Annotated in this window: 102 protein-coding genes and 2 tRNA genes (1 of these 104 running past the window's edge); 48 read left to right on the top strand and 56 right to left on the bottom strand. The window is 62.8% G+C overall.

Annotated elements, in window-relative coordinates; translation table 11 throughout:
- The 6 genes from HAD_RS18180 to HAD_RS14810 all read left to right on the top strand — a co-directional run.
- On the top strand, positions 1-371 hold the 3' end of the coding sequence (locus tag HAD_RS18180) for an OmpA family protein (RefSeq protein ID WP_156942301.1). Its footprint begins 832 nt before the window's first position; only the last 371 of its 1,203 coding nucleotides appear in the window; the start codon falls outside the window, past its left edge; its stop codon occupies positions 369-371.
- Positions 372-417: 46 nt separating this feature from the next.
- Positions 418-2,220 (top strand): hypothetical protein, encoded by a 1,803-nt coding sequence (locus HAD_RS18175; protein WP_051596350.1) that lies wholly within the window; start codon positions 418-420, stop codon positions 2,218-2,220.
- A gap of 116 nt (positions 2,221-2,336) precedes the next feature.
- Positions 2,337-4,070 carry an SUMF1/EgtB/PvdO family nonheme iron enzyme gene (locus HAD_RS18170; protein WP_051596349.1) on the top strand — a complete coding sequence of 578 codons (1,734 nt, stop codon included), beginning with the start codon at positions 2,337-2,339 and terminating at the stop codon, positions 4,068-4,070.
- Entirely contained in the window at positions 4,067-4,474 is a 408-nt protein-coding gene (locus HAD_RS14820; protein WP_035573125.1) for a hypothetical protein, read from the top strand. Before HAD_RS18170 ends, HAD_RS14820 begins: the two co-directional genes overlap by 4 nt.
- Entirely contained in the window at positions 4,471-5,853 is a 1,383-nt protein-coding gene (locus HAD_RS14815; protein ID WP_156942300.1) for a hypothetical protein, read from the top strand. Before HAD_RS14820 ends, HAD_RS14815 begins: the two co-directional genes overlap by 4 nt.
- Before the next feature lie 68 nt (positions 5,854-5,921).
- Entirely contained in the window at positions 5,922-6,131 is a 210-nt protein-coding gene (locus tag HAD_RS14810; protein ID WP_035573122.1) for a DUF3126 family protein, read from the top strand.
- A 51-nt stretch (positions 6,132-6,182) separates the two neighbouring features.
- Here the strand turns inward: HAD_RS14810 and HAD_RS14805 are convergent, their stop codons facing one another.
- The 4 genes from HAD_RS14805 to HAD_RS14790 form a co-directional block, all read right to left on the bottom strand.
- Entirely contained in the window at positions 6,183-6,617 is a 435-nt protein-coding gene (locus HAD_RS14805; RefSeq protein WP_035573120.1) for a hypothetical protein, read from the bottom strand.
- Between the two features lie 237 nt (positions 6,618-6,854).
- A complete protein-coding gene (gene xseA, locus HAD_RS14800; RefSeq protein ID WP_035573118.1) occupies positions 6,855-8,255 on the bottom strand; it encodes an exodeoxyribonuclease VII large subunit in 1,401 nt (466 codons plus the stop codon).
- Positions 8,256-8,370: 115 nt separating this feature from the next.
- Positions 8,371-9,012 (bottom strand): hypothetical protein, encoded by a 642-nt coding sequence (locus HAD_RS14795; RefSeq protein ID WP_156942299.1) that lies wholly within the window; start codon positions 9,010-9,012, stop codon positions 8,371-8,373.
- A 147-nt stretch (positions 9,013-9,159) separates the two neighbouring features.
- Positions 9,160-9,555, bottom strand: a complete 396-nt coding sequence (locus tag HAD_RS14790; RefSeq protein ID WP_035573114.1) for a hypothetical protein — start codon at positions 9,553-9,555, stop codon at positions 9,160-9,162.
- A gap of 59 nt (positions 9,556-9,614) precedes the next feature.
- On the opposite strand from HAD_RS14790, the gene purD reads away from it, so the two are divergent.
- Both purD and HAD_RS14780 read left to right on the top strand, forming a co-directional pair.
- Complete coding sequence (gene purD / locus HAD_RS14785; RefSeq protein WP_035573667.1) at positions 9,615-10,910, top strand: phosphoribosylamine--glycine ligase; 1,296 nt, start codon at positions 9,615-9,617, stop codon at positions 10,908-10,910.
- Between the two features lie 34 nt (positions 10,911-10,944).
- Positions 10,945-12,384: an amidohydrolase family protein gene (locus HAD_RS14780; RefSeq protein WP_035573112.1), complete on the top strand. Its 1,440-nt coding sequence runs from the start codon at positions 10,945-10,947 to the stop codon at positions 12,382-12,384.
- 183 nt (positions 12,385-12,567) lie between these two features.
- On the opposite strand, the gene HAD_RS14775 is transcribed toward HAD_RS14780, so the two are convergent.
- Genes HAD_RS14775 through HAD_RS14765 form a run of 3 tightly spaced genes read right to left on the bottom strand, consistent with a single transcriptional unit; the run spans position 12,568 to position 14,967 of the window.
- Entirely contained in the window at positions 12,568-13,629 is a 1,062-nt protein-coding gene (locus HAD_RS14775; protein WP_035573110.1) for a zinc-binding dehydrogenase, read from the bottom strand.
- Complete coding sequence (budC, locus tag HAD_RS14770) at positions 13,630-14,418, bottom strand: meso-2,3-butanediol dehydrogenase (protein WP_035573109.1); 789 nt, start codon at positions 14,416-14,418, stop codon at positions 13,630-13,632.
- Positions 14,419-14,433: 15 nt separating this feature from the next.
- Positions 14,434-14,967: a cupin domain-containing protein gene (locus HAD_RS14765; protein ID WP_035573107.1), complete on the bottom strand. Its 534-nt coding sequence runs from the start codon at positions 14,965-14,967 to the stop codon at positions 14,434-14,436.
- A gap of 200 nt (positions 14,968-15,167) precedes the next feature.
- Here HAD_RS14765 and HAD_RS14760 point away from each other — a divergent pair, with 200 nt between their 5' ends.
- Positions 15,168-15,803, top strand: a complete 636-nt coding sequence (locus tag HAD_RS14760; protein WP_035573105.1) for a TetR/AcrR family transcriptional regulator — start codon at positions 15,168-15,170, stop codon at positions 15,801-15,803.
- Here the strand turns inward: HAD_RS14760 and sigJ are convergent.
- The 10 genes from sigJ to HAD_RS18625 all read right to left on the bottom strand — a co-directional run bounded on the left by sigJ (position 15,800) and on the right by HAD_RS18625 (position 24,149).
- Complete coding sequence (sigJ, locus tag HAD_RS14755; protein ID WP_035573103.1) at positions 15,800-16,669, bottom strand: RNA polymerase sigma factor SigJ; 870 nt, start codon at positions 16,667-16,669, stop codon at positions 15,800-15,802. The two genes, HAD_RS14760 and sigJ, sit on opposite strands and share 4 nt — an antisense overlap.
- On the bottom strand, positions 16,666-17,202 hold the full coding sequence (locus HAD_RS14750; protein WP_035573101.1) for a hypothetical protein: 537 nt from the start codon (positions 17,200-17,202) through the stop codon (positions 16,666-16,668). Before HAD_RS14750 ends, sigJ begins: the two co-directional genes overlap by 4 nt.
- Positions 17,199-17,585: a hypothetical protein gene (locus HAD_RS18165; RefSeq protein WP_156942298.1), complete on the bottom strand. Its 387-nt coding sequence runs from the start codon at positions 17,583-17,585 to the stop codon at positions 17,199-17,201. Before HAD_RS18165 ends, HAD_RS14750 begins: the two co-directional genes overlap by 4 nt.
- Positions 17,586-17,730: 145 nt before the next feature.
- Positions 17,731-18,195 (bottom strand): hypothetical protein, encoded by a 465-nt coding sequence (locus HAD_RS14740; RefSeq protein WP_035573099.1) that lies wholly within the window; start codon positions 18,193-18,195, stop codon positions 17,731-17,733.
- Positions 18,196-18,414: 219 nt separating this feature from the next.
- Positions 18,415-20,289, bottom strand: a complete 1,875-nt coding sequence (locus tag HAD_RS14735) for an ABC-F family ATP-binding cassette domain-containing protein (RefSeq protein WP_035573097.1) — start codon at positions 20,287-20,289, stop codon at positions 18,415-18,417.
- An 814-nt stretch (positions 20,290-21,103) separates the two neighbouring features.
- Positions 21,104-21,592 carry a hypothetical protein gene (locus HAD_RS14725; RefSeq protein WP_035573093.1) on the bottom strand — a complete coding sequence of 163 codons (489 nt, stop codon included), beginning with the start codon at positions 21,590-21,592 and terminating at the stop codon, positions 21,104-21,106.
- Between the two features lie 79 nt (positions 21,593-21,671).
- Complete coding sequence (locus HAD_RS14720; protein WP_035573085.1) at positions 21,672-22,463, bottom strand: hypothetical protein; 792 nt, start codon at positions 22,461-22,463, stop codon at positions 21,672-21,674.
- A complete protein-coding gene (locus HAD_RS14715; protein ID WP_035573083.1) occupies positions 22,460-23,248 on the bottom strand; it encodes a hypothetical protein in 789 nt (262 codons plus the stop codon). Before HAD_RS14715 ends, HAD_RS14720 begins: the two co-directional genes overlap by 4 nt.
- A gap of 116 nt (positions 23,249-23,364) precedes the next feature.
- The gene (locus tag HAD_RS14710; protein WP_051596348.1) at positions 23,365-23,964 is read right to left on the bottom strand and encodes a murein L,D-transpeptidase catalytic domain-containing protein; all 600 of its coding nucleotides are present in this window, start codon (positions 23,962-23,964) and stop codon (positions 23,365-23,367) included.
- Positions 23,961-24,149: a hypothetical protein gene (locus HAD_RS18625; RefSeq protein WP_156942297.1), complete on the bottom strand. Its 189-nt coding sequence runs from the start codon at positions 24,147-24,149 to the stop codon at positions 23,961-23,963. The genes HAD_RS14710 and HAD_RS18625 overlap by 4 nt, the downstream gene beginning before the upstream one ends.
- 112 nt (positions 24,150-24,261) lie before the next feature.
- Between HAD_RS18625 and HAD_RS14705 the strand changes: the two genes are divergently transcribed.
- From HAD_RS14705 to HAD_RS14665, 9 genes are all read left to right on the top strand, one after another.
- A complete protein-coding gene (locus HAD_RS14705; RefSeq protein WP_035573081.1) occupies positions 24,262-25,350 on the top strand; it encodes a phosphotransferase family protein in 1,089 nt (362 codons plus the stop codon).
- Positions 25,347-26,597 (top strand): MFS transporter, encoded by a 1,251-nt coding sequence (locus tag HAD_RS14700; RefSeq protein ID WP_084331993.1) that lies wholly within the window; start codon positions 25,347-25,349, stop codon positions 26,595-26,597. Before HAD_RS14705 ends, HAD_RS14700 begins: the two co-directional genes overlap by 4 nt.
- Before the next feature lies 1 nt (position 26,598).
- Positions 26,599-27,810 carry a serine hydrolase domain-containing protein gene (locus tag HAD_RS14695; RefSeq protein WP_035573079.1) on the top strand — a complete coding sequence of 404 codons (1,212 nt, stop codon included), beginning with the start codon at positions 26,599-26,601 and terminating at the stop codon, positions 27,808-27,810.
- A gap of 30 nt (positions 27,811-27,840) precedes the next feature.
- Positions 27,841-28,752 (top strand): hotdog family protein, encoded by a 912-nt coding sequence (locus HAD_RS14690; protein ID WP_035573077.1) that lies wholly within the window; start codon positions 27,841-27,843, stop codon positions 28,750-28,752.
- A 10-nt stretch (positions 28,753-28,762) separates the two neighbouring features.
- Positions 28,763-29,257 carry a DUF4262 domain-containing protein gene (locus HAD_RS14685; RefSeq protein ID WP_035573075.1) on the top strand — a complete coding sequence of 165 codons (495 nt, stop codon included), beginning with the start codon at positions 28,763-28,765 and terminating at the stop codon, positions 29,255-29,257.
- A complete protein-coding gene (locus HAD_RS14680) occupies positions 29,254-30,177 on the top strand; it encodes a crotonase/enoyl-CoA hydratase family protein (RefSeq protein WP_035573072.1) in 924 nt (307 codons plus the stop codon). Before HAD_RS14685 ends, HAD_RS14680 begins: the two co-directional genes overlap by 4 nt.
- A gap of 115 nt (positions 30,178-30,292) precedes the next feature.
- On the top strand, positions 30,293-31,570 hold the full coding sequence (locus tag HAD_RS14675) for a metal-dependent hydrolase family protein (RefSeq protein ID WP_156942316.1): 1,278 nt from the start codon (positions 30,293-30,295) through the stop codon (positions 31,568-31,570).
- Positions 31,571-31,723: 153 nt separating this feature from the next.
- Positions 31,724-32,596: an OmpA family protein gene (locus tag HAD_RS18160; RefSeq protein WP_051596347.1), complete on the top strand. Its 873-nt coding sequence runs from the start codon at positions 31,724-31,726 to the stop codon at positions 32,594-32,596.
- A gap of 267 nt (positions 32,597-32,863) precedes the next feature.
- Complete coding sequence (locus HAD_RS14665) at positions 32,864-34,216, top strand: DEAD/DEAH box helicase (RefSeq protein WP_035573068.1); 1,353 nt, start codon at positions 32,864-32,866, stop codon at positions 34,214-34,216.
- Here HAD_RS14665 and HAD_RS14660 read toward each other — a convergent pair.
- The 14 genes from HAD_RS14660 to HAD_RS14595 form a co-directional block, all read right to left on the bottom strand.
- Positions 34,213-35,472 carry an acetyl-CoA hydrolase/transferase C-terminal domain-containing protein gene (locus HAD_RS14660; protein WP_051596346.1) on the bottom strand — a complete coding sequence of 420 codons (1,260 nt, stop codon included), beginning with the start codon at positions 35,470-35,472 and terminating at the stop codon, positions 34,213-34,215. The genes HAD_RS14665 and HAD_RS14660 overlap by 4 nt on opposite strands.
- Positions 35,473-35,479: 7 nt before the next feature.
- On the bottom strand, positions 35,480-36,550 hold the full coding sequence (locus tag HAD_RS14655; protein WP_035573060.1) for a DUF2855 family protein: 1,071 nt from the start codon (positions 36,548-36,550) through the stop codon (positions 35,480-35,482).
- Complete coding sequence (locus HAD_RS14650) at positions 36,547-37,305, bottom strand: enoyl-CoA hydratase/isomerase family protein (protein WP_035573059.1); 759 nt, start codon at positions 37,303-37,305, stop codon at positions 36,547-36,549. Before HAD_RS14650 ends, HAD_RS14655 begins: the two co-directional genes overlap by 4 nt.
- Entirely contained in the window at positions 37,302-38,633 is a 1,332-nt protein-coding gene (locus HAD_RS14645; protein ID WP_035573057.1) for a cytochrome P450, read from the bottom strand. Before HAD_RS14645 ends, HAD_RS14650 begins: the two co-directional genes overlap by 4 nt.
- Positions 38,634-38,641: 8 nt before the next feature.
- Positions 38,642-39,370: an SDR family oxidoreductase gene (locus HAD_RS14640; RefSeq protein ID WP_035573054.1), complete on the bottom strand. Its 729-nt coding sequence runs from the start codon at positions 39,368-39,370 to the stop codon at positions 38,642-38,644.
- Positions 39,371-39,420: 50 nt separating this feature from the next.
- A complete protein-coding gene (locus HAD_RS14635) occupies positions 39,421-40,554 on the bottom strand; it encodes a pseudouridine synthase (protein ID WP_084331991.1) in 1,134 nt (377 codons plus the stop codon).
- 73 nt (positions 40,555-40,627) lie between these two features.
- Positions 40,628-42,010, bottom strand: a complete 1,383-nt coding sequence (locus tag HAD_RS14630; RefSeq protein WP_035573053.1) for a M20/M25/M40 family metallo-hydrolase — start codon at positions 42,008-42,010, stop codon at positions 40,628-40,630.
- Positions 42,007-42,435 (bottom strand): DUF4345 family protein, encoded by a 429-nt coding sequence (locus HAD_RS14625; protein WP_035573052.1) that lies wholly within the window; start codon positions 42,433-42,435, stop codon positions 42,007-42,009. Before HAD_RS14625 ends, HAD_RS14630 begins: the two co-directional genes overlap by 4 nt.
- A gap of 145 nt (positions 42,436-42,580) precedes the next feature.
- Complete coding sequence (locus HAD_RS14620) at positions 42,581-43,810, bottom strand: sensor domain-containing phosphodiesterase (protein WP_084331990.1); 1,230 nt, start codon at positions 43,808-43,810, stop codon at positions 42,581-42,583.
- 181 nt (positions 43,811-43,991) lie between these two features.
- On the bottom strand, positions 43,992-44,957 hold the full coding sequence (locus tag HAD_RS14615) for a lysophospholipid acyltransferase family protein (RefSeq protein WP_051596345.1): 966 nt from the start codon (positions 44,955-44,957) through the stop codon (positions 43,992-43,994).
- Positions 44,954-45,949 (bottom strand): tetraacyldisaccharide 4'-kinase, encoded by a 996-nt coding sequence (lpxK, locus tag HAD_RS14610; RefSeq protein ID WP_035573051.1) that lies wholly within the window; start codon positions 45,947-45,949, stop codon positions 44,954-44,956. Before lpxK ends, HAD_RS14615 begins: the two co-directional genes overlap by 4 nt.
- The gene (locus tag HAD_RS14605; RefSeq protein ID WP_035573050.1) at positions 45,946-47,208 is read right to left on the bottom strand and encodes a 3-deoxy-D-manno-octulosonic acid transferase; all 1,263 of its coding nucleotides are present in this window, start codon (positions 47,206-47,208) and stop codon (positions 45,946-45,948) included. Before HAD_RS14605 ends, lpxK begins: the two co-directional genes overlap by 4 nt.
- Positions 47,205-47,939 carry a lysophospholipid acyltransferase family protein gene (locus HAD_RS14600; RefSeq protein WP_051596344.1) on the bottom strand — a complete coding sequence of 245 codons (735 nt, stop codon included), beginning with the start codon at positions 47,937-47,939 and terminating at the stop codon, positions 47,205-47,207. The genes HAD_RS14605 and HAD_RS14600 overlap by 4 nt, the downstream gene beginning before the upstream one ends.
- Positions 47,940-48,037: 98 nt before the next feature.
- Positions 48,038-48,112 (bottom strand) — tRNA-Val (locus HAD_RS14595).
- A 503-nt stretch (positions 48,113-48,615) separates the two neighbouring features.
- Here HAD_RS14595 and HAD_RS14590 point away from each other — a divergent pair.
- A complete protein-coding gene (locus HAD_RS14590; RefSeq protein WP_035573048.1) occupies positions 48,616-48,858 on the top strand; it encodes a hypothetical protein in 243 nt (80 codons plus the stop codon).
- Here HAD_RS14590 and HAD_RS14585 read toward each other — a convergent pair.
- Positions 48,828-49,535, bottom strand: a complete 708-nt coding sequence (locus HAD_RS14585) for an HAD-IA family hydrolase (protein ID WP_035573047.1) — start codon at positions 49,533-49,535, stop codon at positions 48,828-48,830. The two genes, HAD_RS14590 and HAD_RS14585, sit on opposite strands and share 31 nt — an antisense overlap.
- An 85-nt stretch (positions 49,536-49,620) precedes the next feature.
- Here HAD_RS14585 and glmU point away from each other — a divergent pair, with 85 nt between their 5' ends.
- Genes glmU through gor form a run of 3 tightly spaced genes read left to right on the top strand, consistent with a single transcriptional unit; the run spans position 49,621 to position 53,155 of the window.
- A complete protein-coding gene (glmU, locus tag HAD_RS14580) occupies positions 49,621-50,991 on the top strand; it encodes a bifunctional UDP-N-acetylglucosamine diphosphorylase/glucosamine-1-phosphate N-acetyltransferase GlmU (RefSeq protein WP_035573045.1) in 1,371 nt (456 codons plus the stop codon).
- Between the two features lie 2 nt (positions 50,992-50,993).
- Positions 50,994-51,692, top strand: a complete 699-nt coding sequence (gene rpiA, locus HAD_RS14575) for a ribose-5-phosphate isomerase RpiA (RefSeq protein WP_035573044.1) — start codon at positions 50,994-50,996, stop codon at positions 51,690-51,692.
- 56 nt (positions 51,693-51,748) lie between these two features.
- Positions 51,749-53,155 carry a glutathione-disulfide reductase gene (gor, locus tag HAD_RS14570; RefSeq protein WP_035573042.1) on the top strand — a complete coding sequence of 469 codons (1,407 nt, stop codon included), beginning with the start codon at positions 51,749-51,751 and terminating at the stop codon, positions 53,153-53,155.
- Here gor and HAD_RS14565 read toward each other — a convergent pair.
- On the bottom strand, positions 53,152-54,459 hold the full coding sequence (locus HAD_RS14565) for a ParA family protein (RefSeq protein ID WP_035573041.1): 1,308 nt from the start codon (positions 54,457-54,459) through the stop codon (positions 53,152-53,154). The two genes, gor and HAD_RS14565, sit on opposite strands and share 4 nt — an antisense overlap.
- 149 nt (positions 54,460-54,608) lie before the next feature.
- Between HAD_RS14565 and HAD_RS14560 the strand changes: the two genes are divergently transcribed.
- Positions 54,609-55,988: a class II 3-deoxy-7-phosphoheptulonate synthase gene (locus tag HAD_RS14560; protein ID WP_035573631.1), complete on the top strand. Its 1,380-nt coding sequence runs from the start codon at positions 54,609-54,611 to the stop codon at positions 55,986-55,988.
- 175 nt (positions 55,989-56,163) lie between these two features.
- Positions 56,164-57,576 (top strand): MATE family efflux transporter, encoded by a 1,413-nt coding sequence (locus HAD_RS14555; protein ID WP_035573629.1) that lies wholly within the window; start codon positions 56,164-56,166, stop codon positions 57,574-57,576.
- 25 nt (positions 57,577-57,601) lie between these two features.
- Here the strand turns inward: HAD_RS14555 and HAD_RS14550 are convergent, their stop codons facing one another.
- The 3 genes from HAD_RS14550 to HAD_RS14540 all read right to left on the bottom strand — a co-directional run bounded on the left by HAD_RS14550 (position 57,602) and on the right by HAD_RS14540 (position 59,910).
- Positions 57,602-57,868 carry an HU family DNA-binding protein gene (locus HAD_RS14550; protein ID WP_034768228.1) on the bottom strand — a complete coding sequence of 89 codons (267 nt, stop codon included), beginning with the start codon at positions 57,866-57,868 and terminating at the stop codon, positions 57,602-57,604.
- Positions 57,869-57,967: 99 nt separating this feature from the next.
- Complete coding sequence (locus HAD_RS14545; RefSeq protein ID WP_035573040.1) at positions 57,968-58,882, bottom strand: hypothetical protein; 915 nt, start codon at positions 58,880-58,882, stop codon at positions 57,968-57,970.
- A gap of 2 nt (positions 58,883-58,884) precedes the next feature.
- A complete protein-coding gene (locus tag HAD_RS14540) occupies positions 58,885-59,910 on the bottom strand; it encodes an NADP-dependent oxidoreductase (RefSeq protein WP_035573039.1) in 1,026 nt (341 codons plus the stop codon).
- A gap of 170 nt (positions 59,911-60,080) precedes the next feature.
- On the opposite strand from HAD_RS14540, the gene HAD_RS14535 reads away from it, so the two are divergent.
- Entirely contained in the window at positions 60,081-61,004 is a 924-nt protein-coding gene (locus tag HAD_RS14535) for a Gfo/Idh/MocA family protein (protein WP_035573038.1), read from the top strand.
- Here HAD_RS14535 and pth read toward each other — a convergent pair whose 3' ends face one another.
- Positions 61,005-61,616: an aminoacyl-tRNA hydrolase gene (gene pth / locus HAD_RS14530; protein ID WP_035573037.1), complete on the bottom strand. Its 612-nt coding sequence runs from the start codon at positions 61,614-61,616 to the stop codon at positions 61,005-61,007.
- A 101-nt stretch (positions 61,617-61,717) separates the two neighbouring features.
- Complete coding sequence (locus HAD_RS14525; RefSeq protein WP_035573035.1) at positions 61,718-62,374, bottom strand: 50S ribosomal protein L25/general stress protein Ctc; 657 nt, start codon at positions 62,372-62,374, stop codon at positions 61,718-61,720.
- 132 nt (positions 62,375-62,506) lie between these two features.
- Between HAD_RS14525 and HAD_RS14520 the strand changes: the two genes are divergently transcribed.
- From HAD_RS14520 to HAD_RS14505, 4 genes are all read left to right on the top strand, one after another.
- Entirely contained in the window at positions 62,507-62,827 is a 321-nt protein-coding gene (locus tag HAD_RS14520) for a hypothetical protein (protein WP_035573033.1), read from the top strand.
- A 159-nt stretch (positions 62,828-62,986) separates the two neighbouring features.
- Positions 62,987-63,253 (top strand): DUF4212 domain-containing protein, encoded by a 267-nt coding sequence (locus tag HAD_RS14515; RefSeq protein ID WP_035573031.1) that lies wholly within the window; start codon positions 62,987-62,989, stop codon positions 63,251-63,253.
- A gap of 4 nt (positions 63,254-63,257) precedes the next feature.
- Positions 63,258-65,024 (top strand): sodium:solute symporter family protein, encoded by a 1,767-nt coding sequence (locus HAD_RS14510; protein ID WP_035573029.1) that lies wholly within the window; start codon positions 63,258-63,260, stop codon positions 65,022-65,024.
- 142 nt (positions 65,025-65,166) lie between these two features.
- Entirely contained in the window at positions 65,167-68,622 is a 3,456-nt protein-coding gene (locus HAD_RS14505) for a hybrid sensor histidine kinase/response regulator (protein WP_035573027.1), read from the top strand.
- A 9-nt stretch (positions 68,623-68,631) separates the two neighbouring features.
- Here HAD_RS14505 and HAD_RS14500 read toward each other — a convergent pair whose 3' ends face one another.
- Complete coding sequence (locus HAD_RS14500) at positions 68,632-69,264, bottom strand: response regulator (RefSeq protein ID WP_035573026.1); 633 nt, start codon at positions 69,262-69,264, stop codon at positions 68,632-68,634.
- Positions 69,265-69,449: 185 nt separating this feature from the next.
- On the opposite strand from HAD_RS14500, the gene HAD_RS14495 reads away from it, so the two are divergent.
- Together HAD_RS14495 and acs are read left to right on the top strand one after the other, a co-directional pair.
- The gene (locus tag HAD_RS14495; RefSeq protein WP_035573025.1) at positions 69,450-70,745 is read left to right on the top strand and encodes a DcaP family trimeric outer membrane transporter; all 1,296 of its coding nucleotides are present in this window, start codon (positions 69,450-69,452) and stop codon (positions 70,743-70,745) included.
- A 39-nt stretch (positions 70,746-70,784) separates the two neighbouring features.
- Positions 70,785-72,734 carry an acetate--CoA ligase gene (acs, locus tag HAD_RS14490; protein ID WP_035573627.1) on the top strand — a complete coding sequence of 650 codons (1,950 nt, stop codon included), beginning with the start codon at positions 70,785-70,787 and terminating at the stop codon, positions 72,732-72,734.
- 57 nt (positions 72,735-72,791) lie between these two features.
- On the opposite strand, the gene HAD_RS14485 is transcribed toward acs, so the two are convergent.
- Positions 72,792-74,402, bottom strand: coding sequence for a stimulus-sensing domain-containing protein (locus tag HAD_RS14485; RefSeq protein WP_051596342.1), 1,611 nt, complete (start codon positions 74,400-74,402; stop codon positions 72,792-72,794).
- A 24-nt stretch (positions 74,403-74,426) separates the two neighbouring features.
- Complete coding sequence (locus HAD_RS14480) at positions 74,427-74,891, bottom strand: peptidylprolyl isomerase (protein ID WP_035573024.1); 465 nt, start codon at positions 74,889-74,891, stop codon at positions 74,427-74,429.
- Positions 74,892-75,011: 120 nt separating this feature from the next.
- Here HAD_RS14480 and HAD_RS14475 point away from each other — a divergent pair, with 120 nt between their 5' ends.
- Positions 75,012-75,482, top strand: coding sequence for a DUF3995 domain-containing protein (locus HAD_RS14475; protein WP_035573622.1), 471 nt, complete (start codon positions 75,012-75,014; stop codon positions 75,480-75,482).
- Between the two features lie 3 nt (positions 75,483-75,485).
- Here HAD_RS14475 and HAD_RS14470 read toward each other — a convergent pair whose 3' ends face one another.
- The 5 genes from HAD_RS14470 to polA all read right to left on the bottom strand — a co-directional run bounded on the left by HAD_RS14470 (position 75,486) and on the right by polA (position 82,967).
- Positions 75,486-76,178: a response regulator transcription factor gene (locus HAD_RS14470; RefSeq protein ID WP_035573022.1), complete on the bottom strand. Its 693-nt coding sequence runs from the start codon at positions 76,176-76,178 to the stop codon at positions 75,486-75,488.
- A gap of 182 nt (positions 76,179-76,360) precedes the next feature.
- Positions 76,361-76,999, bottom strand: coding sequence for a hypothetical protein (locus HAD_RS14465; protein WP_051596340.1), 639 nt, complete (start codon positions 76,997-76,999; stop codon positions 76,361-76,363).
- A gap of 45 nt (positions 77,000-77,044) precedes the next feature.
- Positions 77,045-78,844, bottom strand: a complete 1,800-nt coding sequence (ilvD, locus tag HAD_RS14460; protein WP_051596399.1) for a dihydroxy-acid dehydratase — start codon at positions 78,842-78,844, stop codon at positions 77,045-77,047.
- Between the two features lie 147 nt (positions 78,845-78,991).
- Positions 78,992-80,038, bottom strand: a complete 1,047-nt coding sequence (locus HAD_RS14455) for a PLP-dependent cysteine synthase family protein (protein ID WP_035573020.1) — start codon at positions 80,036-80,038, stop codon at positions 78,992-78,994.
- 139 nt (positions 80,039-80,177) lie between these two features.
- Complete coding sequence (gene polA, locus HAD_RS14450) at positions 80,178-82,967, bottom strand: DNA polymerase I (protein WP_035573019.1); 2,790 nt, start codon at positions 82,965-82,967, stop codon at positions 80,178-80,180.
- A gap of 141 nt (positions 82,968-83,108) precedes the next feature.
- Between polA and HAD_RS14445 the strand changes: the two genes are divergently transcribed.
- The 3 genes from HAD_RS14445 (at position 83,109) to HAD_RS14435 (ending at position 85,075) form a co-directional block, all read left to right on the top strand.
- Positions 83,109-83,537 (top strand): hypothetical protein, encoded by a 429-nt coding sequence (locus HAD_RS14445; protein ID WP_035573017.1) that lies wholly within the window; start codon positions 83,109-83,111, stop codon positions 83,535-83,537.
- Between the two features lie 48 nt (positions 83,538-83,585).
- On the top strand, positions 83,586-84,599 hold the full coding sequence (locus HAD_RS14440) for an NADP-dependent oxidoreductase (protein WP_035573608.1): 1,014 nt from the start codon (positions 83,586-83,588) through the stop codon (positions 84,597-84,599).
- 71 nt (positions 84,600-84,670) lie between these two features.
- Positions 84,671-85,075: a hypothetical protein gene (locus HAD_RS14435; protein WP_035573016.1), complete on the top strand. Its 405-nt coding sequence runs from the start codon at positions 84,671-84,673 to the stop codon at positions 85,073-85,075.
- Here HAD_RS14435 and HAD_RS14430 read toward each other — a convergent pair.
- From HAD_RS14430 to HAD_RS14415, 4 genes are read right to left on the bottom strand one after another with little or no spacing between them, the layout of a single operon-like run.
- Positions 85,072-86,556 (bottom strand): SLC13 family permease, encoded by a 1,485-nt coding sequence (locus HAD_RS14430; protein WP_035573014.1) that lies wholly within the window; start codon positions 86,554-86,556, stop codon positions 85,072-85,074. The genes HAD_RS14435 and HAD_RS14430 overlap by 4 nt on opposite strands.
- The gene (gene metC, locus HAD_RS14425; RefSeq protein WP_035573013.1) at positions 86,553-87,710 is read right to left on the bottom strand and encodes a cystathionine beta-lyase; all 1,158 of its coding nucleotides are present in this window, start codon (positions 87,708-87,710) and stop codon (positions 86,553-86,555) included. The genes HAD_RS14430 and metC overlap by 4 nt, the downstream gene beginning before the upstream one ends.
- Positions 87,707-88,552 carry a sulfurtransferase gene (locus tag HAD_RS14420; RefSeq protein ID WP_035573011.1) on the bottom strand — a complete coding sequence of 282 codons (846 nt, stop codon included), beginning with the start codon at positions 88,550-88,552 and terminating at the stop codon, positions 87,707-87,709. Before HAD_RS14420 ends, metC begins: the two co-directional genes overlap by 4 nt.
- A gap of 3 nt (positions 88,553-88,555) precedes the next feature.
- Positions 88,556-89,560, bottom strand: coding sequence for a cysteine synthase A (locus tag HAD_RS14415; protein ID WP_035573606.1), 1,005 nt, complete (start codon positions 89,558-89,560; stop codon positions 88,556-88,558).
- A 128-nt stretch (positions 89,561-89,688) separates the two neighbouring features.
- Between HAD_RS14415 and HAD_RS14410 the strand changes: the two genes are divergently transcribed.
- Positions 89,689-90,396: a DUF6134 family protein gene (locus HAD_RS14410; protein WP_035573010.1), complete on the top strand. Its 708-nt coding sequence runs from the start codon at positions 89,689-89,691 to the stop codon at positions 90,394-90,396.
- A gap of 161 nt (positions 90,397-90,557) precedes the next feature.
- Complete coding sequence (locus HAD_RS14405) at positions 90,558-92,927, top strand: putative bifunctional diguanylate cyclase/phosphodiesterase (protein ID WP_051596338.1); 2,370 nt, start codon at positions 90,558-90,560, stop codon at positions 92,925-92,927.
- A 22-nt stretch (positions 92,928-92,949) separates the two neighbouring features.
- On the opposite strand, the gene HAD_RS14400 is transcribed toward HAD_RS14405, so the two are convergent.
- Positions 92,950-95,496: an AsmA family protein gene (locus HAD_RS14400; RefSeq protein ID WP_035573008.1), complete on the bottom strand. Its 2,547-nt coding sequence runs from the start codon at positions 95,494-95,496 to the stop codon at positions 92,950-92,952.
- A gap of 163 nt (positions 95,497-95,659) precedes the next feature.
- On the opposite strand from HAD_RS14400, the gene HAD_RS14395 reads away from it, so the two are divergent.
- Positions 95,660-95,736, top strand: a tRNA-Asp gene (locus HAD_RS14395).
- 88 nt (positions 95,737-95,824) lie between these two features.
- Here the strand turns inward: HAD_RS14395 and HAD_RS14390 are convergent.
- Genes HAD_RS14390 through HAD_RS14375 form a run of 4 tightly spaced genes read right to left on the bottom strand, consistent with a single transcriptional unit; the run spans position 95,825 to position 100,772 of the window.
- A complete protein-coding gene (locus tag HAD_RS14390) occupies positions 95,825-96,145 on the bottom strand; it encodes an ArsR/SmtB family transcription factor (RefSeq protein WP_035573006.1) in 321 nt (106 codons plus the stop codon).
- On the bottom strand, positions 96,145-99,438 hold the full coding sequence (locus HAD_RS14385) for an efflux RND transporter permease subunit (protein ID WP_051596337.1): 3,294 nt from the start codon (positions 99,436-99,438) through the stop codon (positions 96,145-96,147). The genes HAD_RS14390 and HAD_RS14385 overlap by 1 nt, the downstream gene beginning before the upstream one ends.
- 4 nt (positions 99,439-99,442) lie before the next feature.
- Positions 99,443-100,426 carry an efflux RND transporter periplasmic adaptor subunit gene (locus tag HAD_RS14380; RefSeq protein WP_035573004.1) on the bottom strand — a complete coding sequence of 328 codons (984 nt, stop codon included), beginning with the start codon at positions 100,424-100,426 and terminating at the stop codon, positions 99,443-99,445.
- Positions 100,413-100,772 (bottom strand): rhodanese-like domain-containing protein, encoded by a 360-nt coding sequence (locus tag HAD_RS14375; RefSeq protein WP_035573003.1) that lies wholly within the window; start codon positions 100,770-100,772, stop codon positions 100,413-100,415. Before HAD_RS14375 ends, HAD_RS14380 begins: the two co-directional genes overlap by 14 nt.
- Positions 100,773-100,932: 160 nt before the next feature.
- Here HAD_RS14375 and HAD_RS14370 point away from each other — a divergent pair, with 160 nt between their 5' ends.
- The 9 genes from HAD_RS14370 (at position 100,933) to HAD_RS14330 (ending at position 111,788) form a co-directional block, all read left to right on the top strand.
- The gene (locus HAD_RS14370; RefSeq protein ID WP_035573002.1) at positions 100,933-102,204 is read left to right on the top strand and encodes an NAD(P)/FAD-dependent oxidoreductase; all 1,272 of its coding nucleotides are present in this window, start codon (positions 100,933-100,935) and stop codon (positions 102,202-102,204) included.
- Positions 102,205-102,223: 19 nt separating this feature from the next.
- The gene (locus HAD_RS14365) at positions 102,224-102,682 is read left to right on the top strand and encodes a thioredoxin family protein (RefSeq protein WP_035573000.1); all 459 of its coding nucleotides are present in this window, start codon (positions 102,224-102,226) and stop codon (positions 102,680-102,682) included.
- 23 nt (positions 102,683-102,705) lie between these two features.
- Entirely contained in the window at positions 102,706-102,909 is a 204-nt protein-coding gene (locus HAD_RS14360) for a YgaP family membrane protein (protein ID WP_035572998.1), read from the top strand.
- On the top strand, positions 102,906-104,192 hold the full coding sequence (locus HAD_RS14355) for a TolC family protein (protein ID WP_035572997.1): 1,287 nt from the start codon (positions 102,906-102,908) through the stop codon (positions 104,190-104,192). Before HAD_RS14360 ends, HAD_RS14355 begins: the two co-directional genes overlap by 4 nt.
- A gap of 266 nt (positions 104,193-104,458) precedes the next feature.
- On the top strand, positions 104,459-105,643 hold the full coding sequence (locus HAD_RS14350) for an aminotransferase class V-fold PLP-dependent enzyme (protein WP_241765381.1): 1,185 nt from the start codon (positions 104,459-104,461) through the stop codon (positions 105,641-105,643).
- Between the two features lie 359 nt (positions 105,644-106,002).
- Complete coding sequence (locus HAD_RS14345; protein WP_035572993.1) at positions 106,003-108,576, top strand: TonB-dependent receptor; 2,574 nt, start codon at positions 106,003-106,005, stop codon at positions 108,574-108,576.
- Positions 108,577-108,584: 8 nt separating this feature from the next.
- On the top strand, positions 108,585-110,054 hold the full coding sequence (locus HAD_RS14340; protein ID WP_035572990.1) for an MFS transporter: 1,470 nt from the start codon (positions 108,585-108,587) through the stop codon (positions 110,052-110,054).
- A gap of 135 nt (positions 110,055-110,189) precedes the next feature.
- The gene (locus HAD_RS18155; RefSeq protein ID WP_084331988.1) at positions 110,190-110,861 is read left to right on the top strand and encodes a TetR/AcrR family transcriptional regulator; all 672 of its coding nucleotides are present in this window, start codon (positions 110,190-110,192) and stop codon (positions 110,859-110,861) included.
- Positions 110,862-111,011: 150 nt separating this feature from the next.
- Positions 111,012-111,788, top strand: coding sequence for an IclR family transcriptional regulator (locus HAD_RS14330; RefSeq protein WP_035572983.1), 777 nt, complete (start codon positions 111,012-111,014; stop codon positions 111,786-111,788).
- Between the two features lie 69 nt (positions 111,789-111,857).
- On the opposite strand, the gene HAD_RS14325 is transcribed toward HAD_RS14330, so the two are convergent.
- Positions 111,858-112,187 (bottom strand): L-rhamnose mutarotase, encoded by a 330-nt coding sequence (locus HAD_RS14325; RefSeq protein WP_035572982.1) that lies wholly within the window; start codon positions 112,185-112,187, stop codon positions 111,858-111,860.
- Between the two features lie 281 nt (positions 112,188-112,468).
- Between HAD_RS14325 and HAD_RS14320 the strand changes: the two genes are divergently transcribed.
- On the top strand, positions 112,469-113,879 hold a 1,411-nt coding region (locus tag HAD_RS14320; protein WP_051596335.1), incomplete at its 3' end, for an alpha-L-fucosidase.

Genomic DNA, 113,879 nt, shown 5'->3' with positions numbered 1-113,879 from the left:
TCGTCACCTGTGAGGCGGAACTGACCGATTTACTGATGGATGCGCGCATCGAGTTTGACTCTTCAAGCTCCGTCATCGACGCCTCCAGCAATGCGCTGCTTGATGCCGTCGCGGCCGCGGTGAGGAAATGCCCCGGCACGCTGCGCATTGAAGGCCACACCGATTCCACCGGCCCGGAAGACGAGAACGAAACGCTGAGCCGTAACCGGGCGCTGGCCGTGCGTAACGCGCTGGTGGCCCGCAATGTCGACCCGCAACGCCTGATCGCCGAAGGCTATGGCGCGACCCGTCCGCTCGCCGGAAATACCACGCCGGAGGGGCGCGCGCGCAACCGCCGGATCGAGATCCGCGTCGTGCGGGCGTCCGAATGAAGTTTAACCCAACAGGGGGCTGGCGCCCCCGCCACGAGTAAAATCCATGCTGTTCCTGCTGCTCCAGATTTTCCTGCTGATGGTCCTCGCCGCCGCGTGCGGGGCGGGCCTTGCCTGGTGGTGGTTCCGCCGGAACTATGAAGATGTCACCACCTATCATGAAAGCCTCGCGGCCACCGCCGACGCCGCGAAGGACCAGCCTGCGCCGGTGACGAAGGAAGAGCTGAAGGCGAGCCTGGCCAGCCTCGCCCCGCCGGACCTGTCGCCTGTGCAGGAGCGCCTCGCGAAAATCGAAAGCGCCCTGTCGCTGACCGGCAGCGCAGGCCTTGGCGCGATCAATGACCGGTTCTCCGAAATGCGCGGCCTGATCACGGATGTGCGCGAAACCGGCATGAACGGGCTGGAAGGCCGGCTCGAAGACCGGCTGGGACGGCTGGAAACGCTGATGCAACAGCCGGACGACTCTCTGGAAGGCGTGCTCAGCCGCCTGTCGGATATCGAAAGCTCGCTGCTGTCCGTCTCGAACGAAGTCAACGGCCTGCAGAACACGGATCTGGACCCCGTCGATATCCGTCTGTCGCAACTGGAAGAACTGGTCCGTGGGCAGACCTTGCCGGAGGTTGACCTCGGCCCGGTACATTCCGGCCTCGCCCGGCTGGAGCTTGCCATCGAGAACATCGAGTTCCCGACGGAGGCCCTCGAACCTGTGCGCACGCATATGGCGGCGATGGAAGCGCGGCTCGCCGAGTTCGCTGACCGGATCGACACCGCCCGCAAGGCCGACATAGAGGAATTGATGATCCGCATGTCGACCCTGTCGTCCTCGTTGGCGGGCCTGCGTGTGCCGGATCTCGACTCGGTCAAGGAGCGTCTGTCGAAGATCGAGGAGGCGGTCGCCAATATCGAACTGCCGGAGACGGACTTCACCCCGCTGGTCAACGAGTTCCGCAATATCGAAGGCATGCTGCGGGCGCCGTCTGAAGACATGCGCGTGATGCATACGAAACTGTCCGACATCGAGGGCGGCAGCGCGTCCCTGCATTCCAAACTGTCCGGAGTGGAGCACACGGTGTCGATGCTGGCCCGGTCCGGCGTGGACCTGACGCCGGTGCAGACGCGCCTGTCGAATGTCGAATCCGCGCTCGCGTCCTTGCGGGTCGAGCTGCAGTCGCTGCCCGATTTCGGCCCGATGGAGCGCCGCCTCGCCGCCTTGCAGGACTCCATGATGGCCATGCGCGAGCCGGACCTGTCGCCGGTGCTCTCGTCCATGCGCAAGCTGGATGCCCGGCTCGACATGGGGGTGATGGACAGCCGTCTCGCCTCCATCGAGTACACGCTGGCGGCTTTGAACCACATCCTGCGCGCGCGGGATTTCAGCCATCTGCGCGGGGAAGGCGAATATGTCTACCGCCAGCCGGCCGCCCCGGCGCCGCGGGTGGAACAACCGGCATTCGCCCCGATCGATCAGGTGTTCCCGAAAGCCCCGCCGCCGCAGCGCCCGGCTGAGCCGGAGGCCGCGCCAGAGCCTGAGGCAAAGTCCGAAGCGCCGGCCCATCCGCTGGAAATCGCCCTGCGCCCCGGCGACAAGGCCAATCTGCTGGTCGAACCGGCCTTCGGCAATGAGGACGACCTGGAAGTCGTCAACGGCATCGGACCGATGCTGGGCGAGCTGCTGAACGAGATCGGCGTGTACTATTACTGGCAGATCGCCGAATGGGGCCCGGCAGAGATCGAATGGGTCGACAACAAGCTGGAACATTTCAAGGGCCGGATCGAGCGGGACGAATGGGTCTCGCAGGCAAAGGAACTGGCCAAACTGCCCACATCTGCAAAGCATCCGGCCAGCTGATCAACTCTGCGCGCACGGTCCTTATCTCCCCCTTTTCCCCTCCGCCGAATTGCGGTTAGGTTAGCGTTCAGTGCTGGGGATGAAGGTGTCGATCTCAAGGGAAGGGGACACGTGCCATGCTTCGCCTATTCCTGCTTGGAATTGCAGGGTTTTTTGCCGTTCTCACAGTGCAGGCCGATACGGCCCAGCCGCCGCGCTATGCGTTGGTGATCGGAAATTCCGACTACCAGCAAAGGGGATGGCAGCTCTCCAATCCCGCAAATGATGCCCGCCTGATGGCCGATTCCCTCGCCGATGTGGGCTTTCAGGTCGATCTTGTCCTGAACGCCAGCGAGGACCGGATGGAGGAGGCGTTCGCTGCGCATGGCGCGCGGCTCAAGGCGGGCGGGCAGAAAGCGGTCGGCCTGATCTATTATGCCGGGCACGGCGTGCAGTCGCAGGGGCTGAACTATCTGGTGCCGGTGGATGCCAATGCCCGCTCCGAACAGGACATCTGGCGCCAGGCGCCGCGCCTCGGCGATGCGCTGCGCTATGTCGAGGATGCGGGCAATGCGGTGAATTTCGTGATCCTCGATGCCTGCCGGGACAATCCGCTGCCGAGCGCAACGCGTAGTGCAGCCGGCGGGCTGGCGGAGGTGAAGCCTGCGCGTGGCCTGCTGATCTCGTACTCCACGGCGCCCGGCTATGTGGCCTATGACGGGGAGGGCGGGAATTCCGCGTTCGCCGTCGCGCTGGCGCAAACGCTGACCCGGGAGAACCTGATCGCGGAACAGGTGTTCAAGCGCGTGGCGGACAGCGTGAATGCGGCGACCGGCGGGCTGCAGACCCCGTTCTACAATTCCGGCCTGACCGGGGCTGATTTCTGCTTTGCCGGCTGCAGCGGCGCGCCAGCACCTGCGCCCACCGTGATCTTGGATTCGGTGCTTTCGACCCGCCTGCCAGCCGGGACGCGCTCTACCGCATCGACCGGTGAGGCGCCTGTTGCTGGCCCTGCGGCGTCGCCCGCAGCCGGCACCGTGTCCGGCCTCTTGCGTCAGGGCGCCTTCGCGGCGGCGGCGAATGGCGGCCCGGTCGATGCGCGCAGGTTCAGCGATTGCGCCGACTGTCCGCAAATGGTCGCCATTCCGGCGGGCAGTTTCCTGATGGGCTCACCGGAGAGCGAGCCGGAACGCAAGGACACCGAGGGCCCGCAATGGGAACCGCAGGTCTCCATGCTTGCGGCGTCTGAAAAGGAAATCAGCTGGGCCGACCTCGATGCCTGTATCGCGGCCGGTGGCTGCGCCGGAAACAAGGCGAAGGCGGAAACCCGCTCCGACCGCTGGAAGCGGGGCGCGATGCCTGCCATCAACATCACCTGGTGGGAGGCGATGGACTATGTCCGCTGGCTGAACAATCAGGTGGAAGGCGAGCCTTATCGCCTGCTGAACGAGGCCGAGTGGGAATATGCCGCCCGCGCGGGCACGACGACGGCGTTCAATACCGGCGACTATCTCACCGACAAGGACGCGAACTTCAATGCCGGCGGGCGCCAGTATAATGGCGGGCCGAAAGGCAAGTTCCCGCGCCAGCCGCTGCCGGTCGGGTCCTATCCGCCGAACGCGTTCGGCCTGTACGACATGCACGGCAATGTGGCCGAGTGGGTCGCGGACTGCTGGGGCCATGACTATATGGGCCGTGTCGGCAAGGCGGACGCCGAACCGGGCGCCGAGAAATGCTCACGCGCCGTGCGCGGTGGCAGCTGGGAAAAGATCCCGTCCTATGTGCGCTCTGCGGTGCGCGACGCCTACCCGCCCGGCGGGCGCGACGATGCCATCGGGTTCCGCGTGGCGAGAGATCCTGACCCGTCATGATCAAGTCCATCAGCCCCCTGATCAGCCATCACCGGGACCAGCTGAAAGCCGAGTCCCGGCTAAACCGGACCCTTCTGATCGGCGCGATTCTGGCGGCCCTGGTGGCGTTCAGCGTGTTCCTGCTGACCCTGTTCGGGCATTATCCTTTGCCGGTGGGCGAGCGCATATTTGCCGGAAATCCCGAACGTGTTCTGGGGGCATCGAACTTCTTCGTCGCCACGGCCATCGGCGCGGCGCTCCGCATGTGGCGGATGCGCCAGACGCGGATCAAGCTGCTGATCGCGGAGGCCTTCCTGCGCGAGGATGAAGAAGAGACAGGGCTGCGCCTGTTGCTGGAGCCGATGTTCGGCCCGGACGTCTGGCGCGGGACGAAGCTGAAGGATGCAGGGGGGACAGAGTGGTGAGCACGGAAAACGAGCCGAGCCGGTCGCCGGTCACATCGCTGGACCTGCTGATGGAATTGCAGGGGGAGCAGCAATCCTTCCGCTTTCTTGTGCGGGCATTGTCGGCGCTGCTCGCCACCGCGGCGGTGATCGCGGTTGGCAGCGTGATCTATTTCTATTTCGAGCTTCAGGGCCTGCGCGCGGAATATGCGCGGCAGGCGCAGCTGAATGAGGTGAACCTCCGCATTGTGGCAGGCGAGGCCAGCCGCCAGCGGGAATCCACTCAGGCCCAGCTTGTCGCGATCCGCGAAGAGAACGAATCCGCCCGCCGTCAGGCCGAGCTGTCGCGGGAGCTGCAACAGGCCGGCTCGCCCGGCCAGATCGCCTCCTACAAGGACCGCGCCGTGTCCATCGCGCGCGGGCACATTCTCGGCAAGACGATGAACGAGGTGACGTCGCAGGTCGTCGCCATGGTGCTGCGCGCCGACCTGACCGGCAGCGTCAGCCTGCTGACAAATGGCGAGCGTATTCTGATGCAGTCGGCGCTGGACGATTGGGGCGGTCAGGTCGAGTCCGCCACCGTGCGCAGCGAGTTCCAGACCCTGCTGGATGACAGTGCCGGGCTGACCGATCAGGGGATCGGCGCAGCGGGGCTCGCCATGCTCGAATACCGCAAGGCGGACGGTAACTCCCTCGGCTGGAATCAGGGCTGCTCCACCGTGGTGGACTATGTGAACCAGGCCGTGGCGCGGGGCCTGAACGAACCGATGCTGCTGCTGTGGAAAGGCCAGTGCCTGCGCAAGCGGGGCGATGCCCTGCTGGCCTATGAAGCGTTCAGCGATGCCGCCACGCTGATGGAGCGGGATCCGGAAGACATCACGCTGGAACAATCCCAGATGGCGCACCATGGCGTGGGCACCACGCTGATTGCATTGGCCGCTCAGTCGCAATTGCCGGAAGGGCAGGAAAAGAACCTGGCGCTGCAGGAGGCCCTGTCGGAGCTGCGCATTGCGGCCAAGATCCGGGCAGACCGTGGTTCCACCCGTGTCGGCGTGGCGTACACGGAAGAAAACATGGGCTTCATCTATATCCTTGAGGAAGACTGGACGGCGGCGCTGTCCCATACCGAAAACATCGATAATATCCTGCCGCTGGCCTGGAACCTGACCGTGCGGAACATTGCAGCGCGGGAAAATGAGGCTGCGCTGAAACGGGCGGGCGCCAGCCGCGAAGCGGTGCGGGAAATGAAGCGTATCCAGAACGATACGGCCATGGTTCTGTCGCTGATGGACTGCGGCCAGATCGACAAGGCAGAGCTGATGCGCCTGTTGCCGCAGACCTATTCCGATGAAGTTGACGAGCTCGCGGCGCATTGCCTTGTGGAATCGGGCGGGATTTGATGCAGCCTTGCTGTTGAACCGCAAGCGAAACCAACTAGGTTGCGCCTCGCTAAGAAAAGGACACTGTGATGAACCGCGAAGAAACGCTCCGCCTTGAAGCCTATCTCAAAGAGAAGCTGAACCCCGGCCTGCGCCTGCTGCCGCGCGACAAGACGGACGATTCTGTCGAAGTCTATCTCGGCGCCGAGTTCATTGCCGTCATCTACAAGGATGTCGATGAAGGCGAGACCTCCTATCAGTTCCAGATGACCGTTCTGGAAGAAGACATCAACGGCTAAGCCTGTGGGACCGTCCCTTCGCCGGAACGGTCCCTTTCCAGGCATCGCGCGCTACGCCCCGAAGGGCAGGGCGCGTATGTCCGGCGCGACCCATTCGCGCCGGGCTTTTACGCTGAACAGCGTTTCCCGCCGCCAGTAATCGAGAATCCAGTCCGGCTTCCCGCAGGGACCGGCCAGAAGATCCGACAACACAGCGTGCAGCGGTGTGCCCTCGGGCGCGGCGCCGAGCGCGTGTTCGGCAGCTTTCAGCGAGGCGATGGTGATCGTCTCGTGATAGCCTTCCGTGTCGGTGTTCCGGCCGCCGACGGATTCATTATAGGCGCGGATCATGCCGGGCATGTCGCGATGCGCGGCGGCGGCGTCCTCCGCGATCAGGCCCAGTGCGGCGGCCCAGTGGGCGGCGTGGGTCCATTTCTCCTTCGGCAGCGTACGGCTTCGGAAGCCATCGAGCAGTGCGGCGATCTCCGCATCGGTTTCAAAGTGCATTTTCCGGTTCCTTTTTTCTCCGGTCCAAAAACAAAAGCCCCGCCGGGTGGCGGGGCTTGTCAGGTCGAATGCTGTCGTGACGCTCGGGTCAGTCAGGCAATCGCCAGGCACAAGCGCGCGCCGGCTGGAGAAGCCGGGTCTGTTGCTGCAGGGTGATCGCGTGCGTGTGCATGAGGTCCGGTTAGCGAGTCCGTCCGCAGATGGCAAGCTCGTATTTATCCGTAGGCGGAGACGCCGTCAGAACAGCGAGCCCTGCTGGCCTTTTGGTTTTGCCTTGACCGGTTTTGCGGCAGTGGGCGGTGTACCGGGGCTGCCTTCGGGCACGGCGGTGACGTCGCCATCGGCGAAGCTGATCTTCAGGCTGCCGGCACTGGCGGCCGGGCCGGCGGAGCGGACGAGTTTTCCGTCCGCGTCCCGCACGAGGGCGTAGCCGCGCTTCAGCGTCGACTGGTAGGACAGGGTTTCCAGCAGCTTGCCTTGCGTGGCGAGCGCGGTTTCGCGCTGTTGCATCAGGCGCGCCAGCGCGGGACGGGCGCGCACGGCGACATCGCGCAGGCGCTGTTTCGAGGTGCGGATTTCGCTGCGCAGGCTGGCCGGGCTGATGGTCAGGCGCGAGAGGCGGACACGCGCCTTCTGCGTCAGGGCGAGGGCGGCGCGCGGCAGGGTGGCCGCGGCATAGTCCAGCCGCTGGCGTTTCGTTTGCAGCAGGGATTCCGGGCGCGGCAGGCGGGCGGCGGTCAGCTTGTCCTTGGCCTGCGCGGTGCGGCGGGCGAGGGCGCGTTTCAGGCGCTCGCTGGCCTCGCCGGTTTGCAGCAGCAATTCCTGGCGTACCGGCACGGCGATCTCGGCGGCGCCGGTCGGCGTTGGCGCACGGGCGTCGGAGACATAGTCGATCAGCGTCGTATCGGTCTCATGGCCGACGGCGGAAATCAGCGGGATCTCGCTCTCGAAAGCGGCGCGGACGACGCTTTCTTCATTGAAGGGCCAGAGGTCCTCGATCGAGCCGCCACCGCGGGCGACGATCAGCACGTCCGGCCGGTCGGCGCCGGTCATGGCGTTGAAGCCCTTGATCCCGGCGGTGATCTGCCCGGCGGCCTGATCCCCCTGCACCAGCGCGGGCCAGACGATGACGCGCACCGGGAAACGGTCGCGGATCCGGTGCAGGATATCGCGGATGACGGCGCCCGTGGGGCTGGTGACCACGCCGATGGTGCGCGGCAGGAAGGGCAGCGTCTTCTTGTGCTCGGCCGCGAAGAGGCCCTCGGCGGCGAGCTTTTTCTTCCGCTCCTCCAGCAGGGCCATCAGCGCCCCGGCACCGGCCGGGCGCATGGACGACGCGATCATCTGATAGTTCGAGCGGCCGGCATAGATCGACAGCTTGCCCGTCGCGATCACTTCCAGGCCTTCTTCCGGACGGAAGGGCAGCCGGTCGACCTGGCCTTTCCACATCACCGTGTTGAGCACGGCCTTGTCGTCCTTGATATCGGCATACATGTGGCCGGAGCGTGCGATGGTGACCCGGCCCAGTTCGCCGCGCACGACGACATGATCGTAATTCGTCTCGATCGTCCGCTTCAGGCTGGCGGCGAGATCGGAAACGCTGATGGCGGCATCATTGGAGGCGGGGGCATCTGACATGGCCCTTTTCTGGACGCGGTTGCGAGGCGGGGCAAGGGGGTGTGGCGCCTGCCAGCGCGTTAGCCTCCCGTCACGGGCGTGAGGGAGCGGGACAGGCCGGATTTTCCGGGCGCCGTCAGGAAGTGTCGAAGGGCTTGTCGAAAGACTGGGCGTCGAGCGCCACTTCATGCAGGTGGCGCATATTGTCGGCCTGTTCCGGCGAGAGGGCCGCATCCAGGAAGGCTTTGGGCTGGGGTGCCAGCAGGGGCTTCAGCGGCGCCAGCAGCCGGGCGTGCATGGCTTGCAGGTAAAGTTCGCCATTTTCAAACACATGGACCAGTGCTGCGAGGCGCTTCAGCAGGGGCGCGGAGGAGACAAGGCCATCCGTAGGCCGATCAGCGCGCAGCGGCCCGGCCGTTGGCGCCTTCAGGCAATAGTCCGGATCGCCTGCGCGGGGCGTCCGGATCACGGGAACAGGCGGGCATTCATCGAGACGGAACAGCAGCTTCGCGTCCCCCGGCGGCGAGGCCATCGGGCCGTATTCGGCGCACATGACCACCAGCATGCGGCGGACCAGCGCCTCGAAAATGCCGATGGCGAGCGAGATGGCGCCCGCCTCCACACGCGGCAGACGCGGCGCCTCCGCGGCCTGTGCTGCGGCGCCTGCCGGTGCGTCAGCCGGGTGGCAGCGCAACAGCAGATTCTCCACCGCGTCCTGCACGGCGTGCCACCAGTGGCTGATCAGGCCGCGGGTTCGGGATGGGACGGGAAAGTTCATGCCGCCAGCATGCTTGCGGCGGGAATCGGGGTGGATCGGCAAGGCCGGTCCTGTTGAAGACAAAGGGAAAGCCGTGGGGATACCGGCGCGGCTGTCCACCCTCTTTCAGGAAGGAGGGACCGGTTTCATCCTGTTCTAGGAGACCCGCTAGGCCCCGGCAGCCAGTTGGACGGCGAGCGAGGCGCCGGTGCGGCTGGCAACGCGGCTGAGCGAGAAGGTGCCGGTGATTCGCGCATCTTCCGAGAAAGACCACCGGCCAGTGAACAGCATGAAGCTGGCATCGACGGCGCCGCAATAGATCAGGTCCGGCTGGATGATGCCCGTTTCCGGCACATAGCGCTTGGACAGGAGAACGTGCTGGCCGCACCGGTCGCCCCGGATGGTCGCATCATATTCAGGTTCATAGCCCAGCAGTGGGCCGAACGTCACCGGTTCCAGCGTCGTGCCACACAGTTTGCCGTCGATTTCAGTGAGCATGGCCGTGAAGCTGACGCACTCGCCATTTGCGTTGTAGCGGTACTCACCGCTCCACAGTCCGCTCATGTTTTTTAGTCCGCTCATTCCTCTTGATCTCAGACCCGGAGCCGCGCATCAAGCGCCGCATGAACATTCTCCTCATCGGATCGGGCGGCCGCGAGCATGCGCTGGCCTGGAAAATGGCCCAGTCGCCGCTGGTCGACGTGGTTCATTCGACGCCGGGAAATCCCGGCATGGACGAAGTTGGCCCGTGCTTCGATGTCGGCCCGACCGACATCGAAAACCTTGAAAAGCTTACACTTCAGATTGAACCGGACCTCGTCGTGATCGGGCCGGAGGCCCCCCTGGCGGCCGGTCTGGCGGACCTGTTGCGGGCGCGCGGCTTCGACGTGTTCGGGCCGAGCCGCGAGGCAGCGCAGCTGGAAGCATCAAAATCTTTTTCAAAGGCACGCATGACCGCCTATGGCGTGCCGACAGCCGCTTATGGCGAATTCACGGAACCTGGGCTTGCGAAAGCCTTCTTGCGCAAAATGCAGGCACCTTACGTGCTGAAGGCCGACGGGCTGGCCGGCGGCAAGGGCGTCGTGATCGCCGAAACGCTGGACGATGCGGACGCTGCCGTTGAGGAAATGCTGGACGGGCGCTTCGGCGACGCCTCCGCCACGCTGGTGATCGAGGAGTTCATGCATGGCGAGGAAGCCAGCATCTTCGTGATCACCGATGGCGAAGGCGCGATCTATCTGCCCGCCGCGCAGGACCATAAGCGCGTCGGCGATGGCGACACCGGGCCGAACACCGGCGGCATGGGCGCCTACGCCCCGGCGCCGGTGGTGACGGACGAGATCATGGCCCGTGTGAAAGCCGAGATCGCCGAGCCGATGCTGAAGGGTATGGCGAAGGACGGGATGCCCTATCAGGGCGTGCTCTATATCGGCGTCATGGTGACCGAAGACGGCCCGAAAGTGGTGGAGTTCAACGCGCGCTTCGGCGACCCGGAATGCCAGGTGCTGATGAAGGGCCTGAAGGGCGACATCGTTCCGGCGCTGCTGGCCTCTGCGACCAGCGGCCTGAAAGGCAATGAAGAGGCGTTCGAGGCGCTGCTGGAGCTGGATGGCTTCGAGCCGACCGCGACCGTGGTGATGGCAATGACGGGCTATCCCGGATCCGTCGAGAAGGGCTCGGTCATCAAGCATGTCGGCAAGGCAAACGATCTGCCGGGCGTGCACGTCTTCCATGCCGGGACAGACCGCAACGATCTGGGTATGCTGACCGCGAATGGCGGACGCGTGCTGAACGTTACGGCCAGCGGGGCGACCCTGCGCGAGGCGATCGACCGGGCCTATGCGGGCGTTGAGGCGATCGACTGGCCGGAAGGTTTCTGCCGCCGCGACATCGGCTGGCGCGCGCTGGAGCGGGGGTAGGCCTGGCCAGCGCAGGGGGAATGTGGAGGGACGAATGAAACATGCCTTGATGGGAGCTGGTGCCGCGCTGGCCATGGCTGCGCTGGTGGCATGTGCTTCTGCACCATCGCCGGAACCGCTTGCCGGAGACCTGCTGATCCGCGATGTGCGTACTATCGGCTTTGAGGGCGAGACGCCTGCGATCCGGGAACATGCCTATGTGCTGGTGAAGGATGGGAAGATCCTGGCGGTACGCGACACGGTAGAGGGCCTCTCCGCACCGGACACGGTGGACGGCGGCGGGCAGACGTTGGTGCCGGGCCTGACCGACATGCACGTCCATATCTGGGATCAGGCCGAGTTGGGCGCCTATCTCTCCTGGGGCGTGACACGGGTGCGCAACATGTCCGGCCTGCCGTTCCACCTGCCGCTGGCGAAGCAGATCGAAGCGGGGGAGGTAATGGGGCCGCACCTGATCACCACCGGGCCGATCCTGAACAGTCCGGGGCCGAACGCCCAGATCAATCACCAGTTCGTTGAAACGGCCGACGAGGCGCGGGCGGCGGTGACGTGGCAGGCCGAGGCAGGCTTTGACCGGATCAAGGTCTATTCCAACCTCACGCGTCCGGCCTATGAGGCGATCATCGAGGAAGCTGCCGCACGCGGCATGCCCGTATCCGGCCACACGCCGGAGGGCGTGCGCGAAGACGGCATGCCGATGGAGAAGCCCTTCAACATCGCCTTTGAGGAGGTCCTTGCCGACCATTTCGAGACCATCGAGCATATCGAGTCGGTGGTCTGGCATGGCCTGCGCAACCGGCATGATGAAGACGCCGCCCGGGCGCTGGCGCGGAAGATCGCGATAGAGGACGTTCCGGTGACGGCGACGCTGCTGGCGCACCGTAACCTGTTGCTGGTGGCGGAGACCGACGGCGCGGCAACGACCCGTCCGGGAACGGACATCCTGAACGCTGTGGAGCAACAGACAGAGGGCGAAAATTTCGCGTTCTGGGCCGGGTATGATCCGGCGCCGGTTGCAGAGGATGCGGCTTTCTATGCGCGCGTGGCGGACATCTTCCAGCAAGAAGGCGTGATGCTTCTGGCCGGTACGGATGCGGGCATCTTCACGAACATTCCGGGCAAGTCGCTGGGCGAGGAACTCCTCCTGCTGACCGGCGCGGGCCTGTCGCCCTACGAAGCGCTGCGGTCGGCGACCTATTCGCCGTCTGTCGTGCTGGGTACGGCGGGGCAGGATGGCTGTCTCGAGGCCGGGTGTGTGGCGGATCTCGTCCTGTTGCCCTGCGATCCACTGGCGGACATCGCCTGCGCAACGGAACCGGCGGGCCTGATTTATCGCGGTGCCTGGCTGGACCGGGCCGCGCTGGATGCGCTGCGGACCGATGCGGCGGTGCAAAATGTGGACCGCACCATCACGAACGTCATGGGCGGCATGGCCGAATACGGCGTCGATGTCAGCGCGTTGATGGAAGACTAGCCGCCCCGGCAGGCATCTGAATTTCAGGAATCGCGCTTCGCCTGCCGCCGGGTCGATTTGGGCTTGTGCGGCAGGCAAAGCGCGGAACGCGGCGTTGCGTCCTGTTATTGAAACGCGCGAGCGCCCGGAATCCGTCGCAGAAATCTGGCCTGACGCTCGATATTTTTTGTGACCCGGCCCGCCTCAGGTGTTCGGGTCGATCAGGATCTTGATTTCATGGGGATCCTTGGCGAGCGCGTCGAACGCCGCTTCGGTGCCGGCCAGAGGCTGGCGGCTGGTGATCAGGCGTGCGGCCTGATCGGCATGGGCCTCGATGAGGGCGAGCGCGGTGCGGAATTCCTCGGGCCGGTAGGCGAAGCTGAACTCCAGCGCCAGTTCCCGCGCGATGCCTTCCACCGGCGTGATTGTCTCATCATGGGGGCAGACGCCGACCACGATGATGTGGGAATGCACCGGGGCGGACTGGACAATCTGGCCCATGACGCCGGGCGCGCCGGTGCACTCGAAAATGTTCAGCCCCGGCGGCCGGCCACGGAAATCCCGCGCCAGCAGCGGTGACATCTGGGCAGGCGCGTGGCCGAGGTCACTCCAGCGGTCATACGGGCTGTCGGTGGCCGGATCGAGCACGATGTCAGCGCCGAGGCTGGCGGCGACGGCGCGGCGTTCGGCAGAGAAATCCGCTGCGAGGATGGGGCCGCGTCCGGCGATTCTGAGCGCAAGGATGACGGCGAGCCCCACCGGGCCGCAGCCGATCACCATGTTCGGGCCATCATTGCGATTGGCGAGGTTCGCTGCGTGCAGGCCTACCGAGAGTGGTTCTGTCAGCGCGGCCAGATCGTTCGGGATCCCGTCCGGAATACGGAAGGTGCGCACGGCATCAATGCAGGAGAGTGTCGCCAGTCCGCCGCTGTGGTCGGGCGAGAGGCCGATACAGGCCGGGCCGTCATGGCTGTGCGTGAAGGGCAGGCCGGTCACCCGGTCGCCCGGCTTTAACTCAGTCTCCGTACCCGGACCGATGCCGACAATAACTGCCGAGAATTCGTGGCCGGGCACGATGATGGGCAACTGGTCTTGCGCCTCTGACGGGGTCTCATCGGCCAGCTCCGCCATCTGCTTGCGCAGGCTGAGATCGCTGCCGCAGATGCCGGTGAAAAGAGGCTGGACCAGCAGCTGTCCGGCGTCGGGGGACGGGTCAGGCAGGTCCGCAATGCGAAACGATTTTCCCTGCAGGGTGAGCGCGCGCATTCAAGCCTCCGGCATGCCGGCGAACTGCGCCACTTCCGGCTGGCCGGTATGCGCTGTGGTGCCGCCGTCCGCCACGATAATGGAGCCGGTCATGTAAGAGGCGGCGTCCGAGGCGAGGAAGGCGACCACGTTTGCCATTTCCTCCGGCTGGGCGCCGCGGCCCAACGGAATGCGCTTGTGCCATTCCTCCGGCAGGCCGGGCATCTGGTTCAACCCGGCTGTAATCGGTGTTTCGACGAGACCGGGGCACAAGGCATTTACGCGAATGCCGTCGCGGGCATGGTCCACCGCAAGCGCCTTTGTGTAGTTGATCACGGCCCCTTTGGCGGCGTTGTAGGCGGCAAACCTGTAGTCCCCGCCCAGGCCTGAAATGGATGCTGTGTTCACGATTGCGCTGCCGCGGGGCATATGCGGAATGGCATGGTGGCAGGCATAATAGACGCTGTGCAGGTCAACCGCGATCACCTGTTCCCACTGGTCCGGCGGCAATTCCACTGTGTTCGCGAAACTGCCGATACCGGCATTGTTGAACAGGATGTCGATCCGTCCGTGCGTGTCGGCGGCAGCCTTGATGAGGGCGCCGACCTCTGCCTCTTTCGAGACATCGCAGGTCACCGCCATGGCATCCGGACCGAGCGCCGCGGCAAGGGCATTTGCCGCGTCTCCGGAAATGTCTGCCAGCACGACCTTTGCGCCTTCGCTTGCCATCAGGCGCGCGGTGGCCGCGCCGATGCCGGAGGCGGCGCCGGTGATGATGGCGACTTTGTTGTCGAAGCGTTTATGCGTCATCCGTTTGCCGCTCCGTCAGGACAGGACTGAGCTGGGAGGAGACTCATCTGCCCATGCGGAGCGGCGCTCGGAGATCACCCCCGAAATTTTCTGCCAGGCAGGCAGCGTCTTCGCGAGGAACTTGATGTCGAAGTCTTCCTGGGTGCGGAATTCAAGCACTTCCACGCCGTCGGGGCCGGGCGTGTAGCGGTAGGCCTTGCCCGCATCCAGGAAGAAACCGTCGCCCGGGCCCAGCGTGTCTGTGCCCAGTTGGAGGCTGCCAGCGACGATATAGTAGAGACAATCGGAACTGTGCGTGTGCAGAGGGAGCGGGAAGCCGCTCTTGAACCAGGCATGGGTGAGGCTGAATCCCGGCTGCGAGAACAGGGTCTTGACCACATTGCCCTCGGCAAAACCGGCTTCCAGCGCTGCGCCGATGCCGGCTTCGAGGTCGGGGGTTATGTCCGCCACTTCCATATGCGCCGTCTCGTCCAGCGAGAGCGCTTCGGATGTGCGAAAAATCTGGTAGCCGGTTGCTGCCGGTTTTTCGGCAGCGGGTGCGTCGGTCATGTCTGTGTTCCTCCAAGAAGCCGCAAGTGCGTTGCGGGGCACGCCTGCAGGCGCCGGTCTCATGACCGTGTCTACCTGCGGGTGCCAATATGCTTGGAAAACATAAATAGTCAACATTGACTAGTATTAGGCCGGCGCGGTTGACGCGCGCAGGGCGCTGGCCATTATCGGCGCCGGCAGGGCAGGAAGCGGCGAACGGAATGACCGAAACAAATGTGCACGGGGGACGGCGGCGGACACGCCGCGGGGAGGAAACCCGCAAACAGCTGATCCAGGCCTGCATCGATTGCCTGAACGAGCGCGGCTGTGCGGGGACCTCGATCGAGGCGGTGATGTCGAAGTCCGGGATCAGCCGCGGCTCCGTTCTGAACCAGTTCCCGACCCGGCTGGACCTGATGGCTGCGACCATCGAGGCGGCCATGCGCGCCATGATGGCCGATACGCGCGCCCGGTTCGATCGCATTGCCGACCCGGTCGAGCGATTGCGGCGGCTGTGTGACCTGTATTGGGAGACGCTGAGCCTGCCGATGTCCGCGGCCGTGACAGAAGTGCTGCTCGCTGCGCGCTGGGACACCGAACTGGCCGCGATGCTGATCCGCGTGACGCGGGAGATCGATATCGAGCTGGATACCAATACCCGGCGTCTCGGTGCCGAAGCCGGCGTGAATGACCCCGACGCACTGGTGGTTCATACGCGCATGCTGATCCTGTCGCTGCGGGGCATGACGCTGGAACTCATGTTCGATCCGGAGCGCCAGGTTATCCACCATGCCCTGGACGAAATCCGCGCGTCCCACGACGCTTTCTGCGACCGGATGCTGTCGGACCCGGCTTAGCCAGGCAGCTTGTCCGGATTGCGCATGGCGTAGAGCCAGCCGATGCGGCCATCAGAGGACGGCGCCAGCGTCAGGACAAGGTCCACCCGGCCGTCCAGCCGCCGCACGATCGCGGGCGCACCATTGGCGAGGCTCGGCTCCACCGACCATTGGGTCGTTGCTTGCGCGGCCTTGGCCATGACCGCCATCAGCACCTGGGTGATGTCTTCCGGACCGATCAGTGGACGGAGCGCTGCACGGGCCTTCTTGCCGCCGTCGGTATAGGCCGCCGCGGCTGGCGCAAAGAGGGAGAGCGCCGCGTCATGGTCCAGCGCATTGGCCGCCGCAACGAAGCGCTGCAGCAGGTCCGCCACTTCGGCGGGCGGGGCATCGAAGCGCGGGCCGTTTTCCTGCAGGCGCCGGTGCGCCCGGCTGACCATCTGGCGGCAGGCAGCCTGGGACTTTCCTGTGACGGCGGAGATCTCGTCATAACCGGCATCGAAGGCCTCGCGCAGAATGAAGGCGGCGCGTTCTGTCGGCGACAGGCGCTCCATCGCCCAGAGCAGGGCCAACTCGCATTCCTGCGCGAGTTCGAAGCGCGCTTCGATACCGAGGCTTTCGCTCTCCACCAACGGCTCCGGCAGCCACGGGCCGGGATAGGTCTCGCGACGCGCCCGGGCCGAGCGCAGGGCATCGATCGCAATGCGCGTGGCGGTGCGGCGCAGCCAGGCGCTGGGGTTCTCGATGGCCTCGTGGTCGGCCCGCTCCCAGCGCAGCCAGGTGTCCTGCACCGCGTCTTCCGCGCCCGCCCGCTCGCCCAGCATGCGATAGCACAGGGCTGTCAGGGCCGGGCGCTCGGCTTCGAACAGGGCAGTGTCGGCAGTCATGCGGCGAGCTTCACGACCTTGCCGCCAAAGTCCAGCCTCTGGCAGGCCTGCCCGTGGCCGAGGCCACGTTTGAGAACGGGATAGATGCGGCCGGACGCGGCGGCGAAAGCGCACGAGACGGCAGCCTTCTTTCCGAACGCGCTCTCAATCTCGCGGCGGAGGTCGTCAGCGCGCGGGTCACCCGTGATCGCCATCATGGCAAAGCGGAAGCCGAGTCCGGTCACGCCAGCCTCCTGAGGACGGCCTTCGGCGCAGGCCTGAAGGCTGGCCGGATCGGCGCCGCCCTCAAGGGCCATGTCGACGACCAGCTGGGCGCACGGGCCGCAATCGCCTTCCAGTGTGGAGGCGAGGAGGGCGCCGGTCCAGGCGGCCTGTCCGGCGGCCGGGCCGCGATATTTGTAGAATTGGGGCAGGCGGCCGAGCCCGATGGCCGCCGCCGGGCTGATGTCGATCAGGCCGTGCATATAGCTGACATCGTAATTGTAGTGCTGGCCCATCTTGCGGGCTTTGCTGCGGAGGAATTTGCGGATCATGCTCTGATCTCCTTTCGGGTAAACGTGAGGGCTGCGGAGAGGGCGAGCCAGGCCGGAAGCTGGATACCGGCGAGGTTCACCAAGGCGATCTGATCGAATGGCAGACCGCGGGCGAACCAGATCCAGATGTGGAAAATCGCATGCAGGGCTGGCCATGCCGCGCCGCAGATGGCGGCTGAGCGGTCGACCTTCAGCGCGCCATACGCAAGCGCCCCGGCGCTCATCCCGAAAGCGAGGGCGATGTCTCGTACGAAGTGCAGGTTGAAGGGGCCCATCATCGCAACACCGGGCACTGCGCCGTACCAGAAATGCGGCGCAAACCACATGGTCAGAGCATTCGCGGAATGTACCGCAGCGATGAGGAAAAGGATTGGTCGCCACATGTCATGTCTCCTGTTTCAGGGACATGACGAGACAGCGCGCGGTTTTGTGACAGTCGATGCTGTCAGGCAGGTTCCGGCGCTGCGCTATGGCAGCCCGGAGGCTGCCGTGGACCCCGTCAGATCGACAGGCTCCACGGCCTCTGGATCATTCGTCTGCGGAGTCCAGCATTGTCACTTCATTCATCAGGTACTGACCGGTGATCTTGCGAAGCTCCGGATACGTCTTGGCGGTTTCGCGGGAGCTGTCCTCGTTGGCATTGCCCCAGGCGGTCATGAAGGCATCGTATTTTTCCTTGGACGGGCCAAGGTCCGCCATGCTGGCATACTTCACCGACAGGAGCATGTTGAAGTCGCCGCTTTCCGGCAGGGTACTGACGAGGATCCTGTAATCCTGGATATGGCCGAGAGATTTCGCGACCTCGTTTGATTCAATCCAGGTCGATTTGAGCCCTTCGAGGTAATAGTCCCCCATATTTGCATCGACCTTGATGGTCGAAATTTCCCAGACGGAATCGCTGACTGTGTAGTCCTCGTAGACTTCCAGTTGTGCGAGTGCCGGAGTCGCGAAAGCCGTCAGCGCCGCTGACATGAGTAGTCCCTTAATGTACATTGTATGTCTCCAAGACATCTGGAGCGCTTGTGTGCGCTTACGTGGCCCAATAGCCATCATTAAGGCACCGTAATGAAATCTGGTATTCCAAGCAAGTGAAACACGATCCGTAAGCAAATAAAAATCTACGGACGGATCGAAAATCAGATGCCGGAATAGATGCTCGCCTGTTGTGCCGGCTACAGATATAAGGCGTTGGCTTTCCGTATCCGGAAAACCCTACGCATCCATCTCTTCTGCCGCTTCGAGCCAGGCGTGTTCAGCCTCTTCGGCCGTTTCGGCGTAAGCCGCGCGGTCCTTCAGGAGCTTTTCAAGCTGGTCCGGCGGCGGGGTGCCTTCGGCCAGCTTTGCGTCGATCCGTGCGATGGCGGCGTTGGCCTTTTCCATCCGTTCCTCGGCTTCGCGGGCCCGCTTCTTGAGGGCGGAGAGGCGTTTCTTGTCTTCCGGCGAGGCGGCAGGCTTTGCCGCGGCCTGTTTTGGTTTTGCCTCTTTCGCTTTCGCGGCTTTTCCTTCGGCCCGGTCGGCCTTCATGACGAGGGCGCGGTAGTCTTCGAGGTCCCCGTCATACATCGTGGCGCGGCCATCCTTGACCAGCCACAGCCGGTCGGCTGTCGCTTCGGCGAGATAGACATCGTGGGTGATCAGCAGGACGGCGCCAGGGAAATCGTTCAGCGCGTAGATCAGCGCCTCGCGGCTGTCGATGTCGAGGTGGGACGTCGGTTCGTCGAGGATCAGGATGTGCGGCGCGCTGTGGGACATGAGGCCCAGCAGCAACCGCACTTTCTCGCCGCCCGATAGTTTCTCGACCTTGGTTTCCACCTTCTCGGCGGAAAAGCCCATGGCGGCCGCGGCGGCGCGGACTTTCGCCGGCGGTGTGTCAGGCGGCAACAGGCGGCGCACATGGTCCAGCACGCTGTCGCCCTCGGACAGCTCGTCCAGCTGGTCCTGCGAGAAATAGCCGATGCGCACGGCTTTCGGCGTGACGCGCTTGCCCGCCATCAGCGGCAGGCGTTCGGCGATCGATTTGACCAGCGTCGTCTTGCCCTGTCCGTTGGCGCCGACAATGGCGATGCGGTCGTCCGGATCGAGGCGGAGGTTCACCTTCGACAGGATACGCGCGTCTTCGCCATAGCCGAGATCGGCGTCCTTCAGTTCCAGCATGGGCGGGGCCAGCTTGTCGGCGGGCGGCGGGAAGTGGAACGGCGTCGTGCGGTCGGCAACCGGGATGGAGATGTCCTGCATCTTCTCCAGCATCTTGATGCGCGATTGCGCCTGCCGGGCCTTGGAGGCCTTGGCGCGGAAGCGGTCGACAAAGCTCTGCAGGTGGGCGCGTTCCTTGGCCTGTTTCGCCTGCTGGGATTCCAGCTGGGCCAGCTTGGCGGCGCGCAGTTTCAGCCAGTCGTCATAGCCGCCCGGCGTGATGGAGAGCTTCTTGTGCTCCAGTGCCATTGTGTGCGTCACACAGCGGTTCAGCATTTCGCGGTCGTGGCTGACGATCAGGACCGTGTACGGATACTTTCTGATATAGGTTTCCAGCCAGGCGGCGCCTTCAAGGTCCAGATAGTTGGTCGGCTCGTCCAGCAGCAGGAAGTCCGGTTGCGAGAAGAGGACGCCGGCAATCGCCGCACGCATGCGCCAGCCGCCGGAGAATTCCTTCGTCGCGCGGGCAAGGTCGTCATCTGAAAAGCCGAGCCCGTGCAGCACTTCGGCCGCACGCGCTTCTGCCGACCAGGCGTCGATGTCGACCAGGCGTTCATGGATCTCGCCGATCCGGTTCGGATCGGTCGCGGTCTCGGCCTCCTGCATGAGGGCGTGGCGCTCGGTATCCGCTGCGAGGACAACGTCGAGCACCGTCTCGTCGGTCGGCGCGACTTCCTGCGCGACCCAGCCGAGCCGGGCGCCGGTGTTCAGCCGGATCGCGGCATCATTTGTCGGATGTTCCACATCCTCGCGGATCAGGCGCAGCAGGGTGGACTTGCCGGTGCCGTTGCGGCCGACAAGGCCGACTTTCCAGCCGGCCGAGATCTGCGCGGAGGCAGATTCGAACAGGGGCCGGGCTTCGACCTGAAAATCGAGGTTGGTAATGGTGAGCATGGGCGGGGGTGTAACCGGGCCTGTGGTGAATGCAAGGGCAGGCTGCGGTAGACCCGGAAAAGGGGCCCGCCATGCCGTTGGTCCGGGGGGCTGGACCTGGCATGGCGGGCGGTTTCGCTGTCCCCAAAGTGCGGTGGGAGAATGGGGAAATGGTATCCACAGCGAAGAGGCCCGCGTGCGGGCTTCAAAGACAAGACGTGCCAGTCCGGCGCTTTATCCAGAAAATTTCAGCGGATGATGAATAAAGGTGCCCGCCGGGCCAGACCGGGGTCCGATTGGCTCGGCGGGCTGTTCAATTCCGGCTGTTTCAGGGGTGCCGGAGTGAACGGGACTCGCCTGTAAGACGTCGGGCCGAGGTCGTTTATCCAAAATGATCAGGACCGAGAGAAAACCCGCCATGTCGTCCATCTAGGGGGGTGAGGACGGGGCGACATGGCGGGCGGTTCGCCGTTCGGTTTCCAGGGGGAAGAAACGTTTCGAACGGGACCTCTCTCGTCCTGTTCATATGGGTAAAAGGGGGGCAGTTTCCATGCGGCTCACGCGTTCGTGAGAGGTGAAATTCCGGTAAGGAATCCGGGCCGGAAAAGGGCCAGAGAAATGGAGGTGCCCGCCATGCCGTCTGTTGGGGCTCAGGGGGTCAAGACAGACGGCATGGCGGGCGGTTCGCCGTGTCATTTTCAGGGGAGGAAACCACAGCGAACGGGACCGGTTGCGGCGAACCGCATACAGGTCAAACGTGTCGCCGGGCATTTCCCGTCGCAGAAATCTGAATTGTGTCGGAAGTTTAATCTGAGGCGCGCAACGGGCCGCTGGCCTATTTTATCGCCTGCAGCTCGTTCCAGTATTCGATCGGTGGCACCTCGCGGACCATCTCTTCGACCATTGCAGCGAATCCGGCATTGAAATATCCGGCGGTCAGGCCCCACAGCGCGCGGGCCCGTTCAGTGCCGAGCACGAAATAGATCACACCGCGATAGGTTTCCCAGGACTCCTTGTCCATGGCGCCGGACTTGTATTGCAGCCATTCATATTCGCGGGCGCGCATCTGGCCGATCATCCAGAAGATCACTTTTGTCTTCTCTTCGAAACTGGGTGTTTCGGCTTGCGAGAGTATGCGGCCGAGTTCCGGGAACTCGACAAATTTGTAAACGCCGGTCTGGTCGTTCGCGAGCTGTGTCTGCCGCGACTCCGAGCGCAGCAATACGGTACCCTGCCGGACCTGTATCGTAAGGAAGATCAGGGTCGCCGCAACGACAATGACACCGGCGATCTGGGCAACATAGGCAATCTGCTCAAGAGTCATTGGGTCTCCAATTCCGTGACCAGGTCAGTTGCCCGGCTTTCAAGGTATGACGGGAACGCGAGGGTGATGCGGCGCAGGATCATGGGGCGGCCTCGCTCTTGCGCTGTGAGTCTGGCGTGCCCAGTTCCTTCGCCAGTTCAGCATCCAGCACGGTCAGGACCGCAATGCGGTCTTCGTACCGGTCGAGGAATGACTCCAAGCGTGCAATGTTGTCGCTGTACTCGCTGAGGAGGCCCTTATTCCCGCGTATCTGGTCGATGTCACAATTATATCGCCACACCAGGCCCTTGTCGTCACGGCCCGCACTTGGAGAAACGTAGCCTGCATCTTCAGCACGCCCCACTTCGAGCCAGATGGCGTCCGGATACCGGGTGTGAAGCCGGAAAAGTTCGTTGACCGCTTCTGCCCGCGCAGCACGGGAACGTTCCTGCACAACAGCATAGTCGCGCAGGGCCGACTTCACGGAAGGGTTGGAAATCAGGTCAAACCGGCCGGATGAAATGAGCTCATCAAGGCTCGACAATGCTTCGGTGGGCGAGGGTATCCAGTGTGAGACGAGCAGAGCCCAGCACTCTTCATTGGTGAGTGGCCGTGATGGCGCGAGCGAGAACATGACGGAATTAGCGTCTGTGGCCAGCCCAAGGCGAGGGCTATGTACGGCCAGCTCTTCTTTCTGTGTGTCCAGAAGTGAGCGGGTCTCCTCCTGCAGGCGCAGGAGGAGGACCTGCTCGCTGTTTCGCTCAACCCGCGCCGCGTTCCAGTTATTGACTTGAAGCCCGATGAAAACGCCGAAGACCACGATCAGGGTTTCGATCACCACGGTGAACCAGTCCTGCTTGCGAAAGGCTTCTGTCAGGCGGCGGAGGATCATCGTGTTGTCTCCAGATCCGACACCAGAGATGCTGCCTGTCGATCAAGATACTCAAGCAGTGACCGGAGCCCCGAAAGTCTGTTCAGTCGCGCATTCAGCTGGGATCGGAGTGCCGCCGACTCCCGGAGGCTTGTGACTGAGCGCATAACGAGAGCAAAGTCTTCTGGCGGCTGACAGTCCTTGTAGAATGTAGCGGGGGTTGTACCTGGCGAGCTGGGCTCGAGACTGGCCGCTGACAGACAGTCGGCCATAAGCATGCCAACGCGGCCTTCGATTAATTGGTGCACCAGATCGGCATAGGCGGACCTGAATGTCAGCGATATCTCAATCTCGTGCGCGGAGTCTTCATAATAGTCGCGCAGCCGGCGCTGCATCGATCCGCTGGCGATGAGGTCCAGATCGCCAGCGTTCTGAAGCTCTTTGTATATCTGCGCCGACGGCGCGAACGGCCATTCGCCGCCGGCAATCCAGCTGTCCCGGACAAAGCGCCACGTCTCATCGACCGTATCGGGCGGATCGGACTGCAGAGCGTCATCAACGCGCAGGGCGGCTTCCAGGACTTCCTCGTACCACTGCCGACGAATGGCAAAGGCATCAAGATCGGCGCGCAAATCGGCAATTAGCCTCTCACGCGAAGTCTCCGCCTGAATCCGATCCTTCCGCGCCTCATTCCAGTTGTTGACTTGCAGACCGATGAACACGCCGAAGACAACAATCAGCGTCTCGATGAAGACGGTGAACCAATCCTGCTTGCGGATCGAAGTGGCGAGGCGCTGGAGGATCACAAGGAATCCTCTGGTGTGGATAGACAGAGCCGCATTCTGATTGTCCCCCAAGCTCAAAGGCTTGAGGTCATCCTAAGCGGTTTTGTTGGGCTGACAACAAAATGTCAGTCAGGCTGTCACTTGCCGACGTACACCAGCGTGCGGCGGGGCACGTCTTTCAGGAAGGTGGCGAGGTCTTTCTTCGAGAAGACGATGCAGCCGTTCGAACGGCCGAGCTTGCCCCATTTCTGCAGGAAGGTGGGTTCCGCATAGTCGGCGGCATGGATCACGATTGCCCGGTTGCGGGCATTGGCATTGGTCGGGTCCAGCCCGTCGAGGCGGAGCGACTTGCCGTGCTTGCCGACATATTGTTCGGCGAGGAGGTAGGCGCCTTGCGGGCTGGCAGAAGAGCCGGGCACATCGGAGAATTTGTCGAGAAAGCCGTCATGGTCAGGATCGGAGCCGGAGCCATGGGCGGCGCGGAAGGCCTCTTCCACCAGCCCGGTCTCCAGATTGACTAGATAGGCGCGCTTTTCGCTGGACCGGCGGGCATAGTCCACGATGACGAGATGCGTCGGGTCGGCCGTATCGCCATGCGCCTTCAGGGAAGCGAGGGCCTTGCCGAGCAGGTCCGGCCGGATCAGGCCCTGCGGATCGACGGGAATCGCGGCGGCGGGCAGGGCGGTGAGGCAGAGCGCAGCCAGACAGGCCGCGGCACGGGTTGGGAAACGCTTCATGGGGCTTTTCCTTTCCTTACAGGTGCGACAAGTGAAGCAGGCTTTGCCGTTAGGGAAGTTGCCTTGCTATGATGCAGCATTCTACCAGCTTCGCGCCAGAGCATAAAGGTGACAAGCCCCGCCAGACATACACTGGCGATACAGATGATGGTGATTGCGGTCATCAGGGTTTTGATCTGCAGCATGGCGCACGTCTTTCTTTCAGACGGGCATACGCGGACGTCGCGGAAGGCCTTGGCGCAGCGTGGCCCGTGAGTATTGTATCTTCTGAGAAATTGCGGAAATGAGGGCAGGAAAATGGCCGACGCGCCGAAAGCTAGCGATCTGTTCAGTGGCACCAAAGAAGTCGCCGAGTCACACCGGTTCGATGAGGCCGCGCTGGCCGCCTGGATGGAGGAAAATGTCGAGGGCTATAAAGGCCCGCTGGAAGTACGCCAGTTCAAGGGCGGTCAGTCCAATCCGACCTACCAGCTGGTGACCCCGAACAAGAAATATGTGATGCGCCGCAAGCCGCCGGGCAAACTGTTGCCCAGCGCCCATGCCGTCGACCGGGAATACCGGGTGATCTCGGCGCTCTATCCGCTCGGCTATCCGGTCGCCCGGCCCTACGGCCTGTGCACCGATGAGAGCGTGGTCGGCACAATGTTTTATGTCATGGACATGGTGGAAGGCCGCATCCTGTGGGACGGCACCCTGCCTGACTGTGAGCCCGCCGAGCGCCGCGCCATCTATGAGGCCAAGGTGAAGACCTTTGCCGATCTTCACAATGTCGACTGGCGCGCCGCCGGCCTCGAAGGCTTCGGCAAGGAGGGCGACTATGTTGCCCGCCAGATTCACCGCTGGACGAAGCAGTACAAGGCTTCCGAGACCCAGCACATTCCGGAGATGGAGCAGCTGATCGAATGGCTGCCGAAGAACATTCCGCCGGGCGACAAGACCACGATCGTGCATGGCGACTACCGGCTCGACAATATGGTGCTGCACCCGACCGAGCCGAAAGTGATTGCCGTGCTCGACTGGGAGCTGTGCACACTGGGCGATCCGCTGGCGGACTTTTCCTACCACCTGATGAACTGGGTGATGCCGCCGGGCGACAGCACGCGCGGGTCCATCATGGCGATTGACGACCTCAAGGCCTGGGGCATCCCGACCATGGACGAATATGTCGATCTCTACTGCAAGCATACCGGCCGCGATGGCCTGCCGGAGCTCGACTATTACTTCGCTTATAACGGCTTCCGCCTCGCGGGCATTCTGCAGGGCATCATCGGACGTGTCCGCGACGGCACCGCCAACAGCGCCAATGCTGAAAGCAACGCCGCGCGCGTCGTGCCGCTTGCGAAGTTTGCCGCCGACTATGCGCGCCGTGCCGGGATGCCGGGGTGACACCTGAGCCATCCGGTGACGGGGAAAACCCAGCTCCACAGACACACCGCCTCGGGCGGCGGGACCTGATCCTGCTGACCCTGGCGGGGGCCGTGGTGACGGCGAACGCCTACTACATCCATCCGATCATTGCGCTTGTGGCAAAGGACTTTGGAGTCTCGCCGTCCGAGATCGGGCTTGTTCCGGCCCTGAACCAGATTGCGCTGGCGCTGGGCATCCTGTTGTTGCTGCCACTCGGCGACCGGGTCTCGAACCGCAAGCTGGCGACGATCTTCGCGACCGGACAGCTGGCCGGGCTGATCGTGATGGCTTTGGCGACAAAGTTCTGGGTGTTTGTCGCCGGGTCCACATTCCTGGGCTTCTCGACCATCACGCCTTACCTCCTGCCGGCTTATGCGTCCAAACGGGTGGCGCCGGAACGGCTGGGGCAGGTCACGGCGACGCTGACCACCGGCGTGATCGGCGGTATCCTGCTGGCGCGCGTCGGGGCCGGCTGGGTCGGCGAACACCTTGGCTGGCGAACGGTCTATTTCATCGCAGCGACGGTGATGGCGGCGGTCACGTTCATGTTGCCGCGGATCATGGACGAACGCGAAAAAGCAGAGGCAGACGCACCCAGGCACACTTATGCCGGTCTGGTCCTGTCGGTGTTCCCGATTATCCGGAAGCATCCTGAAGTGCTGCTGTCCGGTACGATCCAGGGGCTGGGTTTCGGCATCTTCCTGTCCGTCTGGCTGGGCCTTGGCCTGTACCTGACCAGCCCGGCCATGGGCTATGGCGCCGATACGGTGGGCTATCTTGCGGCGGTGTCGCTGCTGAACCTCATGACCACGCCGTTCCTGGGAGGCATTGCCGATCGGGTCGGGCCGCGCAAGGCGCGGGTGTTCGTTTCCATGATCCAGTTCTGCGCGGTCTGCCTGCTGGGCCTGTTCGGCCACAGCCTGTGGCTCCTGCTGATCCCGATCATGTTCATGAACGTCGTGGGGCCGTTGATCGACATCACCGGGCGGATGACCTTCCTCAGCTTGCCGGCAGACGTGCGCACCCGCCTGATGACGGTCTACATCGTGCTGATGTTCACGGGCGGCGGCCTGGCCAGCTGGGGCGCGACCTTTGCCTATGAGCATGCCGGCTGGCACGGCACGACAACGCTGACGCTGTGCCTGTCGGCTCTGTTGATGACATTGTGTTTCCTCGGCTGGTGGTTTGGACCGGAGCGTCGTGGAAAATTCGCAACTGGAGAATGACATGGCGATTCTGAAACGCGTGAGCGTCTTCCTTGCTGCGCTGATCGTGGCGGCGGGGATCGGCTGGATTCTGATCGGGCCGGACTGGCGCGCCCTGCTGGCCCACCAGCCCTATGGCCGGGACATCCTGTTCTGGAACCAGGCGCAGCGCGATGCCGGTTTCCGCATGATCGACCGCATTCCATTCGTGATCGAGTCCCACACGATTGAGGCCGGGGGAGACGTGCGTGAATTGCCGGAAGGTGAACCACTGGATACCGGCATCGACCTGGACGCCTATCTTGCGGCCAACCGGACGGCAGGCATTGTCATTCTGCAGGACGGGAAAGTCCGGCTCGAACGCTATGAAATGGGCTTCCGTCCGGATGGCCGCTGGACCAGCTTCTCTGTCGCCAAATCCCTGACCTCCACCCTGGTCGGCGGGGCGGTGAGGGATGGCGCGATCAAGAGCCTTGATGATCCGGTGTCGGACTATATCGACGAGCTGAAGGGGTCTGCCTATGACGGCGTGACGGTCGAGCAGGTGTTGACCATGACGTCAGGCATCGACTGGAACGAGGACTACAGTGATCCGGCCTCCGATGTCGCGCAGTTCGATCTGCAGGAGGCGGCGCCCGGCAAGAGCGCACTTGCGACTTATATGGCTGGCCTCGGCCGCGCGCATCCTGCGGGTGAGGTGTGGAACTATTCGACCGGCGAGACAAACCTTATCGGCGTGCTGGTCAGCCGTTCGACAGGCCGGGAGCTGGCCGGGTATCTGTCCGAAAAGATCTGGACGCCCTACGGCATGGAAAGGGACGCGACGTGGCTGCTTGGCCATGACGGTCATGAAATCAGCGGATGCTGTATCCAGGCTTCGGTGCGGGATTTTGCCCGTTTCGGCCAGTTCATGCTTGAAGGCGGCTCGGATGTGCTGCCGGAAGGCTGGATCGCGGCGGCCACGGTGAAACAGGCCGACATCGGCTCACCCGGCGAGGGCTATGGGTATCAGTGGTGGACCTGGGATGACGGGTCGTACCAGGCCGATGGCATCTTCGGGCAGGGCATCTTTATCGATCCGAACCGCAATCTCGTCATCGCCTCGAACGCCAGCTGGACCTCGGCATTGGGCGACACGGGCGGCGAATGGGAAGCCCGGAAAGGATTCTACAAGGCAATTCAACACGCCATCGATATGGAACTCGCGACACCGCAGGGTGACGCCGCGCCATGATGGTGGCAAACTTCAGGAAAAGGAGACGCCATGACCGAGACGATCAAGGGGCCACTGCGCGCGCCCGTACAGATGCTTCAGGAACAATCCTATGACGGGCACAAGAGCCTGCACGATGACAGCGAGGCTGAACGCCTTGGCATCAAGGCCGGTCCGATTGAGGGGCCGACGCATTTCTCGCAATTCGTGCCCTACCTTGCTGATATCTGGGGCAATGACTGGTTCGAGCGCGGCTGCTTCTCCAGCCACTTCCTGAACATGGTGTTCGAAGGCGAGAAGGTGCGCGTTGAGGTCGACCGGCCAGCGCCCGGCGAAACCCGCACGATGTGCCGCGCCTTCAAGGAAGATGGTACGCCCGTGCTGGAAGCAAGCGCCTCTATCGGGCCGGATCATGGCGAAACGCTGCTGGAAGGCCGGATGAAGAAGCTGCGCCCGCCGAGTGACCTGGTCATCCTCGAAGACATGAAAGTCGGCATGACAGGCATCGCGGATGAAACCGTGACCATGGGCATGGACCAGAACATGGGCAACCTTTACCCGTTCTCGCTGGCAGAGAAGCTGAAAGTCATCACCGAGCCAATGGACGTTTACTCAGACGCGTCCGCCGGGCCGTGGGACAAGCCGATTGTGCCGCTGGAAATGGTCAGTGTGCTGGGTAATTATTCCAGCCGCACGGCGAAATTTCCGGTCAAGCAGCCGGCGATCGGCCTGTTTGCGGATCTTGAAGTGCGCATGGTGAAGGGGCCGCTGCTGGTGGGGGAGACCTACATCCTGCGCCGTGAAGTGGTGGCCTTGTCGGAAAGCCGCCGCGCGGAGAATTACTGGATCCGGACCAAATTCTACGATCAGACCGGCAATACGCAGGTTGCGGAAATGCTGCTCAATCACGGCGTTCTGAAGGCCAGCTATCCGGCCTACCCCGCCGACAAGCTGCCGGCCTGAGGAGGGCAAGATGGCGCTGTCCCCGGAATTGCAGCCGATTGCGGCCCGTGTCGATCGTGACGGCTGGGCCATGGTTTCTGTCCAGAAGGACCCGGCCGATCCGGAGTCCCGGTTGCTGTTCACCGTAACGGTCGGGATGCAGGAGAAATTCGGGCTGCCGGAACTTGTCCTGTTCGGTCTGAACAGGACGATGGCGGAAGGCATGATCCACAATGTTGCCGCCCGGCTGGTGAAAGAGAAGAGCTGGACAGACCAGCCTTTGCGTATGGATGGTGTGCTGGAGGGGGAGGAAGTCGAACTTCGCCCGGTGCACGACGAACATCTGGGCGAGGTCGGTGCCATCAACATCATGATCCGCCGCGAAACCGGACGTCCGCCGCTTGAGGGAATGATCCAGGTTTTCTGGGCGGGCGACGATGGCCGGTTCCCATGGGACCCGGAGAGCACGGATACGTTCCGCGACCAGCCGAGGCTCGATATGTCCTGGGAGAAAGGCAAGGGATGAGCGGGTTTGAGACCATTCTCTATGCCACACAGGACGGGCATGCGCGTATTACGCTGAACCGGCCTGAGAAGCTGAATGCGCTTTCCTTCGTCATGCAGGCGGAATTGTCTGCCGCGCTGTGGGAAGCGGACAATGACCGGTCCGTGCATTGTGTGATCCTGGAGGGCGCCGGCCGCGCCTTCTGTGCCGGGTATGACCTGTCCGGTGCAGACGGAGAGGTGCCGGTGTCGCCGGTGGAGGACAAGGACGGGAAAACCTATCGCGGCCATCGCAGCATTGATGACGATGCCTGGCAGCTCGAACGCCAGCAGCGCTGGCGGATGGCGCTGTTCGACATGCACAAGCCGGTCATCGCCAAGGTGCACGGGTATTGCCTGGCGGGCGGGTGTGACCTGGCATTGCTGGCCGACATGGTCATCGCAGCGGATGACGCCACGTTTGGCTTTCCCCCGGCGCGGGACCTTGGGGCTCTGCCCAATAATTTCTGGGTCTATAATTGCGGGCCGCAATGGGCCAAGCGCCTGCTGTTGACCGGCGACACGGTGACCGGCACCGAGGCGCAGGCCATCGGGCTGGTCATGAAGGCAGTGCCCGGCAATGATCTTGAAAACGAAGTTGTCGGTCTCGCCGGCCGGATGGCAAAGATCGACCCGGATCTGTTGTCCGCAAACAAGCGGATCGTGAACCTTGCCATGGAACTGATGGGGGCCCGCACCCTGCAGCGCCTGGCTGTGGAGAACGATGTACGCGGGCATAATACGCGCGCCGCCGACGGGTTCCGGGCCAGCGTCGCCGAGAAGGGGCTGAAAGCCACGCTGCGCGCTCGCGATGCCGCGTTCGGCGACGGACGCGCCCGCGTGTTCGGCCCGGAAACAAGAGATGAAAATGGCCGGCTGACGGGCCTGGAGGAGAGCGAATGAAGGCGCTCCTCTGCCTGGCTGCCTGTCACATACTGCCGTCCGGCGCGCGCCAGATGGCGCAATGAAATTGATCCTGAACCTCTGATCGAAAGTGAAGACAATGCACACAAAGCTGATGAAACTGGTAGCCGGCGCAGCGGCTGCAACGGCCCTGGCCGGAACGGCCGCCGCCCAGGAAGCGGTCATCCACGCAGGCTATCTGCTTGCCACGCCGGGTGACGGATATCTCCGCAAGCAGACGGTCGTCGTTGAGGACGGCCGGATCGTGTCGGTTGAGGCGGGCTACAAGCCGGGGCCAAAGGGCGTGCCGGTGATCAATCTGCGCAACGCCTATGTGCTGCCGGGCCTGATCGACAGTCACGTCCACATTACTGGCGAGTCCGGCCCGGGCGAGCGGATCAAGACGTTTGAGGACACAACGGTCGACCAGGCGTTCGATGGTGCAGGCTATGCGCACAAGACGCTGCTGGCCGGCTTCACCACGGTGCAGGATGTTGGCGGGTCGAATGATGCCGTGTTTGGCTTGCGCGATGCGATTGCCAAGGGGCTGGTGCCCGGTCCGCGCATGCGGGCGGCGGGGCAGGCCGTGTCGGTCACAGGCGGTCATGGCGATATCAACGGCTATGCGCCGGACGTCATGGCGCTGTTTACCGGTAAGAACATCTGCAACGGCGCGGATGATTGCCGCCGGGCGGTTCGCCAGCAGGTGAAAGAGGGCGCCGATGTCATCAAGATCACTGCAACGGGCGGCGTGCTGTCCAACACGAAGGCCGGTCTTGAGCAGCAATTCACCGATGCGGAGCTGGAAGCCATCGTCGAGACCGCCCATTCGATGGGCCGCCAGGTGACGGCGCATGCCCATGGCAAGGTGGGCATCGAATCCGCCCTGCGGGCCGGTATCGATTCCATTGAGCACGGCACCTACACCGATGATGAGACCATCGCCCTGTTCAAGGAGCACAATGCCACATTGGTGCCGACCGTTCTGGCCGGGGCCACGGTGACAGGCTGGGTGGACGAGCCATGGCTGCCGGCAGCAAGCCGTACGAAGGCCGCCATTGTCGGTCCGCTGATGCAGGACATGCTGCGCCGCGCCCATGAAGGTGGCGTGACGGTCGCCTTCGGCACCGATACCGGCGTATCGAAGCATGGCGACAATGCGCAGGAATTTGCCCTCATGGTTGGCGCAGGCTTCACGCCGGAAGAAGCGATCCGGTCTGCCACTGTGGTTGCCTCTGAACATGTCGAGATGGATTCCGACATTGGCACGATCGTTCCGGGCAAATATGCCGACATCATCGCCGTTACCGCGGACCCGCTGAAGGACATTGCCGAGCTGGAAGACGTCGACTTCGTGATGAAGGGCGGCGTCGTCTACAAGAACGAGAACTGACCGCAGTCACCGGCGGCGCCTCGCCCGGCCCGCGAAGGGTTTTGACAAGGCGGGGCGAACGCCGGATGCTGCGCAGCGATCATGGGCCAACCGGCCCGGATCATGCATGGGGCTGTGAGAAGCACGGTTTCTGAAGGCATAAGGAAAGACAAGATGGCTCTGGCAACGCGTATGGTTACCGGCGCTGCGGCAGTCCTCGCACTGGCCGCCTGTTCGGGGCAGGAAAATGCTCCAGGCGTTCAGAAAACGGCCGCTGCGGCTGAAGCGGACTGTATTCCGATTTCCGATGGCACCTACCAGATCCGGGATGGCAAGATCCTCGTCATGCGGGCGGACGCCTCGTCTCGTCCTGAACCAGCCCCGATTGTGGACGTGTCCGGCGAGCCGGTCGGCTGGGCCGCGAAACTTGAGCGGACCTTCGCGGCGACCGGCTATCCCTGGCTTGGCCTGCAGGTGCGCGACGGCGTTGCAGCTGTTGTTGGCACGGCGCCGGGACTGGCCGCCCGGGATGTCAGCTTCCTGACGGCGAAAGCCGCCATTCAGAACGACCCTGAAGGCGCCGAAAAGGTCAGCCTGATCGTGAACGCGATGGCTGTCGAGGGGCGCGAGGATACGCTGGGCGCGGGGCTGACACGCCTTATGAACAGCGACCTGACGCTGAACGATTGCCAGGACGCGTTCAATCAGACCCTGCGTGTCGACGATATCGATTTCCCGGTGAACATGGCTGTGCTGAATGCAGCGGAACTGCCGGTGGTCGATACGGCGACAGGCATCGCCAGGCTGTGTTCCGCCTACAATATCGAGATTGCAGAGCATACGGACTCGCGTGGTTCCGACAGCTACAACCTCCAGCTTTCGCGCCAGCGGGCAAACGCCATCCGCGACTACATGATTGAACATGGTGTGGACGAGGCCGTGCTGACGGCGGAAGGCTATGGCGAATCCCGGCCGGTCGACAGCGGCACTTCCGCAGCCGCCCGCGACCGGAACGAGCGGACCGAGTTTACCGTTTCCGCACGCTGAGGGGCGTTGCGCCGTCGGGTTTTCTCATTCGCTTCATTGACTGTTCATACAAACGAGGCCATGTGGCCAGTGTCGAAGCGCTGTAACGGGCGCATGGAGCAGGCAGCGTGAAACGTGCAGCGGGTTTTCCCGCCGCGACCGGCCAGCTCCTTCAGGCATTCAATCAATGCCGTTGCCCCTGATCGCGCGGGGCTTCCACAAAATTTAACCCTTCAGGGCAGGCAGCGCGCAGGCATGCCGCGCGCCCGCTCGAATGAAAGACTATACATGACCAAGTTTTCAGACCTCGGCCTGAACCCGCTGCTGATGCGGGCAATTGCGGAAGAAGGCTATGAAACGCCGACTCCGATTCAGGCACAGGCCATTCCGCTGTTGCTGGAAGACAAAGACCTTCTGGGCATCGCGCAGACCGGTACAGGCAAAACGGCCGCCTTCGCGCTGCCCACGCTCGACTTCATGCTGGAATATCCGCAGAAACGCCGGGCACGGAGCGCACGCGTTCTGGTGCTTGCGCCGACCCGCGAACTTGCCGGCCAGATCGCCGAGAGTTTCCGCACCTATTCCCGCCATATGGACTGCAACGTGCAGACCGTGTTCGGCGGCGTGAACATCAACACCCAGCGCCGTGCGCTGCAAGGCGGTGCGGATGTGCTGGTGGCAACGCCTGGCCGTCTGCTCGACCTCGTTGGCCAGAAGGCTGTCAGCCTTAAGGAAGTCGAAGTCCTCATCCTCGACGAAGCCGATCAGATGCTGGACATGGGCTTCATCCATGACCTGAAAAAGATCGTGGCGCAGGTCCCGAAAGACCGCCAGACACTGCTGTTCTCCGCAACCATGCCGAAGCTTATCTCCGACCTTGCCCAGCAATTCCTGGACAAGCCGGAGCGGGTTTCCGTAACACCGCAATCGACCACGGCAGAGCGTGTGGACCAGGGCATCTACCACGTGTCCAACAATGACAAGCTGGATCTCCTGTTCGACGTTCTGAACAATCCGGAGATCGATCGCGCCCTCGTCTTTACCCGGACGAAGCATGGCGCCGACAAGGTGGTCCGCAAGCTGCTCGCCAAGGGGCTGGACGCGAAAGCCATTCACGGTAACAAGTCCCAGCCGCAACGCCAGAAAGCCCTGGACGCTTTCAAGAACGGCAATTGCAAAGTGCTGGTGGCGACTGACATCGCCGCGCGCGGTATCGACATTGACGGCATCAGCCATGTCGTGAACTTCGAAGTTCCGAATGTGTCGGAGCAATATGTGCACCGCATTGGCCGTACAGCCCGGGCTGGCCGCACGGGGCTCGCCATGTCCTTTGTCGCGGAAGATGAGCGCTATTACCTGCGCGATATCGAGAAGACCATTGGCATGCAGATCGACGTGCTCAAGGCGCCGGCGGATTCCAAGGTCGACCTGTTGCCGACCCCTGACCCGAACGAACGCCTCTTCAAGCCGAAAGGTCCGGCACGTGGAACCGGTGGCGGTGGCCGCACTGGCCAACGGCGCCCGCAGGGTGGCTCGCGTCCGCAAGGCAAGCCAAAGGCTCACGGCGCAGGCAATGGCGGCAAGCAGGGCGGCCGTAGCCGCGGCGGGAAGAAGCGCAACCTGGAAGGCGCGCGCGGCTAGAGACTGGCGCGCAGCTTCGCCCACTGATTGGCAAGATCATCCCGGAAGGCTGGCGCGGCAATCGCGATCAGCCTTTCGGCGCGCTCGTCGATATCTGCCGTGGCCAATTCGGCCACACCATACTCCGTCACGACATAACCCGCTTCGGCACGGCTGAGCGTGACAGTCGGGGATGCGAGTTGAACCACGATGCGGGAAACGCTGCCGCCGCGGGCCGTTGCGGGCAGGGCGATGATGCTGCGTCCGCCAGCTGAAAGCTGGGCTCCGCGCACGAAATTGCCGAGCCCTCCGGTCGAGGCGACCTGACGTCCCTTCACCCATTCCGAATTCAGCTGTCCGAACAGGTCGACCTCCACGCCGCCATTGATTGCGGCGAGGCGCGGGATTGCGGCCAGTACCGGCACCGAATGGGTCACGCTGACAGGCTGGAAATTGAACCGCGGATCGGTCCCCGCAGCGTCGTAAAGCGGCGGCGTGCCGATGGCTGTCCCGGTAAGGATAGCCCCCGGCTCGGACCCGATGGCCCCTGCGGTCACTGCACCGAGTGCCGCGTCCGTGATCATGCCTGTGTGAATACGGATGTTGCGATGGTGGGCCGCGGCCGCCATGGCGATCTGCTGCACACTTCCGATCCCTGACTGCACCGTAAATCCATCCCCCATCAACGTGGCGGCATGCGCAGCGATGGCTGTGGCCTCGTCGGACAGGGGCGGGTCGGCCAGCGTGATCAACGGCGTGTCGTCTTCGACAACATCCGTGAAAGCCGAAAGGGGCAGGCGCGGCGCATCGGCCGGAAAAGGCATGTCCGGCCGGATGACGGCAATCAGGCGGACTTTCTCACGGCCCGCAACGGCAGGCGACATGTCTGTGCCCAGGCTGAGGGAGACATCTCCGCGTGCATCACGCGCTGACACGGGGATGAACGCCGCATCCAGCGGAACGCTCTTTAGCCATTCGAATGCCGTGGAATAATGCACGGGGTGCAGGCGATAGCGCCCGGCTTCGAAACTCGCGCGGTATTCGGAATAGAGAAATGTTCCCTCGGCGGCCGCGCCGGAATGAAAATCCGTCCATGCCGTCCGGTTGATGCCCGGCAGCCAGTGGCCAATGAAGGTGGCGCCGTCGGCGAGGTCTGGCGTTTCACGAAGGGCGCTTGCGAGGCAAGTCGGCTCAGCGGGGCCGCCAGGGACATAAATGCGGGGCGCCCCGTCCGTCGCACCCCGTATGTCGAGAAGCAGGTCCCGGACAGTCGTCACGCATGCCTCACGGCGTGAGGATCAGGCCGGACGCCGGGCTTACATCCGCATCCAGCGTCTTCAGCCAGGCGCTGGAAATCGCTTCATGCCCCTTGGCCTGTTTCGGTTTCACGAATTTGCGTGACGCCTTGTAGAAACTGAGAAGCGATTGGCCGAGCTTGGCGTTGAGGGTGCTTGCGCCCAACTGCTTGGTGCGTTCGGCCGCATAGGTCGGGACGAAGAAGAATTCCGGCTGCGGATCTGGCAGCTGGATCGGGGCACGATTGCCTTCCCAGTCGGTCACGCCAATGACCAGGCTGCGGACAAGGCGGTCCTTCAGGGCATTATGCACATCCGCCGTCAGGGTCGGGCGGCCAAGGAAGTCGACAAAGGCCGTCAGGCCGCGCGCGTGCAGGCGGTCCGCATCGGCGTAGGTGCGCACCCGGCCATAAAGCCCGGTGGATTCCACGAATGACTTGTTGCCTTTCGACGTCAGCGCGACGGTGTCCACAGTGCCGCGTTGTTTCAGGCAATGCGCGAGCGCCAGGGCCGTCTTGGACGACGCCGAAGAAATGACAACCGTTTCGGGGATGGGGTCGCCCGTTTCCATCAGGGAATCGTCGATCATCCATCCGGTGGTGAACAGCGGGCGGAACAGCATCTGCTGTGCCTCAGACTCTGCATCATAGGACGGATCGGCAGCTGTGAAGATATAGGTGTTGTAGATGGCGGCCATCGGCTGGCGATGCGCGGCGCCATCGATAAAGCTGGCCTTGCCAACTTTTGAGGGCTGCACATCGAAGCGATCCGAGATCGGAAGGTATCCGTAGACGCGTTGGCCCTCTGTCACACCTTCAGCCTTGGACTCTTCCACGGTCGCAAAGCCCCAGACCGGGACACGCCCGAAGGCCGGGTCGGACGCCGGGAAAAAGTCCCAGTATTTCATGGCATCGCCGAACGTGGCGTAGGTGACATTGTTGGCGGTCAGGGCGAAGGCATCGACTTTCAGCCGGGCACAGCCATCGGCCAGCGGTGCCGGCGGCCGTTCGGCCCAGTGTACCTCGCGCAGATCGTCGCGGCGGATGAGAAAATCGCTCATTTTTTCGCTTTCGGTGACTTTCCTGTAAAGGCCCCGATTCGCGCCTGCATGTCAGGCCCCACGCCTTCATTATTGAGGACTTCCCATTGCAGCCCGCTGTCCATGTCCCGCGCGTCTGTGGCTTCCAGAAGGCGCTTGTTGGCGGCGTGCGAAAAGGCAGAGTTGGCCGTGATCTGCTGTGCCAGTTTCAGGATCGCGGAATCGAACTCGGCATCCGGCACGACCATTTCAGCCAGACCAATGCGGAAGGCTTCCTCGGCGCCGATCATTTCGGCGGTAAACATCAGGCGCTTTGCGGTTGCGATCCCCACCCGGCGGGGCAGGCGCTGGCTCATGCCCCAGATCGGTGTCAGCGCCCATTTGGCATGCGTGTCGCCGAAGCGGGCACTTTCGGCCGCCATGATGAAATCAGCGGCGAGAGCGACTTCCAGAGCACCGGTGTAGCAGTGGCCGTGCACGGCTGCGATCACCGGCTTTGGCAAGCGTTCCATCAGGCGCAGGGTTTCCGAGTGCCAGCCGCGCGACGGCACCGCTTCGCCCTCGGCGATATCAGCCAGGTCGTGCCCGGCGGAGAAGCATTTTCCTGCGCCGCGCAGGATCACGCAGCTGACCGTGTCGTCCTTGTAGAGATCGGACACATGCGCGCGAAGTTCGCGGAACATGCCAACGGTCAGCGCATTCAGCTTGTCCGGACGGTTGAGGGTGAGGATGGCACAGCCATCATGGTCCTCGCGGGTAACAAGTGTATCGCTCATGTGCCGAGATCCACCATCAGGCTGGAAATGGCATGGACGAAATTGTTCGGCGCGATCGTCTGTTCTCCGGTCCATTTCACGTTCGGGAAGCGAGACAGGATCTGCCGGTAGGCCGCTTCAAGCTGCATGTTGGCGACGCGCTGCCCAAGGCAGACATGGGGTCCGTGTCCGAAGGCAAGGTGCTCCTTCGCGTTGTCGCGGGTAATATCGAAACGGTTTGGGTCCGGGAATTTTTCCGGATCGCGGTTCGCGGCCGCATAGTACATCACCACCTTTTCGCCTTCGGCAATCGGTTGTCCGCCGAGCTCTGTGTCGGTGGTTGCCGTGCGGCGCATATAGGTCACCGGTGAGACCATGCGAATGGCTTCATGGACGAAGTTCGGGAACAGGTCTTCATTGGCCTGGAGTTTCGCTTTTTGATCCGGAAATTCCGTCAGCAGGCGCATCGTTCCGGAGAGGGAATTCCGCGTCGTGTCATTGCCGGCGAACACGATCAGCAGCCAGGAGCCATCGAGGAATTCGGGGCTCAGCGGTTTGCCGTCGATTTCGACATTGGCGATGGCAGACAGCAGGTCTTCCTTCGGTTCCTTGCGGCGCTCGGCCAGCAGGTGACGGCCGAATTCGAACATGTTCTGGATTTCCTGCATGAACGCCATCATCTGCTCTGGCGTCACATTGCCGAGGCCTTCCTGCTGGGCCTGGTATTGGGACGTTTCGAGGAAATGCATCCAGTGAACCAGCTTCGGCCGGTCCGCTGGCGGAACACCCAGGATTTCGCACAGCGTGAATAGGGGGAGTTCGGCGGAGAACATTTCAACCATGTCCACGACCGGGCCCTGTTTCTCCATGGTGTCCAGCAGTTCGGTCACATAGGCATCGACGCGCTTTCTCAGCTCCGCCACGAAACCGGGACGGAAGAAGTGCATGTGCTCCATGCGCAGCGGCGTGTGATAGGGGCGGTCGAGGTTGATCAGGCTGTTCAGGCTGGAAGAGTGCAGCAGAGGGTGGCGGGGCTGATCCGGCAGGCCATAGGTCATCAGGATGCCGCCGCGCTGCGACGAGAATGTCGCCGGATCCAGCTCGACCTGCTTGACCAGCTCGTAGGGCGTGACGGCCCAGAAACCGGCAGCGGCTTCCTCCGGGTGCCACATGACGGGCGCCTTCTCCCGCATCTGGGCGAAGGCCTCGTGCGTGTATCCGCCATGCCGGGAGAACACTTCCGGATCGGTGAGGTTGACCGGCGGGTCGAGGTCGTAAACCGGCTTGTTCGCCGGTGCGTGCGGCGGGGATTCCTGTTGATAGGTCTCGGTTACATTCTGAAACGTCATGTCGGGTCTCACAAAACCTGTTCGATGGGGCGGATCACGATGTCGTTGAGCACCATGTTGCGCGGGCTGGCGATGGCGAAGTGTACGGCTTCGGCGATGTCTTCCCCTTCGAGGCCGGTATAATTGAACCGGTCGCCAATGCCGGCCAGAACGTCGGGATCCTTGATCGAATGGGCGAGTTCCGTATTCACCTTGCCGGGATAGATCGTTGTGACACGGATGATTCCGGCCGTTTCCTTTCTCAGGCCTTCAGAGATGGCCTTCACCGCATGCTTGGTGCCGCTGTAGACGGCGGAGGTCGGATTGGTCATCAGGCCGGCGACGGACGAGACATTGATGACGTGCCCCTCCTTGCGCTCCAGCATGTGGGAAAGCACGGCGTCGATGCCGTAGAGCACGCCTTTTATGTTGACGTCGATCATGCGGTCCCACTCCTCGACGCGCCGGTTGGCCAGCGGTGAGAGCGGCATGATGCCGGCATTGTTGACGATGACATCGACCTTGCCGAAATGCTTCATGGCGGCCTGGCCCAGCGACAGCATGTCGTTGTGATTGGTGACATCTGTCACGCGCCAGGAGGCGTTCGGTCCGATCTCTTTCGCGAGCTCCTTGAGCCGGTCTTCCCGGCGCGCTGCCAGCATGACCTGTGCGCCCGCTTCGGCCAGGCGCTTGGCTGTGGCGGCGCCGATGCCGCTCGATGCGCCCGTAACGATGACGGATTTGCCTTCTGCAGACATGCATTGCCTCCCTTTTGGCGATCGCCACGGGCGGCATGCCGATGGCCGTCTCAGCGTGGCTTGTTGCGTTTCCTGCTGCCGGACAGCTTACCGGAAGGGGGCTTGGTGCCAAGGTGTGACTTGGGGGAAGGAGGCTTGGGCTGGGTCGTCCATTCCTCGTTTGGTTTGGCACGTTTTCCGTCACGGGACCGGGCGCTGGGCTTACCAGCTGCTTTCGGGCCCGATTTGGAGGCAGGTTTCGCCCCTTTGCGCGGATCCGGTCTGCCTCGGCCTGAGCCGGTCCTGGCGTTGCCAGCGGGCGCGCCTCTGGAGGCCGGGGCAGGCGTGCCGGTGGCGGAATGCAGGTGTCCGATGGCCTGCTGGACAAGGTCTGGCGGCACTTCATCGACCATGCCTGGTTTCAGGTCGGCGAGTTCAAACGGGCCGTAGGACACGCGGATCAGGCGGTTCACGATCAGGTTGACCGCTTCGAGGGCGCGGCGCACCTCGCGCTTCTTGCCTTCCGACAAGGTAACGGTCAGCCAGGTATTGGCGCCCATTTCGCGGTCCAGAACGGCGGTGATGGGCTGGTATTTCACGCCCTCGACCGTGAGGCCGCTCGCGAGTTCCTCGATCTTCTGGGGTGTTACGGTGCCCTTGGCGCGCACCCGGTAGGTCCGCTCCAGGCCGCTCGATGGAAGCTCCAGCGTGCGCGCCAGCTCGCCGTCATTGGTGAGCAGCAGCAAGCCTTCGGTCGTCAGGTCCAGGCGCCCCACCGTCACGACGCGGGGCAGGGAACGTGGAAGCTCGTCAAAGATCGTGCGGCGGCCTTCGGGATCGGAATTGGTCGCGATCAGGCCGGAAGGCTTGTGGTACCGCCAGAGGCGGGTCGCATCCGGTGCGGCGATGGTGCGCCGGCCAACCCGGATCAGCTCCCTGCCCGTCACCTTGAAGGCCGGAGAGGTCAGTTTCTTGCCATCGACGCTGACCTTGCCCTCTTCGATCAGGCGTTCGACCTCCCGGCGGGAGGCGACGCCGGCACGGGCGAGGTATTTCGCGATGCGTTCGCCTTCGCTCCAGTCAGGCTCAGCGGCAGGACCGCGTGCTTTGGGGGATTTGTGTCCGGGGCCGGGCTTGCCGCCCGGTTTGCCTTTGGCACCTACAGGTTTGCGGCGCGGGCGGCCCGTCTCTCGACGCTCCGTCATGATGGCTTCCTTTCAATGTCAGAGGCCCGAATCCGTCATCCGGGCCTCCGATGCAAGGGATTTTGGCCGTCGCTTACTTCGACAGCTCCGTGATCAGCACGTACCAATGATCCAGCGCGCCGGGGATGGAGGCGACCGGCACCCGCTCGTTCAGGCCGTGAGCGTACTGGTCCGAAGGCCTCATGAAGATGCCGGTGACGCCATAGGTGTCGATGCCTTCCTTGCGGAAGAACAGGCCGTCCGTCGTGCCGGCGGACATGGAGGGGATGATCGGCAGGCCGGGGGCCTGGGCATCCACAGCCTTGCGCAGCGCGGCCATGACGTCCGGGTGCAGCGGAGAGGTTTCGGACTGCGGGAACTCCTCCGGAAAGGTCACGTCTGCGCCATCGCCGGCCAGTTCCTGCAGTTTCGCCATCACGTCGCGCGGCGGGATACCGGGGAAGATGCGGCAATTGATGTTAGCCACGACACTTTGCGGCAGGGCGTTTGGCGCATGGCCGCCTGTGATCTCGGTCGGCACACAGGTCGTCCGCGTAATGCCGACGAACTCAGATTCCTGTCCGATCCGGTCGGCGGCGGCCATATCCGTCGGGTCAGCGGCGAAACGGGCCATCGCTTCGCCCAATTCGCCCTCCGTGCGCTTGGCCGTCTCGGCGAAGAAGGCGAGCGTCAGTTCACTTGTCTCCACCGGGAATTTGTAGGCGCCGATCCGTTCCAGCACGCCAGCCATATCGACAATTGCATTGTGCGCGGTCGGGCGGCTGGAATGACCGCCGGGATTGGTGATGGTAATCTTAAAGTCGGCATAGGTCTTCTCACCGGCCTGCAGGCTGTAGAAGCCGTAGGTGCCGTCTTCATTCAGCGTGCCGCCGCCGCCATCGGCATTCAGCACGTAACGCGCATTCCGGTAGAGCGGGGCGATTGTTTCGGCTGTCTTCTGCGCGGTTTCTTCATCACCCGTCAGGATAAGGACGATGTCGTTTTCCGGCTCAAACCCTTCCCGCTTCAGGCGCAGCAGGGTGGTGACCAGCATGGTCAGGCCGAATTTGTCGTCCAGCACGCCGCGCCCGAAATAATAGGTGCCATCCGTTTCCATCGTGAACGGGGCGCGTTCCCAGTCGGCCGGGTCTGCTTCCACAACGTCCATATGCGCGTTCAGCAGGATCGGGGAGTCCGAGTTCTTGCCGTGATAGGTGGCGATCAGCGTGGCAGTCTCACCCAGAGGGACAATCTCGATGTCTTCCTTCGCGAAGCCACCGGCCTCCAGTTCGCCCGCAAGATATTCGGCATAGGCCGGAACCTTGCCGCGGCCGGCGACGGTGTCGAACGCGACAGACTGGCCGAGGATTTCGGTCGCCTTGTCGACATCGACCTGTTCGGCACTCGCCGTGGTCGGCGCGGAGACACACCCGACAAGAAGAAGGGCGGCGAGGCTGGAGAGGAATTTGTGTTTCATTTCGTGAAGGTCCGGATGATGTCGTAGATCTGAACCAGGTTGGCACCGATTGCCAGGCCGATGATGATTTCAAGCGGGATCCAGACCGGGATGAGGCCCTGAGCCCGGTTCCGGTCGCGGTCCGCAAACAGGGAGATCAGCCGCCCGATGCCTGCGCCGATCCAGCCAAGCGCTAATGGCAGGGCGGCGAAGCCGGCATAGATGGCCGGCAGGTTCAGCGCGATCAGCAGGGCAGACAAGTGCGCCATCAGGAACAGGCCGCCATAGGTGGCGCGGAATTCCGAATAGCCGCCGGGCCGGGCAGGATCCGGATCTTCGACAAGACGCACGACACCGGATGCCCAGCGCGGCGAGATCAACGCCCCGAGCCCCATGGCGGCGCCGGACGCAAGCGCGATGCAGGAAATGATCTGGCCGTAATGCATGAAGACCCATCCTTTCAGAAGACGGGAACATTAGGATGCTTTTCGCCCATGTCTAACAGTGTCTTCAGTCCTCTTGGCGGCGGGACAAAAAAGCGCCGGCCCAAACGGACCGGCGCAGGAGAGAGGGTTCTGTGAAATGCCGTGCTTACGCCTCGCGCGCTTCCTCATTGAGGGAGGTGAAGGCATTGATGCTGGGCCGGCCGAGGAAGTAGCCCTGACCGCGGCGGACGCCGAGCAGTTTCAGGGTCCGGAGTTCTGCTTCGGTCTCGATCCCTTCGGCCACGATCTGTGCGCTGGTTTCGCGGGTATAGTGCAGCAGAGCAGAGATCAGCGCGCGGCGGGCAAGGTCGGCATCGACATTGCGCGTCAGGCTGATATCCACTTTCACGAAATCCGGGCTCAGCTGGATGATGTGGCGCAGCGACGAGTGGCCGGCTCCAGCATCATCCACCGCGATGCGCAGACCGCGCTTGCGCAGCGGCGCCAGGCATTTCGTGAACAGGTCATAGTCCTCGATGATCGCGTGCTCGGTAATCTCAAGCACGATGCGCGACAACGGCAGTCCGGAAAAAGCAGGCGCAAAGGCCGGGTTGATCACGGTCTGCGGCGAGGCATTCACCGACACATACTGGTCGGCCGGCAGCACGTTCAGCGCCCGCACGGCGTGCCGGATCGCGGCCAGTTCCAGTTCCGCGGCGAGGCCGACTTCAGCGGCTTCCGCGAACCAGATGTCCGGCGTGCGGTACGGCTCAGCCGAGAAGCGCGACAGCGCCTCGAAGCCTTTGGGCTGCATGTCGCCAAGGTCGACAATCGGCTGGTAGGCGATTTCGAATGCTTTCTCTTCCAGCACGGATTCGATGCGGATGCGCTTTTCCCGCATGACGCGTTCAGTCCGGTGATTGGCATGGATCTGCTGCGTCGCGAGGTTTGCGAACAGGCGCATGGTCTCGAGATCGCGGGAGTTCAGGCTCGTATTCGGCTTCGGGCTCAGGCAGGCGAACATGCCATAGATCGTGCCGTCTTCCAGATGGATCGGAATGGCGATGTGAGACCCGATCGGAAGCGTACGGGTGATCGGCAGGGAGGCGGCCAGCTGGTTTTCGGACGTGTCCGCAATCATCTGGGGCAGGCGGCCGGCGACGATGAGGCCGCAATAGCCTTCGTCCATGCTGCGGCTGGCGCCGGCGCGGATCAGGTGTTCGTATCCGGGCGCATCGACGTTGCGGTACACAACCCGGCCATTCACGAATTGCGACAGGTAGGCCACCGGCATGTCGAGGTGCTCGCGGATCGCCCTCAGAGAGGAATCGATGATCTGCGGCGAGGTCTCCGACGGACCTTTCAACATGGATGGGTCGAGTTGGAATGCGTTCATCAGTGCCCTCCCGGCGAGCGCCTGGCAAAAAAGTAAATCCCCCTGCCGTCCTGGCAGCTGCCGGGAAACATAATTAGCTTTTTTTAAGCAAGCGGTGCCGGAAACGGGGGAATTCAGACGGGAGAGTTGCCGACTTGGAAACCATGATGCGCTAAGACAGGCTCGGGGGAATTTGGGGGCTTCAGGTGACGCCCGCTTCTTTCCAGGCTTCCTTGGGCCAGCGGCGGTGTTGCCAGAACCACTGGCCGGGATGGGCGCGGACCTGCGCCTCCAGGAATGTGTTGATGCGCGTCACCGAGCGGAGGATGTCGGCATCGGTGTCGCCTGTATCCTCCGGCACATAGGGCTCGTGGAATTCAATGTGGAACCGGGCGGGCCCGGTTCGAACGGTCGAGACCGGCACGATCGGGACCTGGTATTTCAGGGCAAGGCGGGTTGGCCCCGGGGCGGTCATCGCCTCGCGGCCGAAAAAGGGCACCGAAATACCTTCATTAAATTTCTGGTCGTTCATCAGTGCGATGGGAGCGCCCTTCGCCAGCGCCCGCATCAATTCGCGTGTGCCGATGCCTTTCGGGGCGTTGATCGCCGTGCCGTAGTCGTGGCGCAGTTTCGAAATCCGGCGGTCGATATGCGGATTGTTGAGCGCCCGGTAAGTCATCACCGCCTGCGGGATGCGTTTGGTGATCGCCGCCGGCATGATTTCCCAGTTGGCGAAATGCCCGGAGATGAACACCGCGCCCTTGCCGCTGTCGCGGATGCGATCGAGAATATCGAGACCTGTAATCTCCACCCGGCCAGACGCATACGGATCGATCTTCGGGAGGTGAGGCAACTCGCCCGCCGTCCGCCCGGCCGATTCCCAGGCGGCGAGGGCCGTTTCTTCTACCTGCGCTTCGGACCAGTCGGGAAACGCCATCTTCAGATTGCGCCGCATCGTCTTGTGCTGGGAAAAACGGGGGCCGATTTTGCGCAACAGCCAGCCGCCGAAATTCGAGGCGCGGTCGGGGCCCATCGCCTTGACCGGGGCCCAATAGATCCAGTCCCACGCGAAGGTTTCCAGCCGCCACTGGACCCGCTGCCAGAAGCTGGCGCGGTTATCGATGTCCTTGGGGCGGACATATCCAGTCTTCTGCTGCGGATCGCTCATGCTTCTTTCGGACCGAGAATGGGGGCGAGGAGCGCGGCAAGTGCTGCCTCATCCTCAAAGCGGGCTTCGACGGGGAATACAAGAATGCGCGCGCGTTCTTCTGCAGGCAAGCGCACATGGTCCTTGGATGTCGTGATCAGGCGGGCACCGCGGCTTGCGGCGAGATCGTGGAGGAATTTGAGATCGCTGCTTGTATAGGCATGGTGGTCGCCATAGGGGACGCTGTCCTGCAGGTCGGCGCCCGCTTCGGTCAGGCTGTCGAAGAATTTCACGGGCCGGCCGATCCCGGCAAAGGCCACCAGCGGCCCCTCCGGCACGTCCCCGGCAGGTGCCAACCCGGCCCGGACCACTGGCAGACGGGATTTTTGCACCGCCGACAGTTCCTTGCCTTCCCCCATCAGGATCACGCCATCGGCGCGCGCCAGGCCATCGGCGACCGGTTCCCGCAGCGGTCCCTTGGGCAGGACATGTCCATTCCCGAAGGGCGCGGCGGCGTCGATCACGATGAGGGAAAGGTCCTTGGCGACAGACGGGTTCTGGTGGCCGTCATCCATCACGATCAGCTGCACGCCGTCTGCGGTCATCGCGCGCGCGGCGTCGGCGCGGTCCTTCCCGATCCAGGCTTCTCCCGTTGCGGCCAGCATCAGCGGTTCATCGCCCACGTCGCCGGACGTGTGCCTGGCAGGATCGACCTTCAGCGGACCCTCCAGTTTGCCGCCATAGCCCCGGGACAGGCTCGCAGCGCGCAGGCCCGCCTCAGCGGCCCGGTGCCGGATGGCCTCGACGACCGGAGTCTTACCAACGCCGCCGACCGTGAGGTTGCCGACACAGACGATCCGTGCCGGGATGGCTTCGGGCTTTGCGCGGGCCAGCTTGCGGCGGATGCCGAACGTGTAGAGTGCCGCCAGCGGTGTCAGCAACAGGCGGGTCAGGGGCGCGGCTTCCCGGGATCTCGGGTCGAGGCCGGCCGACCAGAAATGCGGCGCCTTCATTCCAGCAGTCCCTTTTCGGGCAGGAGCGAACGGATCGCCTCCAGCGTCGCCTGCATGGGGGCGTCGGCCTCGTATTCCAGCAGATCGAGCGAAGAACTGGAGGGCGGCGCCATGGTGACCAGCGCCCGGCCGATGGCTTTCGGCGTCTTGAGCAGGCGGATCAGGCCCCGTTCGGACAGGTCTTCCATCATGTCGGCGAAATTGAAGACGTCCGGGCCGGAGACGACAGGTTTTCCAAGACGGATCGGTTCCAGCGGATTGTGTCCACCAACGTCAGGCGTGTGCCCGCCGCCGAGATAGACCGCATCGGCGAGGCGGAACCAGACCCCCATCTCGCCCATCGTATCCGCGAGCAGGACGCGGGTGTGCAGGTTCGGGGCCTCACCGCGGGACCGCCGGGCGAACGGAATGTTGCGGGCGCGCAGCAGGTCCTCGATCACCGGGCCGCGTTCCGGATGGCGCGGTGCGATGATGAGGGCGGCATCCGGGGCCGCTTTCATCGCATCGAGGAACAGGGCCTCTTCGCCGTCGTGCGTGGAGGCGGCGAGATAGCATTTGCGCAGGCCTTTGAAGCCCTCATGCATCCGGCGCAGCTCGACGTCATTGGCGGAGGGCGGCGGCAGGGCGGATTTCAGATTGCCCGTGCAGACCACGGGTTTCCCCATCAGGTTTGCTAGCCGCCGGGCCGTATCCTCGTCCGCGGCGAGCACGGCGTCGAACCGGCCGACCAGGGCACGGAAGGTCTGATGGAAGCGCTGCCAGCCCTGCGCGGATTTTTCCGTCATGCGGGCATTCACCAGCGCGCGTTTCGCGCCGGCCTTTTCCGCCTCAAGGATCAGGTTCGGCCAGATCTCGCCTTCGCCGAAAATGCAGAGGCTGGGTTTCCAGTGGCGGATGAAGCGGCGGGCGGCGGCGGGCGTGTCGACCGGGGCCATCGTGTAGACGGCATTGTCCGGCAGCATCGGTCCCATCAGCTTGGCGGAGGTCTGTGTCTGGCTGGTGAACAGGAGCATCAGGTCTGGCCGTTCGTCCAGCAGGCGGTTGCCGAGTTCCAGCAACAGGCGGCTTTCGCCGACGCTGGCGCCGTGCAGCCAGACAAGCACGCCATTATTGCGCAGCACGGGCAGGTGCCGGGCCATCCGTTCATTTCGGCGTGAGAAGTCTTCCTTGCCTTGTTTGACCCGCGCGCTCAGCACGAAGCCCAGGAAAGGCGATAGCGCGCTGGTGAGGACGCGATACACGTGCAGCGCGAAAGTCATCTGGAAGCGGGATCCGTTTCTGTTTCCGGTGAGCGGCCGCACAGCATATCAGCCCGGCGCGTCGCTTCATCAAGTCGAACCTGCAATTCTGTCCGCAGCGCTTCTGGGCTGGCGGAGCGGGGCGCGTCGACCGGCGGCCCCAGAATGATGGCCCCACGGGTGAAAGGGAAGGGAATCATGAACCGGTCCCAGGTTTTCAGCCGCCAGCAGGGGGTGACCGACAGGGCGTAGGGCACAATCGGCGCGCCGGCCCGCTGGGCAATCATGACAGCGCCCGGGCTGACCTGTTCGGCCGGGCCGCGGGGGCCGTCCGGCGTAATGCACACCGCATTGCCGCTTTTCAGCAGGCGGGCCGCTTCCGCAATGGCGCGGGCGCCGCCCTTGTCCTTGCGCTTTTTCTTGTTTGCGGCTGAGCCGCGGATGGCGTGCAGGTGGAGATGGTCGATCGCCCGGGCCACGGCTTCGCCGTCCGGCGACAGCGAGATCAGCATCGCCGCTTTGTTCACGCGGTCATTCCAGCCGCGGATGAAGCGGATCCAGCCCGTTGGCAGGAGCATGATCCGGGAGTGCCAGGACGCGACGACAACGCCGTCATTGTCCCGCCAGGCCTGACGGGCAGCAGGGTCCACCTCGACCGTCCAGCGGATTGTGTGGGCCACCATGGCCATCCATGCCCAGATCAGGCGGCCAAGGATGGCGGCAACGATGGAGGAGCGGAGCAGCGATTTCATCGCGCGGCTTATAGCGTGCTTTGCTGAGGGGACCACGTATTGTCTCAGGTGGCCTGCTCTCAGGTGATCTCTGGGGAAACGAAATGAGGGAACGGAAATGGTGGGCGATACAAGGTTCGAACTTGTGACCCCTGCCGTGTGAAGGCAGTGCTCTACCACTGAGCTAATCGCCCGTTCCGGAAAAAAGCGGGGTTAATCTGCCTGAGTCGAGAGGTCAAGCGGGGAAAGCTGAAGCGTGTGCATCGGCATTCTGTCCCCCAATCGGACTACATTGTCCCGAGAGTTTTGTGACAAGCAGGTCATAGCAGCTATGCAAAGATATGCTGCAATGCATGGTTTGGGGGCAGAAAATTCGAACGGCAATTACGGCGGGAATGAGGCTGTCACCTATCTGCGGGACAGGCGTCGTATAAGGGATTTACGCTTTAGTACAGGAACACCGTAAACATTGGCAGCGAGATTCCGGAATATGAACAGCTGTTCATTCTGAACGTTTGTTCATCGAACAACATTACGTTGGTTTCATTTGAAATAGGTCTTGAGATTGCGCGCCAACATTGTCATTTTGCAGTCACACGAGACGAGCCGAAAACGGTTCGCAGAAATGTAGACCCTAAGAAGGACAGGCAGGGGCTGTTAAAGCCCTGAAAAACAAAAACGCCTGGAGAGAGAGAAAATGAAAGACTGGTGTGACGAAGAAGGCGCTAAGCGCCTGCGAGAAAAAATTGCGGCCTATTGGGCCGAGCGTGGCTACGAAGTGGATGTCGACCTTGTCGATGCCGGCTTTGTACCTGCCATGCGCAGCGCCCGGACCGACGTGCGCAGCAACATGATTAACGGCATGCCCCGCCGCCGGATCAATCCGGATGCGTCGGCTGCACGTCCGAGCTATCGCCCGCGCGCTGAAGCCACGGCCTGACTGATCAGGCGCGAGAGCGCCGCAGGCAGTTGGGAGTAGTGTGAAACGACAGCGTCCGCGCCAATCGCTTCCACAGACTCGGCTTCATAGCCAAACGGTACAAATACAAAGGGCAGTCCGGCATTCCGGGCTGCCCTTTCGTCTGTCCGGCTGTCTCCCACCATGATGGCGCGGGCCGGATCACCGCCAGCGGCTTGAACCGTGCGCACGATATGGTCCCCATCGGGTTTCTTCGACGGAACGCTGTCGGCGCCGATGATGGCGGCAAAGCGGGGCGCAAGGCCCAATGCGTCCAGGAGCTTGTCGGAGAGATCCTGCTTCTTGTTGGTGCAGACCGACAGGATTGCGCCGTCGGCCGCGAGGCCATCCAGGATTTCCGGCGCCTTGTCGAACGGGCGGGACCCGATCGCGATGTGTTCTGAATAGTACACAAGGAAGCGGGCGAAGAGGCCTTCCAGTTCGGCGTCGGACGGCGTCAGCCCCTGATGGGACATGCCCTTCTGGATCATTGCCTTGGCGCCATGGCCGATCATTCCGGCGACGGTCTGCAGGTCCACAGTTTCAAGGCCGGCATGATCAAGGACATGGTTCAGCGCAAGCAACAGGTCCGGCGCGGTATCCACCAGCGTCCCGTCCAGATCGAACACCACGGTCCAGCCGTCCAGCGATCCTGTCATGCTTGCTCCAATTCCTGCTCGCCCCTCGCCTTGAATCGGCCTTTGATCTAGGCGAATGGGCAGAAGAAAGCGAGAGGGCCCTGTCATGAGCCAGACTTCCAGATCCCGCGCCGCGGTAATTCTCGCCGCTGGCAAGGGCACGCGGATGAAATCGAGCCTGCCCAAGGTGATGCACCCGGTCGGTGGACGCCCCATGGTGGATTGGTCGGTCGACCTGGCCCGCAAGGCGGGCTGTGCCAAAATCGTGGTCGTCTGCCAGCCTTCCCAGGGGCTGCTGATCGAACATGTTGCCAGCCTGTCCGGAGACATTCAGGTCGCATTTCAGGATCCGCCCATGGGCACCGGCCATGCTGTGCGTTGTGCAGCCGATGCGCTTGCCGGATTTCAAGGGGATCTTGTCGTGCTTTACGGTGACTCCCCGCTGGTTCCGACGGACGCCATCGAGGAACTCTTTGCGTCGCTGGAGGAGGGCGCCACAGTCGGCGTGTTGGGGTTCGACACCCGTGACCCGGGCCTCTATGGCCGCCTGATCACGTCGGGCCATGGTGAGCTGGAAGCGATTGTCGAGGCGCGGGAAGCGACGCCTGAACAGCTGTTGGTCACGCTCTGCAATTCCGGGGTCATGGCGGCCGGTGCGGACGACATGTTCCGGCTTTTGGAAAAGGTGACAAACGACAATGCCAAGGGCGAGTATTACCTGACCGACCTGGTCGGGCTGGCCCGGGGCGAAGGCAAGCGTTGCCAGGCGGTCCGCTGCGGTGAAGAAGACCTCATCGGCTGCGACTCCAAGGCAGACCTTGCCGAGGCGGAAGCGATTTTCCAGGCACGCCGGCGCCGGGAAGCCCTGGACGGCGGGGTGACGCTGATCGCGCCGGATACGGTGTTCTTTGCGTACGATACCGTGATTGAGCCGGACGTGGTGATCGAGCCGAACGTCGTTTTCGGGCCCGGTGTGACCGTCCGGTCTGGCGCGCAGATCCGGGCGTTCAGCCATCTCGAAGGCGCGCAGGTCGGCCAGTTCGCGTCCGTCGGGCCGTTTGCGCGACTTCGTCCCGGCGCGGTGCTGGATCAGGCGGCATTTGTCGGCAATTTCGTCGAAGTGAAGAACGTACACATGGCCGAAGGCGCCAAGGCGAGCCATTTGTCCTATCTGGGCGATGGCGAGATCGGCGCTGGCGCAAATATCGGTGCGGGCACGATCTTTTGTAATTATGATGGCTTCTTCAAATACCGCACAACCATTGGCGACGGCGCTTTCATCGGGTCCAACTCGGCGCTGGTGGCACCGGTGACCGTCGGCGAGGGCGCGATTGTCGGCAGCGGCAGCGTGGTTACGAAAGATGTCGCGGCCGGCGCATTGGCCGTCGCGCGTGGAAGACAGGTGGAACGCGAAGGCTGGGCGACGGCGTTCCGGGAGAAAATGACGGCAAAGAAGGCCGAAACGAAAAGGGGCTGATCATGGCGAATGAGCTGGAAAAGCAGAACGCGGCCGCCGCGGCGATGGAATTCGTCGAAGACGGCATGACCATCGGCCTCGGCACCGGCTCAACCGCGAAATACTTCGTCGAGATGCTGGCGGAAGAGATTGCTGACGGTCTTGTCGTGCGGTGCATCGAGACGAGCGAGCAGACCCGGCGGCAAGCTGAAAGCCTGGGGATCCCCCTGATCCCGTCCGAACAGGTCGAACGGATCCACCTGACCGTCGACGGCGCCGACGAGGTGGACGAGCATGGTTTCCTCATCAAAGGCGGTGGCGCCGCCCTGTTGCGGGAGAAGATTATCGCCAATGCGTCCGATCACATGGTTGTGATTGCCGACCCGTCGAAACAGGTCGACCGTCTCGGCAAGTTCCCCCTTCCGGTGGAGGTGACGCCCTTCGGCTACACCATCACCGCGAAGAAGGTTTACGACGCGCTCTGCTCCAGCGGCATCGACCGCCCGCGCGTGGAATTGCGGGCCCAGCCGGGCGGCAGGCTGGTTGTGACCGATGGCGGAAACTACATCCTGGATTGCCATTGCTTGAAAATTCCCGATGCCGAATCCCTGGCTGCGCGCCTCTCCGGCGTGCCGGGTGTCGTCGAACACGGATTGTTTATCGGCATCGCCCGGACGGTCATTATCGGCAACGAGTCCGGGGCGACAGTGTTTGAATTCTGAGCCTGCGCGCCCATATGCGCCCGCAGACACGCACAAGACTTTCAAGGAAATGACTTATGGCTGAGCACGCTTATGACTTCGACCTGTTCGTGATCGGAGGCGGCTCTGGCGGAGTGCGCGCGGCGCGCATCGCAGCCATCGCCGGCGCCCGTGTGGGCCTGGCGGAAGAATACCGCATGGGCGGTACCTGCGTGATCCGCGGCTGCGTGCCCAAGAAGTTCATGGTCTATGCCAGCCAGTACGGCAAGGACATTGCGAAGTCTGCTGGCTATGGCTGGCGCGTAGGCGATGTCTCGTACGATCACGGAACATTTGCTTCCGCGATGCATGCCGAGGTGGACCGCCTGTCGGGCATCTATTTCCGCAATCTCAAGAATGCCGGCGTGGACATCTTCGAGGAGCGCGCCGAATTCGTCGATGCGCACACGGTGCGCCTGAAGAAGAGCGGCAAGACGATCACCGCGGAAAAGATCCTGATCGCCGTGGGCGGTGCGCCGTGGCGCCCGTCGCCGGAAGAACTGCCCGGTATCGAATACACGATCACCTCCAATGAGGTCTTCCAGCTGGAAGAGCTGCCGAAGCATGTCGTCATCGCAGGCGGCGGTTATATCGCGGTGGAGTTCGCGCACATCTTTGCTGGCCTCGGCGTGCCGACCTGCCTTGTCTATCGCGGCGAGGAAGTGCTGCGCGGGTTCGATGCCGATGTCCGCACGGCTGTGCATGAGGGCCTGAAGGAGGCCGGTGTGCGTGTCGTCACCGGCGCTGTCTTCGACGCCATCGAGAAACGCGACGATGCAGACCTGCCGCTACACATCACCCTGTCCAGCGGCGCCCATATCGACGCCGATGTTGCGCTGATGGCGGTTGGACGCCGCCCGAACACGGAAGGGCTTGGCTGCGAAGCCGCCGGGATTGAACTGGACGACAATGGCGCCGTCAAAGTGGACGAATGGTCGAAAACCAATGTCGACAGCGTCTGGGCCGTGGGCGACGTCACCGACCGTGTTGCGCTGACGCCGGTAGCCATTCGCGAAGGCCACGCCTTTGCTGATACCGAGTTTGGCGGCAATCCCTGGCATTTCGACCATTCGGATATCGCGACGGCGGTCTTCTCCCAGCCGGAAGTCGGCACGGTCGGCCTCAGCGAAGCCGATGCCCGCAAGGCCTATGGCGCCGACATCGATATCTACAAGACCAATTTCAAACCGATGAAGAACGCCCTGAACGGCGACACCAGCCGTGTGCTGATGAAGCTGGTCGTGCGGGCGTCGGATCAGAAGATGCTCGGCGTCCACATGGTTGGCGACGATTCCGCCGAGGTTATTCAGGCGATCGGCATCGCCATCAAGATGGGCGTGACCAAGCCAGACTTTGACCGCACCTGTGCCGTCCACCCGTCTGTGGCGGAAGAATTGGTGACCATGCGCACGAAGTGGGTGCCGGAGGTTGCGACCAACGCTTAATGCGTCTCGTCGCAAAGTTCTTTCAGTTCCAGCGCAATCGTCTTCAGGCTTTCCCGGATCTGTTTCAGGCCGCCACCGCGGCCTGAATGGATGACCAGTTGCTTCCAGGCCGGCTGGCCTTCCTGCGGCGGCTTCACGGCCAGATGCTTTGACCGCGGCAGGGCAGATTTCAGCAGGGCGTCAGACAGCGGGAAGCGGGCAACATCATCGAATGTGCCGTTGCGAGCATCCGCTTCGAAGGTTGACTGCTCTGATCGGCTGACGGCGTTGAACAGCACCGACAGGGCCGGGCGTTTGCCGATTGGGATCTGTGTCCGCAACACCTGGTCCAGCAGTTTCACGCCGCGCAGGGAATAGATGTCGGTGTGCATCGGTGCCAACACGCGGTCGGCTGCTTCCAGGGCGCAGCGCGTCAGGAAGGTCGCGTTCGGATTGGTATCGAACACGATCAGGTCGTATTCACTGCGATAAAAGTCCACCTGCCGCAGGAAGTGGCGCTTGATCTGCTCTAGGGCGTCATTGTCGGTGGCGAAAGCGTATTTTGAAATCTCGAACTGGCCCGAGATGATGTCGAACCGGCCCGGCGGGCTGTTGCCCTCGGCCATGATGTCGTGGACGAGATAATCGCGGGCCACCGGGGCGAACGGTTCAGTCGACAGGTTCAGCCAGTGCTCGGCCGGGCTCTCTGCGTTGCGGGTGTGCAGGCGGGAGCGTTCGAACAGCGAAATGACCGACTTGTCCGCCGCCGCGCTCTCATCCGCCACGTCCATCTCGTAGAAGGTCTGGGTCAGATTGTATTGCGGGTCGAGGTCGATCAGCAGGATGCGGCCGCCGGCCATTGCGTGCCAGGCGCCGAAAACCTGCGCGGAGACGGTTGTCTTGCCGACGCCGCCCTTCAGGTTCATCACGGCGATGACCGGGCATTTCTTCTTGTAGGCGTCCAGCGTCTGTTGGACGAGCTGGTTCAGGCCGTCCGGCGTGGTGCTGGATAGGCGCAGGTGCGGCTGGACTTCCTGCTTGAAGAAGCCGTTCATCCGCGCCTTGTCGATCTGGTAGGGGATCAGCGGCAGGCCGCGGGCCTTGGCGCGTTCGATATCCTGGCGCACCGTCTTCGATCGCACGGACGTGGCCGAGACCAGCACGATCATCGCGAAGGCGTCGTCGATGTCGCGATTGTTGCGATCGCGGTCGTTATCGTCGTCCGGCGCGAATTTTACAGGGATCGACTCCGCCCGCATCGCTTCGTGAAGCTTGAGCAGGTCGTCGAGGTCCAGCGTCGAGTGGGTGATGTAGACGTGAGACATGATCTCCCGGCGGTCCCTTCAGGCTTGCCTCAGGTCTTATGTAACTAAGATGAGGCGGAGTGATTCCGCCAGCGTTGTGCTGTGAAATTGTGGTGAAACTTGAGCGATCGCCTGCCATGTGATTAATGCGGCCATCAATGGAGCGTAAGATGAGCAACTGGACCCCTTCCGACTGGCGCGAACTGCCGGCGAAGCATATCCCGGAAGATTACCCGGATACTGCAGCACTTGCTGCAGCAGAGGACCGTCTGCGCTCATTTCCGCCGCTCGTTTTTGCCGGAGAAGCCCGCCGTCTGAAAACCCGCCTTGGCGAGGTTGCGGCCGGCAATGCTTTCCTGCTGCAGGGCGGTGACTGTGCCGAGAGCTTCAAGGAATTCCACCCGGACAACATCCGTGACACGTTCCGCGTGATTCTGCAGATGGCTGTCGTGCTGACCTTCGCCGCTGCCAAGCCGGTGGTGAAAGTGGGCCGTATTGCCGGCCAGTTCGGCAAGCCGCGCTCCTCTCCGATCGAGACGATCGATGGCGTCACGCTGCCGTCCTACCGGGGCGACAACATCAACGGCATGGATTTCACGCCGGAAGCCCGCATGCCCGACCCGGATCGCCTGATTCAGGCCTACTCCCAGTCGGCGGCGACGCTGAACCTGCTGCGCGCGTTCAGCCAGGGTGGCTATGCCAGCCTGGCCAATGTGCACCGATGGATGCTCGGCTTTGTGGATCGCAGCTCTCAGGGCGAACGCTATGAGAAGCTGGCAGACCAGATCTCGGCCTCGTTGCGCTTCATGGAAGCGGTTGGCCTGAACGCTGAAACCGTGCCGCAGATGGCGCAGGTGGAGTTCTACACCAGCCACGAAGCCCTGTTGCTCGGCTATGAGGAAGCGCTGACCCGCGTCGATTCTACGTCTGGCGACTGGTACGACACGTCGGCCCACATGCTGTGGATCGGCCACCGGACCCGTCAGCTGGATCATGCTCACGTCGATTTCTGCAAGGGGATCAAGAACCCGATCGGCATCAAGTGCGGCCCCGGCATGGAGCCGGACGAGCTTGTTCGCCTGATCGAGACGATCAACCCTTCGGACGAGGCCGGGCGGATCACGCTGATCTCGCGCTTTGGCTCCGATGGAGTGGCTCAGGGGCTGCCGCCGCTGGCGCGCGCTGTGAAGGCAAGCGGCCGGACTGTGGTGTGGTCCTGCGACCCGATGCACGGCAACACGCTGAAGACCGACTCCGGCTTCAAGACGCGACCGGTGGACCGCATCCTCTCCGAGGTAAGCCAGTTCATCGACGTCATGAATGCCGAAGGCTGCTATCCGGGCGGGGTCCATTTCGAGATGACCGGCCAGAACGTCACCGAGTGTATCGGCGGCGCGCAGGCTATCTCCGAGGACGACCTTTCCAGCCGCTACCACACGCACTGCGACCCGCGACTGAACGGCGAGCAGGCACTGGAGCTGGCTTTCCTGGTGGCAGAGAAGCTTCAGGCGCTCGGCAACGGCAAGGACGCGGCCCGCAAGGCCGGCTGACGCATTTTTTCTGATTGGCCGTAACCGGCCCGGATGCGACAGCCAGACCCGTCTCCTTAAGGACACGGAAAATTCACAAGGCCGGAGCCAATCCGGCCTTGCTTCGCACAACACAATTAAACATGACACACAGCCCGGCGCCTGACGCCGGGCAGAGGGTATTCCAATGCGGAGCATGAACTGGCCGGCCTGGGTCCGGCTTGGGGACATTGTCGATTTGTTACGGCTGTCGGTGCCGATCGCCATCTCGCGGATGGCGATGATGCTGATGAGCATGACCGATGCGGTGGTACTGGGGCAATTCGCGCCCGGTGAGCTGCCGTTCGTTCTGAACTCCTGGCTGCCTATGGGCGTGACGCTGGGGTTCAGCATGGGCATCCTGATCGGGGTGCAGGTGCTGACGTCGGAAATGTTGGGTGTCGGCCGCCACGCCCAGTCGGGCCGGATCTTCCGGCGGGGGCTGGTCGCGGCAACGGCGCTTGGCGTGGCGCTTCTGGCGCTCGTAGTTTTGACTGCCGAGCCTTTGTTCCAATGGCTGTTCGTCGAGATCGCGCCAAGCTCGGAGTCGGCGAACCTGGCCAATCCTGAATATGTTGCGGCATCGACGGCGTCGGTGACCCACATCCTCGCGCTTGCCTTGCCGGGCTTCACCATTTCGACCGTGTGCGGCCTCTACCTGGAGGCGCTGCGCCGGCCGACGCTGGTTGCCATCATCAGCTATGGCGGCGTCTTGCTGAACATCGTTCTGGATCTCGCCTATGTCGGCGGCTTCTGGGGCCTGCCGCAGATGGGGGCGGAAGGCGTCGCCATCGCAACGACCGGCTCGCGCTATGCGATTGCCGTGGCGATGTTCGTCGCGGTCATCTTCCTGACGCCGGCTTTCCGGGCATCGCCAAAGGCGGAACCGGGAGAGGCAAAGCGCCAGTTCGAGGTCGGTATCGGTTCGGCCATCTCCAATGTGGCCGAGTGGGGCGGGTTCAACCTGACCTTCACGATCGCCACGTGGATCAGCTTGTCGGCAAACACGGTGTACGGATACACGATCCAGCTCGTCGGCTTTTGCTTCATGTTCTACATGGGCATCGCTTCGGCAACGAGCGTCCGGGTGGCCGAGGCCTTCGGCCGTGGCAACAAGGATGAGGTCGTCAATGCCGGCCGGCTGGGGGTTGCGGCAACCATCCTGACGGGGACCACGCTGGGACTCCTTCTGGTCGTCTTCCGCGAGCCGCTTTCACACCTTCTGGTCAACAAGGAGGCCCTGATTGACGGTGTGGCGATCGCGCCGGCGATTGCCTCGCTCATGTTCCTTGCCGGGGCGATGACCCTGTTCGACGGGATGCAGGCCACAGCGTCCTTCGCGCTGCGGGCACAGGAGATCGTCTGGTCGCCGAGCCTGATTCACATCGGCTCTTTCTTCCTGGTGATGCTGCCAGCCTGCTACTGGCTGGGCATTGTGGAGGGGCATGGCGCGAAAGGCATGATGGAAGGTGCCCTGATCGGCGTGTTCGTGGCGGGGACGTTGCAGACGTTGATGCTGGAACTGAAAGCGGCGCGCCCCTTGAAGGGACACGCCGCCTTGAAACTCTAATATTCCGGTAACGGATGGACCGGTCCTAGAGATCCTTCATTGCGGAGGCTGGCTTGAAGGAAGCCGATGTCTTCTCCGGGATCTTGATTGGTTCACCGGTTGCCGGGTTGCGGCCGGTGCGGGCATTGCGGGTTTTCGGCGCGAATGTGCCGAAGCCTGCGATGGCGACCTGCTTACGCGATTTCACCGCGTCCGCGATCGTGTCGAATACAGCATCAACGGCCTTGCCGGCGTCGCTTTGCGACAGACCGGAAGCAGCGGCCACTGCCTTCGTAAGTTCACCCTTGTTCATACGGGTTCTCCTCTGAGTTAAACGGCGATGCCCCGCCGTTGTTTCGACTAGTCCACGATTCGGAAACCCTGAACACGCCGGATTCCCAATAAACACGGGCTATGTGCCCGGAATCCAGCCCTCTTCGGCCTTAATTTTCGTATTTTCGGCCGGATCGAGCCCATTGGCTGTGGAAAAAGCAGCTGAAAGTGCCCCTTTTCCGTCGAGGGCCGCGAAATCATGGGCGATGCCCCGGACCTGGGCCGCATCCACCGTTTCGCCGGATTCGGGGGTTGCCTTGGTCAATGAGGGGTAAATCTCGGTCATCACGACTTTTATGTCAGTGAGCGCTTCCTCAGTCAGTGGTTCTGACGGGTCGAATTCAAACGGCCATATCCGGGCCTCAGGCCATGCCTCACGAAGGGCGTGGACATGCGGAATGCCGGTCAGGGACTGGCTGCCCACGCTGCCGGTATAGGCTAGCTGCCAGACAGACTTCGGTTGACCCAGTTTCTGGTTCCGAAGGTAGGTTTCCGCGATGCGGTATTCCGGCAGGGCGGCGTCGGTAAAATCGGGCTTGGTGCTGCCCAGCGTCGAGACGACATCGCGCGCCGGCGCGCCCCAGAAGGGAAATGGCCCCTTCGAAATCGCATAGTTCATGCCGGCGGCAATGGCGTAACGTGCATTGGAATTGTCGGGCTTGTCCTTCAGCTTCGAGGCGAGATGCTCGTGCATTGCCTGCCACGGTGCCTTGCCGTCCAGCTTCAGGCCGAGGGCCTCCGCCGTGCCGGCCGGATAGCCGAGCGAGAAGTCAAATCCCAGAAGGACACGGTCGCCACGCTTTGTCAGCTTACCGACCATGTCCTCCAGGAAACTGCGGGCTTTCAGGCGCGTTTCGATATTCACGGCACGGTACTGCAGCTTCAGGCGTGCGTCCTTGGCCAGGATCCCAATCCAGATCGAATTGGGCCCGGTCACAGGCTTGGACGCCGCGCTCCAGTCCACCATGATATACGCGTCGAAAAGGGCCGCCATGACTATCCCAGTTTAACAAGCATCTTGCCGGTATTGGCTCCGCTGAAGAGACCGATAAAGGCGTCTGGTGCCTTGTCGATTCCCTCCATCACGGTTTCCTGGAATTTCATTTGCCCTGCCGCAATCCATTTGGCCATATCCGCGAGGAAGGCTGGCTGCATATCGGCATGCGTAGAGACGATGAACCCCTGAATCTTCAGCTGTTTGCCGACGACCTGGATGATGTTGTGCGGGCCAACCGGCGTGCCGGTCTCATTGTATTGCGCGATCATCCCGCATTCGGCGAAGCGCGCCATCGGGCGGGCAACTTCGATGGCAGCGGTCAGGTGATCCCCGCCGACATTGTCGAAATAGACGTCGATGCCTTTCGGGGCGGCTTCGCGAAGCGCCGCGACGAGGCCGTCGAACCCCTTGGCTTCCTTGTAGTCGATCACGTGATCGGCGCCGAGTGACTTCACGAACGCGCACTTGTCGGGCCCGCCCGCTGAACCGATCACGGTGCAGTTCTTGATCTTGGCAATCTGGACCACAGTCGATCCGACGGCGCCCGCCGCACCGGAGACGAAAACCGTGTCACCTTCCTTCAGTTCCGCCACGCGCAGGATACCTGCATAGGCCGTCAGGCCCGGCATGCCCGCGACGCCGAGAAAGGCGCTGTCCGGCAGGCCGGTGTCGCCCGGCAGCTTTACCGCCATGGCTGTGGCCGGATCGCCGACCCAGGCTGTGCGCCAGCCATTCATCGACTGGACGAGATCGCCGACCTGAAAGTCAGGATTGTTCGATGCGGTGACACGGCCGACGGCGCCGCCGGTCATCGTTTCGCCGATGCCGAAGGGCGGGACATAGCTTTCACGGTCGTACATCCGTCCGCGCATGTACGGATCGACCGACATCCACGAGTTCTGGACCTGGATTTCGCCGGGGCCGGGATCGGCGATCTCGACCGTTTTCTTCTCGAAATCTGACTGCTGCGGCAGTCCGACGGGGCGCTGGGCTAGGGCCCATTCGGTTGATGTAAGTGTAGCCATTCGTGATTCCTCCTGCTTAGTTTCTTGTGTTTGTCTTGCGCCCTAGTTGGGCGCGCATGCCAGCGCTGTGAAGGGGTGACCGGGAAGAAACCCGCTGCGGCAGGGCTGTGCCACGGCCTTGATACCATGGCAGTTGGGTGCCATTCCGGTCAGGACAGAGGGGCCAGGACATGACAAAGCTCAAAGTAGGCGTTGCCGGTGCCGGGGTGTTCGGAAACTACCACGCGCAGAAAGCAGCCGCATCGGTGAAGACCGATCTGGTCGGTGTCTACGATATCGATCTGCCCCGCGCGAAGGGCATCGCCGAAAAGTTCGGCGCAAAGGGTTTCGACGACTACACGGCTTTCCTGGAAGCCTGCGATGCGGTCGTCATTGCCGTACCCGCCACCTGGCACGAGCCGCTGGCGCGCCAGGCAATTGAGGCGCACCGGCATGTGTTGTGTGAGAAGCCGCTGGCCCTGACCGGCGCGGCAGCGCGTTTCCTGGCAGACGAAGCCGCCGCGCATGGCCGCATCCTGCAGGTTGGCCATCAGGAGCGTTTCGTTGCGAAGGCGATGGGCGTGCTGGCGATCGAGGAAACGCCGCTGCTTCTGGAATCCGTCCGCGCCGGCCCGCCCGCGCCGGACAATCGTGCGGGCGATGTATCGGTCATCTGGGATCTGATGATCCACGATCTGGACCTCGCCGCCATGATGCTCGGCAACGAGTTCACCGGCGTGAGTGCCACCGGGCGCCGGGTCCATTCCGAGCATATCGACGAAGCCACGGCGGAATTCTCCTATGCCAGCGGCGGGGTCGCCCGGTTGACGGCAAGCCGCGCGGCGCCCGAACGCCAGCGGTCCATGCACGTGGTCTACCCGTCGGGTGAAATCTCGATCGACTTCCTGACCCGCAAGGTGAAGAACTCCACCCCCTACGAGATCAAGGTCGACATCGCTGCGGAACTGCCGGACCCGCTGGGCGCGGCGGACGAAGGGTTTTATGCCGCTTGCCTGGGCCTGGCGCGTAGTCCGGTTCCGGCCCACGGCACGGTCGGGGCGGTGGCGATGGCGGAAGCCGCCGAAGCCGACATTCTGGCAAAGATCGACGCCTGATCAGGCGTCGCCGCGCCGCGCAGCCTGTTTCGGATCATGCTTCGGCGCAGGCGCGAGGCGCATCACCTCGGTCTGGAAACGCTCGTCATCTCCATCCAGCAGGAAGGGCAGGGCGCTGCCGATCGCGTCGACCAATGGCTCGAACCATTGAAGGTCCGCCTTGGTGAAGTCTGACAGCACGTGCGGCATGACCATGGCCTTGTCGCCCGGATGGCCGATGCCGATGCGCACGCGGCGGAAGTTTTCCCCCAGATGTGCCATCATCGACCGCACGCCATTATTGCCGGAATGCCCGCCGCCGCGTTTGACGCGTAGCCGGCCCGGGGCCAGGTCGATCTCGTCATAGAACACGGTCACGTCGTCTGCCGGGCGCTTGTAGAACTGCAGCACCTTCGACAGGGCCCGGCCGGTCTCATTGTAATAGGTCTGCGGTTTCACCAGCAGCACTTTCTGGCCGCCGACAGTGCCTTCCGCGATCAGGCTCTCGAACTTCGAGCGCCAGGGCCCGAAATTGTGCCGCGCGTGCAGGGCATCCAGCACGATGAAGCCGGCATTGTGCCGGTTCTTTGCGTAGCGGTCTGTGGGGTTTCCCTGTCCGGAAAGGATCAACATGAGGAATGCGCCTCCTGCCGGAGCTTGGGGTAGAAAGTGAACGGCCCGCCTGGCAACATAGGACAGGCGGGCCGCACGTTAAAGGATGGAAGGCAAGAGACTTAGTCTTCTTTCTCTTCGCCGCCTTCTTCTTCAGCAGCGGCTTCTGCTTCTTCCGTTGCTTCTTCGTCCGTGTCCTCTTCGACCTTGGCCGTGCGGCCAGCGATCGTGGCGATGGTGAAGTCGCGGTCGGTGATGGTCGGCTCCGCATCAGCTGGCAGCTTGATGTTGGAGATCTTCACATTGTCGCCGATTTCCAGCTCGGAAACGTCGGCTTCGAGCGATTCCGGAATGTGGCCGGCCGGGACAAGCAGTTCGACCGTGTGGCGCACCACGTTGAGCGTACCGCCCTTCTTGAGGCCCGGGGAGACTTCTTCACCGACGAAGTGAACCTGCACTTCGACCTTGATCTGCTGCTTGGCGTCGACGCGGAACAGGTCCACGTGCATCGGCTGGTCGGAGACCGGGTGCAGCTGGATTGCCTGCGGGATCACCAGCTGTTTGTCGCCGTTGTGGACCAGTGTTGCGGTGGAAGACAGGAAGTGGCCGGTGTCGATGGCCTTCTGAACTTCGTTGCGCTTCAGGCTGATGGCGACCGGGTCCTGGCCGCCGCCATAGAGGACGCCGGGCACAAGGCCTTGCTTGCGGGCCGCACGGGCGCCGCCGGAACCGATGCGCTCACGCAGTTCGATATTGAAGGTAATCTGTTGTTTTGACATTGTTTTTCCTTTCGCCCTCGACTCCGCCCCGCCGTTCCGGTGAGGTGAGAAGCTGACACGTGCGGCCTCGCGCCGTCGTTTCTGAAGGCGCGCAGGTAGCCCATAAGCCCTGTATTGGCAAGGGTTTGAGGCATGTCGCGCATTTCCCAATCAGGTCCTGATCCTGCCCGGTTTTCCCCTCCGACCAAGGTCTGGGGTGGCCGCCAGCCGAAATCGCGTAAACTGGTGAAAAGAATACGGGAGGAAAAGATGCTGAAAGCGCATGTGATGATGGCCTTTGGCCTGTTGATGGCCGCGATCTATGCGGTGCGTCTGGCTTCGGGCTTTAGCCTGTCGGACGGGTTTGGCCTCGGCGAGGCTTACCTGATCGGCGGGCTGGGCCTGGCCGGGGCGCTCTTGTGGAGCGGCTGGAAAGCGCGCCGCTACGCCAAGCGCATCCGACAGGAAAGCTAAGACCAAAGTGGGGCTGTCTGGGACAGCCCTTTTACGTCAGCGTGCAATCTGCGGCTGACGCACCAAACGAAAAGAGCGGCCGCAGAAGCCGGATACGGCATTGGCCAACAAGCCCCGGCAAGGGGCCCCGGTAAGGGTCAAAGGGAGGAAACGGAAACAATGACTCATAACATCAAAGAGATTGATGCGAAGGGATACTGGCGCGACGTCATCAGGCTGACCCTCAGCCTTCTCGCCATCTGGTTCGTGGTTTCGTACGGCGCAGGCATCCTGTTCCGCAGCGTGCTCGACCAGGTCTCGATCGGCGGTGCGCCGCTTGGATTCTGGTTCGCGCAGAACGGATCCATCTACGTCTTCGTCGGACTGATCTTCTACTACTGCCGGGCGATGAACCGCCTGGAGAAGAAATACGGCGTGGAGGCCTGAGACGATGGGCGAGCAATTCTGGACCTATTTCTGGGTCATCCTGACTTTCGGGACCTATATCGGCATCGCCATCTGGGCGCGGGCCGGATCGACCGACGACTTCTATGTCGCCGGACATGACGTGCACCCCACCGTCAACGGCATGGCCACGGCGGCCGACTGGATGTCGGCGGCCTCGTTCCTGTCGATGGCGGGCCTCATTGCCTTCCTGGGCTATGGCGGCTCTGTCTACCTTATGGGCTGGACGGGCGGCTATGTTCTGCTGGCTCTGTTGCTGGCACCGTTCCTGCGGGAGTTCGGCAAGTTTACCGTGCCGGACTTTGTCGGCGACCGGTATTACTCGACCACCGCCCGCCTGATCGCGGTCGTCTGTGCCCTGTTCGTGTCGTTCACCTATATCGCCGGACAGATGAAGGGCGTGGGCGTGGCCTTTTCGGGCTTCCTCGGCGTCGAGTTCAACACCGGCATCATGGTGGGCATGGCGATCGTGTTCGTCTATGCGGTGCTCGGCGGCATGAAGGGTGTGACCTACACCCAGGTCGCACAATACTGTGTGCTGATCTTTGCCTACACGGTGCCGGCGGTCTTCATGTCGCTGATCGTCACCGGCAATCCGATCCCGCAGCTGGGCTTCATCTCCAATGTGAAGGGCGAAGACATCTCCATGCTGGAGAAGCTGAACACCGTCGTGACGGACCTCGGCTTCATGGAGTACACGCAGACCGACAAGTCCATGTTCGACGTATTCGCCATTACCGGCGCGCTGATGTTCGGCACGGCGGGTCTGCCGCACGTGATCATCCGCTTCTTCACCGTGTCGAGCGCAGGCGCTGCCCGCGTATCGGCCGGCTGGGCGCTGGTGTTCATCGCGCTGCTCTACACGACCGCTCCGGCTGTGGCCTCGCTCGCCCGTCTCAACTTCATCGATACGGTGAATGAGGCGACCTATATCGCCAGCGATGCCGATTATGACACCGAAGCGGCCGCGATCATTGCCGATGGCGGCAAGCCGATCCCGGCATGGTTCAAGGACTGGGAAAAGATCGGCCTGCTGGAAGTCACCGACAAGAATGGCGACGGCGTCGTGCAATACCGGGCAGGGGCCGACAATGAAGTCACCAAGCTCGACCGCGACATCATCGTGACGGCCAACCCGTCCATTGCAGGCCTTCCGGCCTGGGTGATCGGGCTTGTCATCGCGGGCGGCCTTGCGGCGGCCCTGTCGACGGCGGCCGGCCTCCTGATGGTGATCTCGTCGGCTGTCAGCCACGACCTTTGCCGGCGGACCTTCTTCAAGGGCATGACCGACAAGCAGGAGCTGCTGACCGCGCGGGGGGCTGCCGCAGGCGCGGTGATCCTCGCCGGGATCATGGGGATGAACACGTCCGCGCTCGGCTTTGTGGCGCAGGTGGTTGCCTTCGCCTTTGGCCTCGCGGCAGCGTCGCTGTTCCCGGTCATCGTGCTCGGCATCTTCTGGAAACGGATGAACCGCGAAGGCGCGATTGCCTCGATGCTGACCGGTCTCATCACCACCTTCTGGTACATCTACCATTTCAAGTTCGTGGATACCGATCCCTCGCACTGGTGGCTGGGCGTCTCACCGGAGGGGATCGGCTTTGTCTTCATGTTCCTGTCTCTGGCTGTCGGTGTCGGCGTGGCGCTCGTCACAGCCCCGCCGCCGCAGGACATCCAGGATCTGGTGGAAGACATCCGTGTGCCGGGAACCCGGACACCGCACGGTATCGCCGATGCGGAGATGCAGCCCGAATAGACGGAGGCAATCCACACCTCTCCCAACCTGGGCGGTCCGGCAGCACGGACCGCCCATTTTGGCATTCCGGCCCCAGACCTTGGGCGAACTTGCCAGACAGGCGCCCGGCGGGTGAAGATCAGGTCTTGAGGAGATTTCGTCCATGCCAGTCTGGCTGATCGTTGGGGCAACAGGGCTGTATGTGTTCGGCCTGTTCGCCATCGCCTGGCGGGGCGACCGGCGCGCGCTGGACCCGTCAGCGAAACGCAGCCCCTACACTTATGCCCTGGCGCTGGCGGTCTATTGTACCTCCTGGACCTTTTTCGGGGCGGTCGGCACGTCCGCCACCAGCGGGTGGGACTATCTCGCCATCTATCTCGGCCCGGCGCTGGTCTTCCTGTTCCTGCCGGACCTGATCCGTCGCATCGGCGATGTCGCCCAGCGGGAGAGTATCTCCTCGCTGTCGGACTTCCTGTCGGCCCGGTATGGCAAGAGCCGCGGGGTCGGGGCGCTGGCCGCGCTGGCGGCGGTGGCGGGCAGCCTGCCTTACATCGCCCTGCAGCTGAAATCCGTCGGCATGAGTTTTCAGGCGCTGGCCTATGGGGCGGAGAATGCGGGCACCCGGCCCGCCAGCCAGACGGTCCTCTTCACGGCACTTGCCATGGGGGTGTTCGCCATCCTTTTCGGCGCCCGCCAGTCGGATGCCACGCGCCGCAATGCCGGCCTGATGCAGGTTCTGGCGCTGGAGGCGATCATCAAGCTGGTCGCCCTGGTGGCCGTCGCGGCGCTCTCCCTGTCGCTGATCACGGCGCCGGATATCGACATTCCGGCCCAGGCGACGGCGCCGTTCGCCAATAGCGGTGTGTCCCAGCGCCTGGTTGTCATGACGATTCTGTCCATGTGCGCGATTATCTGCTTGCCGCGCCAGTTCCACGTCGCCGTGATCGAGCGGCGGGACCGGCGCGAAGTGCAGACTGCGCGCCTTGTGTTCGTCGCTTACCTGGTGCTGACCAGCGCCGTGGTCATCCCGATCACGATTGCGGGCCTGTCGACGCTTGAGGCAGGCGTGTCGCCCGACCTGTTCGTGCTGGACCTGCCGCTGGCGCGCGGTGACGGGCTGCTGGCCTTGTTCGTTTTCCTTGGCGGGTTCTCGGCAGCGACCGGCATGGTAATCGTGTCCAGCGTCGCCTTGTCCACCATGGTGACCAACGACCTGATCGTACCGGCCGTGATGCAGACCGGGCGGTTCTCCAGTCTCAGCGGCAATTCCGGTGCGCGTCTCACCATGATCCGCCGGGCCGTGATCATCGTCATCGTCCTGGGGGCCTATGGCTATTACCGGTTGGCCGGGACGGGCGAGGCGCTGGCGCAAATCGGCCTGTTGTCCTTTGCTGCGGCGGCCCAGTTCGCGCCCGCCCTGATCGGCGCGGTCTACTGGCGCAGTGGGCGGCGCGCGGGGGTCATGTGGGGGCTGGCCCTCGGCATGGGCCTGTGGGCCTACACCCTGTTCCTGCCCGCCATCCTGCAGCATGATCGGATGGCGGCGGCTGTGCCAGGCTGGCTGGACCCCTACGCCCTGTTCGGCGCGCCATTCGACGACAGCCTGATCCATGGCGTCGTGTGGAGTCTCGGCGCCAATATTGCGGCCTATGTGACCCTGTCGCTCCGGTCGCGGGAGCGTCTGCGCGACAAGGTTCAGTCATCGGTCTTCGTCGGCGATCCGGAACCCCTCGGCCACACGGAGACGGGCACGTCGGACCCGGTGGCATCGGTGACGCCGAACGGGCTGAAAACACTGGCGTCCCGCTTCCTGAACCCCGAAGCGGTTGAACACGCCTTTGCCGATTTCGAGCGCGTCTCGGGCGTTCCCGCGTCGGGTGACGGCGCAGCAGACTGGCAGCTTGTCCAGCGAACGGAGCGCTTGCTGGCCTCCGCCCTCGGGGCATCGTCGGCGCGGGTGGTGCTGGCGTCTGCCATCGGCGGCAACCAGGTGGCGCTGCGGGACGTCCTGTCCATGCTGGACCACAAGACGCAGGCCGAACGGTTCGACCGGCACATGCTGCAGTCCATGCTGGAGAATATCTCGCAGGGCATCTCCGTGGTGGACGCCGACCAGCGCCTTGTCGCCTGGAACACCGCCTATCTGGACCTGTTCCATTATCCCAATGAACTGGTCACGGTCGGCACGCCGGTGGCGAAGCTGATCGAATACAATTTTAAATCTGGCTGGATCGACGGTGACCCGGCCGAGGAGGCCCAACGCCGGGTCGCGCACATGCGGGCCGGGCACCAGCACACTTATGAACGGCGCAATCCGGACGGACGCTACCTGCGCATTGTCGGCAACCCGACGCCGGGCGGTGGCTATGTGACGACGTTCACCGACATAACCGAGGACAAGCTGCGGGAGCGTGCCCTGATTGAGGCGAACGAGACGCTGGAAACGCGGGTCCGCGAACGCACGCACGACCTTGAGGAAATGGCGCAGGATCTGGACCTTGCCCGCCGCGACGCCGAAGGGGCCAACGCCTCCAAGACGCGTTTCCTGGCGGCGGCCAGCCATGACCTGCTGCAGCCGCTGAATGCGGCGCGCCTGTTTCTCGGATCGATCCGGGCGGACGAACAGGGGCAGGGGCTGGTCTTGCGCGCCGACAAGGCCATTCAGTCAGCGGATGAACTGATCCGCGGCCTGCTGGACATTTCCCGACTTGACCATGGCAGCATCGCGCCGAAACCGGTGCAGTTGCCGGTCGGGCCCTTGCTGGAAGACTTGGTCGAGGAGGCAATGCCGATGGCCGAACAGGCCGGGATCGGCATGCGCATCGCGCCCTCCAGCCTGATGGTGGAGGCGGACCCGGACTTCCTGAAAAGCATCCTGCGCAATTTCATCTCCAATGCCCGGCGCTACACGCGCGAGGGGGCTGTGCTGGTCGGTGCGCGGCGGCGGGGGAATATGGCGCAGATCGAAGTGTGGGATACCGGCCCCGGCATTGCGGCAGACGCCCTGCCGCTGGTCTTTGAAGAATTCCGGCGCTTTGAGGATACCGACAATACGGGCATTCGCGGCGCGGGGCTCGGTCTGCCGGTGTCCAAACGCCTTGCCGACCTGATGGACGCCCCGATCCGGATCCGGTCCGTACCCGGAAAGGGCAGCGTGTTTTCCGTATCGGTGCCGCTGGCGGCGTCTTCCGGCAAACGCAAGCGCGCGGTCGCCAGAAGTGCGCCGCGCCGCACTGTCAGCCTTGAAGGGCTGCGGGTGCTGGTGGTTGATGACGAAGCGGCCATTGTCGACGGCATGACGGCGCTGCTCAGCGGCTGGGGCTGCGAGGTCCGCGGCGCCCGCACCGTCGCCGGGGCACAGGCCTGGCTGGAAGCAGAGCATTTCGATGCGATGATTGCCGACCTCAACCTGCAGGATGCCGTCGACGGGTTTGACCTGATCGCGATGAGCCGGCCGAAATTGCCGTCGCCGGGCAATGTCCTGTTGCTGACGGCAGCGGCCAATGACGCGGTGCGCACACAGGCTGAAATCGACGGCATCGCCATGCTGCGCAAACCCGCCGCACCGGACGATATCCGCCGCTTTCTCGAAGATCTGCCGCAAGGCGTCTCGGCCTGACAGCGAGCCTCAGAGGGAAATCGCTTCCTTGTAGATGAGCAGTGCCTGGGTGCGGTTGTTGGCACCCAGCTTGCGGAAGATCGCCGTCATGTGCGCCTTCACCGTGGCGACGGAAATATCCATCTCATACGCGATCTGCTTGTTCAGCAGGCCGTCATTGAGGCCGGACAGCACCTTGCGCTGGGCGGGTGTCAGATCCGCCACACGGGCGAGCAGGGCCTCCCGTCCCGCATCCGCGGCGGTATCGCTTGGCGGGAACCACTGGCCGCCGTCCAGCGCGGTGGCGAGTGCTGCGGAGAGGTCGTCCATCGACATGCTCTTGGGCAGGTAACCGGCGGCGCCGAGCGCCTTGGCGGTGCTGAACGCCTGCTGGGAATCCGTCGCCGAGACGACCACGACCGGACAACCCGGCCGGGCGGCCTGCAACCGGGTGAGCCCATCGAATTCCTGTGTATCGCCGAGTGTCAGGTCCAGCAGGATCAGATCGAAGGATTGTTCTTTCACCTTGGAAAGCGCCTCCGCCAGGCTGCTGGCGTGATGCGCGGTCGCGCCATCCGGAAACGCCGTGCCCAGCGCCGCATCGAGCGCGTCACGGAATAACGGATGATCGTCCACAATCAGGACGGTCGGAACCAGTCCCATACTGTTTGCCTCCCCGGCGCCGCGAACTTCTCGATCCACGGTCTGCGACTTGTTGGGAGAACCATACCCCGGCGGAAAGGGATGTCGAGCGTCATTAGACTTTTGTCGTAGCACCAATGGCCAATAGCGAGGTTTCCGCGCCGGAAGGATACTCCCTGCAAATAATAAGGCACGGGAGGAAACTGATGCCAAGGACAATTAGAGGTTTATTGCTGTCGGCGTCTGCCGCAGTCATGGCGCTGGCGGCAAATGCGGAGCAATCGGTCGAAGAGCGCATCGCGGCGCTGGAGGCCATGGTCGCCGACCTGAAGGCCGAGCTTGCCGCCGAAAAGACGGAAACAGATGCCGACATCGTCCGGATCGAGACAACGGCAGCAGAGGCGGCCCCCGCCGCAACTGCACCGAAGACGGACGGTTTCCTTGTCGGCGACACCACTTTGAGATTCGGCGGGATCGTTGACCTCGACGTGCACGCGACCTCCCTTAGCGATGGCAGCATCGCGTCGGGCTCCATTGCGCGGGACTTCTACATTCCGGGGGCCACGCCGGTTGGCGGGGAGGGCGCCGATTTCACGGACTTCACCGCCGAATCTTCCCGCTTCTTCTTCTCTGCGTCCAAGCCTGCGGGAGAGGACACGGTGGAGGGCTATATCGAGCTGGATTTCCTCGGTTCGGGCCAGGGCAATGAACTGGTCTCGAACTCCTACTCGCCCCGCCTGCGCCGGGCGTTCGTGAAGTATGGCAACTGGCTGGCAGGCCAGGAATGGTCGACCTTTCAGAACACATCCGCCATTCCGGAAAGTGCGAGCTTCCTGATCCTGTCGGACGGCATGGTGTTCATTCGCCAGCCTCAGATCCGGTATACGACGGGCAATTGGATGTTCGCCCTGGAGAACCCGAACACGACCACGCTGAACGCCGGGTCGCGGGATGAGAACCTGCTTCCGGACGTCGTGGCGCGGTACAATTTCAGCGGCGACTACGGCAATGTCTCCGTGGCTGGTATCGCCCGGCAGCTGCGTGCGGATTTCGGCGTATCGGAGGATGAAACCTTCGGCTACGGCGTCAGCGTGTCAGGCCGCGTCAAAGCGGGCGCGAAGGATGACATCCGCTTCAATCTCGTCGGCGGCGAAGGGATCGGGCGTTATGTCGGTCTGGCCGCCAGCCGCTCCACCGCGCTTGATCCGAACGGCAAACTGGAAGCGATCCCCAGCTATGGCGGCCTGGTCGCCTGGCGCCATCCGTTCGGCGAAACGGCGCGGTTCAATGTCGGCTATTCCGGCCTGTTCGTGGATAATCCTGACTACCTACCGGCGAATACCACGACCAGGTCTGTCCAGTCCGCTTATGGCGCCATTTTGTGGGATGTCGCCCCGAAAGTGACGGTCGGCGTGGAGCTGCTTCACGGCATTCGTGAAGTGGAATCGGGGGCAGATGGGGCGATCAGCCGCTTCACCTTCTCCACCAAATATGCATTCTGAACGACAGGACGAAATTTCATGCCCTACGAGGAAACGACAATGAGCGATCAGCCAAAAATCTACCCCGTTCCGGAGGAATTCGCGGCGAAGGCCAACCTGTCGCCGGAAAAGTACAAGGAAATGTATGAGGCCTCGATCGCGGATCCGGAGGCGTTCTGGGGAGAGCAAGGCAAGCGGCTCGACTGGATCAAGCCCTACACCACGGTGAAGGATGTCTCCTGGGAGACCGGTGACCTGCACATCCGCTGGTATGCCGATGGCGAGCTGAACGTCACCGCCAACTGCATCGACCGCCACCTCGCCACGCGCGGCGACAAGACGGCCTTTATCTGGATCGGTGATGATCCGGACGAGTGCCACAAGGTCAGCTACAAGGAGCTGCACGCCGCCGTCTGCCGCTTTGCCAACGTCCTGAAGAAGCTTGGTGTCAAGAAAGGGGATCGCGTCACCATCTACATGCCGATGATCCTGGAAGCGGCCTACGCCATGCTGGCCTGTGCCCGTATCGGGGCCGTACACTCTGTCGTGTTTGGCGGCTTCAGCCCGGAGGCGCTGGCCGGCCGGATCACGGACTGCGATTCCGGCGTCCTGATCACCGCGGATGAAGGCGTACGCGGCGGCCGCAAGGTGCCGCTCAAGGTGAACGCAGACAAGGCAGCTGACCTCTCCAACGGCACGCTGAAAACGATGCTGGTGGTCAAGCGCACCGGCGCCGACATCAACATGGTTGAAGGCCGGGACCACTGGCTGCACGAGGCGGCCGAGGATGTCTCTTCCGACTGCCCGCCGGAACCGATGAATGCCGAAGACCCGCTGTTCATCCTTTATACGTCGGGCTCCACCGGCAAGCCGAAAGGCGTGATGCACACGACGGGCGGTTACCTCGTGTGGGCCTCGATGACGCATGAATACGTGTTCGACCTGAAGGAAGACGATGTTTACTGGTGTTCGGCGGATGTCGGCTGGGTCACCGGACACTCCTATATCGTGTACGGACCTTTGGCGAACGGCACCACGACCGTGATGTTCGAGGGCATCCCGACCTATCCGGACGCCAGCCGCTTCTGGCAGGAATGCGACAAGCATGGCGTGAGCATCTTCTACACCGCACCGACCGCGATCCGCTCGCTGATGCGAGAAGGCGAAGATCCCGTGAACGCGACTTCGCGGAAATCCATCCGCCTGCTCGGCACGGTGGGCGAGCCGATCAATCCGGAAGCTTGGGAATGGTATTTCCATGTTGTGGGCGATGCGCGTTGCCCGATCGTGGACACCTGGTGGCAGACCGAGACTGGCGCGACCATGATGGTGCCGCTACCCGGCACGACGGACCTGAAGCCCGGCGCGGCCAGTCACCCATTCTTCGGCATCAAGCCGGTTCTGGTGGATGCCGACGGCACGGAATTGCCGGGTGCGACGGAGGGCAACCTCCTCATCACTGACAGCTGGCCCGGCCAGATGCGCACCGTCTATGGCGACCACCAGCGCTTCGTCGACACCTACTTCACGGCCTATCCGGGCAATTATTTTACCGGGGATGGCTGCCGCCGCGACGAGGATGGCTTCTACTGGATCACCGGCCGCGTGGACGATGTGATCAACGTGTCCGGCCACCGCATGGGCACGGCAGAAGTGGAAAGCGCGCTGGTCAGCCATGACGCCGTGGCAGAGGCCGCCGTGGTCGGCTATCCGCACGACATCAAGGGGCAGGGCATCTATGCCTATGTCACGCTGGTGCAGGGTGTGGAGCCCGATGAGGCGTTGCGCAAGAACCTCGTCCAGCACGTCCGTGCCGAGATCGGCCCGATCGCGTCACCCGACCTGATCCAGTTCTCGCCGGGCCTGCCGAAGACACGCTCCGGCAAGATCATGCGCCGCATCCTGCGCAAGATTGCCGAGAACGAATTCGCGAACCTCGGTGACACATCCACCCTGGCCGAACCGGAAGTCGTCGACGACCTGATCGAGAACCGCCAGAATAAAGGCTGACGCGGCTCTGAGCGGATAAAGAAAAGCCCCTGCATTTGCGGGGGCTTTTTTATTGCCTCAGATCGCGGGCAGGTCGACGCAGAACCGTGCCCCGCCGCCGTCTCGGTTTTCGGCCCAGACCTTGCCGCGATGGGTGGCGATGATCTGCTTCACGATTGAGAGGCCGAGGCCGGAATTGTTGCCGAAGGCGGTGCCTTTTGGGCGGTCCGTATAGAAACGGCTGAAGATGGTTTCCAGCTTGTCGGGCGGGACGCCGGGGCCGGAGTCTTCCACCTTGATGCGGGCGATGGTCTGCGGGCCATCATTGGTCTGGTCCAACGTCACTTCCACCACCGCGCCCGGCGGGGAGAAGGATCGGGCATTGTCAATCAGGTTCCGGATCACCTGGCCGAGCGGCCCTTCACGGCCCTGCACCAGCAGGCGCCCGCCCATCGTGGCGTCGTGGAAGGAGACGGTCACCGCCCCCTCATCGATGGCCAGCGAGTCATACGTGCTGACCACATCACGCACGAAGCGGGCAATGTCGATCTGCTCGTTCGGCACCCGGGTCATTTCCGCTTCGAGACGGGAGGCGTTGGAGATGTCGGTAATCAGGCGGTCGAGGCGCTTCACGTCCTGCGCGATGACACCGCGCAGCTTCCCCGTCAGCTCCGGGTTTTCCTTCACGCTCTCCAGCGTCTCGATGGCGGAGCGGATAGAGGTCAGCGGGTTTTTCAGCTCGTGCGCCACATCGGCGGCAAATTGCTCATTGGCCTGGATGCGTTCGATCAGTGCCTCGGTCATGCCCTGCATGGAGGTGGCCAGGTCGCCTATCTCATCCTTGCGGGAGGAGAGCGCGGGCACGTTGATCCGTTCCGAGGCGCCTGCGCGGATACGGTCTGCGGCCACCGCCAGGCGGCGCAGCGGCCGCGCGATGCCCAGCGTCAGCAGGACCGACGTGATGAACGCCACCAGCACCGCGACGCCGATAAAGGGGAGCAGCGCGGCCCGCTCGGCGCGGATGATCTCGTCAATGTCGCTCGATTCCAGCGTCAGCACGCCGACAACGGCGGAGACGCGCTGGATGGGCATGGAAACGGAAATGATGCGCTGGCCGCGGTCGTTGAAGCGCTGGCTGGCCGCTTCGCCGCCCTCGACGGCTGTATCGAACTCTTCTTCGAAGGTTTGTGTGCGTACGGCATCGGAAGACCGCCGCGGCATGATCGGGCCGAACACATGGGCGGCCCATTCCGACAGGTTCCGGCCCCAGCGGGCCACACGGCCGGGCTCTCGCAGCGGCGGCAGGGCGTCGATGTCCACTCGTTCGGACAGGTAAAAACTGTCGCCCACCATTTCGCCGTCGGGCAGGTAGATGCGCGCGCGCACCCGTTCAGGTAGGTTGAGGCGGACGATGGTCTGCCGGGCGGCGTCAATGTCGAGCGCCGGCTGGGGCGTCGTGGCATCATCGCCCAGCAGGCTGGTGAAGATCTGCGCCTGGGCGACAAGGTCCTGTTTTTTCGAGACGACGAACCCGGCGCGCATCTCGTTCAGGAACATCGCCCCGACGATGAGGATCGCAAGGCCGGCAAGATTGGACGCGAAAATCAGCCGCGCGATGCGGCTGCCGAACACCACCGAACCGTTCAGGCCGGCGCGCGGTGTCTTCCGTGTCTTTTCCTTACCGGCCATGCGGTTTCTTCCGGTTTGCCCTGATCAGGCGTCTGCGGCGACGCGCATCGAGACGATCTTGTCCGGATTGCGCGGCGGCTCGCCCTTGGCCAGCTCGTCGACCACGTCCATGCCTTCGGTAACCTTGCCCCAGACGGTGTATTGCCCGTTCAGGAAGGCGGCGTCGTCAAAGCAGATGAAGAACTGGCTGTTGGCCGAGTGGGGCGCCTGGGTGCGCGCCATGGAGCAGGTGCCGCGCACGTGCGGTTCCTGGTTGAACTCGGCTTTCAGGTCCGGCTTGTCGGAGCCGCCGGTGCCGGTGCCCTTCGGACAGCCGACCTGGGCCATGAAGCCCGGAATCACGCGGTGGAAGACGATGCCGTCATAGAATCCCTCGCGGGCAAGTTCCTTGATCCGCTCGACATGGCCGGGGGCCAGGTCCGGGCGCAGCTCAATCGTGACGCTGCCTTTGGAGGTTTCGAGGAGGATCGTGTTTTCAGGGTCGGCCATGGGAGTTCCTGTTTCTTGTGCTAATCTACAGACTGGCTATTGAATGAAGCCCATTGCGGCAAGCCCGCGCGGCAGGAATGTACCGGCCGGGCAGGGTTCCGCGCGACGTCTGAGGACCTCATGATCGCACCCATATTGTCGATAGTTATCGCCGGGATTCTGGCAATTACAGGCCTATTGCATGCCCTTTGGGGCATGGGCGTGACCTTTCCGGCCGCCAATGCGCAACAATTGGCCCGCATGGTCGTGGGCCGGCGCGGGATCACGAAAATGCCCTCAACGATGGCCTGCCTGTTTGTGGCGGCCAGCCTGTTTGCCTTCGCCTTTCTGGCGCTGGTGCTTGGGGGATATGTGCACGTGCCGGTGTCCAAATGGCTGCTCGCCGCAGCCGGGGCCGGGGCCGCACTGGTGTTCATGGGGCGGGGCATCCTGGGCGTGCTGCCGGCATTCGAGCAGGCGCTGCCGGAACAGCCATTCCTGTCGCTGAACCGGCGGTTCTATTCGCCGCTGATCTTCCTGATCGGGGTCGGCTTTGCCCTGCTGACCCTGGCGCTGCCCTATTGGAGCTGGCGCCTGGGCCTGCTGGGCTAGGGCCTATTCGGTGTAGCGGTAGCCAACACCGTAGAGCGTTTCGATCGCGTCGAACTCTTCCGACACTTCGCGGAACTTCTTGCGAAGCCGCTTGATGTGGCTGTCGATGGTGCGGTCGTCGACATAGATCTGGTCGTCATAGGCGGCGTCCATCAGCTGGTCGCGGCTTTTCACGTAACCCGGACGCTGGGCCAGGGCCTGCAGGATCAGGAATTCCGTCACCGTCAGGCGCACCGGATGGCCGTCCCAGTTACAGGCGTGGCGATTCGGGTCCAGGGTCAGCTTGCCGCGCACGATCGGCTTGTGATCGCCTTCCTCCGGGCCGGCCTTGCCACCGCGGGCGCGGCGCAGCACGGCCTTCACCCGCTCAGCCAGCAGGCGGTTGGAGCACGGCTTGCGCACGAAATCATCGGCGCCGATGTTGAAGCCGATCACCTCGTCGATCTCCTCGTCCTTCGACGTCAGGAAGATCACGGGCAGTTCGCTGGTCTGGCGCAGGCGGCGCAGCAGTTCCATGCCGTCCATCTTCGGCATCTTCACGTCGAGGATGGCGATGTCGGGCGGGTTCTCGGTCAGCGCGGGCAGGGCGGCCTCACCATCATGATAGGTGCGGACATCATAGCCTTCGGCCTCGAAGAACATCTTGAGAGAGGCGACGATGTTCTCGTCATCGTCCACAAGCGCGAGAGTTGTCATAGTCCGGTCCTTGTCCGCCAGTTTCGGCCCTGTGTGGGGCCTGTCAGCTGTGGAGTGAAACATGGTTCGCGTCATGGAAATAGCCTCCCTTAGGTACACTTGCAATGAAAGGCAGTGAACCGGGCGAGCGCTTGCTCACATTAAGGCGCTTTGGAGGTCAATTGCGGCAGGGCGGGGGCGGATCAGAAACCAGTCTTGCCGGTTTTGTCAGGGCAGACGAGGTCCATCTTGTAGTTCTCCCGCACCTCGGCGAGGGGGAGGCCCTCACCGCTGATGACGAGGGCGCCATGGGAGAAGACGGTTGCGTCGCAGGACGGGAGGGACACCGGCGTTGCTGCGGCTGCATTGGGCGATAGCTGGCTATCGAGCCAGTCGCTGCGTTGCACTTCGAATGTCTGTCGCCGCGGTGCCAGCGGGCGGACCACCTTTCCATAAGGCGTGTGGGTTTCGGTCAGCGTCCGGTTCATAACCGGTGTCAGGCGTGACGGGACATACCAGTTCTCTGCTTCTGACAGAGTCCGGTCGCCACACTTCAGCTTCACGTTCCGGTACAGGACTTCCGTATCCGGGGCGACCTGCAGCCGCTGCCTTTGGGCGTCGGATGGCGGCTTTGCGCTTGCCGGCGTGTGCTCAACGACAATCTGCGCAGGGCGCGCCAGCCCGTAGTCGGCGCACCACTTTTCGAGTGTCAGCGTCGCGCTTGTCGCGGCAAGCAGATCTGCGTTCACGCGTTCAAGACGCGCCGCAGCCGTCAGTGAGCCCGGCAATGTCTGGCAGGCACTGGCCGCCAGCATCACGCATATGACGGCGAGGTGGCGCATTCATTGTTTCCCTGTAAGGCTCGCTGAGTGAAGCGTTAAATCTGCCTACGGATCCAGTCGCACGGCACCCTGAGAGGCGTTCCCGACATGCGCGGCATAGACCTTCAGGGCACGGCTCACCTTGCGGGGGCGTTCCTCTGCCGGTTTCCAGGCCTTGTCGCCTTTGGCTTCCATCGCAGCACGGCGGGATGCGATTTCCTCGTCCGTCAGCTTGGCGTGGATGGTGCGGTTCGGGATGTCGATCTCGATGATGTCGCCTTCCTCGATCAGGCCGATCAGGCCGCCTTCAGCCGCTTCCGGGCTGACATGGCCGATGGAGAGACCTGACGTGCCGCCGGAGAAGCGTCCGTCGGTGATCAGGGCGCAGGCTTTGCCCAATTTCATCGATTTCAGATAGGAGGTCGGGTAGAGCATCTCCTGCATGCCGGGGCCGCCGCGCGGGCCTTCATGGCGGATGATGACGACATCGCCCGCTTTCACGCCCTTGTTCAGGATGCGCTTGCAGGCGTCTTCCTGGCTATCACAGACGACTGCGGGACCGGAGAATTTGAGGATCGAGTCGTCGACGCCGGCGGTCTTCACCACGCAGCCCTGTTCCGCGAGATTGCCGAACAGGACGGCCAGGCCGCCATCCTGCGAGAAGGCATTGTCGGCAGACCGGATGACGCCCGTTGCGCGGTCGGTGTCGAGTTCCTTGTAGCGGCGCGACTGGCTGAACGCCTCGGTCGTGCGCACACCGCCCGGCGCGGCCAGGAACAGTTCCTGCGCAGCCGGATCATTCGTGAGGGTGATGTCCCACTTGGTGATTGCGTCGCCCAATGTGTCGGAATGAATGGTGCGCACGGATGTGTCGAGCTTCCCGGCGCGGTCCAGCTCTCCCAGGATGCCGAAGATGCCACCGGCGCGGTGAACGTCTTCCATATGGACGTTGGCAACCGCCGGGGCGACCTTGCAGAGGCAGGGCGTCGAGCGGCTGAGCCGGTCGATGTCGTCCAGTGTGAAATCCACTTCGCCTTCGCGGGCGATGGCCAGCAGGTGGAGGATCGTGTTGGTGGAGCCGCCCATGGCGATGTCCAGCGTCATGGCGTTTTCGAACGCGGCCTTGGTGGCGATACCGCGTGCGGAGACGGATTTGTCGCCGTCCTCGTAATAGATCTTGGCCAGTTCCACGATGCGCTGACCCGCGCGGCGGAACAGGCCTTCGCGGTCAGCATGGGTGGCGAGCGTCGAGCCATTGCCCGGCAGGCCGAGACCCATGGCTTCGGCGAGGCAGTTCATCGAGTTCGCCGTGAACATGCCGGAGCAGGAGCCACAGGTCGGGCAGGCGGCTTCTTCATAGGCCAGCACTTCGGCGTCGGTCCGCTCAGGGTTTGCCGCTTCGATCATGGCGTCGATCAGGTCGACCGCTTTCAACTCGCCGTCGATATTGACCTTGCCAGCCTCCATCGGGCCGCCGGAGATGAAGACGACCGGGATGTCGAGGCGCAGCGCCGCCATCATCATGCCGGGGGTGATCTTGTCGCAATTGGAGATGCAGACCATCGCGTCGGCGCAATGGGCGTTGACCATGTACTCGACACTGTCGGCGATCACTTCGCGGCTCGGCAGGGAATACAGCATGCCGTCATGGCCCATCGCGATGCCGTCATCGACGGCGATCGTGTTGAATTCCTTGGCCACGCCGCCCGCCGCGACGATCTCGCCGGCGACCAGCTGGCCGAGGTCTTTCAGGTGCACATGGCCGGGCACGAACTGGGTAAAGGAGTTCACCACCGCGATAATCGGCTTTCCGAAGTCGCTGTCCTTCATGCCTGTCGCGCGCCACAGGCCGCGGGCGCCGGCCATGTTGCGGCCGTGGGTCGAAGTGCGGGAACGGTAGAGTATTGCCACTTTGTGCCTCTTTATCAGTGCTCCGGCGGGGGTTTACCCGCCGGGTCGGCGATTATCAATCATGATGACAGGGGAACGGCCAGCCCCCATCTGTTGCCGGGGTTACTGCGCGGCGGCTTTCGCCGTCTGCTGTACCGGGCCAACGAGGCGCATTCCGGCAATTACCGGCGCAAGCCGGGCACGGGCGGCTTCATAGGCCTGCTGGCCGACTGCAGGAATATAGCGGGACTGGATCTCGTCCAGGTAGCGCTCATCGCCATCGGCGCAGATGCAGGCGACCCGGCTTGGCGTGTCCTGCCGGGATAGCCAGTCCAGCGCGCCGAGGATGACGCCAACGCTGGACAGGCCAACCTTGGAAAGCTGGTGCTCGTGCAGCAGCGTGAAGGCGGCAAGCGTGGCGGCCTCGTCCATGCGGATCATGCCCGGATCGGGCTTCATCCCGGCGAAGGAAGAGCGCCGCTGGCTGCCGAAGGCGGGGATTTTCAGCTTGTCGGTGCAGCCGGACGGGCTGTCGAGGAAGGCGCAGGAGCTTTCCGGCTCGACCAGGCAGAGCTGGGTCGGGCCCGGATGGGCCTTCTTGTAATCGGCAAAGCCCCGCGACGTGCCGCCGGAAGACGAGGTCATGAACACCGCATCGAACGGCCCGGCCGCAAACAGTTCCGGCGCCGTCCAGTTCTGGTGGGCCGCCGGGTTCAGCGGGTTGGAATACTGGTCGAGGAAGACCGAGCCGTCCTTTTCGGCGATCTCGCCGGCGACCCGCATGCGGGCCGCGTTGGAGGTTTCGCCCGGCTTTGGCTCTGCAATCACGAGGCGGGCGCCGGCGCCTTTTATCTGCGCGGCGTTGTGCGCACTGATGGAAGCAGACGACACGATGGTCGCGCCGATGCCCAGCCGCTGGCAGATGCAGGCGAGCGCGTTGCCGTAATTGCCGGAGGAGGCATCGACGACGGATTTGACCGGGCCGATTTTCTCGATCGTCTTCGACAGGATGTACCAGGCGACGCGGTCTTTCACCGAGCCGAATTCGTTGCAGCGCTCTTCCTTCACCAGCAATTCATGCGTGAGATCGCCGATCCTGACCTGGTAGGCGGTCAGGGGCGTGTGGCCGATTTTGAAGGGACAGCTGGCGACGACGGTCGTAAAGGGCATAAGCCTGCCTCGGTCTGCGTTTCGCAATTCAGCATAGCTAGCAGGCCGAATCGCTCACGCAAATGTGACAACTGCGTCTTGCAACATTGCAAATTCGTATGCCTTTTCCGGCGGCAGAGGCGCCCCCTCGACGGACAGCCTAGTGCGCGTCGGCCCAGTTTGCGGCAGCGCGCGCGTCAACTTCCAGCGGAACCGACAGATCCATCTTCGGGCCAGCGGCCGATTGCATGGTCTCCTTCGCCACCTTGATCAGCTTTTCGGCTTCCTTCTCCGGACACTCGAAAATGAGTTCGTCGTGCACCTGCAGCAGCATCCGGGCTTTCAGTTTTGCCTTCGCCAGGGCCTCCGGCATGCGGATCATGGCGCGCTTGATGATGTCTGCGGCTGAGCCCTGGATGGGTGCATTGATGGCCTGACGCTCGGCAAAGGCCTTTTGCGGCCCCTTCGACTTGATCCCGGCGAGGTGCACTTTCCGGCCAAACGCCGTCTGCACAAAGCCGTGCTCTTTCGCGAAGGCCTTGGTCTCGTCCATATAGGCGCGGATGCCGGGGAAGCGCTTGAAGTAGGTCTTGATATAGTCTGCGGCTTCCGACTGGGGAATGCCCAGCTGGCGGGCGAGGCCGAACCCGGAAATGCCGTAGATGATGCCGAAATTGATCGCCTTGGCCTGGCGGCGGACCATCGGATCCATGCCCTCGATGGGCACGCCGAACATCTCGCTGGCCGTCATGGCGTGGATATCGAGGCCTTCCTTGAAGGCTGATTTCAGCGCATCGATGTCAGCCATGTGCGCCAGCACGCGCAGCTCAATCTGGCTGTAGTCGGCGCTCACCAGCACATTGCCCTTGTCGGCGATAAAGGCTTCGCGGATCTTGCGGCCTTCCTCTGTCCGCACCGGGATGTTCTGCAGGTTCGGATCCGAGGACGAGAGGCGCCCGGTCTGGGCGACGGCCATGGAGAAACTGGTGTGAACGCGGCCGGTCTCCTTGTTGATCGCGGCCTGCAGCGCTTCGGTATAGGTCGAGCGCAGCTTCGACAATGTCCGCCAGTCGACGATGGTGCGGGGCAAGTCGTGGCCCGCTGCGGCGAGGCCTTCCAGCACGTCAGCATCGGTGACCCATGCGCCGGTCTTGGTCTTCTTGCCGCCTTCGATTCCCATCTTGTCGAACAGGATCTCACCCAGCTGTTTCGGGCTGCCGATATTGAATTCCTCGCCAGCCTGTTCGTGGGCTTCCGCCTCCAGCGCGGCCATGCGCTGAGAGAAGTCGGATGACAGGCGTGAGAGCTTGTCCCGGTCCACCTTGATGCCTTCGCGCTCCATCGCGGCAAGCACCGGCACCAGCGGGCGCTCTTCGGTTTCGTAGACGGTGGTGACTTTCTCCGTGTGCAGAAGCGGCTTGAACGTCTGCCACAAACGCAGCGTCACATCGGCATCTTCAGCGGCGTAATCCGTCGCCTTGTCCAGCGCGACGCGGTCAAAGGTAACCTGGGATTTTCCGGAGCCAGCGACCTCCTTGAAGGAGAGCGGCGTGTGGCCGAGATATTTCTCCGACAACAGGTCCATGCCGTGCCCATGTTTCCCGGCATTCAGCACATAGGACAGCAGCATTGTGTCATCGACCGGCGCGACATGGATGCCGTGCTGGGCGAAGATGTTCAGGTCATACTTGATGTTCTGGCCGATCTTCAGGACGGCGTCGTTTTCCAGAAGCGGCTTCAGCGCCTTGATCGCGTCCTTCATCCGAACCTGCCGCGGCGGATCGGCGCCGAACATGTCGCCATCGCCCGCATCGTTCGGGTCAACATGGGCCAGAGGAATATAGCAGGCCTCGTTCGGTGCGAGCGCCAGGGACACGCCGACAAGATTCGCCGTGACCGAGTCGAGACTGTCCGTCTCAGTGTCGACGGCGACAAAACCCTGCTTTGCGGCGCGGTCGATCCAGTCTTCGAGTTCCTTGAAATCGCGCACGCAGGCGTATTTCGTCCGGTCGATCGGGTCTTCCGCAGGCGGAGCAGCCTCCAGCGCGCCTTCCTTCTCCATCATTTCGCGCACGCGGCGGGTGATGGTCTTGAATTCCATTTCCTCCAGGAAGCCGAGCAGGGTGTCGGGTTCCGGATCCTGCACGGCCAGGTCTTCCAGCGTGGTCTCCAGCGGGACGTCATCCTTGAGGGTCACGAGATCGCGGGAGAGGCGGATCTGGTCGGCGAAGTTGATCAGCGTCTCGCGGCGCTTGGGCTGTTTGATTTCCTCCGCGCGGGCCAGCAGCGTGTCGAGGTCGCCATATTCGCCGAGCAGCGTGGCGGCTGTCTTCACGCCGATCCCGGGGGCGCCAGGCACATTGTCCACGCTGTCGCCAGCCAGCGACTGGACATCGACCACTTTCTCCGGGCCGACGCCGAATTTTTCGAAGACTTCGTCCCGGCCCATCGTCTTGTTCTTCATCGTGTCGAGCATGACGATCTTGTCGGTGACAAGTTGCATCAGATCCTTGTCCGACGAGACGATGGTGACGCGCGCGCCCTTGGCTTCAGCCTGGCGGGCATAGGTGGCGATCAAGTCGTCGGCCTCGAAGCCCTCCATTTCGATCGCGTGTGCGGCGAAGGCCTCTGCCGCCCGGCGCACGAGCGGGAATTGCGGGCGCAGCTCTTCTGGCGGCTCATCGCGGTTGGCCTTGTACTGGTCGTACAGCTCGTTGCGGAATGTGTGGGATGAGGCGTCGAAGATACAGGCGAAATGGGTCGGGCGGTCATCGCCTTTCAAATCTTCCAGCAGCTTGAACAACATGTTGCAGAACCCGCTGACCGCACCGATTGGCAGGCCATCCGATGCGCGCGTCAGCGGCGGCAATGCGTGGAACGCCCGGAAGATGTAGGCGCTGGCATCGACCAGGTAGAGGTGGCTGTCCTTGGTGATGGGGGCGGTGGCCATGGGCGAAAATCCTTTGCTGCCCGATGGTTTAGCCGCCAGAGCGGGGCGCGTCACCCGCCCGTAAACCGGGAAAGGATTCTGCTTGTGGAATGCGTTACCTTAGGTAAGCTTTGCGGGCATAAAGGCTGGGGAGGGCAATTTATGAGCCAACCAACACTCAAGACGCCATGGCATGTGTGGGTCGTCGGCGGCCTGAGCCTGCTGTGGAATGCGTTCGGCTGTTACGACTTCAGCATGACGGCCACCAACAATGCCGCCTATCTGGAGCCATATCCGCAGGAACTTCGCGACTATTGGCTGAATATGCCGGTCTGGGTCTGGGCGATCTGGGCCATCGGCGTTTTCGGCAGCCTTTTGGGCAGCATTGCTTTGTTGTTGCGCCGGAAATTCGCTTATCCGCTGTTCGCCGCATCCTTTCTGGCCGCGCTCATCAGCATGGGCCGGAGCCTGACCGACAAGGACGCACCGACCATGGAAGGCCAGATGATGATGTCACTGGTCATTCTCGCGATCATTGCGCTGCTGGCCCTCTATGCCCGGTGGTTGTCGCACCGGGATGTCTTGCGCTGACGCCGCAAGGCTCTAGCCTTTCCCAAAAGGGAGAGACAGATGAGCGAGATGAACCAGACTTGGGTGCTGCGCCAGCGGCCGGTAGGCGATATCAAGGAAGGCGATCTTGATCTCGTCGAGACACCGCTTGAGCCGTTGAAAGACGGCGAGGTGCGGGCGAAGACGGTCTATCTCTCGCTCGACCCGACAAACCGGATCTGGATGAGCGACGTCGACGCCTACCTGCCGCCGGTCGGCATTGGCGATGCGATGCGGGGTGGTGGCCTCGCCGTGGTGGTGGAAAGCAAGCATGACGGCTTCCAGCAGGGCGATGTCGTGAACACCGGCCTCGGGACCTGGACCATGTATCCCACGCTGCAGGGCGAGGGCCTGGCCAAGCTGCCGATTCTTCCGGGTGTGCCGTTGACGGCCTATATGGGCCCGCTGGGCGCCACAGGCATGACGGCCTATTTCGGCCTGATGGATATCGGCAAGCCGCAGGCGGGCGAGACGGTGGTTGTCTCCGCCGCGGCTGGGGCGGTCGGCTCCATGGTGGGCCAGATTGCGAAGATTCAAGGCTGCCGCGCCGTCGGCATCGCGGGCAGTGACGACAAGTGCAAATGGCTGACAGAGACGGCCGGGTTCGATGCCGCCATCAACTACAAGACCGAAGATGTCGGCGCCGCCCTGGACAAGCACTGCCCGGACGGGATCGATGTCAATTTCGAGAATGTTGGTGGGCAGATCATGGATGAAGTGATCGCGCGCCTGAACGACTTCTCGCGCATGCCGCTCTGCGGCCTGATCAGCACCTACAACGCGACCGATCCTGTGCCGGGCCCTTACAATTTCTCGAACCTGCTGATGCGGCGGACGTTGATGAAGGGCTTCATCGTGATCGACTATTTCCCGCGCTTCCCCGAAGGCATCCAGCAGATGGCCCAATGGCTGATGGAAGGGAAACTGAAGTTCGAGACGGATGTGGTGAAGGGTTTCGAGAATGCCCCGTCCAGCCTGTCACGGCTCTTCGAGGGCAAGAATCTCGGCAAACTTGTCGTTGAATGCAGCCCGCCGCCAGCCTGATTGCGTTGCCGTTCATCCCTCGTTCAATTACAATACGTTGATATTGCAAGCGAATTGGCTGGGAGGGTGACATGATGCACGCAAGGCGGCTGAAACGGGCCGGTGCGGCCCTCGCCGGGACGGGGCTGATTGTCCTGGCGGGCTGCACCAGCGAAGACATGGCGATGTTTGCCGATGCAATGGCGGAGGCCTCCGATGAAATGGCCGTCACGCTGACATCCGTGCCCAGCTATGGCTGCGACTATAATATCGACGGTTACCTGGTCTGCGACGACACAGGCGACGGCTTCGCTGACCGGTATGGCGACACTTATGATGTCGCCCCGGTAGCTTATGTGCCGGTGACACCGCCTGTGCGGGTGAACGGATATGGCGAAGCCTACCAGTATGATGGCGGCTGTGATTGCTGGCTGCGTGAGCCGTCACTGGATGAAGCGCCACCGCACCGCGGCCATGATCATCACCGGGACGATTAGAGGACCATCGGGGCTATCCAGAAGCCGACGATCGTGATGATCACAACGCCCATCAGGTTGATGCGGAAGCCTTGCCGGATCATCTCGCTGATCGGCACTTTTCCCGTCGCATAGATCACCGCATTCGGCGCGGTTGCCACCGGCAGCATGAAGGCGCAGCTGGCGGCAACGGCGGCCGGAGCGAACAGGGACTGCGGCGCTGCGCCCACGGCAACGGCCAGCGAGCCGATGATGGGCGACAGGGTCGTCATGGTCGCGACGTTCGATGTCACTTCGGTGAGGAAGATGACCAGCAGGACCATGATGCCCACGATCAGTATTGGCGGGAAGACGCTCAGCATCTCCATTTGCGTGCCGATCCAGTCTGACAGGCCCGTCGCATGCATGGCCTTGCCGAGTGAAATGCCGCCGCCGAACAGGATGATCACACCCCATGGCAGTTTGACCGCTTCGTCCCACGTCATCAGGGCGCGGCGTTCCTCAGTCCCTGCGGGCACGAGGAAGACGAGCACGGCGCCGAACAGGGCGATCATCATGTCCGTCTGTCCGCCATAGGCTTCCAGCAGGGGGTAGCCCATGGAGGTCAGCAGCTTGGTCGCGGGCAGGCGCAGCACCCACATCGATGCGATGATGCCAAACACGATGGCGATGCGTTGCTCCGGCGTCTTGATCGGGCCGAGCTCAAGCAGGTCGTGGTGCACCGAGGCCGCCATCGACTCCCCGTGCTGGTATTTTGGCAGGCCGCGGGTCACGGCCCACCAGGCAGCTGGGATGAGGAGTGTGGCCGTCGGGATGCCAAACGTCATCCACTGGCCGAAGCCGATACCTTCGCCCGTCTCCTCCTGCAGCCATTTCAGGGCGATCAGATTGGTGGGCGTTCCGATGGGCGTCGCCACACCGCCAATGGAAGCCGAATAGCAGACGCCGAGCAGGATGGCGGTGGTGAACTTGCCTTCCTTGTCCTGCAGCGCTGCGGCCGCTGAAATGGCGATGGGCACCATCATCAGCGACGTCGCCGTATTCGAGATCCACATCGACAGCACGGCGGTGGCCAGCATGAAGCCGAAGATCAGGGCCTTGGGCGAGGTCCCCACGCGATCGACGATGTTGAGGGCGATGCGCTTGTGCAGGTGCCAGCGCTCAACCCCCAATGCGATGACGAACCCGCCGAGCAGCAGGAGGACGATCGGATCCATATAGCTACCGCTGATGGCGCGGGGCGACAGGGCTGCCACACCAATGGCATCGGCGTGCTCGCCATGGCCAATGATCGCCGCGCCAAATGGCAGCACGATCAGTGGCAGCAGCGAGGTCGCGGGGATCGGGATCGCTTCGGTCGCCCACCAGGTTGCCATCAGGACGAGCAGGCAGGCTGTGAGCCAGGCGGGCCAGGCCAGGCCAGCGGGCGGCCCCGTGAGAAGCATCAGTGCCGGAAGAGCAATCCCGAGGATGAGGCCGATCGTCCGGTGCGAGAGCGTCATGCAGGGCCTTTCAGGGCGGCGAAGGCGGAGTCGAGCTCTGCCTTGAGGTCTGAGACGGCCTCCAGGCCGACATGGATACGAAGCAGCGGACCTGCGCGGGATGCGGTCCAGCTGTCCTTGGAACGAGTCAGTTGGTGGTCACATGGAATGAGCAGGCTTTCATAGCCGCCCCATGAAAAACCCATGCCAAACAAGTGCAAAGCGCCCAAAAAACGATCCATCCCGCCTTCGGGGATGGCATTCAGGACGACACCGAAAAGGCCGCTGGAGCCTGAAAAATCCCGTTTCCACAGGGCGTGGTCCGGGCTGGAGGGCAGGGCTGGGTGCAGCACCTCGGAGACTTCCGGCCGGTCTGCCAGCCAGTTTGCCAGCTCTAACGCTGCAGCTTCGTGGGCCCTGAGGCGGGTGTGCAGGGTGCGCATGCCACGCAAGCAGAGATACGCATCATCCGGCGCAAGGCTGATCCCGAAATCCTCCGATGCCATGCCGATACGATTGTAGAGCCGCTCGTCCGACGTGATCACCGCGCCGCCGAAGCCGTCTGCATGGCCGACGATGTATTTCGTCATCGCCTGGACAACGATATCCGCGCCGAGATCCAGCGGATTCAGAAAGTAACCGGCGCCCCACGTATTGTCGGCAATGGTTGTGACACCGCGTTCGCGGGCAATGGCCGTGATCGCCGGAATGTCTGAAACCTCGAAGGTGAGGGAGCCTGGCGACTCCATGAAGATCGCCTGCGTCTCCGGCCGGATCAGGTCTGCGATCCCTGCGCCGATGCGTGGATCGTAGCGCGATGCCGATACGCCCATATATTTCAGGCGTCGTTCGCAAAAGCGCGCCGTCGGGCCATAGGCACTGTCAGGGATCAGGATGTGCCCGCCGGACTCCACACAGGACGCGATGGCCAGCGCGCAGGCCTGCAGCCCGTTGGACGCAAGGCGTACATGGCTCCCGCCTTCGAGTTCGCAGAGCGCTGCTTCCAGTTCGCGGTGCACCGACAGGCCCATGCGGCCATAGCCGGGCTTGGAATCGTAGAGTGCTTTCTCCGTTTTGAAGAGGACCGTGGAGGCGCGCTCCACCGGCGGGTTCACTGTGACGGTGCCGAGACGCGCGCCGCGTGTATGGATGATCCGCGTTTCAGGCCGTTTCATGCTGCGCCTGTCGCTACCGGGCGGGCGGGGTCGGAGGCCCATTCGGTCCATGACCCATCATAGACAGCGACGTCCCAGTTGCCGAGCCGGGCAAAGCCAAGCGCGAGGATGGCCGCCGTAACGCCGGAGCCGCAGGTCGTGATGGTCGGTGCCCGATGGTTCGGCAGCAGGTCCTGAAGCTCGCTGACCGTTTTCAGCGTGCCGTCGGGGTTGATCAGATCGGCGGACGGCGCGTTGACGCTGCCCGGGATATGGCCGGAAGGGAGGCCTTCGCGCGGCTCCGGAGCTTCAGCGGTGAAGCGGCCGGTGGCGCGGGCGTCCACGATGGTGTGCGAGCCGCTTTCAGAGGCGGCCGCGACCTGAGCGGTGTCCTTCAACAGGTCGCTGCGCACGCGAGCGGTAAAGTGACGCTCCACGGCGACCGGCGGCATGTCTTCAAGCTCGCCGCCCTCGGCCTTCCAAGCAGCGAGGCCGCCATCGAGCACTTTCACGTCATCATGGCCCATGACGCGCAGCATCCACCAGACCCGGGCGGCGGCACAGAAATTGTTGTTGTCATAGACAATCACCCGGTTCCCGTCGCCGATGCCCAGCTTGCGCACCCGGGATGAAAACATGATCGGATCGGGCAACATGTGCGGCAGGTCTGTCCCGCCGGCCTTGATGGCGTCGATATCGAAATGGACCGCGCCGGGAATGTGCGCCTCGGCCCAGTCTTCACGGCCGGTCTTTTCGGCCTTGAGGAACGGGGCGTAATACGTTGCGTCAACAACCCGGATGTCGGGCGCGTTGAGATTCTGCTTCAGCCAGCCTGCGGTGACGAGGGGGTCGCCCGTTTCCATTCCTTACCCTTTGATCCATGGCGGAACCGGCAAATCTTTCGATCGCAGGAATTCCGGATTGTACAGTTTCGACTGATAGCGATTGCCGTAGTCGCAGAGTATCGTAACAATCGTGTGGCCGGGGCCAAGATCCTTCGCCATTTTTACTGCACCGGCGACATTGATGCCTGAAGACCCGCCCAGGCAAAGCCCTTCATGCTGGACCAGGTCGAACAGCACATTCAGGGCTTCCGCATCTGTACAGCGATAGGCCCGGTCCACGATAATGTCTTCCAGGTTCGCGGTGATCCGGCCCTGGCCGATGCCTTCGGTAATCGACGTGCCTTCGGATTTCAGAACGCCATTGGTGAAATACTCATACATCGCCGCGCCGCCCGGATCGGCCAGACCGATCTGGACCGACTCGCGTTTCTCTTTCAGCGCCATCGAAATACCGCCCAGCGTCCCGCCTGAGCCGACCGCACAGATGAACGCGTCGAGCTTGCCATCGGTCTGGGTCCAGATTTCCTGGCCGGTCGTATCGTGGTGGGCCTTGCGGTTCGAGACATTGTCGAACTGGTTGGCCCAGATCGCCCCGTTGGGCTCGCTCTTGGCGAGGTCTTCGGCCAGCCTTCGTGAATAGTGCTGGTAATTGTTCGGATTGGCGTAAGGCACCGCATCCACTTCGATCAGCTCGGCGCCGAGCAGGCGGATGGCGTCCTTTTTTTCCTGGCTTTGCGTGCGGGGCATGACGATGACCACGCGATAACCGAGCGCCGCGCCGACGAGGGCGAGGCCGATGCCCGTATTCCCCGCAGTGCCTTCCACGATCGTTCCACCCGGCCTCAACTCTCCGGCGGCTTCTGCATCGCGCACGATTCCGAGGGCCGGACGGTCTTTCACGGACTGGCCGGGATTCAGGAACTCACATTTGCCAAGGATCTCACAGCCGGTCTCCTCAGAGACCTTGTTCAGGCGGAGGAGCGGCGTGTTTCCGATAAGCTCGATAACGGATCGATAGGTTTGCATACGGGCGGTTTCCAAGTCGGTTTCCGGGTTGAGCCGGGAAGCTAGGGCGCCCGGCGCTGCAGGACAACCGTTGCAGGCCGGGCTTCCCCTAAACTGATCCATCATCTGTCCTGTTGCGTAAACAGGCTATGCGAAACCTCATTCATGGAATCTCTGCGCTGACGCTTGCCCTCGGACTGGCAGCTGCCGGGCCCGCAGCAGCGGACAATATGCCCGCTGAGGGCGGCCTTGTCTGGACGCCAAAGGACGGGGATGTGATCCGTTTCGACGTCCGCCGTCAGGGCAAGCCCTTTGGCACGCACGAAGTGCGGTTCGATGTTTTGCCTGACGGGACGATCGAAGCACACACGAATGTGAAGTTGCGTGCCGGCTTCGGCCCCATACCGCTCTACCGGTACGACCTGCAGGCGACCGAGCGCTGGCAGGATGGCCGGCTGGTCGAACTTGAGGGCGAGGTTTTCAAGGACGGCAGCAAGGGATCGGTCACCGCTCAGGCGGACGGACCCGTCATCGACGTTGATGGAACCGGTTTTGACGGCACTGTGCCGGCGACCACAATCCCGGCCAGCCATTGGAACGTTGCCGCGACGCAGGCCGAGAAGCTTCTTTCCTCTGAAAATGGCCAGGTGATTGACGTCTCAGTCCGCCCGGAAGGGCGCGAGATGCTGGATATCGCTGGCGAGCAGGTCGAAGCGAACAAATTTCTGCTCGATTCCGATATCGACGTGACCCTCTGGTACGACGATGCCGGGCGATGGGTGAAACTGTCGTTTGCAGCTCGCGGCCAGGAAATCGACTATGTCCTTGAAGCGCCTTACTGGCGCGATCGGGGATAGCGGAACCGGCGCTGGCCAGACCAGATAGATGAAATTTCATCGATCCGGCTTTCTCCCCGTTCACTCGTAATTTGTACAAGTGATTCACCCGAGGTTCTTCCGGTGGGAAGGGGGAACGCGGTGGTATCCGGTCGGCCGGATTATGTGATGGGGATCATACATTGAGCGGATTCGTGAAGAGCATCGCTGTTCCTGAAAAACACGCAGCCAGCCTGCGTGCGAGACAGCTGGACATGGTCCGCCGGATCACATTCGTGATGATTCTGGCAAACCTCCTGAATGCCGGCATTGTGGTGACCTGCTTTCTCGGGACGGCGTCCAGCGACCTTCTCTACATCTGGGGCGCGGCGATTCTCGTATCGAGTACCGTGTCCGTCGGAACGCAATTCTTCAATCCGCGTGACATGGACCCGATGGATGGGCGGTCGCAGACCGCACTCGACAATTTTACCCGGGGCGCATTGCTGAACGGCATGCTCTGGGGCGCCGTGCCCTTTATCGTGATGCACGCCGCTGCACCGCAGGGGCAGATGATCCTTGGCGTCATAATGGCCGGCATGATGTTCGCCGGCACATTCCTGATGGCGCGGACGCCCGCTGCGGCGATTTCTTTCCTGCTGCCGGTCGGGGCAGGCGTGGTCGCGGCCATGCAATTCCAGAACGGCCAGACCTACCCGATCATTGCGGTCCTCACGCTGGCCTATATCGGCGTGCTCATTCTGGCCGTCAGCTGGTCGTACAAGCAGTTCGTCGAACAGCATCTCAGCGAGTGCGCCGTGAAGGAGCAGTCTCAGCTGATCGGTCTTTTGCTGCGCGATTTCGAGGAGAGCACGTCGGACTGGCTGTGGCAGACCAATGCCGAGGGTCACCTGCAGGACATTCCACTGGTTTTTGAAGGCGTGCAGGAAGCCGACGGCATCATGCGCAAGGGCGAGCCGCTGCTTGACCTCTTCGTGACGGGGGAAGCGCATCATGTGCTCAAGACGAGCCTGATGCGCCGTCAGGGATTCCGCGACCTGGCCCTTCAGGTGAAGACACAGGAAGGCGGACAGGAATGCTGGTGGTCTGTCACCGGCAAGCCGATTTTCGAATCCGGCCGGTTCCGCGGCTTTCGCGGCGTGGCGACCGACATCACCCAGTCGAAAGAGATCGAGGACCGCATCGCCTACATGGCCCACTATGACGGTCTCACCGGCCTGCCAAACCGGATCACCATGCAGGAGCATCTGGAAAAGGCGGCACGCCTCGCCATCCACCCGAAAACCAACCGGGCGCTCGTCTGGCTGGATCTCGACAATTTCAAATGGGTCAACGACACGCTCGGCCATCCGGCCGGTGACGAGCTGCTGCGTCAGGTGTCAGGCCGCTTGACCGGGATTTGCGAAGACGAGGACGTTGTCTCCCGCATCAGCGGCGACGAGTTTGCCCTGATCATCGAACGTCCCGACCAGGAAAAGCTGGAAAGCTTTCTGGACGATCTGGTTGAGCGCCTGTCCGAGCCCTACGATATCTGGGGCTCTACGGCGAACTGCTCTGCCTCGATCGGGGTGCGCCTGTTTGATACCTTCACCCAGGATGTGCGCGTCCTGCTGAAACATGCCGACCTGGCGCTGTACCAGGCCAAGAAGCTGGGCAAGGGCAATTGGTGCATGTTCTCCGACGAACTCGACGAGCGGGCACGCGCGCGCCAGCAGATCGAGACGGACCTGCACCGTGCGCTCGACAATGACGAATTGCGTGTCTTCTTCCAGCCAGTGGTCGATGCAGTAACGATGGAGGTGACCGGCTTCGAGACCCTGCTTCGCTGGGAACATCCGAAGCGCGGCCTGGTCTATCCCGGCGAGTTTATCGAACATGCCGAAGATATCGGCCTGATCACGCGGATCGGCGACTGGGTCATCCGCGCAGCCATGTCCGAAGCACGTCGGCTGCCAGACCACATCGGCATTTCGGTCAATATCTCGCCACTCCAGATCCATTCTCAGAGCCTGATGCCGACAATCATGCAGGCCATCGCCGCGAACAATATCGCGCCCAACCGGCTGGAGCTGGAGATAACGGAAAGCGTGCTGATGTCGGATTCCGAGTTCACGCTTCAGCGGCTGCACCAGATCAAGTCGATTGGTGTACGGATTGCGCTGGACGACTTCGGTACCGGCTTTTCATCGCTGAGCTATCTGCGCAGCTTCCCGTTCGACAAGATCAAGATCGACAAGAGCTTCGTGTCGGATCTTGAAAGCCGCGCCGACAACCGCGCCATTGCGGTCGCGACGCTGGAGCTCGCCCGCTCTCTCGGCATGACCTGCACGGCGGAAGGCGTCGAGACGGGGTTCCAGTCGGATTTCCTGCGTGAAAACGGCTGCGACAATCTCCAGGGCTTCTTCATCAGCCGGGCCCAGCCGCTCGACAAGCTGACCCATCTGATTGAGCTGAAAGAATTCCCGGGCGCTGACGCGGAACCTGCCTCCCGGCCGAAACTCCGGGTCGTTGAACCGGACGAAGCGCCGGCCCGCGCAGCCAAGGTTTCCTGACCCGGGCCTGATGCCTGCCGGACTATTCGTCCGGCTTGTCCTCGGTCTTCTTCTTGCCAAACAGAAGGTTACCCAGCGCCTCCTTGGCGGCTTGTTCCGCAAGGTCTTCCGGTGTTTGCTGTTTGGCTGGCTCTGTGGTTTCCGTTTCGGTGGAAGGTGTCTCAGGCTGACTGGTACTGGTCGATGTGCCGAGAATGTCTGCCAACGGATTGGCGCCGCTGCTGCCGGATTTCCCGGTAAGGCCTTCCAGAAGCTGGCCGGTCAGGTCCTGTTTCAGCTGGTTGGTTACGCCCGACAAGTCCGGCGTCACTTTTGGCTTGGTCCAGCTACCGGACAGGCGGATCGGCACAGGAATGCCGTTCAGCTGAACGACGCTGCCGGAGCCTTCTCCCTTCTTGTCGATGCTGGTGGCGAGGCGCAGGTCCAGCGTCTGGCCGCCGAGATTGATATTGCCGGTGCCATCGATACCCAGCACGGGGCTGATGAGTTTCATCAGATCCACATTCGCGACGCCATTCTTGACCGAGAGGACGGTGTCGAAGCTGGAGAAGTCGGTCTTAGCTTCCGGAGACAAGGCGGAGGCAAAGTCGAGGCCCTGCAGCTGGCCGGACGTCACGGCTTGCAACAGCGAGTCCTTGCTGCGCACCAGCTGGGCAACATTCAGGCCCTTGATGGCGCCATCATTCAGCTTGGTGCTGACCTGACCATTGAGGTCCTTCATGATCTCGTCGATCGATGTGCCGGTGGACGTTGCCGACACGGCGAACGCGCCGGTCCCGGTCAGCTTGTCGAAGCCGGCCAGAGTGCCCAGCAGGGATGAAACACCGACGCTGTCGCCTGTCATGTCCAGAGCGATAGCAGGCTTGGCGGCAGAGGCGTCGAGGCTCATCTTGCCGCCCCAGCTGCCGCCAAAAGCATTGAAGGCAGGAAGGTCGGCGTTCAGCTTTCCGTTCCGAAGGGTGGCAATCACAGTTGCATCCTTCAGCACGACATTTCCGAGCGTCAGCGTGGTCGTCTTGATCTTCAGGTCCGCATCGACGGCTTTCAGGCCAGCGAGGTCCAGCGGCTCCTTGCTCCAGCCTTCCATCGGCTGTTGCGGCTTCTTCTGCTGGTCTTCGGCGGCGAGGAAAGGCGACAGGTCCAGCTCGCCCATGTCGAGGTCACCTGACAGGTGCGGCTTGGTGCCCGAAAGGTCGAGCCCTGCCGTGCCGGTGGCGCGGATATCGTCGAGCGCGAAATCGAGATTCGAGATGGCGAGCTTCTTGAACGATCCCGAAACGGCACCTGCGGTCGAGAATGTCTTCAGCGTATCGCCGTCCGGCATTTCCACGTCAGCAGCTTTCAGGAGCGCGCGCAGTTCATCGCTGGAAGCGTCGATGGTGCCGTTGAGTTTGCCGTCACCGGCGAGCGAGGCTTCGCCTTTGTAAGATGCGTTCAGCAAGGCGCCTGTATGTTTGATGTCGAGGCCGGTCAGGGACAGGGCATCTGCTGGCCCGCTTACCTTGCCGGCGATGTTGACCTGTTCCAGCGCATCTTCCGCCGGAACCTCGATTCCCATCTGGCTCAACAGCTCGCCGGTGTTCGAGGCGGACGCCTGAAGCTGGCCGTCCACGGTCGGGCTGTCCTGCAGCGCAACGGTCCCGGTGAAGCCAAGGTCCAGCAAATCGCTTTTCAGGTCGAGATTATCGAACTTGATCGTCAGCGCGTCGAACGGGCCGGAGACGCTGCCTTTCATGTTTCCGGCGCCGAGCGGGGCAATGTTCACAGGCAGTTCGATCGAAGCGAACGCCGCCACATCAGCGAGGTTCGGGGCGTCGAGGCTGAACGTACCGTCGAGGGCCGGGGCGTCTCCCAATGTGACGGACCCGTCAAACATGCCGGTCGCAAGTTTGGAATCAAACTTTGCGTCCACCGTTGCCGGGGAACCGTTCTGCAGCTGCTCCGGCGTGTCGAGCGTCAGGTCGATGTCGAAAGCCTGATCCTGGAACACGCCATCGGCGCTGGCTTTCAGCGGCTTGTCAAAGCCCTGCATGGAGGCATCGAGGTTCAGGTCAGTCAGCGCGTATTCGGTGCCGGCTGCGCGATCTGTATAGGTCAGCGATGCGTTCTTCAGGCTCGCCTTCCCGATGCTGGCGCTGACGCCGCCACCATCGCCGGAGGCGGCCGGTTCTGCGTCGCTGCTGGCGCCGAAGTCCCAATTGGTCCGCCCGTCGGCCAGCTTCTCCAGCTGGACATTCGCATCGACGAAAGAGAGCTCCTGCACTTCCACCCGGCGGGAAAGAAGGGGCATCCATTTTACCGAGCCGCGCAACTCGCCTGCTTCAATCATGTTGGGGGCTGAAAAGCCGTCCGGATTCGCCACCGTCACGCCGCCGATACTTGCAGAGATGCGGGGGAACACCGAGACGCTGACATCGCCAGTCAGCAGCACGTCCCGGTTCAGGGCGCTGGTGGCGGCTTTTTCGATTTGCGCCTTGTAAACCGATTTCGGCACGAAAAACGGAACGGTGAGGGCTGCAACGAGGAGGAGGCCGAAAACACCGGCCAAAATCAGAATTGTGCGCTTCATTTTTGCTGCCTTGAAGTGTGTCTCGACATACTACATGGGCATTATGTCGGAGGAATGGCTGTTGAAAAAACGAAATACCTGATTCCGCATGAAGTTCCCCGCTTGACCCCATCTTCGCCCGCGCATAAAGAGGCGGCTCGCCGCAACGCGGCCCGGAAAATGCGCGGGTGTAGCTCAGCTGGTTAGAGTGCCGGCCTGTCACGCCGGAGGTCGCGGGTTCGAGCCCCGTCACTCGCGCCATTTTCTCCAGAGACTGGTGACCCAGCCAGAAAAAGCCGCCCCTCGGGGCGGCTTTTTGGGTTCCGGGACCGGAATTTCCGGGCGGTTTTCAGCGGTAGTAATCGCAGAGCGTATTGATCAGGGCGCGCCCCACGCCACCGCTACAGCGATAGTAGATCGTCTGCGCATCCCGCCGGGATTCCACCAGGTTCGCCGCCCGCAGCTTGGCCAGGTGCTGAGAGACGGCAGAGTGCGATTGCTCGGTCAGATTGGCGAGTTCGCCCACGGGCATCTCGCCGCCTTCGCTGAGGGCGCAGAGGATCTTCAGCCGCGTTTCACTCGACATGGCCTTCATGACTTCGGACGCTTCGTGAATGCTGTCCGAAACCACTGCATAGGCGTCGTTGGCGGCTTTCTTTCTGGCAGCCATCAGCTGTGTACCTCCTGTCCGGTTCCTGCGGTATCAGCAGGTTCCGTGCCTCTTTTCTCTGGCAGCCAGTCCGGACCGCGCAGGGCGACGTAAATCGCGGGAATCACCAGTACGGTCAGCGCGGTCGAAGAAGCGAGCCCGAACAGCAGTGAGATGGCCAGGCCCTGGAAAATCGGGTCCGTCAGGATCACGGCTGCCCCGATCATGGCCGCCAGGGCGGTCAGCAGGATCGGCTTGAAGCGGATCGCACCGGCATGCAGCAGCACGTCCTTGAGCGGTGTCTTGCCGTCTTCGAGATGGCGGATGAAGTCCACCAGCAGGATCGAGTTGCGCACGATAATCCCGGCAAGCGCGATGAAGCCGATCATGGAGGTGGCCGTGAAGGCCGCGCCGAACAGCCAGTGGCCGATCATGATACCGATCAACGTCAGCGGAACCGGCGTCAGGATGATCAGGGGCACCCGGAACGTTCCGAACTGGCCGACGACGAGGATATAGATCGCCAGCAAGGCCACAGCGAAGGCTGCGCCCATGTCACGGAAGGTGACATAGGTGATTTCCCATTCGCCATCCCAGAGCAGGGTCGGCTGCGTGTCGTCCGCCGGCTGGCCGTACATGCGCACAGCCGGGGCGGTGAGACCGGCCGCGGCCCAGTCAAAGCTCTTCACCTTGTCCTGGATTTCGAACATGCCGTAGATCGGCGCCTCGAACCGGCCGGCCAGTTCGCCCATCACCATGTCGGCGAAATAGCCGTCGCGGCGGAAAATGACCGGGGAACCGAATTCCTCCGAAACATCGACCAGCGCGCCCAGTTCCACAGGCGGGGCATTCGGCCCGGCCAGGCGTGCCGGCACCGGAATGGTGGCAACCTCCTGAGACCAGTTGCGCTCTGATTTCGGCAGGCGGATGCGGATGTCGAGCGGGTCACGTCCTTCGCTGCGCGGGCTGACGCCCACGGTCTGGCCCGTAAAGGTGAGGGCGATCGTATCGAGGATGTCCTGTTGCTGGACGCCATAATCGGCAGCGCGTGGCTCATCCACGGAGACGGTCAGGCGCGGGGCCGGATCGCCGATGGAATTGTCGACGTCGACGATGAAGTCCGTGTCCTTGAAGAATTGCTCGACAATCGCGGCCGTCTCGCGGCGGGCTTCCGGCGTCGGGCCGTAGATCTCCGCCAGCAGCGTGGACAGCACCGGCGGTCCGGGCGGAACCTCGACGACTTTCACGCTGGTGCCTTCCGGCATCGGCAGGGCCAGCAGACGCGCACGAATGTCCAGCGCAATCGGGTGGCTTGCCCGTTTGCGGTGTGACTTCTCGGACAGGTTCACCTGCAGGTCGCCCAGTTCCGGCGACATGCGCAGGAAGTAGTGGCGCACGAGGCCGTTGAAGTTGAAGGGGGCCGCCGTTCCGGCATAGGCCTGAATGGTCTCCACCTCGTCCACGTCGCGGATCGCATCGGCGAGCGCAAACAGCGCGCGTTCCGTGTCTTCGACCGAGGCGCCTTCCGGCAGGTCGACCACGACCTGGATTTCCGACTTGTTGTCGAACGGCAGCAGTTTCACCGGCACAACCTTGAAATAGAACAGGCTGAGCGAGGCAAGCGTCGTCACGCCGACAGCGAGCAGGAAGACCCAGGAGTTCTTGCGCGAAGAGATAATCGGCCCGGCGACTTTCCTGTAGAACGCGCCGAGACGCGTCGCTTCGGCCCCTTCGAGGTGATCTTCCTCACCGCTGGCACCATGGCCGTGCAGCGGGGCCTTGCCGGCAATCTTCATCATCAGCCACGGCGCAACACCGACGGCGACGAAGAAGGAGAACAGCATGGCGGCCGACGCATTCGCGGGGATTGGCGCCATATAGGGGCCCATCAGTCCGGACACGAACATCATCGGCAACAGTGCCGCGATCACGGTCAGCGTTGCAATAATGGTCGGGTTGCCAACTTCCGAAACCGCATCGACGGCAGCTTTCACGCGGGAGCGGCCATCCTTCATGGCCCAGTGACGGGCAATGTTCTCGATGATGACAATCGCATCATCCACCAGGATGCCGATGGAGAAGATCAGCGCGAACAGGGACACACGGTTGATCGTGTACCCCATCATCAGCGACGCAAAGAGCGTCAGCAGGATGGTTGTCGGGATCACAATCAGCGTCACCAGCGCTTCGCGCCAGCCAATCGCAAAGGCGATCAGGATCACGATGGAGATTGTCGCGAGGCCGAGGTGGAACAGGAGTTCATTGGCCTTGTGGTTCGCTGTCTCGCCATAGTCGCGGGTCACCTCGACGCGTACGCCGTCCGGGATCAGGCCGCCTTTCAAAAGGTCGACCCGGTGCAGGATCGCCTCAGCCACGTTCACCGCGTTTGCGCCGGGACGCTTGGCGAGCGAGAGGGTCACGGCCGGGCGGGCGGCAAAGCCTTCGCCGTCTTCGCGCCGGTCGAGCGTCCAGACGCGGGAGTCGCTTTCTGCGCCGGCAACGCGGATCGTGGCGACATCGGAGAGGTAAACCGTGCGGCCATCGGCGCCCGGAATTTCAAGGCGTTCCAGTTCGCCGACCGCATCAATCCGGTCACCTGCCTGGACGAGTAATGTGTCGCCATCCTGGCGGGCAGAGCCGACCGGCATTGCAGCCGCAGCCTGCCCGACGGACTGGACCAGTGTCTGCAGTGGCACGCCATAGGCCGCCATGGCCTGAATGTCCGGCTCGACCCGCAGTTCCAGCGGGCGCCCGCCGATGATCGTGGTCAGGCCGACATCGTCGATCTTGATGAGTTCGGACTGCAACTCCTCTGCGAGCATGCGCAGAGTGGTGTCTGTCCAGACGTCCCCGGTCCATTCCTCCGGCGACAGGGTCAGTGTGACGATGGAGACGTCATTGATCCCCCGGCCCACGACCAGCGGCATCGGCACATCGGGAGGGATTCGGTCCATGTTCGCGCGGATCTTTTCGTGCACGCGCAGGATGGCGTCATCGGCATCGGTGCCAACATTGAAACGGGCCGTGACCATCGCGCCATCGTCCCGGCTCTGCGAGTAGACATGCTCGACGTCCGGAATGGCCTTGATGATGTTTTCCAGGGGCTCGGTGACCTGTTCCACCACGTCCGGCGCTTTCAGCCCCGGCGCCTGCACGATCATGTCGACCATGGGCACGGAAATCTGCGGCTCTTCCTCCCGCGGGATGGAAAGCAACGCGACAAGGCCGACGGCGAGCGCTGTCAGCAGGAAGAGCGGGGTCAGCGGCGACCGGATGGTCGCGCGTGTAATGGAACCCGAGACGTCCGGTTTCATTCGATCACTCCGGCTTTTCGATTTTGTCCCCGGGTTTCAGGCCGGTGAGCACTTCATATTTGCCTTCGGTGTCGGCGAGCGGTGCAGCGAGCGCGATGGGCGCATCGACGAAGCGTTCGCCCACCTGGACACGGACGAAGTCCACGCCATAGCGGGTGGAGACATAGTCCTTCGGCACAAGGATCGCGCGGCGTTCACCGACCGGGGCCAGCACGTCGACACGTTCACCGACCAGCGCGTCGAGCCCGCCGGGCACTGTGGCGTCGGCGATCAGTTCGCCGTTGCGCAGTTCGGGATAGACTTTGACAATCGTGGCTGTGCGCACATCGTCGCCGCGGGTCGGCAGGCGCAGGGCGAAGGTCTCGCCTTCACTGATCTGTGCCGCGTGGCGTTCCGGAAGGGACAGGCGCACGACGCCGTTCACCGTCGCAAATGAGGCAATGACTTCGCCGGGCGAAACGACCGATCCTTCCACGACATTGACACTGGTCACCTTGGCATCCGCCGGGGCCAGGATACGGCCTTCGGCCTGGCGGGCGCCAAGCGCATTGCGCTCTGATCTGGCGGAGGAGAGGTTGCGTTGCAGCACATCCAGATTGGTACGCTGTTCGTCGAGGCGCGCTTTCGGGAAAAAGCCCTGCTCGAAAAGCGCTTCGTTGCGGGTGAGGTCTTCCTCTGCCTGACGGATCTGGGCCTGAAGGCCTTCGATGCGTGAGGCCAGCGCGGAAATGCTGGGCGCGATGGTGGCGTCGGTCACGACGGCGACGAGATCGCCCGCATCGACGACATCGCCCTCATCGATCGACAGGCGGGAGACGACCCCCTGAAGCCGTGAGCGGGCCGTGGCAGAGTCAGCCGCCTCGATCCGGGCGACCGCCGGGCGGTAGTCCATCACCACCGATTCCTCGACGGTCATGACTTCCGCGACCGCCGACAGAGAAAAGGCCGCGAAGGCCGCGCTGAGCAGGAGCGTTCTAGTAACGGCCATGGTCTTCTACCTTGCCAGTTGCCGGATTGATCTGGACGCACGGTAATCCGTCCGCCTTCCATTTCATGATGCCGCCAGCCATGTGCGCGGCATCGGCGCCGGTCGCTGCGAGGAAGGCATCGAGTGCGGCGCGCGAGCGTTTGCCGGATCCGCACTGGAATACGATCTTGCGTCCCGTATCGGTCGGGATGGACTTCGGTTCGAAGGTCGAGAGCGGGAGGAGCAGGGCCCCATGGATGCGCTCGAACGCAAATTCGTTCGGTTCCCGCACATCCACGAGCAGGATCTCACTGGCTTTGAGGCCATCACAAACGGTTGCTGGGGAAAGGTCGCGGGGATCAGCCATAAGGGACTCCTCTTATGTGCGCGCGAGCGCACGTCGTGTACTTTGAAAACCGGGATACATGTGACCGGTTAGATTAAACATGCGACATAATGCGCATTTTATAAAATGCGAATATAAGGGATAACGCAAACAGATAATTAATCCCCCAGGGAGCAAGGCCATGGCAAAGATCGTTGTATTGGGTGCAGGTTTGGGCGGTGTGATCGCCGCTTACGAGATTCGGAAAAAAGTCCGGCGACAAGATGAAGTGATTGCTGTCAACGAGACGGACTTCTACCAGTTCGTGCCCTCGAACCCTTGGGTTCTGGTTGGCTGGCGAGACCGTGAAGACATTATTGTCGACCTCGAAAAACCGATGAAAAAGCGCCATGTACAATTGGTCGTCGGCGCGGCCGAAAAGGTCGAGGCGGATAACAAGCGCCTGCGCATGAGTGACGGGTCCTTCGTCGATTACGACTACCTTGTCATCGCGACCGGCCCGGAACTGGCCTTCGACGAGATCGAAGGCCTTGGGCCACATGGCGGGTTCACGCAATCTGTCTGCCACATTGATCATGCTGAAGCCGGCTACAAGGCATTCGAGGCATTCTGCGATGATCCGGGCCCCGTCATTGTGGGCGCGGTTCAGGGCGCCTCCTGTTACGGCCCGGCCTATGAAACCGCGATGATCATCGAGACAGAGCTGCGCAAGCGGAAGATCCGCGACAAAGTGCCGATGACCTTTGTCACGTCCGAACCCTATATCGGCCATCTGGGCCTCGACGGGGTGGGAGACACCAAGGGCCTGCTCGAAAGCGAAATGCGCGACCGGCACATCAAGTGGATCTGCAACGCGAAGGTCCAGAAGGTCGAAGCCGACAAGATGATTGTCGAGGAAGTCAACGAGGATGGCTCCACCAAGGAGATCCACGAGCTTCCGATGAAGTATTCGATGATGCTGCCGCCGTTCCGCGGAGTGCCTGCTGTGCGGGATATCGAGGGCCTCGTGAATCCGCGCGGCTTCGTCATCACCGACAAGCACCAGCGCAATCCGAAATATCCGGAAGTCCTGGGCCTGGGCGTCTGCATCGCCATTCCGCCGGTCGGCAAGACGCCGGTGCCCGTGGGCGTGCCGAAAACCGGCTTCATGATCGAATCCATGGTCACCGCGATTGCGGAGAACCTCGGCCAGATCGTCCGCGGCAAGGAACCGACCCACGAAGCGTCCTGGAACGCCATCTGTATTGCCGACTTCGGCGATGGCGGTGTAGCCTTTATCGCCCAGCCGCAGATCCCGCCGCGCAATGTGAACTGGTCCGTCTCCGGCGGCTGGGTGCACACCGCAAAAGTCGGGTTCGAGAAATACTTCCTCGGCAAGATCAAGGCCGGACGTTCCGAAACCTTCTACGAAAACGCCGCGCTGAACCTGCTGAAAACGTACAAGCTGAAGTAGGCCTGGAAAGGAGCCCGTCATGGTCGATACCACCGTCAAAGGCACCATCGCCATTTGCACCAGCTGCGGCGCGCCCAACCGCGTCGCCGCCGGGAAACCCTTGTCCGCAGGCAAGTGCGGCAAGTGCCACGAGCCGCTGGCAACGCAGACGCCGGTGGAGATCGACGGAGCGATGCTGGAAAGGCTGCTGGCCCGCGACACCGGTGCCTTCGTGCTGGATGTCTGGGCGCCATGGTGCGGCCCGTGCCGGATGATGGCCCCCGCCTATGAAGCCTCTGCGGCGCGCTTTGCCGACCATGTCCGCTTTTTCAAGCTGAATTCCGACCAGAACCAGGAAGCCGCCGGCAAGCTCGGCATCCGCGGCATCCCGACCCTGATTGCCTGGCAGGATGGTGACCTGATCGCCAACCAGTCCGGTGCCCAGACCGGTGAGGGCCTGTCCCGGTGGATCCAGTCAACCTTCGGGCTGAGCGCCTGAACCCAACTCAAAGGATGTTCAACATGAATGTCGATCGTGCTGTCTTCGCTTTCGCTGGCGTTGTTGTGTCGCTGAGCCTCGCGCTTGGCTATTTCGTGTCGCCGTACTGGTTCCTGCTGACGGCCTTTGCCGGGCTGAACATGTTCCAGGCCGCATTCACGGGCTTCTGCCCGGCCGCGTTGATCTTCAAGGCCCTTGGCCTGAAGCCGGGTAACGCGTTCAAATGAGCATGACATTGGCCCGGCGTCTCACCGTCAGCCTGCTGGCGTTGGCCGCTCCTGTTGCGCTCGCCCAGCCGATTTCGCTGCGCGATGCCGTGCAGCAGGCCCTCAGTCACGACCCGTCGCTTGACCAGGCTGAAGCTGGCGTTGAGCGCAGCAAGGCCGGAGTCGATGCCGCCCGCGCAGGCCGGGGTCTGCAGGCTGGCTTCCAGGCGCAAGTGGGCGCAGTCGAGACAGACTTCACACAGGACCGGATTTCTCAGGTGCCGCGTTCCGCCGGCTTGCAAGCCGAGTGGACTGTTTTCCAGTCAGGTGCCCTCGGCGCTGCCGTGAATGCGGCGAAAGCCCAGCGCGACGCCGCTGGCTATCAACTGCTCGGCGCCCGTGAAACGCTCGTCCTCGACACGTTCGAGGCCTACGCCAATGCCTGGCTGGCTGAGCGGACGGTGGAAGTGGCCGAAGCCCGGGTTTCGACTTTCCGTATACGCCTTGATGAAACACAGGCCCGGTTCGATCAGGGGCAGGTGACGCGTACCGACATCGCCCTGACGGAAGCCCGCCTTGCCTCCGCACAAGCCCAGCGTGAAGCGGCCCGTGCGGCGCTCTCCGGCGCATGGGCACGCCTGGCGCGCCTGACCGGCGTTGACCATGCCGTGACGCAGGAACCGCCAGAACTCGGTGAAGTGGTCGGTGGAGACATGCAGGCTGCCTTGTCGCGCGTGATGTCCAAGAATCCTGACCTCGCAGCGGCCCGCGCCGCGGAAATCTCTGCCGGGCACCGGGTGACGGAAGCGAAAGGCCGGTTCGGCCCGAAGGTCTCGCTGAAAGCCCGCGCAACGACCGGGGAAGACGTCTACTTCTTCTTTGAGGACCAGATCAGCGACGTCGGCGCCTTCGTGCAAGTTGAGGTGCCGCTTCTGACGGGCGGCTTGCGCAATGCCTCCAAACGTGAGGCCGTTGCCGGGCGGAGTGCCGCCATGGCAAATGTGCGCACGGCTGAACTCCAGCTGCATGAAGCCGTGATCGGCCTCTGGGGGGACATCGAAGCCCGGCGCCTGTCGCTGGCCGCCGCCGAGCATGCCGAGACGGCGGCTGCGCTGGCCGCCGAAGGGGCCCAGAAGGAGCAGGCGGCCGGTATCCGGACGCTCGTCGACGCTCTGGATGCGGAGAATGAATACCGCGATGCCCAGATCGCCCGCTACCGCGCCGCAACCCAGCTGCAGGTCGCTCAGGCCCGGCTTTTGTCCCTGTCCTCGGATCTGGAACAACACCTGGCTTTGCTGCCCTGAATGGCCGGACTGGCTGATTTTTGAGCGTTACAAAACCGTCGCCGCTTTTACGTCCGGCGGGGGCTGACGCGTTGCCGCAATGCCCCTAAGGGTGAGCCGGGCGGCCAAGGCCTTGTCCGCCCGGATTGCAGCATCAGTTCCCGGGACGATAAATGGACCTCACCAGACGACTGGTCATGAAGGGCGCTGCCGTTGCGGCCGCTTCGATAGGGACAGAAACGGCCTGCGCTGCCGCGCCGGGGCCAGCGGAAACAGGAGGGCGCACAGTGCAACAAATCGCCAGCGATGAAGCCGTCTGGCGCCCGATTGTGGCGCAATACGACGTCACGCCGGACGTTGTGAATTTCGAGAATGGCTATTGGGGCCTGATGGCAAAGCCGGTCCTTGAGGCCTTCATCCGGAATACCGAAAAGGTGAACCGCAACAATTCCTGGTACGCCCGCCGGGACTATTACGCGGAAATCCAGCCCATCCATGCGCGCATCGCGGATTTCCTCGGCGCCGGAGCGGACGAGATCGTCTTCACCCGCAATGCCACCGAATCCCTGCAGGCTCTGGTCGGCGGCTACAACCGTCTGAAGCCTGGCGATGCGGTCATGTATTCCGACCTCGACTACGACTCCATCCAGACGGCGATGGATACCAAGGCCGAACGGGAAGGGGCGTCCGTTGTCCGCATCGATATTCCCGAACCGGTCACTTACGATCAATTGATAGACACCTACCGGCAGGCCCTGGCCGCGAACCCAAAGGTGCGCCTCCTCCTGTTGACCCATATCAGCCACCGCACCGGCCTGATGATCCCCGTGCGCGAGATCGTCGAAATGGCACGCGGCTTTGGTGTGGACTGCATCGTCGACGCCGCCCATTCCTGGGGGCAGACCGATTTCCGGATGGAAGACCTTGGCGCAGACTTTGTCGGCTTCAATCTGCATAAATGGATCGGCGCCCCGATAGGCGCCGGCCTGATCTATATCCGGCAGGACCGTCTGGCAGATATTTCTCCGGACATTTCCGAACGGCCAGAAGGCGTCGGTACGATCTACCACCGCATCCATACCGGCACGACGAATTTCGCGACCTTCCTGACGCTGAAAGACGCGCTCGATTTCCATGAACTCGTCGGCCCGGCGCACAAGGCTGCCCGTGTGGCTTACCTGCGCGACCTTTGGGCAGAGGAGATGCGCGGCGACGACCGGATCGAGATCCTGACGCCATCAGACCCGCGCCTGCACGCGGCGATCACCTCCTTCCGCTTCAAGGGCAAGACGAGCGTCGATGACAACAAGGCTATCGTGAAGGCGCTGGTTGAGAAACATGGTATTTTCGCTGTACACCGGGATGGCGTTCACAAGGGTGCCTGCGTGCGGGTGACGCCGACGCTCTACAACACGCCGGACCAGTGCTTTCAGCTTGTGCGGGCGCTACGGTCCCTTTTGTCTGAAGCCTGAAGGGGATGAGCCGGTCATTCAGGGGCTGCCGGGACGCCAAGGAAGCGTTCGCACTGACAGGTGCGCTCTGTGATCGTGCTTGTGCTGATTTACCTGCTCCTCATCCTGTCCCTTGTGGGCACGAGCAGAATGGAGCCATGGCCGCGAATGCTGGCACCAGGGACAGATTTCCGAATGCGCAAGAAATGCCCGTTTCCGCCTGCAGACGCGCGGTGATGGCGAACAATCCTGGCATGGGGGGACCCGCTCTCGACAACGCGGGAGCAAGATAACACTATACAACTAGAATAATCGATATTAGCCTTCTCATCGACTGGGCGAAGACTCAGCAGGCGAATGTCTTTGGGAGGAATAAGGAAATGAAACGGATCAACTTGCTGGTGGCCGCCAGCATGATCGCGCTCGGCGTGAGTCATCCCGCTATGGCGCAGGAGGAGTCGGGCGACGCAGATCAGGACCGGGTCAGGAAGCTTGATGAAGTGACTGTCACCGCGGTCAAGCGGGAGCAGGATCTCAACGATGTGCCGGTCTCCGTGACGGCGTATACGGCAGATGTCCGACAGGAACTCGCGATTGAGAACCTGTCTGATTTCGCCCGTTTCACGCCAAGCCTGTCTTTCTCCGCGGGGGATGACCGGGTGTTTGTCCGGGGCGTGGGGCGTCAGACGAACACCAACGGGTCAGACCCCGGCGTCGCGACCTATTCCGACGGAATTTATGACTCTTCGACCTCCGCCGTTGCAAAGAGCGACTTTTTCATCGAGCGGGTGGAAGTGCTGCGCGGCCCGCAAGGCACGCTGTATGGACGCAACTCCATCGGCGGTGCGATCAACGTCATCTCCAAACGCCCGGAAGACACGCTGGCGCGGGATATCCGTTTCACGGTCGGCAATTTCGGGACGACCTCTGTCGAGGCGAGCGTCTCAGGCCCCCTCAGCGACCGGGTGCGGGCGAAACTGGGCGGGTCATACCAGAACCAGGATGACGGCTATTTCGACAATGTGGCGGGCGGGCCGAGCGAGGCCGGCGCCAATGAGACCACCTATCTTGAGTTCCAGCTCGATGCCGATGTGACGGACTCGCTGTCAGTCTGGTTCAAGGCGGATACCACCAACAGCACGCTGCGGAATCGGACCACCAATCTGGGCAGCCCCTATGACCTGTTCCCGTTCCCGACCGGCTACCTCACCCCGGGGGCGGCTTTTGGCTACCTCGTGCCGGGCTATACGCAGGAAGGGAACGCGGTGTCGAACCCCGGTGCCGACGATATCCGCAAATTCAACGTGAACACGCCGACGCACTCGGAACTCGACGATGCCTACGGCATTGCCACCGTGGCGACGTGGAGCCTGCCGACGATCGACATCAAATATCTCGGCGGCTACCGGACGTATTACTATGACTCGTTCCGGGACGATGACGGGACGAGCATCACCTCGTACGATTACCCGCTCGACGCGGCGAACCCGTTGGCCGGTGAGCTCCTGACCGGCGGGCCGAACTGCCAGTGGCTGATCGAGAATCTCGGCCCGGTCTGCAGCGCGGCGACGATCTATCCCTCCCGCACCTTCGGCTATATCGAGGACCGGTCCTTCTGGAGCCACGAACTGACGGCCCAGTCGACCACTGATGACGGGCTTTGGTGGATCGTGGGGGCGTATGCCTATGAGGAGGATTTCCATCAGGAATCCCACTTCGGCAATGCAGACCAGCCGCAGATCCTGGCGCCGATCGCCGCAGCGCCCAATCCTGACGGCGATTATGTCACTGCCCTGTCCGATCTGAATACGGAGTCCTATGCCGTGTTCGGACAAATGGACTACGACCTGACCGACACTGTCACGCTGACAGGCGGTCTCCGGTATTCCATGGATGAAAAGTCCGGTTCCGAGGCGGTCCGTGTGATCGGGTACGGCATTGTGCCCGGTCTCACCCTTGGCGGGTCGGGGGCGCTGGCGCCTGCGGTAGACCTGACGGCGGCATCGATTTCCTTCGCGCCGGCAGCGGGCGTGGACAGCAGCGTCACGATCGATCCCGCGACAGGCCTGGCCAGCCGGCAGCTCGCCAATGCCTGGAACGCCTTGTCTGGCGTGGCGGGCATCCAGTGGCAGCCTGATGATCAGACCAACTACTTTTTCCGCTATAGCCGGGGCTACAAATCCGGCGGCTTCAATGCGGGGGGCATCAGCCAGTTCCCGCAGACGGACGAGGAGTTGCTGGACGCCTTCGAGCTGGGCGTGAAGAAAGGCTTCGGCAGCACATTGCAGCTGAATGCAACGGCCTATCACTATTCCTATGACGGCCTGCAGGTTCCGCTGGACGTGGTGGAGAACGGCATCACGCGGACCCGGTTCTTCAACATCGCAGATGCTGAGGCGCAGGGACTGGAGCTGGAGGCGCGCTTCACCCCGGCAGACAATGTCCGGATTCTCATGAGTTACGCCTACAACGACTCCGAGGTTCAGGACGCCTGTTGCTTCATCGATGTGGCGGACCCGCTCGGTCTGCAGCCCGGTGCCCAGCCGGTCGGAACCCCCGACTCCAATGGCAATCAGCCGCAAAGCCTGAAGGGCGAGATGCTGCCGCGGACTGTCCCGAACAAGATCGGCGTGAATGCCAGCTATGATGTGCCGCTCGGGGACCGTGGAGACCTGACCCTGTCGGCCAATTATTCCTGGCAGGATGAAACCTATCACGGCATCTTCAATCGCGACTACACGCAGACGCCCTCATCCAGCCAGATTGATCTGGTCGGCGTCTGGACCAGCCAGTCGGATGCGTTCCGGGTTGTGGGCTATGTGAAGAACCTGTTCGACGAACAGGGGTATGATGGCGCAACCGGTGCGGTGAGGTTGCTGCCCTCCGGCATTTCGAAAACCTACTATCTCACCGCGCCGCGAACCTTCGGCGTCCAGCTCCAGATGCACTTCTAGGGGCCGTCATGGGGCAGGGAGAAGCCGTCGGGAAGCAGCGGGTCCCGTGGGCCACGAAACTGGTCTACGGGGTCGGCACCATTGCGTTCGGAATCAAGGACAACGGCTTCAACGCCCTGCTGATGATCTATTACAATCAGGTCGTCGGCTTGCCGGCGGCCTGGGTCGGCATGGCGATCATGATCGCCATGGTCGCCGATGCGGTGCTCGATCCGGTTGTCGGTCAATGGTCCGACACCCTGCGCAGCAAATGGGGGCGCCGCCACCCCTTCATGTATGCCTCGGTCCTGCCGGTCGGCATTTTCTACTTCCTGCTCTGGCTGCCGCCAGCGGGGGCGTCCGACACGGTTCTGTTCGCTTACCTCCTCCTGGTGGCAAGCGCGACCCGGGTCATGATCGGTGTCTACGAAATTCCGTCTACAGCGCTTCTGGCAGAGTTTACCCAGGATTATGACGAGCGCACGGAACTTGTCTCTTTCCGCTTCTTCTTCGGCGTGGTCGGCGGCATCCTGATGGGTGTCTTCGTGTTCGCGGTCATTTTTGCCGATGATCCTGCTGCGCCCGGCGGACTGCTCGATGCCTCGGGCTATGCCCGGTATGCCTGGATATCCGCCCCGCTGATGGCGACGGCCATTTTCATTTCAAGCATCGGCACGCACCGCCGCATTGCGGGGCTGCCGCTTCCACCGCCGCCGCCGCGGCAAAGCCTGCTGAAAACGGTGAAGGAGATGGCCGGAACCCTGTTTCACCGGGTCAATGCGCCGATCCTGATCGGCAGCATTTTCGGGTCCATGTCCGGTGGGCTGAACGCGGCGCTGCTGATCTATATGCAAACCTATTTCTGGCAATTGTCGTCAGACCAGATTGCCCTGCTGACATCCAGCGGCCTGCTCGGCGTGGTTCTGGCGTTTGTGATCGTCCTGCCGCTGTCGAAACGGTTCGGCAAAAAATGGACCACGCTGGCGCTCTATGCCCTGACGCTTGCCGCAATCGTCACGCCGATTGGCCTGCGGCTGGCGGGCCTGTTTCCGCCGAATGGAGATCCGGCGCTCCTCGTTCTGTTGTTCGGCTTCTTCACGATCGTGGCGATGGCGGTGGTCGCGGCGGCAATTCTGACCGTGTCGATGGTTGCGGATGTCACCGAACAGATCCTGCTTTCGACAGGGCGCCAGTCAGAAGGGCTGATCTTTTCGGCGACTTCGTTCGTAAACAAGACCGTGTCCGGCATGGGCATACTGTTTTCCGGCCTGGTGCTGACATTGGTGGGCTTTCCGCAAGATGCCAAACCGGGACAGGTTGATGCGGTTACGGTAGATAATCTCGCCATCGTGTTTGCGCTGGTGACGCTGGGCTTCACGTCCGTCGCGCTTGTCTGCATGAGCTTTTATCCTGTTTCCCGTGAGAGCCATCAAAATGCAGTCGAGGCTCTTGCGAAGAAGCAGGCTGCCGGATCAAACGAGCAGAGGGGGACAGCGTGACCGGACTATGCAAATCGTTCGCAGGGGAACGGACTAATCAGGTGTACGCATTTGAGGGCCTGTGCCCGGCCGTGTCGCGCCTTGCCGCCAGTGTTGTTAGAATGCCCGGGGCCGGGCAGGGTAAAGTGAGGTAGTATGTCGAAACGACCCACGACAAAAAAGTCAGGATCTGCCGTGGGCGCAGTGTCTCAGCCGGATGCCGAAATCCGGTATCCGCGGCGGACGGAGCGTCGCCGAAAGACGCGGGCGAAACTGCTTGAAGTGGCTGCCGGCCTCTTCAGCACCGAAGGGTATGGCCCGACGACCATGCAGGCGATCGCCGATGGCGCGGACGTGCATGTCACGACCCTGTTCACACACTTCAAGTCCAAAAGCGAACTTGCGCGCAGCCTTGCCGCCGGCGAGCTGGACGATTTGCGTGCGCGCGCGTTCCAGAGCCGTGAAGCGCAATCCGTATTCGCGTTCGTGACGGCGGAAACGCTGGCACTGGCCGAGATGCTCGAAGCGAGCGACAAGCCCGCGCACACGCTGTGGTATGCTCTTGCGACGGATGATGAGCTGGCCTTTGCATGGTCGGAATATGACCGGGAGCGAAAATCCGTGATTGCCGACTATGTGGCGGCGGAGTTCGGTCTGGACCGTCAAAAGGAATTGCGTCCCGATATCGTGGCGGCCCTGCTGTTGGCGAGTGCATTCCTGCCACTTCAGAGATGGGTGGAAAATCCGCGCCGGGGGAAGCTGGCCGCTGAGGTCAAAGAAGCGATGCGCATGGGGGAGGCAGCGGCCCGGACCCTGCTGGAGGCATAAGCCTGACCCTGTCGCTGGCCCTGTCCGGAGCGGCGCTGTGGCGTGAAGGCGGACCGGCCCCCTTATTGCATGGGTGAAGCACCTGTGGCATACAATTTTATATATGAAACAAAGGCTGGCGGTGGGCCGGCCGGTAAAGATGGGCAAAGAATGGCAGAAGCCCCCTATAAGGCACCCGCGCTCGAAAAGGGGCTCGACATTCTCGAATGCCTGGCCGGCATGCGGACACCCCAATCCATATCCGACATTGCACGGAGTCTCGGCCGGTCGCGGAGCGAGATTTACCGCATGGTCGTCGTGCTCGAAATGCGCGGCTATGTTGAGCGTACGGACGATCCGGAAAAGCTGCAATTGTCGAACCGCCTGTTCGAGGTCGGGATGCGGTCTCCGCCCAAGGCCGACCTGCACCAGGCGGCCCTGCCGGTGATGTCGGAACTGGCGGCGGAGATGATGCAGTCCATTCAGCTCGCCGTGGTCAGCTTTGACCAGATCGTCGTGATCGCCCGGACGGAAAGCCCGGATGATGTCGGGTTCAGTGTCCGGCTCGGGCACCGCCGGTCGATCATGAAATCCGCTTCGGGCCTGGTGCTGTTCTCGTTCGCGACCCCGTTCCAGCGCGAGAAAATGGTTGAAGACCTGAAGGCGGGCGGCGTGTCTGCGGAAGAGATCAAAGCCCTCCAGGCGAATGCCCCATCAGTGCTGGAGACCGGGCACGTGTCCATGCCGTCGCGGATGGTGGACGGCGTGACGGATATCGGCGCACCGATTTTCGACTCGGCCAGCAGCGGGGCGGTCGCCAGCCTCACGGTGCCGTTTGTCGTGACCCGCCGCGCCAGGGTGTCCCTGGCGGAGGCACCCGGAATGGTCGCGGCCGCCGCCGCGCGGATATCCGCGGCGCTCGGGCATGTGCAGGCAGGCGCGGCCTAGTCCGGTTTCAGTCAGGTCAGGACATCTGGTCGTCCGTCATGGTCCGGCATGATCCGCTATGGTCTGGCGCTAATCATGGTGAAACACCTCTTCCAGCGGACTCCACCACTCGCCGGGCCCCGCTGATTCGAGCGGCATCTGGCAGGGGTCGGTCAGGGCCCACCATTTCCGGGTTTCCGGATCCTCGCCCATCCTGGCCATGTCCGCGTCATGGTCATCGCCGTGATATTCGTAGACGCCGACCAGCAGATTTTCCGGCTGGCGCAGGAAGATCGTGTAGTTGCGGATATTGCAGGCGGAGATCTGTTTCAGGATCCCCGGCCAGGCGTTTGCGTGCAAGTCTTTGTATTCCGGTATCTTTTCAGGCTTCAGCCGGATCATGAATGCCATGCGTTGCATCGGGGTTTCCTCGTATCGTTTCGTTCCCGGGTGACCGGACCATTGTGTGCCGGCCGGTGCGTCTTGTCCGGCTTGTGCGCGCCGGTCGCCTGTCGTGTTCCCAGTCACTTTCCGCGCGGTCAATAAGGTTCATATACGAACAAGCTGCTTGCATATAAAACGCAACTGGTTTAGCAATTCAACCAGAGCGACAAGACAGAGATCGCGAACAGGGAGGAACAGGGACATGGACAGCAGTCAATGCTGCTGCATTCGCAACAGAATGCGCGAGGATGGTCCGAATGTCTGACAAGGCGCTTTATCAGCCTACGGCAGAGAGCCTGTCTTCCCATGAGGTTCCGGACTGGTTCCTGGACGCGAAGTTCGGCATCTTCATCCACTGGGGACCGTACTCGATTCCGGCCTTCGCGCCGCACAAACTGGCCATCGACAAGATCGACCCTGCAGATGAAAAACAGGGCTTCGCGAACACCCCCTACGCAGCCTGGTACCAAAACACGATGCTGTTCGAGGATGGCGCGACGGCGCGGTATCATGCCGAGACGTATGGGTCTGACTATCCGTACGAGCGCTTCGGAGAGGCATTCAATGCGTCGCTGTCCGGCTGGGATCCGGTGGCCTGGGCGCGTCTGTTCCGCCGGTCCGGGGCGGGCTATGTGGTGCTGGTGACCAAGCATCATGACGGGTTCGCCCTGTGGCCGAGCGAGGTGGAGAACCCGAACCGGCCTGGCTGGCATACCGAGCGGGACGTGGTCGGCGAACTTGCGGAGGCGGTGCGGGCCGAGGGCCTGAAGTTCGGGGTCTACTATTCCGGGGGCGTGGACTGGACGTTCAAGCACCAGCGGATCGAGAGCTTCATGGACTTCATGACGTCGATCCCGGGCGAGGCCGAAGGGTATACGGATTATGCGACGGCCCAGTATGAAGAACTGATCACGCGTTATCGTCCGGATTATCTCTGGAACGACATCGCCTATCCGTCGGCGCAGGCCTCGTATGACGTGCTCGCGAAGTATTACAATGCGGTCCCGGAGGGGCTGACGAATGACCGCTGGATCGCGCCGGACGGGCAGCTGCCGGCAGATGCGTTCGACAAGCCGGAAGGGCTGACAGGCCTGCTGCCGCCGAAGCCGGCGGTGTGGGATGTGCGCACGCCGGAATACGGCATGTTCGACCGGATCCTGCCCTTTGTGTGGGAGACGACGCGGGGCATGGGCCACTCCTTTGCGTACAATCGCAACGAGACGGACGCCGACTATCTGACGCGCGACGACCTTGTGGCGATGCTGGCGCGGGCGGCATGCTTCAACGGGAATGTTCTGCTGAATGTCGGCCCGCGTGGCGACACCGTGATCCCGCCGGGGCAGGCGGAGCGGCTTGAAGCGGCGGGGGCGTGGCTGGAGACGGCGGGTCCGTCGATCCTCGGGACGCGGCCGGTTGAGCTGCCTGAGCGTGAGGCGGGCGGCGTGCCGGTCGGTGCGACGCGCCGCGACGGAGCGCTTTACCTGCATGTGTTCGGCGTGCCGGAGGCGCAGACGCTGAAAGTCAGCCTGCCGGAGGGGCTGGGGCCTGTGACCTCGGTGACCCAGTATGGCGGCGAGGTCTCGGACTGGTCGGTCGATGCCGGCCGCCTCTCCCTCACCGTCCCCACTTGGGCCGACACCGCCGTCCAGTCATTCAAACTGGAGAGCG

Source organism: Hyphomonas adhaerens MHS-3 (assembly GCF_000685235.1).
GTDB classification, from domain to species: Bacteria; Pseudomonadota; Alphaproteobacteria; order Caulobacterales; family Hyphomonadaceae; genus Hyphomonas; species Hyphomonas adhaerens.
Note: the sequence above shows the minus strand (reverse complement) of the source record. Positions and strands in the feature narration are given on the sequence as shown.

Excerpts from the sequence above, each read along its gene's own strand:
- HAD_RS18175 (WP_051596350.1), top strand. The coding sequence starts at position 418 with ATGCTGTTCCTGCTGCTCCAGATTTTCCTGCTGATGGTCCTCGCCGCC.
- HAD_RS18170 (WP_051596349.1), top strand. The coding sequence starts at position 2,337 with ATGCTTCGCCTATTCCTGCTTGGAATTGCAGGGTTTTTTGCCGTTCTC.
- HAD_RS14820 (WP_035573125.1), top strand. The coding sequence starts at position 4,067 with ATGATCAAGTCCATCAGCCCCCTGATCAGCCATCACCGGGACCAGCTG.
- HAD_RS14810 (WP_035573122.1), top strand. The coding sequence starts at position 5,922 with ATGAACCGCGAAGAAACGCTCCGCCTTGAAGCCTATCTCAAAGAGAAG.
- HAD_RS14805 (WP_035573120.1), bottom strand. The coding sequence starts at position 6,617 with ATGCACTTTGAAACCGATGCGGAGATCGCCGCACTGCTCGATGGCTTC.
- xseA (WP_035573118.1), bottom strand. The coding sequence starts at position 8,255 with ATGTCAGATGCCCCCGCCTCCAATGATGCCGCCATCAGCGTTTCCGAT.
- HAD_RS14795 (WP_156942299.1), bottom strand. The coding sequence starts at position 9,012 with ATGAACTTTCCCGTCCCATCCCGAACCCGCGGCCTGATCAGCCACTGG.
- HAD_RS14790 (WP_035573114.1), bottom strand. The coding sequence starts at position 9,555 with ATGAGCGGACTGTGGAGCGGTGAGTACCGCTACAACGCAAATGGCGAG.
- purD (WP_035573667.1), top strand. The coding sequence starts at position 9,615 with ATGAACATTCTCCTCATCGGATCGGGCGGCCGCGAGCATGCGCTGGCC.
- HAD_RS14780 (WP_035573112.1), top strand. The coding sequence starts at position 10,945 with ATGAAACATGCCTTGATGGGAGCTGGTGCCGCGCTGGCCATGGCTGCG.
- HAD_RS14775 (WP_035573110.1), bottom strand. The coding sequence starts at position 13,629 with ATGCGCGCGCTCACCCTGCAGGGAAAATCGTTTCGCATTGCGGACCTG.
- budC (WP_035573109.1), bottom strand. The coding sequence starts at position 14,418 with ATGACGCATAAACGCTTCGACAACAAAGTCGCCATCATCACCGGCGCC.
- HAD_RS14765 (WP_035573107.1), bottom strand. The coding sequence starts at position 14,967 with ATGACCGACGCACCCGCTGCCGAAAAACCGGCAGCAACCGGCTACCAG.
- HAD_RS14760 (WP_035573105.1), top strand. The coding sequence starts at position 15,168 with ATGACCGAAACAAATGTGCACGGGGGACGGCGGCGGACACGCCGCGGG.
- sigJ (WP_035573103.1), bottom strand. The coding sequence starts at position 16,669 with ATGACTGCCGACACTGCCCTGTTCGAAGCCGAGCGCCCGGCCCTGACA.
- HAD_RS14750 (WP_035573101.1), bottom strand. The coding sequence starts at position 17,202 with ATGATCCGCAAATTCCTCCGCAGCAAAGCCCGCAAGATGGGCCAGCAC.
- HAD_RS18165 (WP_156942298.1), bottom strand. The coding sequence starts at position 17,585 with ATGTGGCGACCAATCCTTTTCCTCATCGCTGCGGTACATTCCGCGAAT.
- HAD_RS14740 (WP_035573099.1), bottom strand. The coding sequence starts at position 18,195 with ATGTACATTAAGGGACTACTCATGTCAGCGGCGCTGACGGCTTTCGCG.
- HAD_RS14735 (WP_035573097.1), bottom strand. The coding sequence starts at position 20,289 with ATGCTCACCATTACCAACCTCGATTTTCAGGTCGAAGCCCGGCCCCTG.
- HAD_RS14725 (WP_035573093.1), bottom strand. The coding sequence starts at position 21,592 with ATGACTCTTGAGCAGATTGCCTATGTTGCCCAGATCGCCGGTGTCATT.
- HAD_RS14720 (WP_035573085.1), bottom strand. The coding sequence starts at position 22,463 with ATGATCCTCCGCCGCCTGACAGAAGCCTTTCGCAAGCAGGACTGGTTC.
- HAD_RS14710 (WP_051596348.1), bottom strand. The coding sequence starts at position 23,964 with ATGAAGCGTTTCCCAACCCGTGCCGCGGCCTGTCTGGCTGCGCTCTGC.
- HAD_RS18625 (WP_156942297.1), bottom strand. The coding sequence starts at position 24,149 with ATGCTGCAGATCAAAACCCTGATGACCGCAATCACCATCATCTGTATC.
- HAD_RS14705 (WP_035573081.1), top strand. The coding sequence starts at position 24,262 with ATGGCCGACGCGCCGAAAGCTAGCGATCTGTTCAGTGGCACCAAAGAA.
- HAD_RS14695 (WP_035573079.1), top strand. The coding sequence starts at position 26,599 with ATGGCGATTCTGAAACGCGTGAGCGTCTTCCTTGCTGCGCTGATCGTG.
- HAD_RS14690 (WP_035573077.1), top strand. The coding sequence starts at position 27,841 with ATGACCGAGACGATCAAGGGGCCACTGCGCGCGCCCGTACAGATGCTT.
- HAD_RS14685 (WP_035573075.1), top strand. The coding sequence starts at position 28,763 with ATGGCGCTGTCCCCGGAATTGCAGCCGATTGCGGCCCGTGTCGATCGT.
- HAD_RS14680 (WP_035573072.1), top strand. The coding sequence starts at position 29,254 with ATGAGCGGGTTTGAGACCATTCTCTATGCCACACAGGACGGGCATGCG.
- HAD_RS14675 (WP_156942316.1), top strand. The coding sequence starts at position 30,293 with ATGAAACTGGTAGCCGGCGCAGCGGCTGCAACGGCCCTGGCCGGAACG.
- HAD_RS18160 (WP_051596347.1), top strand. The coding sequence starts at position 31,724 with ATGGCTCTGGCAACGCGTATGGTTACCGGCGCTGCGGCAGTCCTCGCA.
- HAD_RS14665 (WP_035573068.1), top strand. The coding sequence starts at position 32,864 with ATGACCAAGTTTTCAGACCTCGGCCTGAACCCGCTGCTGATGCGGGCA.
- HAD_RS14655 (WP_035573060.1), bottom strand. The coding sequence starts at position 36,550 with ATGAGCGATTTTCTCATCCGCCGCGACGATCTGCGCGAGGTACACTGG.
- HAD_RS14650 (WP_035573059.1), bottom strand. The coding sequence starts at position 37,305 with ATGAGCGATACACTTGTTACCCGCGAGGACCATGATGGCTGTGCCATC.
- HAD_RS14645 (WP_035573057.1), bottom strand. The coding sequence starts at position 38,633 with ATGACGTTTCAGAATGTAACCGAGACCTATCAACAGGAATCCCCGCCG.
- HAD_RS14640 (WP_035573054.1), bottom strand. The coding sequence starts at position 39,370 with ATGTCTGCAGAAGGCAAATCCGTCATCGTTACGGGCGCATCGAGCGGC.
- HAD_RS14635 (WP_084331991.1), bottom strand. The coding sequence starts at position 40,554 with ATGACGGAGCGTCGAGAGACGGGCCGCCCGCGCCGCAAACCTGTAGGT.
- HAD_RS14630 (WP_035573053.1), bottom strand. The coding sequence starts at position 42,010 with ATGAAACACAAATTCCTCTCCAGCCTCGCCGCCCTTCTTCTTGTCGGG.
- HAD_RS14625 (WP_035573052.1), bottom strand. The coding sequence starts at position 42,435 with ATGCATTACGGCCAGATCATTTCCTGCATCGCGCTTGCGTCCGGCGCC.
- HAD_RS14620 (WP_084331990.1), bottom strand. The coding sequence starts at position 43,810 with ATGAACGCATTCCAACTCGACCCATCCATGTTGAAAGGTCCGTCGGAG.
- HAD_RS14615 (WP_051596345.1), bottom strand. The coding sequence starts at position 44,957 with ATGAGCGATCCGCAGCAGAAGACTGGATATGTCCGCCCCAAGGACATC.
- lpxK (WP_035573051.1), bottom strand. The coding sequence starts at position 45,949 with ATGAAGGCGCCGCATTTCTGGTCGGCCGGCCTCGACCCGAGATCCCGG.
- HAD_RS14605 (WP_035573050.1), bottom strand. The coding sequence starts at position 47,208 with ATGACTTTCGCGCTGCACGTGTATCGCGTCCTCACCAGCGCGCTATCG.
- HAD_RS14600 (WP_051596344.1), bottom strand. The coding sequence starts at position 47,939 with ATGAAATCGCTGCTCCGCTCCTCCATCGTTGCCGCCATCCTTGGCCGC.
- HAD_RS14590 (WP_035573048.1), top strand. The coding sequence starts at position 48,616 with ATGAAAGACTGGTGTGACGAAGAAGGCGCTAAGCGCCTGCGAGAAAAA.
- HAD_RS14585 (WP_035573047.1), bottom strand. The coding sequence starts at position 49,535 with ATGACAGGATCGCTGGACGGCTGGACCGTGGTGTTCGATCTGGACGGG.
- glmU (WP_035573045.1), top strand. The coding sequence starts at position 49,621 with ATGAGCCAGACTTCCAGATCCCGCGCCGCGGTAATTCTCGCCGCTGGC.
- rpiA (WP_035573044.1), top strand. The coding sequence starts at position 50,994 with ATGGCGAATGAGCTGGAAAAGCAGAACGCGGCCGCCGCGGCGATGGAA.
- gor (WP_035573042.1), top strand. The coding sequence starts at position 51,749 with ATGGCTGAGCACGCTTATGACTTCGACCTGTTCGTGATCGGAGGCGGC.
- HAD_RS14565 (WP_035573041.1), bottom strand. The coding sequence starts at position 54,459 with ATGTCTCACGTCTACATCACCCACTCGACGCTGGACCTCGACGACCTG.
- HAD_RS14560 (WP_035573631.1), top strand. The coding sequence starts at position 54,609 with ATGAGCAACTGGACCCCTTCCGACTGGCGCGAACTGCCGGCGAAGCAT.
- HAD_RS14555 (WP_035573629.1), top strand. The coding sequence starts at position 56,164 with ATGAACTGGCCGGCCTGGGTCCGGCTTGGGGACATTGTCGATTTGTTA.
- HAD_RS14550 (WP_034768228.1), bottom strand. The coding sequence starts at position 57,868 with ATGAACAAGGGTGAACTTACGAAGGCAGTGGCCGCTGCTTCCGGTCTG.
- HAD_RS14545 (WP_035573040.1), bottom strand. The coding sequence starts at position 58,882 with ATGGCGGCCCTTTTCGACGCGTATATCATGGTGGACTGGAGCGCGGCG.
- HAD_RS14540 (WP_035573039.1), bottom strand. The coding sequence starts at position 59,910 with ATGGCTACACTTACATCAACCGAATGGGCCCTAGCCCAGCGCCCCGTC.
- HAD_RS14535 (WP_035573038.1), top strand. The coding sequence starts at position 60,081 with ATGACAAAGCTCAAAGTAGGCGTTGCCGGTGCCGGGGTGTTCGGAAAC.
- pth (WP_035573037.1), bottom strand. The coding sequence starts at position 61,616 with ATGTTGATCCTTTCCGGACAGGGAAACCCCACAGACCGCTACGCAAAG.
- HAD_RS14525 (WP_035573035.1), bottom strand. The coding sequence starts at position 62,374 with ATGTCAAAACAACAGATTACCTTCAATATCGAACTGCGTGAGCGCATC.
- HAD_RS14520 (WP_035573033.1), top strand. The coding sequence starts at position 62,507 with ATGTCGCGCATTTCCCAATCAGGTCCTGATCCTGCCCGGTTTTCCCCT.
- HAD_RS14515 (WP_035573031.1), top strand. The coding sequence starts at position 62,987 with ATGACTCATAACATCAAAGAGATTGATGCGAAGGGATACTGGCGCGAC.
- HAD_RS14510 (WP_035573029.1), top strand. The coding sequence starts at position 63,258 with ATGGGCGAGCAATTCTGGACCTATTTCTGGGTCATCCTGACTTTCGGG.
- HAD_RS14505 (WP_035573027.1), top strand. The coding sequence starts at position 65,167 with ATGCCAGTCTGGCTGATCGTTGGGGCAACAGGGCTGTATGTGTTCGGC.
- HAD_RS14500 (WP_035573026.1), bottom strand. The coding sequence starts at position 69,264 with ATGGGACTGGTTCCGACCGTCCTGATTGTGGACGATCATCCGTTATTC.
- HAD_RS14495 (WP_035573025.1), top strand. The coding sequence starts at position 69,450 with ATGCCAAGGACAATTAGAGGTTTATTGCTGTCGGCGTCTGCCGCAGTC.
- acs (WP_035573627.1), top strand. The coding sequence starts at position 70,785 with ATGAGCGATCAGCCAAAAATCTACCCCGTTCCGGAGGAATTCGCGGCG.
- HAD_RS14485 (WP_051596342.1), bottom strand. The coding sequence starts at position 74,402 with ATGGCCGGTAAGGAAAAGACACGGAAGACACCGCGCGCCGGCCTGAAC.
- HAD_RS14480 (WP_035573024.1), bottom strand. The coding sequence starts at position 74,891 with ATGGCCGACCCTGAAAACACGATCCTCCTCGAAACCTCCAAAGGCAGC.
- HAD_RS14475 (WP_035573622.1), top strand. The coding sequence starts at position 75,012 with ATGATCGCACCCATATTGTCGATAGTTATCGCCGGGATTCTGGCAATT.
- HAD_RS14470 (WP_035573022.1), bottom strand. The coding sequence starts at position 76,178 with ATGACAACTCTCGCGCTTGTGGACGATGACGAGAACATCGTCGCCTCT.
- HAD_RS14465 (WP_051596340.1), bottom strand. The coding sequence starts at position 76,999 with ATGCGCCACCTCGCCGTCATATGCGTGATGCTGGCGGCCAGTGCCTGC.
- ilvD (WP_051596399.1), bottom strand. The coding sequence starts at position 78,844 with ATGGCCGGCGCCCGCGGCCTGTGGCGCGCGACAGGCATGAAGGACAGC.
- HAD_RS14455 (WP_035573020.1), bottom strand. The coding sequence starts at position 80,038 with ATGCCCTTTACGACCGTCGTCGCCAGCTGTCCCTTCAAAATCGGCCAC.
- polA (WP_035573019.1), bottom strand. The coding sequence starts at position 82,967 with ATGGCCACCGCCCCCATCACCAAGGACAGCCACCTCTACCTGGTCGAT.
- HAD_RS14445 (WP_035573017.1), top strand. The coding sequence starts at position 83,109 with ATGAGCCAACCAACACTCAAGACGCCATGGCATGTGTGGGTCGTCGGC.
- HAD_RS14440 (WP_035573608.1), top strand. The coding sequence starts at position 83,586 with ATGAACCAGACTTGGGTGCTGCGCCAGCGGCCGGTAGGCGATATCAAG.
- HAD_RS14435 (WP_035573016.1), top strand. The coding sequence starts at position 84,671 with ATGATGCACGCAAGGCGGCTGAAACGGGCCGGTGCGGCCCTCGCCGGG.
- HAD_RS14430 (WP_035573014.1), bottom strand. The coding sequence starts at position 86,556 with ATGACGCTCTCGCACCGGACGATCGGCCTCATCCTCGGGATTGCTCTT.
- metC (WP_035573013.1), bottom strand. The coding sequence starts at position 87,710 with ATGAAACGGCCTGAAACGCGGATCATCCATACACGCGGCGCGCGTCTC.
- HAD_RS14420 (WP_035573011.1), bottom strand. The coding sequence starts at position 88,552 with ATGGAAACGGGCGACCCCCTCGTCACCGCAGGCTGGCTGAAGCAGAAT.
- HAD_RS14415 (WP_035573606.1), bottom strand. The coding sequence starts at position 89,560 with ATGCAAACCTATCGATCCGTTATCGAGCTTATCGGAAACACGCCGCTC.
- HAD_RS14410 (WP_035573010.1), top strand. The coding sequence starts at position 89,689 with ATGCGAAACCTCATTCATGGAATCTCTGCGCTGACGCTTGCCCTCGGA.
- HAD_RS14400 (WP_035573008.1), bottom strand. The coding sequence starts at position 95,496 with ATGAAGCGCACAATTCTGATTTTGGCCGGTGTTTTCGGCCTCCTCCTC.
- HAD_RS14390 (WP_035573006.1), bottom strand. The coding sequence starts at position 96,145 with ATGGCTGCCAGAAAGAAAGCCGCCAACGACGCCTATGCAGTGGTTTCG.
- HAD_RS14385 (WP_051596337.1), bottom strand. The coding sequence starts at position 99,438 with ATGAAACCGGACGTCTCGGGTTCCATTACACGCGCGACCATCCGGTCG.
- HAD_RS14380 (WP_035573004.1), bottom strand. The coding sequence starts at position 100,426 with ATGGCCGTTACTAGAACGCTCCTGCTCAGCGCGGCCTTCGCGGCCTTT.
- HAD_RS14375 (WP_035573003.1), bottom strand. The coding sequence starts at position 100,772 with ATGGCTGATCCCCGCGACCTTTCCCCAGCAACCGTTTGTGATGGCCTC.
- HAD_RS14370 (WP_035573002.1), top strand. The coding sequence starts at position 100,933 with ATGGCAAAGATCGTTGTATTGGGTGCAGGTTTGGGCGGTGTGATCGCC.
- HAD_RS14365 (WP_035573000.1), top strand. The coding sequence starts at position 102,224 with ATGGTCGATACCACCGTCAAAGGCACCATCGCCATTTGCACCAGCTGC.
- HAD_RS14360 (WP_035572998.1), top strand. The coding sequence starts at position 102,706 with ATGAATGTCGATCGTGCTGTCTTCGCTTTCGCTGGCGTTGTTGTGTCG.
- HAD_RS14355 (WP_035572997.1), top strand. The coding sequence starts at position 102,906 with ATGAGCATGACATTGGCCCGGCGTCTCACCGTCAGCCTGCTGGCGTTG.
- HAD_RS14345 (WP_035572993.1), top strand. The coding sequence starts at position 106,003 with ATGAAACGGATCAACTTGCTGGTGGCCGCCAGCATGATCGCGCTCGGC.
- HAD_RS14340 (WP_035572990.1), top strand. The coding sequence starts at position 108,585 with ATGGGGCAGGGAGAAGCCGTCGGGAAGCAGCGGGTCCCGTGGGCCACG.
- HAD_RS18155 (WP_084331988.1), top strand. The coding sequence starts at position 110,190 with ATGTCGAAACGACCCACGACAAAAAAGTCAGGATCTGCCGTGGGCGCA.
- HAD_RS14330 (WP_035572983.1), top strand. The coding sequence starts at position 111,012 with ATGGCAGAAGCCCCCTATAAGGCACCCGCGCTCGAAAAGGGGCTCGAC.
- HAD_RS14325 (WP_035572982.1), bottom strand. The coding sequence starts at position 112,187 with ATGCAACGCATGGCATTCATGATCCGGCTGAAGCCTGAAAAGATACCG.